General features: G+C 40.3%; 124 protein-coding genes and 1 tRNA gene (2 of these 125 only partly in view). 57 read left to right on the forward strand and 68 right to left on the reverse strand.

All coding sequences use genetic code 11. The annotated features are described in order from the left end of the window. Together CBS1_RS01045 and CBS1_RS01050 are read left to right on the forward strand one after the other, a co-directional pair. On the forward strand, positions 1 to 302 hold the 3' portion of the coding sequence (locus tag CBS1_RS01045) for a hypothetical protein (RefSeq protein ID WP_033191302.1). It extends 178 nt beyond the left edge of the window; the window shows 302 of its 480 coding nt (coding positions 179-480); its start codon lies beyond the left edge, outside the window; its stop codon occupies positions 300 to 302. A 13-nt stretch (positions 303 to 315) separates the two neighbouring features. Next, positions 316 to 1,359, forward strand: a complete 1,044-nt coding sequence (locus CBS1_RS01050; protein ID WP_090222845.1) for a vWA domain-containing protein — start codon at positions 316 to 318, stop codon at positions 1,357 to 1,359. Positions 1,360 to 1,406: 47 nt separating this feature from the next. On the opposite strand, the gene CBS1_RS01055 is transcribed toward CBS1_RS01050, so the two are convergent. The 12 genes from CBS1_RS01055 to CBS1_RS01110 all read right to left on the reverse strand — a co-directional run bounded on the left by CBS1_RS01055 (position 1,407) and on the right by CBS1_RS01110 (position 9,632). After that, positions 1,407 to 2,135 (reverse strand): pseudouridine synthase, encoded by a 729-nt coding sequence (locus tag CBS1_RS01055; RefSeq protein ID WP_090222864.1) that lies wholly within the window; start codon positions 2,133 to 2,135, stop codon positions 1,407 to 1,409. Between the two features lie 23 nt (positions 2,136 to 2,158). Further along, complete coding sequence (gene folP / locus CBS1_RS01060; protein WP_090222844.1) at positions 2,159 to 2,998, reverse strand: dihydropteroate synthase; 840 nt, start codon at positions 2,996 to 2,998, stop codon at positions 2,159 to 2,161. A gap of 26 nt (positions 2,999 to 3,024) precedes the next feature. Further along, complete coding sequence (locus tag CBS1_RS01065) at positions 3,025 to 3,537, reverse strand: hypothetical protein (RefSeq protein WP_090222842.1); 513 nt, start codon at positions 3,535 to 3,537, stop codon at positions 3,025 to 3,027. 96 nt (positions 3,538 to 3,633) lie between these two features. Beyond that, a complete protein-coding gene (nusB, locus tag CBS1_RS01070; protein ID WP_033191305.1) occupies positions 3,634 to 4,059 on the reverse strand; it encodes a transcription antitermination factor NusB in 426 nt (141 codons plus the stop codon). Positions 4,060 to 4,095: 36 nt separating this feature from the next. After that, positions 4,096 to 4,413: an Asp23/Gls24 family envelope stress response protein gene (locus tag CBS1_RS01075; protein WP_033191306.1), complete on the reverse strand. Its 318-nt coding sequence runs from the start codon at positions 4,411 to 4,413 to the stop codon at positions 4,096 to 4,098. 51 nt (positions 4,414 to 4,464) lie between these two features. Continuing rightward, positions 4,465 to 5,022: an elongation factor P gene (gene efp, locus CBS1_RS01080; protein WP_033191307.1), complete on the reverse strand. Its 558-nt coding sequence runs from the start codon at positions 5,020 to 5,022 to the stop codon at positions 4,465 to 4,467. A gap of 33 nt (positions 5,023 to 5,055) precedes the next feature. Continuing rightward, positions 5,056 to 6,456, reverse strand: coding sequence for a PP2C family protein-serine/threonine phosphatase (locus CBS1_RS01085; RefSeq protein ID WP_090222841.1), 1,401 nt, complete (start codon positions 6,454 to 6,456; stop codon positions 5,056 to 5,058). After that, positions 6,449 to 6,811: a response regulator transcription factor gene (locus CBS1_RS01090; RefSeq protein ID WP_033191308.1), complete on the reverse strand. Its 363-nt coding sequence runs from the start codon at positions 6,809 to 6,811 to the stop codon at positions 6,449 to 6,451. The genes CBS1_RS01085 and CBS1_RS01090 overlap by 8 nt, the downstream gene beginning before the upstream one ends. Next, positions 6,808 to 7,407, reverse strand: a complete 600-nt coding sequence (locus tag CBS1_RS01095) for a TIGR03936 family radical SAM-associated protein (protein WP_090222839.1) — start codon at positions 7,405 to 7,407, stop codon at positions 6,808 to 6,810. The genes CBS1_RS01090 and CBS1_RS01095 overlap by 4 nt, the downstream gene beginning before the upstream one ends. 26 nt (positions 7,408 to 7,433) lie before the next feature. Beyond that, complete coding sequence (gene lptB / locus CBS1_RS01100) at positions 7,434 to 8,168, reverse strand: LPS export ABC transporter ATP-binding protein (protein ID WP_033191310.1); 735 nt, start codon at positions 8,166 to 8,168, stop codon at positions 7,434 to 7,436. Between the two features lie 45 nt (positions 8,169 to 8,213). After that, complete coding sequence (locus CBS1_RS01105) at positions 8,214 to 8,648, reverse strand: OmpH/Skp family outer membrane protein (protein WP_090222837.1); 435 nt, start codon at positions 8,646 to 8,648, stop codon at positions 8,214 to 8,216. 48 nt (positions 8,649 to 8,696) lie between these two features. Beyond that, complete coding sequence (locus CBS1_RS01110) at positions 8,697 to 9,632, reverse strand: ROK family protein (RefSeq protein ID WP_033191312.1); 936 nt, start codon at positions 9,630 to 9,632, stop codon at positions 8,697 to 8,699. A 286-nt stretch (positions 9,633 to 9,918) separates the two neighbouring features. On the opposite strand from CBS1_RS01110, the gene disA reads away from it, so the two are divergent. Further along, positions 9,919 to 10,983: a DNA integrity scanning diadenylate cyclase DisA gene (gene disA, locus CBS1_RS01115; RefSeq protein ID WP_090222835.1), complete on the forward strand. Its 1,065-nt coding sequence runs from the start codon at positions 9,919 to 9,921 to the stop codon at positions 10,981 to 10,983. A gap of 32 nt (positions 10,984 to 11,015) precedes the next feature. On the opposite strand, the gene CBS1_RS01120 is transcribed toward disA, so the two are convergent. The 5 genes from CBS1_RS01120 to CBS1_RS10735 all read right to left on the reverse strand — a co-directional run bounded on the left by CBS1_RS01120 (position 11,016) and on the right by CBS1_RS10735 (position 16,241). Then, positions 11,016 to 12,251, reverse strand: a complete 1,236-nt coding sequence (locus CBS1_RS01120; protein ID WP_090222834.1) for a DUF1015 domain-containing protein — start codon at positions 12,249 to 12,251, stop codon at positions 11,016 to 11,018. Between the two features lie 28 nt (positions 12,252 to 12,279). Beyond that, entirely contained in the window at positions 12,280 to 13,557 is a 1,278-nt protein-coding gene (glyA, locus tag CBS1_RS01125) for a serine hydroxymethyltransferase (RefSeq protein ID WP_033191315.1), read from the reverse strand. 188 nt (positions 13,558 to 13,745) lie between these two features. Beyond that, positions 13,746 to 14,744: a phospholipase C/P1 nuclease family protein gene (locus CBS1_RS01130; protein WP_052107093.1), complete on the reverse strand. Its 999-nt coding sequence runs from the start codon at positions 14,742 to 14,744 to the stop codon at positions 13,746 to 13,748. A gap of 29 nt (positions 14,745 to 14,773) precedes the next feature. Continuing rightward, a complete protein-coding gene (locus CBS1_RS01135) occupies positions 14,774 to 15,958 on the reverse strand; it encodes an alpha/beta hydrolase-fold protein (RefSeq protein WP_033191316.1) in 1,185 nt (394 codons plus the stop codon). A 154-nt stretch (positions 15,959 to 16,112) separates the two neighbouring features. Next, positions 16,113 to 16,241: a hypothetical protein gene (locus tag CBS1_RS10735; RefSeq protein WP_256329717.1), complete on the reverse strand. Its 129-nt coding sequence runs from the start codon at positions 16,239 to 16,241 to the stop codon at positions 16,113 to 16,115. 223 nt (positions 16,242 to 16,464) lie between these two features. Here CBS1_RS10735 and CBS1_RS01140 point away from each other — a divergent pair, with 223 nt between their 5' ends. From CBS1_RS01140 to CBS1_RS01160, 5 genes are all read left to right on the forward strand, one after another. Continuing rightward, positions 16,465 to 17,352: an FG-GAP repeat domain-containing protein gene (locus CBS1_RS01140; protein ID WP_033191318.1), complete on the forward strand. Its 888-nt coding sequence runs from the start codon at positions 16,465 to 16,467 to the stop codon at positions 17,350 to 17,352. A gap of 152 nt (positions 17,353 to 17,504) precedes the next feature. After that, on the forward strand, positions 17,505 to 18,632 hold the full coding sequence (locus tag CBS1_RS01145) for a M20 metallopeptidase family protein (RefSeq protein WP_407918652.1): 1,128 nt from the start codon (positions 17,505 to 17,507) through the stop codon (positions 18,630 to 18,632). A gap of 63 nt (positions 18,633 to 18,695) precedes the next feature. Then, positions 18,696 to 19,454 (forward strand): SAM hydrolase/SAM-dependent halogenase family protein, encoded by a 759-nt coding sequence (locus CBS1_RS01150; protein WP_033191319.1) that lies wholly within the window; start codon positions 18,696 to 18,698, stop codon positions 19,452 to 19,454. Positions 19,455 to 19,478: 24 nt separating this feature from the next. Next, the gene (locus CBS1_RS01155) at positions 19,479 to 20,066 is read left to right on the forward strand and encodes a hypothetical protein (RefSeq protein WP_052107094.1); all 588 of its coding nucleotides are present in this window, start codon (positions 19,479 to 19,481) and stop codon (positions 20,064 to 20,066) included. A 46-nt stretch (positions 20,067 to 20,112) separates the two neighbouring features. Beyond that, positions 20,113 to 20,853, forward strand: a complete 741-nt coding sequence (locus CBS1_RS01160; protein ID WP_033191320.1) for an energy-coupling factor transporter transmembrane component T family protein — start codon at positions 20,113 to 20,115, stop codon at positions 20,851 to 20,853. On the opposite strand, the gene CBS1_RS01165 is transcribed toward CBS1_RS01160, so the two are convergent. The 8 genes from CBS1_RS01165 to CBS1_RS01200 are packed head-to-tail and all read right to left on the reverse strand — an operon-like array spanning position 20,850 to position 28,102. Further along, the gene (locus tag CBS1_RS01165) at positions 20,850 to 21,986 is read right to left on the reverse strand and encodes an aspartate aminotransferase family protein (protein ID WP_033191321.1); all 1,137 of its coding nucleotides are present in this window, start codon (positions 21,984 to 21,986) and stop codon (positions 20,850 to 20,852) included. The genes CBS1_RS01160 and CBS1_RS01165 overlap by 4 nt on opposite strands. A 35-nt stretch (positions 21,987 to 22,021) precedes the next feature. Next, positions 22,022 to 22,735: a DUF6062 family protein gene (locus tag CBS1_RS01170; protein ID WP_052107095.1), complete on the reverse strand. Its 714-nt coding sequence runs from the start codon at positions 22,733 to 22,735 to the stop codon at positions 22,022 to 22,024. 17 nt (positions 22,736 to 22,752) lie between these two features. Then, positions 22,753 to 23,973: an aspartate kinase gene (locus tag CBS1_RS01175; protein WP_033191322.1), complete on the reverse strand. Its 1,221-nt coding sequence runs from the start codon at positions 23,971 to 23,973 to the stop codon at positions 22,753 to 22,755. Between the two features lie 25 nt (positions 23,974 to 23,998). Beyond that, the gene (gene dapD / locus CBS1_RS01180; protein WP_084384011.1) at positions 23,999 to 24,745 is read right to left on the reverse strand and encodes a 2,3,4,5-tetrahydropyridine-2,6-dicarboxylate N-acetyltransferase; all 747 of its coding nucleotides are present in this window, start codon (positions 24,743 to 24,745) and stop codon (positions 23,999 to 24,001) included. 23 nt (positions 24,746 to 24,768) lie between these two features. Then, the gene (locus CBS1_RS01185) at positions 24,769 to 25,437 is read right to left on the reverse strand and encodes a 4-hydroxy-tetrahydrodipicolinate reductase (protein WP_033191323.1); all 669 of its coding nucleotides are present in this window, start codon (positions 25,435 to 25,437) and stop codon (positions 24,769 to 24,771) included. Beyond that, a complete protein-coding gene (gene dapA, locus CBS1_RS01190) occupies positions 25,434 to 26,315 on the reverse strand; it encodes a 4-hydroxy-tetrahydrodipicolinate synthase (protein WP_033192486.1) in 882 nt (293 codons plus the stop codon). The genes CBS1_RS01185 and dapA overlap by 4 nt, the downstream gene beginning before the upstream one ends. A gap of 19 nt (positions 26,316 to 26,334) precedes the next feature. Next, positions 26,335 to 27,102 (reverse strand): diaminopimelate epimerase, encoded by a 768-nt coding sequence (gene dapF / locus CBS1_RS01195; RefSeq protein WP_052107096.1) that lies wholly within the window; start codon positions 27,100 to 27,102, stop codon positions 26,335 to 26,337. Next, on the reverse strand, positions 27,089 to 28,102 hold the full coding sequence (locus CBS1_RS01200; protein WP_033191324.1) for an aspartate-semialdehyde dehydrogenase: 1,014 nt from the start codon (positions 28,100 to 28,102) through the stop codon (positions 27,089 to 27,091). The genes dapF and CBS1_RS01200 overlap by 14 nt, the downstream gene beginning before the upstream one ends. Before the next feature lie 356 nt (positions 28,103 to 28,458). On the opposite strand from CBS1_RS01200, the gene CBS1_RS10400 reads away from it, so the two are divergent. Continuing rightward, positions 28,459 to 29,409, forward strand: a complete 951-nt coding sequence (locus tag CBS1_RS10400; protein ID WP_014452073.1) for a DDE-type integrase/transposase/recombinase — start codon at positions 28,459 to 28,461, stop codon at positions 29,407 to 29,409. 139 nt (positions 29,410 to 29,548) lie between these two features. Here the strand turns inward: CBS1_RS10400 and CBS1_RS01205 are convergent, their stop codons facing one another. Genes CBS1_RS01205 through CBS1_RS01235 form a run of 7 tightly spaced genes read right to left on the reverse strand, consistent with a single transcriptional unit; the run spans position 29,549 to position 36,553 of the window. Beyond that, entirely contained in the window at positions 29,549 to 31,150 is a 1,602-nt protein-coding gene (locus CBS1_RS01205) for a radical SAM protein (protein ID WP_090222710.1), read from the reverse strand. Then, the gene (locus CBS1_RS01210; RefSeq protein WP_033190906.1) at positions 31,131 to 31,871 is read right to left on the reverse strand and encodes a hypothetical protein; all 741 of its coding nucleotides are present in this window, start codon (positions 31,869 to 31,871) and stop codon (positions 31,131 to 31,133) included. The genes CBS1_RS01205 and CBS1_RS01210 overlap by 20 nt, the downstream gene beginning before the upstream one ends. A 39-nt stretch (positions 31,872 to 31,910) precedes the next feature. Next, entirely contained in the window at positions 31,911 to 32,273 is a 363-nt protein-coding gene (locus tag CBS1_RS01215) for a hypothetical protein (RefSeq protein ID WP_090222712.1), read from the reverse strand. Continuing rightward, positions 32,254 to 32,919 carry an RNA polymerase sigma factor gene (locus tag CBS1_RS01220; RefSeq protein ID WP_407918650.1) on the reverse strand — a complete coding sequence of 222 codons (666 nt, stop codon included), beginning with the start codon at positions 32,917 to 32,919 and terminating at the stop codon, positions 32,254 to 32,256. Before CBS1_RS01220 ends, CBS1_RS01215 begins: the two co-directional genes overlap by 20 nt. Further along, positions 32,906 to 33,721 (reverse strand): DUF72 domain-containing protein, encoded by an 816-nt coding sequence (locus tag CBS1_RS01225; protein ID WP_241685537.1) that lies wholly within the window; start codon positions 33,719 to 33,721, stop codon positions 32,906 to 32,908. The genes CBS1_RS01220 and CBS1_RS01225 overlap by 14 nt, the downstream gene beginning before the upstream one ends. A gap of 5 nt (positions 33,722 to 33,726) precedes the next feature. Next, positions 33,727 to 35,673, reverse strand: a complete 1,947-nt coding sequence (locus CBS1_RS01230) for an ATP-dependent helicase (protein ID WP_084384040.1) — start codon at positions 35,671 to 35,673, stop codon at positions 33,727 to 33,729. 28 nt (positions 35,674 to 35,701) lie between these two features. Then, positions 35,702 to 36,553 (reverse strand): PHP domain-containing protein, encoded by an 852-nt coding sequence (locus CBS1_RS01235; protein ID WP_090222716.1) that lies wholly within the window; start codon positions 36,551 to 36,553, stop codon positions 35,702 to 35,704. Positions 36,554 to 36,681: 128 nt separating this feature from the next. Here CBS1_RS01235 and CBS1_RS01240 point away from each other — a divergent pair, with 128 nt between their 5' ends. From CBS1_RS01240 to CBS1_RS01285, 10 genes are all read left to right on the forward strand, one after another. Further along, complete coding sequence (locus tag CBS1_RS01240; protein WP_090222719.1) at positions 36,682 to 37,224, forward strand: HD domain-containing protein; 543 nt, start codon at positions 36,682 to 36,684, stop codon at positions 37,222 to 37,224. A 37-nt stretch (positions 37,225 to 37,261) separates the two neighbouring features. After that, entirely contained in the window at positions 37,262 to 37,669 is a 408-nt protein-coding gene (locus CBS1_RS01245; protein WP_033190910.1) for a hypothetical protein, read from the forward strand. Beyond that, on the forward strand, positions 37,669 to 39,600 hold the full coding sequence (thrS, locus tag CBS1_RS01250) for a threonine--tRNA ligase (RefSeq protein WP_090222720.1): 1,932 nt from the start codon (positions 37,669 to 37,671) through the stop codon (positions 39,598 to 39,600). The genes CBS1_RS01245 and thrS overlap by 1 nt, the downstream gene beginning before the upstream one ends. Before the next feature lie 30 nt (positions 39,601 to 39,630). Next, complete coding sequence (locus CBS1_RS01255; RefSeq protein ID WP_090222721.1) at positions 39,631 to 40,443, forward strand: HD-GYP domain-containing protein; 813 nt, start codon at positions 39,631 to 39,633, stop codon at positions 40,441 to 40,443. Positions 40,444 to 40,513: 70 nt separating this feature from the next. After that, positions 40,514 to 40,981: an NfeD family protein gene (locus CBS1_RS01260; RefSeq protein ID WP_033190916.1), complete on the forward strand. Its 468-nt coding sequence runs from the start codon at positions 40,514 to 40,516 to the stop codon at positions 40,979 to 40,981. A gap of 63 nt (positions 40,982 to 41,044) precedes the next feature. Further along, complete coding sequence (locus CBS1_RS01265; protein ID WP_090222723.1) at positions 41,045 to 41,983, forward strand: SPFH domain-containing protein; 939 nt, start codon at positions 41,045 to 41,047, stop codon at positions 41,981 to 41,983. Further along, positions 41,980 to 42,471 (forward strand): hypothetical protein, encoded by a 492-nt coding sequence (locus tag CBS1_RS01270; protein ID WP_090222724.1) that lies wholly within the window; start codon positions 41,980 to 41,982, stop codon positions 42,469 to 42,471. The genes CBS1_RS01265 and CBS1_RS01270 overlap by 4 nt, the downstream gene beginning before the upstream one ends. Before the next feature lie 31 nt (positions 42,472 to 42,502). Next, positions 42,503 to 43,699: an aminopeptidase gene (locus CBS1_RS01275; protein ID WP_090222725.1), complete on the forward strand. Its 1,197-nt coding sequence runs from the start codon at positions 42,503 to 42,505 to the stop codon at positions 43,697 to 43,699. A 97-nt stretch (positions 43,700 to 43,796) separates the two neighbouring features. After that, positions 43,797 to 45,008 carry a 2,3-bisphosphoglycerate-independent phosphoglycerate mutase gene (locus tag CBS1_RS01280; protein ID WP_033190920.1) on the forward strand — a complete coding sequence of 404 codons (1,212 nt, stop codon included), beginning with the start codon at positions 43,797 to 43,799 and terminating at the stop codon, positions 45,006 to 45,008. Positions 45,009 to 45,035: 27 nt separating this feature from the next. Next, on the forward strand, positions 45,036 to 46,313 hold the full coding sequence (locus CBS1_RS01285) for a ComEC/Rec2 family competence protein (RefSeq protein WP_241685538.1): 1,278 nt from the start codon (positions 45,036 to 45,038) through the stop codon (positions 46,311 to 46,313). Positions 46,314 to 46,347: 34 nt separating this feature from the next. Here CBS1_RS01285 and CBS1_RS01290 read toward each other — a convergent pair whose 3' ends face one another. The 4 genes from CBS1_RS01290 to CBS1_RS01305 all read right to left on the reverse strand — a co-directional run bounded on the left by CBS1_RS01290 (position 46,348) and on the right by CBS1_RS01305 (position 48,566). Then, complete coding sequence (locus CBS1_RS01290) at positions 46,348 to 46,806, reverse strand: Fur family transcriptional regulator (RefSeq protein ID WP_033190922.1); 459 nt, start codon at positions 46,804 to 46,806, stop codon at positions 46,348 to 46,350. A gap of 33 nt (positions 46,807 to 46,839) precedes the next feature. Continuing rightward, positions 46,840 to 47,874, reverse strand: coding sequence for a transcription termination factor NusA (gene nusA / locus CBS1_RS01295; protein WP_033190923.1), 1,035 nt, complete (start codon positions 47,872 to 47,874; stop codon positions 46,840 to 46,842). Between the two features lie 45 nt (positions 47,875 to 47,919). Next, positions 47,920 to 48,381 carry a ribosome maturation factor RimP gene (locus CBS1_RS01300; protein ID WP_033190924.1) on the reverse strand — a complete coding sequence of 154 codons (462 nt, stop codon included), beginning with the start codon at positions 48,379 to 48,381 and terminating at the stop codon, positions 47,920 to 47,922. Positions 48,382 to 48,475: 94 nt separating this feature from the next. Continuing rightward, positions 48,476 to 48,566, reverse strand: a tRNA-Ser gene (locus tag CBS1_RS01305). Positions 48,567 to 48,769: 203 nt separating this feature from the next. On the opposite strand from CBS1_RS01305, the gene CBS1_RS01310 reads away from it, so the two are divergent. The 6 genes from CBS1_RS01310 (at position 48,770) to CBS1_RS01335 (ending at position 55,201) form a co-directional block, all read left to right on the forward strand. Further along, on the forward strand, positions 48,770 to 50,029 hold the full coding sequence (locus tag CBS1_RS01310) for an HD domain-containing protein (protein WP_241685539.1): 1,260 nt from the start codon (positions 48,770 to 48,772) through the stop codon (positions 50,027 to 50,029). A 57-nt stretch (positions 50,030 to 50,086) separates the two neighbouring features. Further along, complete coding sequence (locus CBS1_RS01315; protein WP_033192357.1) at positions 50,087 to 50,461, forward strand: CoA-binding protein; 375 nt, start codon at positions 50,087 to 50,089, stop codon at positions 50,459 to 50,461. 50 nt (positions 50,462 to 50,511) lie between these two features. Continuing rightward, a complete protein-coding gene (locus CBS1_RS01320; RefSeq protein WP_033190926.1) occupies positions 50,512 to 51,450 on the forward strand; it encodes a CBS domain-containing protein in 939 nt (312 codons plus the stop codon). Between the two features lie 115 nt (positions 51,451 to 51,565). Next, positions 51,566 to 52,231 carry a hypothetical protein gene (locus tag CBS1_RS01325; protein ID WP_090222728.1) on the forward strand — a complete coding sequence of 222 codons (666 nt, stop codon included), beginning with the start codon at positions 51,566 to 51,568 and terminating at the stop codon, positions 52,229 to 52,231. Positions 52,232 to 52,304: 73 nt separating this feature from the next. Continuing rightward, positions 52,305 to 54,518, forward strand: a complete 2,214-nt coding sequence (locus tag CBS1_RS01330; RefSeq protein WP_090222730.1) for a hypothetical protein — start codon at positions 52,305 to 52,307, stop codon at positions 54,516 to 54,518. 26 nt (positions 54,519 to 54,544) lie between these two features. Further along, on the forward strand, positions 54,545 to 55,201 hold the full coding sequence (locus CBS1_RS01335; protein WP_090222731.1) for a hypothetical protein: 657 nt from the start codon (positions 54,545 to 54,547) through the stop codon (positions 55,199 to 55,201). Between the two features lie 53 nt (positions 55,202 to 55,254). On the opposite strand, the gene lepB is transcribed toward CBS1_RS01335, so the two are convergent. Genes lepB through ffh form a run of 8 tightly spaced genes read right to left on the reverse strand, consistent with a single transcriptional unit; the run spans position 55,255 to position 60,237 of the window. Then, the gene (lepB, locus tag CBS1_RS01340; protein WP_090222733.1) at positions 55,255 to 56,157 is read right to left on the reverse strand and encodes a signal peptidase I; all 903 of its coding nucleotides are present in this window, start codon (positions 56,155 to 56,157) and stop codon (positions 55,255 to 55,257) included. 1 nt (position 56,158) lies between these two features. Beyond that, complete coding sequence (gene rplS, locus CBS1_RS01345) at positions 56,159 to 56,506, reverse strand: 50S ribosomal protein L19 (protein WP_033190931.1); 348 nt, start codon at positions 56,504 to 56,506, stop codon at positions 56,159 to 56,161. 24 nt (positions 56,507 to 56,530) lie between these two features. Further along, positions 56,531 to 57,115 (reverse strand): RNA methyltransferase, encoded by a 585-nt coding sequence (locus CBS1_RS01350; protein ID WP_090222734.1) that lies wholly within the window; start codon positions 57,113 to 57,115, stop codon positions 56,531 to 56,533. Beyond that, positions 57,105 to 57,845 (reverse strand): tRNA (guanosine(37)-N1)-methyltransferase TrmD, encoded by a 741-nt coding sequence (gene trmD / locus CBS1_RS01355; protein ID WP_090222736.1) that lies wholly within the window; start codon positions 57,843 to 57,845, stop codon positions 57,105 to 57,107. Before trmD ends, CBS1_RS01350 begins: the two co-directional genes overlap by 11 nt. Beyond that, positions 57,842 to 58,375 (reverse strand): ribosome maturation factor RimM, encoded by a 534-nt coding sequence (rimM, locus tag CBS1_RS01360; protein WP_033190934.1) that lies wholly within the window; start codon positions 58,373 to 58,375, stop codon positions 57,842 to 57,844. The genes trmD and rimM overlap by 4 nt, the downstream gene beginning before the upstream one ends. Beyond that, complete coding sequence (locus CBS1_RS01365) at positions 58,372 to 58,596, reverse strand: KH domain-containing protein (RefSeq protein ID WP_033190935.1); 225 nt, start codon at positions 58,594 to 58,596, stop codon at positions 58,372 to 58,374. The genes rimM and CBS1_RS01365 overlap by 4 nt, the downstream gene beginning before the upstream one ends. Positions 58,597 to 58,598: 2 nt before the next feature. Continuing rightward, a complete protein-coding gene (gene rpsP / locus CBS1_RS01370) occupies positions 58,599 to 58,874 on the reverse strand; it encodes a 30S ribosomal protein S16 (RefSeq protein ID WP_033190936.1) in 276 nt (91 codons plus the stop codon). A 58-nt stretch (positions 58,875 to 58,932) separates the two neighbouring features. Beyond that, complete coding sequence (ffh, locus tag CBS1_RS01375; RefSeq protein ID WP_033190937.1) at positions 58,933 to 60,237, reverse strand: signal recognition particle protein; 1,305 nt, start codon at positions 60,235 to 60,237, stop codon at positions 58,933 to 58,935. Positions 60,238 to 60,574: 337 nt separating this feature from the next. Between ffh and CBS1_RS01380 the strand changes: the two genes are divergently transcribed. From CBS1_RS01380 to CBS1_RS01420, 9 genes are all read left to right on the forward strand, one after another. Continuing rightward, positions 60,575 to 61,912 (forward strand): MFS transporter, encoded by a 1,338-nt coding sequence (locus tag CBS1_RS01380; protein ID WP_090222738.1) that lies wholly within the window; start codon positions 60,575 to 60,577, stop codon positions 61,910 to 61,912. Positions 61,913 to 62,051: 139 nt separating this feature from the next. Beyond that, on the forward strand, positions 62,052 to 62,471 hold the full coding sequence (locus CBS1_RS01385) for an FKBP-type peptidyl-prolyl cis-trans isomerase (protein ID WP_090222740.1): 420 nt from the start codon (positions 62,052 to 62,054) through the stop codon (positions 62,469 to 62,471). 34 nt (positions 62,472 to 62,505) lie between these two features. After that, positions 62,506 to 63,897 carry a GT4 family glycosyltransferase PelF gene (gene pelF, locus CBS1_RS01390; RefSeq protein WP_090222741.1) on the forward strand — a complete coding sequence of 464 codons (1,392 nt, stop codon included), beginning with the start codon at positions 62,506 to 62,508 and terminating at the stop codon, positions 63,895 to 63,897. Continuing rightward, positions 63,890 to 66,142, forward strand: a complete 2,253-nt coding sequence (locus CBS1_RS01395; protein WP_090222743.1) for a DUF2194 domain-containing protein — start codon at positions 63,890 to 63,892, stop codon at positions 66,140 to 66,142. Before pelF ends, CBS1_RS01395 begins: the two co-directional genes overlap by 8 nt. Before the next feature lie 63 nt (positions 66,143 to 66,205). Continuing rightward, positions 66,206 to 66,976 (forward strand): RMD1 family protein, encoded by a 771-nt coding sequence (locus CBS1_RS01400; RefSeq protein ID WP_033190941.1) that lies wholly within the window; start codon positions 66,206 to 66,208, stop codon positions 66,974 to 66,976. Positions 66,977 to 67,070: 94 nt separating this feature from the next. Beyond that, positions 67,071 to 68,597: a bifunctional UDP-sugar hydrolase/5'-nucleotidase gene (locus tag CBS1_RS01405; RefSeq protein WP_090222744.1), complete on the forward strand. Its 1,527-nt coding sequence runs from the start codon at positions 67,071 to 67,073 to the stop codon at positions 68,595 to 68,597. Between the two features lie 113 nt (positions 68,598 to 68,710). After that, the gene (locus CBS1_RS01410) at positions 68,711 to 69,226 is read left to right on the forward strand and encodes a transcription repressor NadR (RefSeq protein WP_090222746.1); all 516 of its coding nucleotides are present in this window, start codon (positions 68,711 to 68,713) and stop codon (positions 69,224 to 69,226) included. Positions 69,227 to 69,244: 18 nt separating this feature from the next. Continuing rightward, the gene (locus CBS1_RS01415; protein WP_033190944.1) at positions 69,245 to 69,769 is read left to right on the forward strand and encodes a cysteine hydrolase family protein; all 525 of its coding nucleotides are present in this window, start codon (positions 69,245 to 69,247) and stop codon (positions 69,767 to 69,769) included. A 209-nt stretch (positions 69,770 to 69,978) separates the two neighbouring features. Beyond that, positions 69,979 to 71,628: a DEAD/DEAH box helicase gene (locus tag CBS1_RS01420; RefSeq protein ID WP_090222747.1), complete on the forward strand. Its 1,650-nt coding sequence runs from the start codon at positions 69,979 to 69,981 to the stop codon at positions 71,626 to 71,628. Positions 71,629 to 71,692: 64 nt separating this feature from the next. Here the strand turns inward: CBS1_RS01420 and CBS1_RS01425 are convergent, their stop codons facing one another. From CBS1_RS01425 to CBS1_RS01455, 7 genes are read right to left on the reverse strand one after another with little or no spacing between them, the layout of a single operon-like run. Then, positions 71,693 to 72,379, reverse strand: a complete 687-nt coding sequence (locus tag CBS1_RS01425) for a metal-dependent hydrolase (RefSeq protein WP_090222749.1) — start codon at positions 72,377 to 72,379, stop codon at positions 71,693 to 71,695. A 38-nt stretch (positions 72,380 to 72,417) separates the two neighbouring features. Next, entirely contained in the window at positions 72,418 to 72,867 is a 450-nt protein-coding gene (locus CBS1_RS01430; protein ID WP_090222751.1) for a hypothetical protein, read from the reverse strand. A gap of 19 nt (positions 72,868 to 72,886) precedes the next feature. Beyond that, positions 72,887 to 73,996, reverse strand: coding sequence for an NADH:ubiquinone reductase (Na(+)-transporting) subunit F (locus tag CBS1_RS01435; protein ID WP_090222753.1), 1,110 nt, complete (start codon positions 73,994 to 73,996; stop codon positions 72,887 to 72,889). 20 nt (positions 73,997 to 74,016) lie between these two features. Then, positions 74,017 to 74,613, reverse strand: coding sequence for an NADH:ubiquinone reductase (Na(+)-transporting) subunit E (locus CBS1_RS01440; protein WP_236938608.1), 597 nt, complete (start codon positions 74,611 to 74,613; stop codon positions 74,017 to 74,019). Further along, positions 74,610 to 75,245, reverse strand: a complete 636-nt coding sequence (locus CBS1_RS01445; protein ID WP_090222755.1) for an NADH:ubiquinone reductase (Na(+)-transporting) subunit D — start codon at positions 75,243 to 75,245, stop codon at positions 74,610 to 74,612. Before CBS1_RS01445 ends, CBS1_RS01440 begins: the two co-directional genes overlap by 4 nt. Position 75,246: 1 nt before the next feature. Beyond that, complete coding sequence (locus CBS1_RS01450) at positions 75,247 to 75,855, reverse strand: FMN-binding protein (protein WP_090222757.1); 609 nt, start codon at positions 75,853 to 75,855, stop codon at positions 75,247 to 75,249. Continuing rightward, positions 75,852 to 76,811, reverse strand: a complete 960-nt coding sequence (locus CBS1_RS01455; protein ID WP_090222758.1) for an RnfABCDGE type electron transport complex subunit D — start codon at positions 76,809 to 76,811, stop codon at positions 75,852 to 75,854. Before CBS1_RS01455 ends, CBS1_RS01450 begins: the two co-directional genes overlap by 4 nt. Before the next feature lie 327 nt (positions 76,812 to 77,138). On the opposite strand from CBS1_RS01455, the gene CBS1_RS01460 reads away from it, so the two are divergent. The 3 genes from CBS1_RS01460 to CBS1_RS01470 all read left to right on the forward strand — a co-directional run bounded on the left by CBS1_RS01460 (position 77,139) and on the right by CBS1_RS01470 (position 78,918). Next, positions 77,139 to 78,020, forward strand: coding sequence for a cytochrome b5 domain-containing protein (locus CBS1_RS01460; RefSeq protein WP_052107023.1), 882 nt, complete (start codon positions 77,139 to 77,141; stop codon positions 78,018 to 78,020). 18 nt (positions 78,021 to 78,038) lie between these two features. Next, on the forward strand, positions 78,039 to 78,416 hold the full coding sequence (locus CBS1_RS01465) for a hypothetical protein (RefSeq protein ID WP_090222760.1): 378 nt from the start codon (positions 78,039 to 78,041) through the stop codon (positions 78,414 to 78,416). Between the two features lie 166 nt (positions 78,417 to 78,582). Beyond that, entirely contained in the window at positions 78,583 to 78,918 is a 336-nt protein-coding gene (locus CBS1_RS01470) for an Asp23/Gls24 family envelope stress response protein (RefSeq protein ID WP_033190951.1), read from the forward strand. A gap of 26 nt (positions 78,919 to 78,944) precedes the next feature. On the opposite strand, the gene CBS1_RS01475 is transcribed toward CBS1_RS01470, so the two are convergent. Further along, positions 78,945 to 80,144 (reverse strand): IS110 family RNA-guided transposase, encoded by a 1,200-nt coding sequence (locus CBS1_RS01475; RefSeq protein ID WP_241685540.1) that lies wholly within the window; start codon positions 80,142 to 80,144, stop codon positions 78,945 to 78,947. Between the two features lie 212 nt (positions 80,145 to 80,356). Here CBS1_RS01475 and CBS1_RS01480 point away from each other — a divergent pair, with 212 nt between their 5' ends. From CBS1_RS01480 to CBS1_RS01490, 3 genes are all read left to right on the forward strand, one after another. Continuing rightward, positions 80,357 to 80,674, forward strand: a complete 318-nt coding sequence (locus CBS1_RS01480) for an Asp23/Gls24 family envelope stress response protein (protein ID WP_033190952.1) — start codon at positions 80,357 to 80,359, stop codon at positions 80,672 to 80,674. 130 nt (positions 80,675 to 80,804) lie between these two features. Continuing rightward, complete coding sequence (trhA, locus tag CBS1_RS01485) at positions 80,805 to 81,461, forward strand: PAQR family membrane homeostasis protein TrhA (protein WP_090223344.1); 657 nt, start codon at positions 80,805 to 80,807, stop codon at positions 81,459 to 81,461. Between the two features lie 24 nt (positions 81,462 to 81,485). Beyond that, positions 81,486 to 83,906, forward strand: a complete 2,421-nt coding sequence (locus CBS1_RS01490; protein WP_090223342.1) for a SpoIID/LytB domain-containing protein — start codon at positions 81,486 to 81,488, stop codon at positions 83,904 to 83,906. 28 nt (positions 83,907 to 83,934) lie between these two features. Here CBS1_RS01490 and CBS1_RS01495 read toward each other — a convergent pair whose 3' ends face one another. The 9 genes from CBS1_RS01495 to CBS1_RS10405 all read right to left on the reverse strand — a co-directional run bounded on the left by CBS1_RS01495 (position 83,935) and on the right by CBS1_RS10405 (position 91,238). Beyond that, complete coding sequence (locus tag CBS1_RS01495; protein WP_090223341.1) at positions 83,935 to 84,789, reverse strand: GNAT family N-acetyltransferase; 855 nt, start codon at positions 84,787 to 84,789, stop codon at positions 83,935 to 83,937. A gap of 49 nt (positions 84,790 to 84,838) precedes the next feature. After that, complete coding sequence (locus tag CBS1_RS01500) at positions 84,839 to 85,162, reverse strand: L7Ae/L30e/S12e/Gadd45 family ribosomal protein (RefSeq protein ID WP_033190955.1); 324 nt, start codon at positions 85,160 to 85,162, stop codon at positions 84,839 to 84,841. A gap of 30 nt (positions 85,163 to 85,192) precedes the next feature. Continuing rightward, positions 85,193 to 85,984: a GTP cyclohydrolase FolE2 gene (folE2, locus tag CBS1_RS01505; RefSeq protein ID WP_090223339.1), complete on the reverse strand. Its 792-nt coding sequence runs from the start codon at positions 85,982 to 85,984 to the stop codon at positions 85,193 to 85,195. A 23-nt stretch (positions 85,985 to 86,007) separates the two neighbouring features. Continuing rightward, positions 86,008 to 86,538: a tetratricopeptide repeat protein gene (locus CBS1_RS01510; protein ID WP_090223338.1), complete on the reverse strand. Its 531-nt coding sequence runs from the start codon at positions 86,536 to 86,538 to the stop codon at positions 86,008 to 86,010. Next, positions 86,535 to 88,031 (reverse strand): HD-GYP domain-containing protein, encoded by a 1,497-nt coding sequence (locus CBS1_RS01515; protein WP_090223336.1) that lies wholly within the window; start codon positions 88,029 to 88,031, stop codon positions 86,535 to 86,537. Before CBS1_RS01515 ends, CBS1_RS01510 begins: the two co-directional genes overlap by 4 nt. Before the next feature lies 1 nt (position 88,032). Then, positions 88,033 to 88,959, reverse strand: coding sequence for an ABC transporter substrate-binding protein (locus CBS1_RS01520; RefSeq protein ID WP_090223335.1), 927 nt, complete (start codon positions 88,957 to 88,959; stop codon positions 88,033 to 88,035). A 22-nt stretch (positions 88,960 to 88,981) separates the two neighbouring features. Next, complete coding sequence (locus CBS1_RS01525; protein ID WP_090223333.1) at positions 88,982 to 89,668, reverse strand: glycerophosphodiester phosphodiesterase family protein; 687 nt, start codon at positions 89,666 to 89,668, stop codon at positions 88,982 to 88,984. A 174-nt stretch (positions 89,669 to 89,842) separates the two neighbouring features. Further along, positions 89,843 to 90,073, reverse strand: a complete 231-nt coding sequence (acpP, locus tag CBS1_RS01530; RefSeq protein WP_033190960.1) for an acyl carrier protein — start codon at positions 90,071 to 90,073, stop codon at positions 89,843 to 89,845. Between the two features lie 235 nt (positions 90,074 to 90,308). Then, on the reverse strand, positions 90,309 to 91,238 hold the full coding sequence (locus CBS1_RS10405; protein WP_033190915.1) for a DDE-type integrase/transposase/recombinase: 930 nt from the start codon (positions 91,236 to 91,238) through the stop codon (positions 90,309 to 90,311). A gap of 128 nt (positions 91,239 to 91,366) precedes the next feature. Here CBS1_RS10405 and CBS1_RS01535 point away from each other — a divergent pair, with 128 nt between their 5' ends. The 7 genes from CBS1_RS01535 to fabG are packed head-to-tail and all read left to right on the forward strand — an operon-like array spanning position 91,367 to position 97,111. After that, positions 91,367 to 92,215 (forward strand): DegV family protein, encoded by an 849-nt coding sequence (locus CBS1_RS01535; protein WP_128998090.1) that lies wholly within the window; start codon positions 91,367 to 91,369, stop codon positions 92,213 to 92,215. A gap of 44 nt (positions 92,216 to 92,259) precedes the next feature. Further along, on the forward strand, positions 92,260 to 93,495 hold the full coding sequence (gene fabF, locus CBS1_RS01540) for a beta-ketoacyl-ACP synthase II (protein WP_090222993.1): 1,236 nt from the start codon (positions 92,260 to 92,262) through the stop codon (positions 93,493 to 93,495). Beyond that, positions 93,488 to 93,958 carry a 3-hydroxyacyl-ACP dehydratase FabZ gene (gene fabZ / locus CBS1_RS01545; RefSeq protein ID WP_052107026.1) on the forward strand — a complete coding sequence of 157 codons (471 nt, stop codon included), beginning with the start codon at positions 93,488 to 93,490 and terminating at the stop codon, positions 93,956 to 93,958. Before fabF ends, fabZ begins: the two co-directional genes overlap by 8 nt. Then, positions 93,958 to 94,905, forward strand: coding sequence for an enoyl-[acyl-carrier-protein] reductase FabK (gene fabK / locus CBS1_RS01550; protein WP_090223001.1), 948 nt, complete (start codon positions 93,958 to 93,960; stop codon positions 94,903 to 94,905). Before fabZ ends, fabK begins: the two co-directional genes overlap by 1 nt. 44 nt (positions 94,906 to 94,949) lie before the next feature. Then, the gene (fabD, locus tag CBS1_RS01555) at positions 94,950 to 95,864 is read left to right on the forward strand and encodes an ACP S-malonyltransferase (RefSeq protein ID WP_090222992.1); all 915 of its coding nucleotides are present in this window, start codon (positions 94,950 to 94,952) and stop codon (positions 95,862 to 95,864) included. Further along, the gene (locus CBS1_RS01560; protein ID WP_241685541.1) at positions 95,854 to 96,408 is read left to right on the forward strand and encodes a biotin transporter BioY; all 555 of its coding nucleotides are present in this window, start codon (positions 95,854 to 95,856) and stop codon (positions 96,406 to 96,408) included. The genes fabD and CBS1_RS01560 overlap by 11 nt, the downstream gene beginning before the upstream one ends. Beyond that, positions 96,395 to 97,111 (forward strand): 3-oxoacyl-ACP reductase FabG, encoded by a 717-nt coding sequence (fabG, locus tag CBS1_RS01565; protein WP_090222989.1) that lies wholly within the window; start codon positions 96,395 to 96,397, stop codon positions 97,109 to 97,111. Before CBS1_RS01560 ends, fabG begins: the two co-directional genes overlap by 14 nt. Before the next feature lie 105 nt (positions 97,112 to 97,216). Here the strand turns inward: fabG and CBS1_RS01570 are convergent, their stop codons facing one another. After that, positions 97,217 to 98,164, reverse strand: coding sequence for an alpha/beta fold hydrolase (locus tag CBS1_RS01570; RefSeq protein ID WP_090222987.1), 948 nt, complete (start codon positions 98,162 to 98,164; stop codon positions 97,217 to 97,219). Between the two features lie 230 nt (positions 98,165 to 98,394). Between CBS1_RS01570 and ppdK the strand changes: the two genes are divergently transcribed. The 7 genes from ppdK (at position 98,395) to CBS1_RS01605 (ending at position 105,726) form a co-directional block, all read left to right on the forward strand. After that, positions 98,395 to 101,040, forward strand: a complete 2,646-nt coding sequence (ppdK, locus tag CBS1_RS01575) for a pyruvate, phosphate dikinase (protein ID WP_090222985.1) — start codon at positions 98,395 to 98,397, stop codon at positions 101,038 to 101,040. Between the two features lie 87 nt (positions 101,041 to 101,127). Beyond that, on the forward strand, positions 101,128 to 101,562 hold the full coding sequence (locus CBS1_RS01580) for a hypothetical protein (protein ID WP_090222983.1): 435 nt from the start codon (positions 101,128 to 101,130) through the stop codon (positions 101,560 to 101,562). Between the two features lie 34 nt (positions 101,563 to 101,596). Further along, positions 101,597 to 102,955 (forward strand): bifunctional UDP-N-acetylglucosamine diphosphorylase/glucosamine-1-phosphate N-acetyltransferase GlmU, encoded by a 1,359-nt coding sequence (gene glmU, locus CBS1_RS01585; RefSeq protein ID WP_090222981.1) that lies wholly within the window; start codon positions 101,597 to 101,599, stop codon positions 102,953 to 102,955. Next, positions 102,936 to 103,883 (forward strand): ribose-phosphate pyrophosphokinase, encoded by a 948-nt coding sequence (locus CBS1_RS01590; RefSeq protein WP_033190968.1) that lies wholly within the window; start codon positions 102,936 to 102,938, stop codon positions 103,881 to 103,883. Before glmU ends, CBS1_RS01590 begins: the two co-directional genes overlap by 20 nt. A 62-nt stretch (positions 103,884 to 103,945) precedes the next feature. Continuing rightward, positions 103,946 to 104,605: a 50S ribosomal protein L25 gene (locus tag CBS1_RS01595; protein ID WP_033190969.1), complete on the forward strand. Its 660-nt coding sequence runs from the start codon at positions 103,946 to 103,948 to the stop codon at positions 104,603 to 104,605. A 99-nt stretch (positions 104,606 to 104,704) separates the two neighbouring features. Next, positions 104,705 to 105,238 (forward strand): aminoacyl-tRNA hydrolase, encoded by a 534-nt coding sequence (gene pth / locus CBS1_RS01600; RefSeq protein WP_090223000.1) that lies wholly within the window; start codon positions 104,705 to 104,707, stop codon positions 105,236 to 105,238. 41 nt (positions 105,239 to 105,279) lie between these two features. Then, positions 105,280 to 105,726, forward strand: a complete 447-nt coding sequence (locus CBS1_RS01605; protein WP_033190971.1) for a hypothetical protein — start codon at positions 105,280 to 105,282, stop codon at positions 105,724 to 105,726. A 40-nt stretch (positions 105,727 to 105,766) separates the two neighbouring features. Here CBS1_RS01605 and CBS1_RS01610 read toward each other — a convergent pair whose 3' ends face one another. Both CBS1_RS01610 and CBS1_RS01615 read right to left on the reverse strand, forming a co-directional pair. Further along, positions 105,767 to 106,501, reverse strand: a complete 735-nt coding sequence (locus tag CBS1_RS01610; RefSeq protein ID WP_033190972.1) for a sulfite exporter TauE/SafE family protein — start codon at positions 106,499 to 106,501, stop codon at positions 105,767 to 105,769. Then, a complete protein-coding gene (locus tag CBS1_RS01615) occupies positions 106,502 to 107,491 on the reverse strand; it encodes a M42 family metallopeptidase (protein ID WP_052107028.1) in 990 nt (329 codons plus the stop codon). It abuts the gene before it with no gap. A gap of 150 nt (positions 107,492 to 107,641) precedes the next feature. On the opposite strand from CBS1_RS01615, the gene CBS1_RS01620 reads away from it, so the two are divergent. Then, entirely contained in the window at positions 107,642 to 108,928 is a 1,287-nt protein-coding gene (locus CBS1_RS01620; RefSeq protein WP_241685542.1) for an MFS transporter, read from the forward strand. A 74-nt stretch (positions 108,929 to 109,002) separates the two neighbouring features. Beyond that, positions 109,003 to 109,743, forward strand: a complete 741-nt coding sequence (locus tag CBS1_RS01625; protein ID WP_052107030.1) for a ZIP family metal transporter — start codon at positions 109,003 to 109,005, stop codon at positions 109,741 to 109,743. Here CBS1_RS01625 and CBS1_RS01630 read toward each other — a convergent pair. From CBS1_RS01630 to CBS1_RS01645, 4 genes are read right to left on the reverse strand one after another with little or no spacing between them, the layout of a single operon-like run. Further along, a complete protein-coding gene (locus CBS1_RS01630; RefSeq protein WP_090222978.1) occupies positions 109,712 to 111,133 on the reverse strand; it encodes a GGDEF domain-containing response regulator in 1,422 nt (473 codons plus the stop codon). The two genes, CBS1_RS01625 and CBS1_RS01630, sit on opposite strands and share 32 nt — an antisense overlap. A gap of 48 nt (positions 111,134 to 111,181) precedes the next feature. After that, positions 111,182 to 112,333: an NAD(P)/FAD-dependent oxidoreductase gene (locus CBS1_RS01635; RefSeq protein WP_090222976.1), complete on the reverse strand. Its 1,152-nt coding sequence runs from the start codon at positions 112,331 to 112,333 to the stop codon at positions 111,182 to 111,184. Further along, a complete protein-coding gene (locus CBS1_RS01640) occupies positions 112,326 to 114,182 on the reverse strand; it encodes an FAD-dependent oxidoreductase (RefSeq protein WP_090222974.1) in 1,857 nt (618 codons plus the stop codon). The genes CBS1_RS01635 and CBS1_RS01640 overlap by 8 nt, the downstream gene beginning before the upstream one ends. After that, positions 114,176 to 114,484, reverse strand: a complete 309-nt coding sequence (locus tag CBS1_RS01645) for a (2Fe-2S)-binding protein (RefSeq protein ID WP_033190977.1) — start codon at positions 114,482 to 114,484, stop codon at positions 114,176 to 114,178. Before CBS1_RS01645 ends, CBS1_RS01640 begins: the two co-directional genes overlap by 7 nt. A gap of 278 nt (positions 114,485 to 114,762) precedes the next feature. Here CBS1_RS01645 and CBS1_RS01650 point away from each other — a divergent pair, with 278 nt between their 5' ends. Then, positions 114,763 to 115,343 carry the 5' end (the start) of a class I SAM-dependent rRNA methyltransferase gene (locus tag CBS1_RS01650; RefSeq protein ID WP_090222973.1) on the forward strand. It continues 613 nt past the right edge of the window, so 581 of the gene's 1,194 nt are visible here — the first part of the coding sequence; its start codon is at positions 114,763 to 114,765; its stop codon lies off the right edge, out of view.

The raw sequence follows: 115,343 nt of genomic DNA on the forward strand, positions 1-115,343 counted from the left end.
CATCTTTTGAGCAATTAGAAGAGATAAACATCGAAGAAATCCAGTTTGTAGAGATTGATCCGTATCTCTACCTTGGAATACCGTTGATGGGTTCGTTACTTTATGTGGGTGCTGCGCCGATTATCATTTACGATATCAAGAATACAGAGTTTGCGATGTATCAAGATATATTCCACCTCAAAGCCGGTATGAGATTCGGAACTGGCATAATCTTTTTTGTAGAGGGAATTGCAACAATGAACACGTCATTTCAACTTTTCGATACCTACGCAGTATCAGCGGGCGTAGGAATTGGGTTCTAAGGGAGTGGTAAGTATGAAAAAGATGATTATAAGTATCTTAACTTTTGTTTTTGTTCTCGCATTTTTGGTCAGCTGTTCAGAGATACCTCAAGCTCCTAAGGTAATCCCAAGAGATCCAGTTGGCACAACTAAACCTTCCACAACAGGTTACTCAAGCAGCGGTATCTATGGGACACTGGACAAGCAACCTTCTTTGGTTCCTATTGCTGTTCCCGATCCAGTTCGACTAAGGATTAGTCTGCCCGGTGTAGAAAATTTGCAATCTAGCGAACTGAGGGTATTTGAAGATAACAGGGAACAAGGGTTTGTGCTATACAAGGAATCCACCGTAAGAAACAAACTAGACATCGCTATCATCCTTGATGTGACTGGAAGTATGTCTTTTGCTATAAACGGTGCTAAAAACAGCATAATCAATTTTGCAAAGTCTCTCGAAGAACGAGGATTGGACGCAAGGGTCGGTGTCGTTCCGTTTGATGATTACGTGAATCCTCCAAGTGATATAGTAGCCAGCCCAACATTTTTAAATCTCACCTCACCAGCTTCAGCTCAAGAATACGTTGCAACACTTTATGCAGGTGACGGTGGCGATTGGCCAGAAAATGATTACGATGCTATCATGTTTGCTGCTACTGCTATGGAATGGAGACCAGCTGCACAGCGTGTGATGATTGTTATTACGGATGCACCAGCGCATTATAAAAGCGATGGCTCAGGAATTGCTCATTTTGACAAATCAGACATGTTACCACTTCTTGTTGGATTTTTCACAATACATGGTGCATTCATACCAGGAAGTTACTACAACTCATCTGCAACAGTCTTTTCTGCTCCGGGAGACGTAAGGGAACTCTGTCAAAAAACAGGCGGAGTTATAAAATACACTGATTCTTACGGAAGTGTCAACTTAAATGACCTTGGTATAGTAGAGTACGTGACTTCATCTTGGATCGTCACTTTTGAGAGCGATTCACCAGCAGCTACACATACGATAGAAGTCTTCTACACTAAGGACGAAGATAAGAAATATCTTAAGCTCGAAAATATTTCTTATTAATAGTCAACTTTTTAAAGAAAAGCGGTGCCGAGATTGGCACCGCTTTTTTAGATTCGATTTTCAAAAATTTTCCTAACCTCTTCTTGTGACAGTTCTCGCCATTCACCAGGTTTCAAAGTCTCGTCGAGTCTTAGTTTTCCAATTCTAATCCTTTTTATCTTCTCCCAATCTATTCCAAGCTTTTTACACATCTTTTTAACTTGGTGGTACTTCCCTTCAACAATAGTTATTGAAATTATTTTTTCATCAATTTGTCTTATCTTGCCCGGCAAAAACTTCTCACCATCAACTTCTAATCCCTTTTCGACATCATTTTTCATCTGCTCACTCACAAAAACTGGTGTTCTTGTGTAAATGTAATATTCTTTTTCTATGTGTTTTTTCGGTGATATCAAATTGTGTGTGAAGTCTCCATCGTTGGTAATTATCAAAAGCCCTTCTACATCTTTGTCGAGCCTTCCTGCTATGTGCAGCTCATTAATATAAGGATGCTCTATCAAATTAAGAACACTTGGCTCATTTTCAGCCGTTGTTGACACAAAGCCTGCTGGCTTGTTTAACATAATGTAGACAAAATGATGTGCTATCACAGGATTATCATCGATTGTAACAACGTCACGCTCTGATATGTGAAGGCCAGGATCAGTAATAATCTCACCGTTAACTTTTATCCGTTTGTCTTTTATATACCTTTTAACTTCTGCTCTGGACCCTATGTGTGCATTAGCCAAGAACCGGTCTAAGCGGATTTTCTTATTTTTGTCTTTGACATCCATTCTCTGTTTACCTTCTTTCCTTTTCACAGTGGATAATTTTTGATAGCCTCCATTACTTTTACAACTTCAACATTTTCTTTCACATCGTGGACTCTTACGAAATCCACGTCGTGCATAACGCAGTATGCGGTCAACGCAAGTGTGCCATTCAGTCTTTCTTCTGGTGGCAGGTTAAGTATCATTCCTATCATCGATTTTCTACTCGCACCGATGAGAACTGGATATCCGAGTTCTTTGAACTTGTCTATGTGTTTGAATATCGCTAAGTTGTGCTCCAATTTTTTTCCAAATCCAATGCCTGGATCAATTATTATTTGTCCTACTCCACGATTCTTAGCAAAATTGATCCTTTCTTTGAAAAAATCGAGCAGTTCAGCAATAACATCTGTATATTCAGGGTTCTGTTGCATCGTTTTTGGAGTACCTTTCATATGCATAATGATGACAGGACATTTGTACTGCGCAGCAACATCGACCATTTTTTCGTCAAATCTTAACGCACTTATATCGTTTATAATGTCCGCACCAGCTTCTAGAGAAAGTCGTGCAACTTCTGATTTATAGGTATCAACTGAAATTGGAATATCAAAATGTTGCCTTATGATCTTTACGGCTGTTACTGTCCTTCTAATTTCCTCCTCAAGAGGTACAGGTTCTGCACCTGGTCTTGTACTTTCACCGCCGACATCTACAATATCCACACCGTTTCTGACCATCTCTTCTACTTTCTTGAGCAGTTCGTCTTCGCTGACGCGACTGCCTGAATAAAAAGAATCAGGTGTAACATTAATTATCCCCATGACTTTTGTCCTCTTTGAGTTTATTAATTCTCTTATCGTGTGAGCTCGAGCAATGTTTTGCATATCATTCACTCCTTAAACAAAGCTTTCTATTCTTCCCTTGTGACAATTATACTTACTATCTGGACATTTGGAAGTTTGATCGGTATCAAGCATTTTTCGTAGTAAGTTGTTTCTATAATAAGATGCTTTCCATCTTGTGATGAGCTGAGCTTGTAAAATCCATCTACCGTGTATGTTCTTCTGTTCAACAATTTGTAAGTAGTGCCAAAAGGCTCGTACACATCTCTGTATATTACTGATTTGCCTTCGAACGGTTTCATGGCTTTATACAGCACTCTTTTTATTTGACCGTCTATTTCCTCATCAAATGCAAACGATGTGTAGTTTTCCGCTTGAGTTATTTTTATATTCGAATTTGCAACACCGTGCCTATGAAAATCAAACCTCAGATAGTTTATCATATGGAAGGTTCTCAAAGTCTTTCTATTTATATCTAAAATATAAGCCATGTGTTGTAACACATGGCTGTACCCATCGAACGCGGTGATCATAATCAAGCTTGCAACGATCATGAAAATAACAAACTCAACGTAACTCACAAAACGAGAACCCCCAGTTTCCCCCTTGAGATACTGACAAGCAACAAAAAGTAAAATTGATAAGAAATGAAATAAGATGAATTAAAATCAACACTATTAAAGGTTAAACTTCTCCTTCGGAGCTTCGGCTTTCGCAATTTTGTCTAAAACACCGTTCACAAATTTTCCACTCTCTTCGGAACCATACTTCTTTGCAATCTCTACCATCTCGTCCAACGTAACCTCGATAGGTACATCCATTTCGTAAAGCAATTCGTACGCTCCTAATCTTAAAATACTTCGGTCGATGTAAGAAACCCTTCCAAAATCCCAGTTCAAAAGATACTTTGAAATAGTCTCATCTATCTTCTCTTTGTTCTCATGTATATTTCTCAAATACCTTTCGACGTCCTTCTTTAACTCCGATATCTTTTCATCGCTAAGCATATCTTGAAGGATATCATTAAATTCGTCAGGCCTAAAATCAAGTTGGAAAAGCGCTCTTACTACCGCTTCTCTGAGCTTCCGTCTCCTTGATACCAAATTTTTCAACCCCTTGAATTTGATTATCTAAACTCTTTATGAAGCTTTGTTAAATTCCCTTTCTGAAACACCAACCACAATAACGTTTACCGCCTCAACGACTTTTTCTGTCATCTGAGTAACGTTTTCAGAGATTGCTTTCATAACTTTTTTGGAAAATTCAACGATGTTTTCCCCGTATGGAACCTCAAGTTTGATGTTTAAAATCACGTTATCTTCCGGTGTTCTCTCCACAGATATATTTTTTCGCACCTTTTTAAACTCTTTGTCATCCGGTTCCACACCGTAGACTGAACATATAGATCTGTAGGCAATTTCGGAAATAACATTATCAGATACCGTGATGTTGCCCATGGGTTTCCCCCCTTTCAAACACTATCGTTAAGTTAATTCTGTTGAATGTCATCACGCTCGTTCTATGTACTCTCCCGTCCTTGTATCGACCTTAATCTTGTCCCCCACGTTTATGAAGAACGGAACGTTGATCTTAAGCCCTGTCTGCAAGACCGCAGGTTTGCCCCCACCTGAAACGGTATCACCTTTAAAGTTTGGTTCCGTTTCCACAACTTCCAAGACCACAGTTGTTGGTAATTGAATACCGATAGGTTTTTCGTCATGCATCACAAGATCTACCTGTGTATTTTCAACAAGGTAGTATTTTGCTTCATCAACTTCCGACTCAGGGATTGCGTACTGTTCGTAAGTCTGTAGGTCCATAAAGTAATAGTTTTCACCATCGTTGTAAAGGTATTCCGCTTTCCTGAAGGAAAGTTCAGCTTCCTCGACCTTTTCACCGCTTGCGAAGTTGGCTTCTCTAATCAAACCAGTTGACAGACTCTTGAGCTTTGTTCTGATAAGTCCTGACCCTCTTCCTCTGAAGTGCTTGTTCACATCGATTATTCTGTATATATCTCCTTCGTACTTGATGTACATACCCTTTTCAAGGTCACCAACTTCTATCATACTAATCCCTCCAGTTAGTTTTTGTTTATCTTATTATTCGTATTTAACGACTAGCACCGTAGTATCATCGTGCTGAACCGTACCTTGCGAGAATTCGAAGACTGCGTTCATTATTTTATCAACTATATGCGAGGCTTTCAAGTATCTATTTCTCATTATCAATTCCTGCAATCTATCAAATCCAAATTCTTCTCCTGTAATACTCCGCGCTTCAACTACGCCATCAGTGTAAGCCACGATTACGTCGTTTTTTTCGAGTTTAAATTTCCCGATATCATACCAACCCTCGCCGAGAATTCCAAACGGTGTACCTGTAGACTCCAGCTTAATTATCTTGTTCTCCCTGAGTATGTACAGCGGATCATGACCTGCGTTAACATATTCCATTTCACCATCGGGCGTAATCTTAAAGATTATTGAAGTTATAAACCTACCAGTTTCAAAATCTTGGTGTATCATTTTATCAAACTGTTCTGCCAACATCTTTAAATCTTCAGAAATCTTACTTGAGAGCCTGAACATACTCCTAAAAGAAGACATTATAAGCGCTGCTGGCAGGCCTTTGCCAGAAACATCCGCAATACAACATATAATCGTTCCATCGTCTTTAGCAAGTACATCATAATAGTCCCCACCAACTTGAACGGCCGGTGCGCTTTGCGCACTTATATCAAATTTTTCGTTAACAGGGAATTCCTTCGGCAGTAAGCCCATTTGAATATTTCTTGCAATTTGAATTTGCTCTTCAAGTCGCTTCTTTTCTATTTCTCTTTGTAACATAACATACCTATTCACAGCTGTGAGTATTTGTTGCGCAACCGCTTCGGCAATCTTCTTGTCGCCAGCTGTGAATATCTTCTCAGAACCATAGCCCGAAAGTATCATTATCCCGTAATCACCTATCTCCGATTTTAGAGGAAGAGCTATATGACCACCAACATCTTTATCAAAGTCGACAAAGATCGTACTATCTTCTTGCTGATATCTTTGGACTAACTCGTTGAGAACGTTCTCAGCACTCTTGCCACCATAGTATTCTAAGTACTGCTTATCATTGATCTTGAGTACAATGACCGCTGCGGAAAAATTAACTGCATTCTTTAAAAGCTTTAGAACACTACTCAAAATCATCCAAGGCTCTTCAACGGATGAGATGATTTTATTTATTTCGAATAAAGCTGACAATCCCTCGTACGTCGCTGTTAGTTCCTCGAGTTGTGCCTCAATTAGCTGTTGTAGTGCTTCGTTGTTCGCCTTCTGGTCAACGAGGCGTCTATGAATATAATCATAGAGCTGTTCAGCTGTATTAAACAGCTCTTCGAGACTATTTACGGATTTTAACTCAAAACCAAACAACTGAGCTATCTTTTCCAAAGTTTTCGAAAGGGGTTTCACCGCTTCCAAAACCTGTGTTTCATTTGTTCTGTCAACCATTTACTAAGCTCTTTACCTCCTCGACGAGTTGGGTAGGACTAAACGGTTTGGTCATTACCTTCTTTGCACCGAGTGACAGGGCTATTTGCTCATCATCTTGACCACCTTTTGCAGTCAAGACAATGACAGGTATATCCTTTATCGCTTCGTCCTTTTTCATCTCCTTCAAAACTGTAAAACCATCCATTCGTGGCATCATAATGTCAAGAATGACTACATCGGGACGCCACGAACGCATTTTTTCCAGGCCATCAACGCCATCTACTGCTTCTTCTACTTCCATCCCCAATTTTTTTAAGTTGAACACCGTAATTTTTCTTAGCACATCCGAATCATCAACAACAAGAACTTTCATGGAATCTTCCCCCCGTTTTTGGTCAGAAACTCTCTTAGTTCAACGGTTCCATAGAATGCTTTTGTCCTAACAGCCAAAAAAACTCCATCTATCAGGTACGGGTTGAATATTTTTTGACGTTCTATAGTGTATTTTACCACATAAAGTCCGTTTTTCAAAATAAGTTCGTATCCGTTCATCATTTCAGCAGGGATAAATAATTTGCCTGAATGCTTTTGAACAGGACGGTTCAAATCAAGAGGTTCTCGTGAAAAGAGAAGATATTCATACGAAGTGACAATTTCATTCAAGTTAATGTCGCTGGGAAATATTTCAACCAGTTCCAGACCTTGCACGGCTACGTTTCTTATAATCCCTTTCCAACTCTCTATATCCAGATCGCTGGCCTCGTGCTCCAATTTAACATTAACATAAAGTGCCAAATCGACAACACCGGTAGCAACAGTATCCAGAAAAGAAACCCTTGGTTTTGGATGAAAACCTTCAGAATATTGGATTTTCATACCGGACCTCAGAAGAGTTCTAACAATTGCATTCGAGGTCTCAATAGCAGATAAGAACCTCAAAAGTCCCTTCTTCTTAAATAATAGAATCATTGTAACCTCCGTATCTTTTCATCGTATCATTCTTCTCCGAGATAGACAGATTTAACCAATTCGTTTGACAGAACCTCATCGGGATCGCCCTCGGCTAAAACTTCCCCTTTGTGGATTACATATAACCTGTCTACAATTGGCTTCAAAGCTTCCACAGAATGATCAGTGATAATCACACCGATTCCTCTTTCTTTCAGGCTCAAAACTACCTTTTGGATCTCTTTGACCGTCTTCGGATCTATACCAATAAACGGTTCGTCCAGCAGAACGAATTTCGGTTTCAGTGACATCATCCTTGCCAATTCCAGTCTTCTTTTTTCTCCACCAGATAGCGAAAATGCGTACTGTTTCCTCAATGAGTCTATTCCAAACTCTGTAAGTGTGGTATCGATAATGGATTTTATCTCATTCCTCTTGAGTTTCTGAAATTCCAACACCAACCTGACGTTATCCTCTACATTCAAATCTCTAAAAACGGAAGTCTCTTGTTGAAGATACGTTATACCAAGCCTTGCTCTTTTGTGGATAGGCATATTAGTGATATTCTTGCCGTTAAAATAGACCTTTCCTCTCGTTGGTACAACGACACCGAGTATGATATTAAACAACGTAGTCTTGCCTGACCCGTTAGGGCCAAGCAAGCCTACCACTTCTCCAGTATTCACGTACATATTAACTTCCTTAAGAACCAGTTTTCTGCCGAACTTTTTAACTATCCGTTCACAAGAGATCTGATCGAAAACTTTGTCTGTCTCTGCCATTTTTCGTACAAACTCCTGTGCTTTGCTTTGACTGTCGAACAATCATTACTTCTTTGCAGTCTTAAGATACTTTATAAAAGCATCCGTGATATTATAAGCTTGGCTTCCATAGGCCATCGTTGTGCTATTGAAAATGAAGTCGTATCCCATAATTTCTGCATACTCTTTTACCTTTCCCAAAATCTCTGCTTCTATTTGTTGTTGTGTTTGTGCTATTTTGTTGTTGATCAGCTGTTGATATTCTAAGTACTTTTGTTGTTTCTGATTTTGATCTTTGATCTTATCAAGCTCGGCTTGGTATTTTGCTATTTCATCCTGCATTTGCTTCTGGAAGTTGATCCACTTATCGTAATTTTGCAGTACTTTGTTTGGATCAATGTAGCCAAGCTTTGGCCCTGTTTTTGAATCTGCCGCTGTTCCAATAATGACTGCAAGAACCACAAGTGCTGAAACTAATACGTACAAGAAATACTTACTCATCCTGAAAACACCTCCAAATGTAGTAGTTAAAATTTACTCTAGTGATGCTTATTTAACCCCTCTTTGAAGAACAATAGAAGCTGCTCCAAGTATCCCTGCATCCTCAACCAACGGGCTTTGAACAATTTCGTAAGTACCACGGAAGGAAGGCATCACCAGGTGATGCACCTTTTCTTTAAGTGGCGTGAACAGAATATCACCTGCGCGAGAAACACCTCCACCGATAACCACAATACTCGGGTTGAAAATATGTATAAAGTTAGCTACACCTACAGCCAATGCATTAACAACCCTGTCGACTATTGTTTTACCAAGTAAATCACCGTTTCTTGCAGCATCAAAAACAACCTTGGCATTTACTTCTTCAGCCAAGAATATCTCTGATTCTGGGAATTTCTTCTGACCCTCCAGTGCCATGCGTTTTATCGCTGTAGCAGAAGCTATTGCTTCAAGACAACCGTAATTGCCACATCCACAAAGTGGGCCATTTGGCTCAACTATTACGTGTCCTAACTCGGTACCTATCCCGTCCTTTCCTGTTATAAGTACCCCATGCGAGATAACTCCTCCACCAACGCCTGTTCCAAGCGTTAGTGCTACTATATGTTCGTGCCCCTTACCTGCACCAAACCATCTTTCACCAAGCACGAACGCATTCGCATCATTTTCAACAAAAACAGGCTTACTCAAAAAAGATGAAAGCTTTTCACCAAGCTCGAAATTGACCCAGTCTGGGAAATTGGGAGAGAAACGCACAACACCTTTATCGTGATCAATAGACCCGGGTGAACCTACACCAACCCCCACATACTCGTTACCTTCCGTAACTTCTAAAACCGCTTGCGCCATGCGCTCAACTACTTTGTCTCTACCTTCTTCTACCTTTGTTTCTCTTTCAATTTTTCTCAAGATCCTTCCATCCTTCGCATCAACCAAACCTACTTTAAAAAACGTTCCGCCTAAGTCTATACCAACGACATACACTTTCGTCTCCTCCCTTGTCACTTAGTATTATTTTACTGGATTAAAATAGACAAAAAACCAAAAACGACAAAGTCATAAACGATTATAACACAGACTCGCACGATAGTGTATAATATAAAGTGGAAGTTTTCAATACAAGTTTGAAACATAAAATCTCTTTAGCAAGTTAAACTATTTAAGCTGGGTGTTTTTGTAATCTCACATACCATTGTAACACAGCCAACCTTGGAAAGACCTTAGAACTATGTTTAACTTTCAGAAATTCTGTGTAAAAGGATGTGATGACATGATAGAACCTATCGAACAAGAACTCACAGAAAAAATAAAACTCCTATCTCCTGGTACGAAACTTAGAAAAGCACTTGATGACATTATACACGCACAACTAGGTGCTCTCATTGTTTTCATAGATGAGGAAGAATTTCCGAGGTACTCTAATATATTACAAGCGGGCTTTAGAATCGAATGTGCTTTTTCACCTGAGCGACTGTACGAACTTTCAAAAATGGACGGAGCTATAGTTATGGACAAAAATGCATCGAAGATCTTAGCAGCCAACGTTCATATAGTGCCAGACCCTGGCATTCCAACGTCAGAAACAGGCACACGTCATAGAACTGCCGAAAGGTTAGCCAGGCAGCTTGGCGTCATGGTGGTTGCGATATCAAAGCGAAGAAATGTTGTAACCTTGTATTATAAAGATAAAAAGTACGTATTTGGTGATATAAACTTTGTCCTAACAAAAGTAGGGCAAACGATTAACGCACTTGAAAGGTTTAGGGAGTCCTTCGATAGGGATTTGGAATTGCTCGACAAACTCGAGATTGAGGGAAGTGTTCCGCTCGATTCAGTCTGCGAAATCCTCATCAGAGGTATTGAAATCAAGTCGATATCGTCAAGTATAGAATTAAACATCATTGAATTAGGTGTCGAAGGACGGTTATCTCAACTCAGGTTACGCGAGGTTCTCAAAGATTTAGAAGAACTACTTACGTTGGTAATAATGGATTATTCGAAAAAAGATGTAACGGAAGACGAAGCAAAGCAAATTCTTGAAACTATGATGAGGATAGACCACCGTGTTGTCCCGTTTGCAAAGGCATTAGGATACGATGTTGTTAATTCACAGCAGGTTTCCGACACGATTGTGAGACCAAGAGGTTACAGAATCTTGAGAAACGAAGTCCACATTCCAATGAACATATCACAAAACGTCATCAAGTCATTCAGGTCCATAGACCAGCTCGTAAAGACGAATGCGAATGTCCTGCAAAGAGTCGAAGGTATCGGTGATAAACGTGCCAAAGCAATTCTACGAAGGCTGCGTGAAATAAAGAAAAGGCGCCAATAATCGGCGCCTTTTTCAACATCATAGCGTCATATTCAAATCAGATGGACAACGATTCCACTCTTCAATTTTGGTTCAAACCATGTAGATTTTGGAGGCATGATTTTACCTTCGTCAGAAACTCTCAAAAGGTCGTTGATCGATGTTGGATACATAGCAAACGCAACTTTGAACTCTCTACCGTCGACAAGCCTTATCAGTTCTTCTATACCAAGAATACCACCAACAAAATCTATTCTCTTATCCGTTCTTGGATTTTCTATTCCAAGGATAGGTGCAAGAAGATTATTCTGCAGAATTGACACGTCAAGCGAAGCGATTACATCGTTCTCATCGTACGTTCCGCTCTTTGGTTCCAACTTGTACCACTTTCCTGACAGGTACATACCTATTGTATGTTTTTTTTCGGGTCTATAAACTCCGTCCACTGGAGTAACCTCGAATTTTTCAGAAACCCTTCTTAAGAATTCATCTTCGCTCATACCATTCAGATCCTTAACCACCCTGTTGTAATCAAGTATCTTAAGCTGGTTGTGTGGAAATAGTGCTGCCAAGAAATAGTTGAATTCTTCTTCACCTGTGTAATTTGGATTTTCATTCCTAAAGTCGATAGCAGCCCTTACAGCCGCTGCTGCTCTGTGGTGACCGTCGGCGATGTAGAAAGAATCAACGGACTTAAATGCATCAACAATTTCTTGAATTTCGTTTTCGTCTCTTAGCACCCAAACTATGTGTCTCACACCGGATTCATCAACGAAATCATATTCTGGTGTTCCTGCTGTGTGTTTCATAATCAAGTTATCAATTTCCGGTTTGGATTTGTACATTAAAAACACAGGTCCCGTATGTGCTTTAACTACCTTCACATGGAGAGCCCTTTCGTCTTCTTTGTCTTTCCTTGTCAGTTCGTGCTTCTTTATCTTGTTCTCGATGTATTCATCTACTGAGAATGTTGCAAAAAATCCGGTTTGCACATGGTCTCTCCAATGCTGCTGATAAATGTAAATGGAAGGTCTGTCTTCAACGAACATGTATCCATTCTCCGTCAACCATTCCAAGTGCTTCCTACCAGTTTCCAGAACCTTTGGATCATGCGTATCCACAGGCTGCTCAAAGTTTATCTCAGGTCTTGAGACCTTGTAAAACGTATATGGATTGTTCTTAGCCACCTCTCTGGCCATTTCTTCTGTTACGACGTCGTATGGTTTAGCGGCGATCTTATCAACCATCTCTTTCGTTGGCCTCAGAGCTCGAAAAGGTCTGACAATCATTGTCGCACCTCCGTATTTGTTAGTCTACTTACGCTAACTTTATTTTTCCTTCGTAAAGTGGGAACTGTTTGCACAATTCAATTACTTGTGAAGACACCTCTTTTGCAACGCCTTCATCGATATTTCCTTCCTCGTCTTTGATGTTCTTCAAGACTTTAACAATTAACTCAGCGATGATTTCCATCTCTTTTTCCTTCATCCCACGTGTGGTTAACGCAGGAGTTCCAAGCCTTATACCACTTGCCACGAATGGTGACCTTGTTTCGTTAGGTATCGTGTTTTTGTTGACGGTGATATGGCAGTATCCGAGAGCTGTTTCGGCTGCTTTACCTGTTACGTTAAGCGGATTCAAATCAACAAGCATCAAATGAGTATCCGTTCCTCCCGACACAATTCTTAGACCTCTATCCTCCAATGCCTTTGCCAGTGCTTTCGCATTTGCTACAACCTGTTTTTGATACTCCTTGAATTCTTCGGTAAGTGCTTCCTTGAAACAGACAGCCTTTGCTGCGATAACATGCATCAACGGACCGCCTTGAATCCCTGGGAAGATTGCTTTGTTAATCGCCTTGTAAATCTCTTCATCATTAGTCAATATCAAACCACCGCGTGGACCTCGCAAAGTTTTGTGTGTCGTACTTGTAACAACATGCGCATACTCAAGTGGGTTCGGATAAAGACCTGCAGCAACGAGTCCAGCAAAGTGTGCCATATCGACTACAAGGTAAGCTCCCACTTCGTCAGCTATTTCCCTAAACTTCTTGAAGTCTATGATTCTCGAATAAGCACTACCACCTGCAACGATTATCTTCGGTCTGTGTTCTAATGCGAGCTTTCTTACTTCGTCGTAATCGATGACCTCTGTTTGTGGGTTAACACCGTACTGAACGACTTTGTATATCTGACCTGAGAAATTTACACTTGCACCGTGTGTAAGGTGTCCTCCGTGACTCAGTGACATACCCATCAGCACAGAGCCTGGCTCTGCAAGAGCAAAATACGCTCCCATGTTAGCCTGAGAACCAGAATGAGGTTGCACGTTTGCATACTTCGCGTTGAACAATTTCTTTGCGCGTTCTCTTGCGAGTGTTTCAGCTACATCAACCCATTCACATCCACCGTAATAGCGCTTTTTTGGGTATCCTTCTGCATACTTGTTCGTTAAAACACTCCCCATCGCTTCCATAACAGCTAAAGAAACAAAGTTTTCAGAAGCTATGAGCTCGAGTCCGTACTCTTGCCTTTCCCATTCCTTTAGAATCACTTCGTAAATCTCAGGATCGGTGACTTTAACATGCTCCCACATAGGCGCACCTCCTAAATTGGAATGCAATAATCTGTAATTCATTATACATTGTCAATAAAAAAACGTGGAGTCCAAAAAACTCCACGCAGTCTCGAAAAATTACATTATTCATGTGTTTTTATCGTTTAAGATATCGAAAACATACCAATGAATCTTATTCTTCGGATATGCTTTCTTCCACAAGGAAACTACTTTTCCACATAGCTTGACAGATAGTTTTCAAGAAACGCCTTTATCGTTCCAGTCATCACAACGATTATTTCCTTCGTTACATCGTACAACTTATCAAGCTTCCCCTCTGCTTCCAGCCTTTTGAAGTCCTCAAGTGTGGGAACGCGTTCTGTTAACATATCGCCCATCACATCCTTTATACGCTTGTGGACTTCTGGAAATCTCGAATAACCGTACATCATTACCTCGTTTATCAACGCCTCGTAATTCGAAGGTATTCTTCTTTTTGGCGTGCTGGTTATCAAATTCCGTATCTCTTCGCTGTGCTTCGAATAATGAATCAGAAAAGCCAGATAGTTGTCGTACGTATAGTGTGCGTTGTTCAAAAGATTCTTCGTCTTCTTATCCATTAAGCTTCTCACAACTTCCCAGAACGTTCCAGGTGTTTCGTGGTATGGCTGGAATAGGTCCTCCATATAATGGAGCGCGTAAGATAGGAACCTGTAGCCCCAGTATTCATCACCTTTTGAAAATGCTTGTTTAGACATCTCAACAAAGTACAAGAATGACTTATCTCCTTCGAATGCTTCAATTAATCCTAATTTATACCTCATATGCCTGACACCTTGACTATTACCAATAAGTGACTGAAGCGGGGAAAGGTTCAATCCTTCATCCATTCCAAAATCCGGAAACTGTGCATATATTGTCATTATCTGCCACACAGGTAACTTACCATCGACAGGTTCAGGATCAGGCGGAAAAATTCCATCGTTGAGAGAATCGAAGAACTTTCGCTGACCTGCAAAATCATCGGTGTAGTAAAACTCCATGTTGTAAACACGGCTTTCTTTGTAAGTGTAAGGCCTTATCTCAACCAATCTGTCAACGTCAATTTTCAGCGATTTTACGACCAAATATGTGTACGACTCATGGCCACTCCAGGAAAGCAACAGAGTCGAAAATATTATCAAAAAAGCAAATATTAAAAAGCGAAACCAGAAATTCTTAGCCATCTTTGCACCTCCTGCAGGAATCAGCATTTCTACTCTTTACCAAAGAAATAAAGTAGAACTTCTGGTAGCCGCCTTGCCCAAGCACTTTCAGAGTGTGGGGCTCCCCTATCTTCGATGTAGAATACTTCAAGATTCTCCTTTTGGAGCAAGACCTTGTAAAGCTCGCGAGCATCGTTTAAGCGGTCTACTGGATTAGAACCCTCTGCTGTTCCAATATCGACGTACACCATTGTAAAATCTTCAACTTGTGCATTTCTTACATATTCTACCAACTTCCTATTTGCAAACCAAACAGATGGACTCATCGCACCTATTTTCGAAAAGACATCGTTGTATTCAAAACCTATGTAAAGTGAAATCAAACCACCCATCGACGAACCCATTATGGCTGTGTTTTCTCTGTCTGGTAAGGTTCTGAAATGCTCATCGATGTAAGGTTTGAGGGTGTTTACAATGAACTTCGCATACAGATCTCCTTTTCCTCCTCCGTAACTTGAATCAACCCAAGGGGAGTACTCGTTTATCCTTTCCGCGCCCGTGTAGTATATCCCAACAATTATAATCGGACGCATCAAACCTTTTTTAATTAACTCTTCCGCACTTTCATCTGCACCCCACTCAACACCCGAAAACGAAGTTGAGGCATCGAAGATATTCTGACCGTCGTGCATGTACAGAACGGGATACCTCTCATCCGAAGTTTCGTAATCCGGTGGAAGGTAGATGATTATGTCTCTTTTGTTCCCGAGCTCTGGAGAATAAAAATCCTTAATCAACTTTATGTTTCCAGTGTACGTCTTTCTCAGACCTGCTTGCTGCTTTTCCACAAAATCCCTCCAGTGATTTACGGTGATATTAACAACCATATCTTTGTCAACGTTCAGCACCCTGTTAGGAATCTCCTGACCTTTTTGACCCTTTTCAACGGTCTCCCATGAACCTCGGGTAAATTTGAATTCAATCGGTCCGTTAAGCTCAAGTGTTATCGTATAAACCTCTCCAGCCCTTTCCAACTTGTACCTTTCGTCTTTTGGATTCCAGTTATTAAACGTACCCGCTATGTAAACATCATCATCATCAAAAGGTGTGTACGTTGGAACCTCAACAACGAACGTAACCTTGAATCCAAATAGTGTTACAAAAACACTCAAGAGCATTGCAATAGACAAAAGCACGCTCTTTTTAAATATGTTTCCTGATAAAACAAAACTCATATGCTCCCCCTCCCGGAAATGACTGGATTTATTAATAGTGCTAAGTTAATTTTCCTTTGGATTGTGCCTCTAGAAGTATCAACTCCGCCCTCTCTTTTTGATTTGGAAACAGGTCATCGGGTACGTGTTCTTTTCCAAGCTTTTGGCAAACGATCTAACGAGCGCAGTCTTTGTACTTATCACTTGCTGAACAGTAATTCGATTTATAGTATTCCTGAAGTGCGCTTTTTCCCGAGAGAGTGATATTGAAGAACTTACATCCTTGCAGATTTGGGCATATCATCTTTTCACCTCATAGTACCAAAATTAAAATGGAAGTGTTTTCTCAATCCTTGGACATATAGTTGCTCATGAACAATTATAACACACTATCGATATTCATTTGCAAAATCTCTTCACTTTTTTAAAAGTCTGATAGCCTACAGTTCATGTTTGATATTCCGATAATATAATTGGAAATACTCACTCCACAAAGTTTTGTTCCATCTCCAAGAGGTGGTGAGCAAATGAGAATAGAAGAATACAACGTAGCACTTTCGTCAGAAAACCTTAGTTTGAATTACGTGCGAAACTCTTCAACGGTTCGTAAATACAAAATTCCAGCAACTGTTGAAATCACGGTTTATGAAAAATCGCCTATGATCGATGAGAAGACTTTGAACAAGATCAAGATACTCAAGATGATGTTGGAAAAACTGACAGGTAAGAAGTTGAAAATCTATCTTCCAGGAACACAATACGAGATTTCCGTAAACAAAAAAGACGCACAAGAAGTTGTTGAGTTTGAAAATGAGACAGAATCTTTGAATCTCCAATACTCAAACTTCTCGGCAACCGGACAAGTAAAGACAAAAGACGGCAGAACAATAGATTTTTCCATTCAAGCTTCGCTCTTCCAAATGACCTATTCATATGAAAAGGTATCTGGAAAAGTTGTGGATCCACTTGCCCTTGATTTAAAATCACCGACCGGCAAGGAGCAAGTCGTCGAACTTGACCTGAATTTTGATGGAAAGCTCGAAAAATTCTACATCGGTAACGGGCGAGGGCTGCTCGTGTACGATAAGAACGGAAACGGGAAGGTAGACGATGCAAGAGAATTGCTCGGACCTGTAACTGGTGATGGGTTTTCTGAACTGGGCAAGCTGGACAGTGACGGAGATAATTGGATAGATGAAGACGATGTGGAGTTCTTAAAACTGAAAATCTGGACAACTGATGAAAATGGAAGGCAAAAACTTGTTGGCTTGTTAGACCTGAACGTTGGGGCGATATTTCTTGGAAGCGTAACTACTCCTTTTGACTACTACGATACGATTATAAGACGTACGGGTATTTACCTTACTGAGAACGGAAGTGTCGGAACGGTCAGGCAAGTCGATTTCAAAGTGTGAATTCTCAGTTCCTAATGCCTCTACGCAAAAACGCATAACCTCACCTTTATAACTTTGTCCACCTGAGAAGGTGGACTTTTTTCTTTTCGCCGATTTTTGGTATAATTCTAAGTGACCGGTAAAAGAACGCGACGGATTGGAGAGGTGTAGCGATGGGTATGGAAAACATTTCAAATGCCATTTCACCGATAGAAATGAGACACAGACTTCACATGTCGCCAGAGCTCGCGTTTAACGAGTACAAAACCCAAGAAATAATTATCAAAGAACTTGAAAAACTCGGAGTTAAGTACGAAAAGATCGCGAAAACAGGTCTAGTTGTCCTTATAGAACAATCTCCTGCGAAACCTTCGGTTCTCTACAGAGCCGATATGGATGCACTCCCGATAAGAGAAGAAACAGGCTGGGAATTTGCTTCAAAAAACGAAGGACTTATGCACGCGTGTGGTCATGATGTCCATATGTCTGTGATGTACGGTGTAATTAAGAAGATTCTGGAAGAAAAAATAGAGGGAAACTACGTCTTCGTTTTCCAGCCTGCGGAAGAAACTATCGGAGGTGCAAAGTACGTCCTTGATGAATTAAGAGAAAAGTACAAAGTGAAGTGCGCAACAGCACTCCACGTTACTGATGAATACAAACTCGGAGAGTTTGCATCTACCAATGGTACACTCTTTGCTTGCGCAATGGAAATTACCGCAAAATTCAAAGGAGTATCAGCCCACATCGCTCAAAAAGAGAAAGGTATAGATGCAATAAGAAATGCCGTAGGATTTCTCTCTGAGTTCTACAACAACCCCATAGATGACTCAACTTTAGGCAGAAGGGTACTGGCAGGTTTTGGAAAAATGTTTGGTGGTAATGTAAGAAACGCTGTTGCAGACTATGCACAGGTTGAGGGTTCTATACGTGGAGAAACACTTGAAATTGTCTTTGAGAATTTTCAAAAACTTACTAAAATGGTAGAAAAATACGGTGGAACATTGGAGAAGGGAAGTCTCTACCCACCCGTTGTCAATAACACCGTTATTTATGGTCTATTCAAAGACTTCGTTTCAAAAAACTCGTACAAATTCATAGATTGTGGGATGAAATATACAGGTGAGGACTTCGGATTTTTCACGATGAAATATCCATCCTTGATGTTCTGGGCAGGTGTTAGGACAGGGAACGAAGTAATAGGATTGCACCATCCTAAATTCTTGCCAGGTGACGAGGTTATTCCACACCTTGTCGACTTTATGGTAAAATGGTTAGTTGAACTGTACAATGAATTTTGAAAAGCAACCTGAATAGGAAAAATCGAAACTCTTAGAAACACCACTGAAAGGAAGGTGTCTGGTGTGATTGTATTCATGACCGATTGGGGAAATTCACATTACGTTGGTATCTGCAAAGGCGTGATGCGACATATAACGGATGCAGAAATTGTGGACCTAACACACAACATCACTCCTTACAATGTAAGAGAAGCTATGTATATCTTGGATAGAAGCGTCGACTACTTTCCTGAAAAGTCTGTTTTCCTTATTGTAGTCGACTATGGTGTTGGTACAGCTAGAAAAGCAATAGCAGTGGAAACTGAAAAGTACTATTTCGTTGCACCTGATAATGGTATCCTCACACTGGTTTTGGAAAGGCACCTACCAAGGAAGATCGTTGATTTGGTAAACAAGAAATATCACTTTGGAAGCTCAAGAACATTCCACGGCCGTGATATCTTCTCACCTGCAGCTGCGTACATCACAAAAGGTATCTTCGATGAATTAGGAACAAGGTTACCGAATTACGCCACCGTTCCTTACAGAAAGGCGCACATGAGTGCCACCGGTATCTTTGGGGAAGTGGCCTACTTTGACAGGTTTGGCAATATCGAAACCAACGTGCCTTTCTCCTGGGTTGCTCAGAAAGACCAAGTGAAATTGAGAATAGGCAACAAAACAGTTGCTGTCCCCGTTGTTGAAACCTACGCAGATGTCAACGAAGGAGAGCTCTTAATACACGAAGACAGTACGGGATACATTGAAATTGCGGTGAATAAGGGTGTTGCAAGGGAGAGGTTTAAATGCTTTGAAGGTTGTGAGTTAGAAATTCTGTTCTAATTTCCTTCGACGAAGAGGTGGTTTATGCTGTACTTTACAAATCTTTCCAAGAGTTTTTGTATACTCTTGTTGATTCTCAGCGTGAATAGCATTCTTGCGGGCGAACTCTACGAGTTTGCCTATGTTTTTTTAGTTAATCACAAAGTCCCAGAAAACCACGCAAAACTGATGGCAAAAGCTTTGGAGGAAGAAGCTGAGATCGTTCCAAAAAGTGTGGATCCTCTGTACATGCTTGCCTTTGGCCTTTCGGAAACGAATTTCAGGAACATCTTCGGTGATCAAGGTAAAGCTGTTGGGTATTTCCAACTCCATGAAAACGCGGTGTTTTACGTTGCCAACTTCTACGATGATGTTAAGCAATTCAAGCAACAGCACAGAAATCACGTGGAACTGATAAATCACCCAGATTGGCAGCTGAGAATCGCTTATCGCTACATCTATTTGACACTTCGCTACGTATTCGATTGGGACCTTGCCAGAGCCATCTCTGCTTACAACGGTCGGTCTGATAAGTACAACGTATACACGATCAAGTTCTTCCATTACTACACGAAAATCATTTCCGAGTACGTTGCCTTTTTGAATTCAAAAAAATCAAATAGCAGCAAATAGCGAACGTCTCGCTTTTAATCTATTGGTACAAAGTAGGTGATCAATTTTGAAACTGACCATAGGAAAATACATCCCAAAAGATTCCCCAATCCACCAGCTAGATCCCAGGGTAAAGATGATTTCCGTTCTTATCCAAGTTACGAGTGTAATGTTAGTTAAAGACCTCATTGGCTACATAGGCCCCGTAGCTGTTTTTGTTTTCTTTATGCTTTTATCAAAAATAAGACCTGTTGTATATTTAAGAAGCTTAAAAAGTATGTGGTTTCTGATAGTTTTCGCTGTTATTGTTCAGTACTTCATAGGAGGGATTACTTCAAGTATTTACATAGGACTTCGCTTGTCTCTCATTTTCCTTTTTGCAACGATGTTCACATACACAACTCCTCCGCTTCTGACCGCAAGAGGAATCGTCGATATTCTCAAGTATTTCGGTGTAAAGGATGATTCACGAGAAGATTTCGGCATGATGCTTGCGATATCGATACGCTTTATCCCAATACTCTTGGACGAGGCAGATAGGATTATCAAAGCGCAGATCTCAAGAGGTGCGAAGTATTCAGAAAAAGGTATTAAGAACAAACTATCTGCACTAACAAGTATCATTATCCCTTTGTTAGTATCTTCTTTAAGGAAAGCCGAAGAGCTATCATTAGCTCTTCAGGCTCGCAAATACGGTGTCACAAAACGAAGTCACTATTATACACTCAGTTGGTCAAAAAGTGACACGCTTTACCTTCTTGCCAACATAGGATTGATTTGCACTGTTTTGGCGATGCGTATACTTTAGTGCTCTAAAACGTTGCAGAACCTTGTGTATATCTCGTCAATCTCTTCAGCAGTTACGTTCAACGGCAACAAGAACCTCACAACACCACTACTTAGTATATTTACCAAAAGCCCATGGTCTATGAATTTCTCAACCCACTTCGAATCAATCGATACTCTTGGCTTTATTCCCCTCATCAACCCTATACCTAAGATGGTTCCAACATCTGAGAAACGCTTTTCAAAGTACCCGCCCATTTCAACAACTTGATGCATCAACTGTTCATCAATCATATCCAAGACCGCTCTTCCAGCGGCAAGAGCCACAGGATTCGGAGCAAACGTCGAGCCGTGTTCACCTGGCTCGAAGACATCGGCGAACTCATCGAGCATTACACATGCACCAAGTGGCAAACCCCCTCCAATGCCTTTTGCCACAGTAACGATATCAGGTTCAATATCGAAATACTGATAGGCGTAAAATCGTCCTGTTCTACCAAGTCCACTCTGCACCTCGTCCGCAACGATTATATATTCCTTCTTCTCCTTGTAAGTTCTTATCAAATCTACAATTTCTTTCGGAATCAGATTAAGTCCACCACTACCGTGTACAACCTCAATGAACACGGCAGCTATATCTTCGGTCTTGTCAAAGAATTCCTTGACCACATGATAATCGTAGGGAAGAAACACTACGTTTTCATCGGATATGAACTGATTACGTATACTATCAAATCCCGTGATACTCAAGGCCTTCAAAGTCCTTCCATGAAAATTCTTAACAAAGGATACAATCTTACCATGTCTTTTTACCTTACTAACGACCTTCAGTGCACATTCTGTACTCTCCGTCCCTGAATTAGTGAAAAACACCTTTCCGTACCTTCCTGTCTCGCGTACAAGTCTTTGCGCCACGTAATTTGCATCGTCATCCACGAAAAAATTCGAAAGATGGACGTACCTATCGATTTTCTCCTTCATTGCCTGTATAACCTTCTCATGACCATGTCCGAAAAGCAAAACACCAATGCCCATGAACGTATCGATGTATCTTTTGTTCGACTTATCCCACATATATATGCCTTTCGCATGGGAAACCTCTATCGGATATCTATTATACGTATTCGACAGATAACACTCGGTTTGAGTGAGCATAGATTCTTCCTCCTTATTTAAGAACTCGAACGGTTCTATTTTTCTCCTCGCTTTTTGAACTTCTTACCAATGCTTTTCAGAATACTGTCTGGAGAATCAGCGCTTCCTTGATGTAAAACCTTGAAACTCTTTCCGACCAAATATCCCGCCGCCTTACGTGCCCATATTTCCTCTTTTGAGAACTCAACCTTGTTCCTATAATCGTGCTTATCAACGTACGAATGCAGTAAGTTTACCAAGTGTTTGAATTTAGACACTTGAATTCTTTGAAGCCTATCTTTTAGAATACTACCAAGTCTTGAAGAAATCTCAGCATAATGGCTATAGCACAATACAGCGTTCGATGACTCATAAAGCGTAATCATGCTCTCGATATTCTCAACAAAAGATTCAATGTACATCTCTTCAAACATTCCTTCTTTATCGCACAAAACACATCTGTTGGTCATCTCAGGTTCCGTTCCAGACTGCACAAAATTGGTAAGATGATCGAGCATATCCGCGTATATTATCGCTAGTCCCATCGAACCGAGTTGCCGATGCTTAGACAAATACATCTCTATCTTTTCAACATGCTTTCGACACAAACCTTCAATACGTAGCTTAGCTCGGACTGAAGGATCGTTTACAGCCTCATACAATAGGCTACCGATTATCTGCTCAACGGAGCTCTGTGTGAGTTTACATATGGGGCATTCAAAATTTGACTGTTCGATAACTTCCTCAAGGTGCATCTCAGTAAGTCCCAATCATTCCACCTTCCATCTCACAAATCAAAAGCTTCACAGATACTTTTCACAAGCTCTTGTGCAACATCTTCAGGCACGAGCACCGATATCTTAATTTCAGAAGTCGTTATCAGTTCAGGCTCAACACCGTGCTTTGCCAAAACTTCGAGCAACTTCGACGCAACACCGTAATGCGAGCGCATGCCAGTTCCAACTACTGTTATTTTAGCATACTGACCATAGAAGTGGTATTTCGCACCGAATTCTGCCAGTGTTTCGTTCAAAAGACTTTCGATCTTATCGAGCCTTTCAGGAACAACTGTAAACGAAACGTGAGTAGCCGAACCGTTTTTCAACAACGAAATCATGTCGACGTTTATTCCCTTCTCGGCAACCTTCTTGAATATGTCGGTAACAACATTCGCATCATTTGGAAGGTCCATAATGGACACTTTGACTTGGTTCCTATCCAAGCTCACACCAGTTACCAAAGGTTCTTCAAGCCATTCAGGAATCCTGTCAACCACCCAAGTTCCCTCCTCATCGCTGAATGATGAACCACAGTAGATTTTAACTCCATATTTTTTCGCTATCTCAACCGATCGCGAATGTAGGACCTTTGCACCAGTTGCCGCCATTTCCAGCATATCATCGTACGTGACGTACTGAAGTTTCTTCGTCTGAGGATAGAGTTTCGGATCGCACGTGTAGACACCTGCCACATCACTGTAGATTTCACAATCGCATTTCAACTTGGCGGCCAGCGCCACCGCCGATGTGTCAGAACCACCCCTACCGAGAGTCGTTAGATGCTCATCCTCGGTAACTCCCTGAAAGCCCGTTACCACGAGCACATCATGATTATCAAGGTACTCTTTCAACTTCTTGACGCTGATATCCATTATCCTTGCATTGTTGTGTGATTTTGTTGTCAGAATCTTCACCTGGAAAGCGTTCAGTGAGATTGCGTTTATACCCATATCTTTAAGAGCCATTGCAACAAGTGCACAAGAAACTTGCTCGCCTGTTGTAAGGAGCATATCGAGTTCACGTTCATCCGGTCTGCTTGACACACTCTTTGCAAGCGAAATAAGGTTATCCGTGGTTTTCCCCATTGCAGAAACGACGGTCACCACTTTGTACCCTTCTTGGACTTTCTTTGCTATCCTTCGAGCTACATTCTTGATCCTCTCGGCATCCGCAACAGAAGAACCCCCGTACTTTTGAACAATGACTTTGTCGCTGCCTACCCTTGTCAATGCCTGTCACCTACCTATCCTCAACTTACTTATTAATCTCTCTGAGACTTTCCAAAATCTGAGTTTTATCGGCTGTCTTCTCATCAACCTTCTTAACCATCTTTGCCGGCACACCAGCGACAACGGTGTACGGTTCAACATCGTTGACAACAACTGCACCAGCTGCGACGACCGCGTGATGCCCAACCCTGACACCTTCTAAAATCACAGCATTCGCACCAACAAGGACGTGATCTTCGATGACAACGGGATTTGCACTTGGCGGTTCAACAACACCAGCCACAACAGCACCAGCACCTATGTGGCAGTACCTACCAATGCGAGCTCGCGCACCGATTACAGCGTTCATATCGACCATCGTCCCTTCACCTATAACCGCCCCTATATTAATCACAGCGCCCATCATAACAACCGCCTTATCACCTATCTCAACATACTCACGAATAATCGCACCGGGCTCTATCCTTGCATTGAAGCGTGAAATATCCGCAAGCGGTATAGCCGAATTCCTTGCGATGTACTCCACTTTGTAATGGCGTATATTCTTGTTCTCAAGTACTTGAGATATCACTTCCAAATCTCCAAACAAAACACCGAAGTCTTTACCTACGACAAAATCAAACTCAGCACCTTGAGATCTGTATTTATTGAAATCGATGCCCTCAAGATTTCCGGATACATAAACCCTAACAACATCCCTTTTCTTACTCTTTGCTATTAGTTCAATAATCTCTTCGCTTGTTAATTCCCTTGCACTCTTTTTCATGTCCATCTTACTCCCTCCAATTTTTAAATCTACAATCCCGCAGATGCGAGCACATCGTCGTAGCTGTAGAATCCTTTTTCTTTTGTTAACACAAATAACGCTGCATTCCTCACACCTATTGCAAATGCCCTTCTTGACAAAGCCCTGTGCGTTAGCTCTATCGTTTCACCTGAGTTCGAGAAAATCACCGTATGTTCACCAAAAACCCCACCAACCCTTATGGAACTTATAGGCACCTCCCTGCCCAGTGCCTGCTTCAGTATCTTCGCAGTTCCAGAAGGCGCATCCTTCTTTTGATTGTGGTGGATTTCAACCATAGCGGCATCCCAATCTTCAAAATAAGCACCGTACTCTTTCAATAGCCTTTTTAAAATAGCAATACCGGTCGAAAAATTGTAGCTCTGAACAACTGGCACATAGTTAGCTAACTCGTGTAGTGCATCGAAATGTTCCTGCATCAGAGCGGTTGTCCCTATCACAAGTCCAGAACCATATTTCTTGCACAGCTCGACAGTTTCAAAAACTGCGTCTGGTGATGAGAAGTCAATTATTACCTGCGGTGTTTCGATTTCTTCTGAAAATCCCTTGTCTTTTTTGAAAACACACACATCACCGAACAAAGAAAAATAGCTCTGAATTTCCGTACCCATCTTTCCATTGGCACCGATTAGGCCATACCTTAAATTTCTTTCACTCATTGAATCACCCCCAACTCTCTGAGAACAACTCTTAGCTTTTCCACGGTCGATTCCTTTGGTGGAACGAGTGGGAGCCTGAATTCATTGTTCAGCAATCCCATCAAGTACATAGCAGCCTTAACTGGAAGCGGATTGGTTTCGATAAACAAGGCTTTAAAGAGTGGGAGAAGACGTGTGTGGATCTCGAGGGCTTTTGGAAGGTTAGCTGAGAATATCGCATCCACCATCTCTACCATCTGTGCTGGAATCACGTTCGAAGCCACGGAGATAACACCTTTTGCACCAGCACAAATCATGTGAAACGCCCTATCATCGTTACCGGAGTATATGTAAAAATCGAGGTCTTTTGTCAATCTGTAAATCTCATCTGATTGTGCAACGTCCGGATTAGCTTCCTTTATCGCTTTGACATTCCTGCATTCGGCAGCTAAGCGTGCCACAGTTTCAGGAGATATATTCACGCCTGTTCGAGATGGGACGTTGTATATGACGATGGGAATATCCAACCTTTCGGACAGATATTTGTAGTGTGCGTAAAGACCTTCTTGAGTGGGCTTGTTGTAGTAAGGTGTCACTATCAAGACCGCATCCGCACCGCAGCGTTGTGCACTCAGTGAAAGTTCCAAAGTCTTCTTGGTATCGTTGCTCCCAGTTCCCACAATGACCTGAGCCTTGCCTTCGCACAACTGCTTTGTCAAAGTTGTCAGTTGTTCTCTTTCCTCAACACTTAATGTGGCACCTTCACCTGTCGTACCTGCAACGATTATGGCACTTACACCGCTTTCCAACTGCCATCTAACGATTCGCTCATAGCTTTCGTAATCAACCTCTCCGTTGACAAAAGGTGTCACTATCGCAGTCCCGACCCCTTCGAACATCCGCATTTGACCTGCTGAATTACCCATGTTCGACTCCCCCTTCTAAGTAGATTCCATCACTTTCAAAAAGAACATTGAGCACTCCGCCTTTTGTATGCGCCGTCAACCTGTCAGGAACCTTGTTGTTTCCAAGCACGTAATACTTAACAAAGTACGCTGTTGCAGTAGTTCCTGACCCGCAAGATAGCGTCTCTCTTTCAACGCCCCTTTCAAACGTGCGAATCTCAAACGTGCTGGAATTCAAAACATTAAACAAATTGACGTTGGCATCGTACCTGTGTCTGAGCAACCTTGCAACCTCCATATCAAACTCCCAAATCGCACTACCGACGTACTTAACAAGGTGAGGTACACCTACTGTAATCAACGCACCGTCGAAGTCTTCCAGCTCCTTTTTGGGTATCAAAGAACTGACAACTGGTTCTGGCATCTGCACATAAACGTTCTCTTTAGTGTATCCAACAAGCACACCTGCGTTTGTTTCTATACTCACTTTCCCTTGCACACCAAAATGCTCAGACAGAAATCTCAAAAACGTCCTTGCACCGTTTCCGCAAAAGGCCGCCCTCTTTCCGTCCCTGTTAAAATAATCCATGAAAAAACGTTCATCACGCCGTTCAACGAAAATGACCCCGTCTCTTTCCTCAACAACCGAAAGCACAACTTCCTGCTTTTCTTCATCGCTAAGTTCGATGCTAGTTGAATCGACAACAACGAACGTATTACCGGTCGCAGAGTACTTCTCAATCAAAGTAATTCCGTACCTTCTTAACTCATCTTCTCTCAACTTCTTCGACCTCTCTTTCAACAGTCGGATTGTTCAGTTCACTGTGCAGTTTAAGGATTCTCACCGCGTTTGTTGCCGCTCCAACCCGCAAATTGTCTGCTACAACCCATAGCCCGAACGTTTGTGCATCGAACAACCTCACTCTACTAACATGCACGTAATCATCGCCTGCTACCTCGAGCGGAGTGACAATATCATCGTGAACCACAACATCTTCACCGGAGGCTATCGTCTCAATGAGGTCTTCCTTTGACATTATTGGAAAGAGCGTGCGTGCGATAACACTTTCAGAATGTCCGATTCTAACAGGAACCCTCACCGTTGTTGGAAAGACCGCTAAGGCTTTTGAATTCAATATCTTTTTGGTCTCATTTATCATCTTCCACTCTTCTTGGGAAATATCGTCTTTGAGGTCTCCTATCAAAGGAATCACATTGTGGGCTATCTGCCTTACAAAAACGGAATGAGAATCATCGCCCGAAAGCTGCCTTTCATATTCGACAATGGCCTTGTGACCAGCCCCGGAAACCGCTTGATACGTTGAGACGAATATCTCGTGCAGCTGGTATTTGTCGTGCACTTTATAAAGTGCCAGCACCATCTGGATCGTCGAACAGTTCGGATTTGCCACGATTCCGCGGTATCCTTTCAGTAGATGCCCATTAATTTCCGGAACAACGAGCGGAATTTCCGGAACCATCCTGAATGCGGAAGAATTATCGATGACCGTTGTTCCGACCTCAGCAGCTATCGGAGCGTACCTTCTTGATACATCAGCACCGGCTGAGAACAGTAAGTAGTCAAAACCTTCTCTCATAGCCTCTTGCGTGAGTGTTTCAACCCTTACATCCGCACCTCGGAACGTAAGGATCTGACCTGCTGACCTTTCCGACGCAAATAGCCTCAGTTCTGAAACAGGAACACTACTTTTTTCAAGCACTTCGAGCATCGTTCTTCCAACCGCACCAGTTGCACCTACAATCCCGATTTTGAAACCCATAAACATACCTCCTCTTCTTGCACTTCTCACTTTAGTTTTAAAAAAAGCGGGCTACAGTCTTTCACTGTAGCCCGCTTATGGTAGTCTTTCCCTATTACTTGCGCTTGCTTTACACCACGCCAAACGCAAGCTGACCACCATATAGCGGGCAGCTGCGTTTAGCTTTAGACTTCATATTGAAATTTACATTCGGCATTTCAGAATTTAATAATCTCAGGTAATTTGCCATATCCAAATATCTCCTCACTTAAATTCGATACTGTTAACTAAAAGTATTGAAACTTTCCAAAAACCGCATTATCCTTATAAAGAGGGGACACCCCCCAACCAACTCTCGACAAAGGAGGTATCCCGATATGAACAACTCAACGCTCTCTTGTCCAAAATGCGGTTCCACCAGCTTATACAAAAACGGTCATGACAAATACGGTAACCAACAATTCCTTTGCAAACTCTGCCATCATTCTTTCAAACTCTCCCATTCTCACAAACGCAAAAACTTCTCTTTCCCTTATCCCAAATGCACTTCTTGTGGTAAATCTATGCAAATTTACAAAGTCCGTCGCTCTTTCGTTGTCTTCCGTTGTAGAGCTTGTCGTACCAAAGATAGAGTACCTTTTAACCTCCCCGAACCAGTCACCCTTATTCCTGAGAAATTTAAATATTTCCGCTTCCCTATCTTTTTCGTCTTAAAGGCTTTCGTTTTGTATATGAAACACAATATGTCTTATCGCTCTCTTGCTCATTCTCTTAATATCAAAGTATCTCATGTCACCATATACAAATGGGTTATTAAATTGTGTACTTTATTCTCTGTACTTTTTCCAACATTTACCATCGAAAATGTTTTCTCAGTTCATGCTGATGAAACTGTTCTTGTTTTCAAAGAACAAAAGTACTATGTTTGGCTATTAGTTGATCACGAAACTAACTTAATTCTTTGTTGGCATGTCTCAAAGTATCGTGATATGGGACAAGTCAAAGTATTGCTCGAGAAGTTCTTTGGTAATTCAAAACCTAGAAACATTGAACTTATTACTGATGGACTTGGTGCATATGAAAGTGCAGTAAAGCTGTTGTTCAGAAATATCAATCACGTAGTGGTACCGCTCGGTAAAAACAATCAATGTGAATCCAAGTTTTCATTGTTGAAAGACTTTTTCCGACTCAAGCGAGGGCTGAAGAATACGAAGAATTTAGCGAAATATATTCAAGGATTTTGTGTAGTGAAGAATCTTTGGAAAACGCACAATGGTAATATCAATCTCATTCTTTCACACTTACACTCTTTCATCACTACAAGTTAACACTATCGTAGAAATTTTCGATTGTATTATCTCTGTTTAAATTATAGCAAATATCTCTTTGTTTTTTGCAACAAAATTTTCTGGTGGTAAGACAGGATTAGTAAATCCCACTTGAAATCAACAATCTATCGAGTGTGGCTCAATCGTTTCTAAAATGTTCGTTTATAAATTGAACTGTTTTGTGATCAAGGGTGGAGAAATCTTCGGATTTTATTCTGTACGCGTTCTTAGCACCAATACCAGGCAAGGCTGTCAATTCTTCGAAAGTTAGTGCAGCCAGAGGAATTCTTCTAACGCCAGTTACTGACCTTTGTCCATGTCCGACTATCACTATGTCGGATGGTCTGTCAAATTCAGCAGGGACACCCACGAGAATTGGGTATGTTCCCAGGGGCCTGCCAAATGTAAGTCTTCCTTCCTTGAATTCCGGTATCACGTTCTCAATAACACATCCCACGGGGAATACCAGTTTGAGCATAGGGTTATCTATGTTGTTTCTGATGAGGTATTTATAGTGTTCAAAGAGTTGTTTGTTTACTTTGAGTGTTCTCCGTTTTGATAGATAATAAATAGGCGTACCTGGGAAAATCATCAGCTGGCGGAGGTTTATTCTTCTAAGTAAAAACCCATGCTCTAAGTACTCTAAAAGTTTCTTGTAGTTTATCTCATAAGTTTTCTTGGTTTCACCGAACAATCCAAATATTAAGTTTATCCCCGGAAGCAATTTTGGGATACCATTTTTATCCCGCACCGCGCCAATTTCGTTAACCACCTTCACAGCAATATCGATATCTCCAACTTCTCCATCTAAGTTGTTCTTCTTTCTAACAACTGGGTCAAAACTCTCGACGCCAAACGACAAGATATCTCCTGCGGTGTTGAATTGTACGATAGTTTCGATTATTCTTGCTGAATGAGGAAGGTTTCGAGAAATGTAGGTAGGATTTGCGTTATCCGTATGCAGAACTCTTAACTCTGGGCAAGAATTTCTTATGCCACTGTAGAGTTCCTCAACAGCGGTGGGATTTATCTTATTACCGTTCCAGTCACTTCCAAAAGCAATAATATTCGCACTTCTGCCAAGTCTGAAGGCACGAATTCCATGGTTGTAAAGTTCAGCGATTTCATCGACAATATCCTTAACTGGGCGCGAAAAGAACTTTGGATGTAACAGCGGTTCTGTGCAGAACGTGCAGTATGTTCTTCTTTCACACCCTAAAGAGACCTCTATTTCAGCTATAACGTAAGGGTATCTCGGATGCTGAAGCACCACAACAGCTCCAGCAATTGATGCCAATCTTATTGCTTTCGTATACTCTTCCGAAAGGTTATCTGCAACCCACTTCGCGATATCTTCAACAAATTCGTCGGAATCTATGCTTGATGTTTCTTTGGCTAGTTTTCCACCAGAGTCTGCAAACGCTTTTGCGATGGCTCCCATCAGTATTCTGTAAGACGATTTGGCATGGTTGAATATCTTAGTTACTTCTTTGGGGTTTATAGGTGTTCCACCGATATACTTTCCTGGTACTGTTGTTCCACCGATAATGACTACGTAATCATAACTAGAAAATGCGTGCCATAGGTCCTTGGCACGCACATCGTCTATTGTATAATAATCCACTTCGTATCCTTTTAGCACAAACACACCAGCCACGTATCTAACGTATGTACTGATGTAGGGAGGAACACCCAAAACCGCAGGTTCGTCTACATAACCGTCAATAATTGCGCAACGCATTTTTTATCTCCCTTGCTGTAGCTTCGGATGCTTTTAGTATCTTTATATAGTAGTTCCCAACTTTAAAGTCACCAGATGTTTTGTTTATTTCCAGTTCAAGTACCTTGCCGTTTTTGTCGTAGCCAGAGATTCTTATGAGATCTTTTCCCTGAGAAGTTGTGGCCCACAGGAAAAACTTTGAAAGGGAGTAAATTTCCTCTGGAAATGGCGTGTCATCCACAAACTTATATTTGGCGAGTAAGCTCCTTATGTCAAACTGTTTTGGAAATTTGTTTATATACATGGTGGTTGTGACATCGGCTACTGTCCGAACAACACGCATTATTTCTCCGGACACAACGAAGATTTCCAAGGAAAACGACTCCTCGTTGAACTTGTACACTCCATCCTTTGTTATATCCAGCCTTTTGGCCTTTACATATTCGTATGCAATGTCTGCCAAGTCTTTTATCTGGAAGCTTCTCAACAACACATTTGAGTCACCTATGTAATATTTGTCTTTCAGCCTGACCCACACAAAGTTTTCAGGGCTTGTAACAAAGACAATTTTGTAATCCCCACTTTCGTAGACTTCTTCGGAACGCATAAACGTACCAGCCTTGCTCGTTTCGTAAACCATTCGAACATAATATCCGTCTGAAAAAAGATGCGTGGAGAAGCAAAAGACAGTAAGCATAATAAGAGTAAAAAGCAAAGAGTTAAGCTTCTGTTTGTTTTTCAACTTAACCTCACCTAACCTTCTGTGGGTAACTTCAAGATCTTACCAGTTCCCATCACTTGCTATTGCCACGTATTTTAGCATTTTAAAGAGCAGGTCGTTGTTATTCTCACTCTCTTTAACTTGTTCCGTTGATAATGTAGGACTGTTACCAGTGTTTGACAATTTTGCTGAAATCCTTTCCTTAAGTATAGACAGTTCTAAAGCTTCAAATTTTGAGAAGATAACAATAAGTCCTATAGCAACTACCAAAGCTACTCTAAAAAACATTTTTCTCAATTTGCTTTTCTTTATTTCTCTAATTATCTTTTCTTCCATTAGTGGCCCTGGTTTGTATGAGTATTCATTGGCAATGCTTTTTGCGAATGAGCTTGCTTTTTCGCTATCAAAGTTCCTCTTGTTCATCACCTAATGCCTCCCCTAAAAAAGATTTCAGTTGCTTTTTTATATAGTGGAGCTTGCTCTTTATAGTTCCTTCTGGTTTGTCCAAAATCTTACCTATCTCTGCGTACGTTAATCCATCGACCTCTTTCATGTACAACAAAGCTCTATCTTCGGGACTTAACTTATCCAACGCTTCCTTAATCTTTCTCGACACTATCTCAGCTGAAAATTCTTCTTTGATGTCTTCTTCAGAACTGAGCTGATAGTGGTACTCATTGTACTCTTCGTCACTTGATCCTTCCTCAAAATCGGTCAGTATGCTATTATTTTTGAGCTTTTTATACAAGTTGTTGCACACATTCATCGCTATTTTATATATCCACGTTGACAATTTAGAATCTCCGCGAAATTTCTTGATGCCTTTGTACACTCTTAAAAAGACTTCCTGGATTACATCATCAATGTCATCAGAACCCAAAAAGCTTTTAACTAAAGCACCTATTTTTGGAGCGTAAGTTCTGTACAAGTACCTGTAAGCTTCTTCATCACCCTTCGCTAAGGCTTTTATCAGCTTTTTCTCATCACTCCAATTATTTTGACCGTTGACACTCTCAAATCGTTCAACATTCGAAGTATTTTTTCCATCCGAAGGCTTAAAAAATTCCAATCTTCTCACCACCCACAAGTGTTCTAAACAGAAGTGCATTTTTCAGAGCTTGCCCACGATAGCAGTTATTGAAAAAAACAAATCGCTTCGACGAGGCTAGAGAAGAAATTTCATCTGCAATCTCCCTCAGTTCAGAATCAGAATAGTTGTAATCATAACGCGTTTTTTCGTCGGCGGTGAACCAGTTAGAATTTCGACCATGTAAGCGAATATATGTTGAATCCTCATCGATGTTGTAAAAGGTGTTGAATGGATATAAACCAGGTAACTTTGGTAAATCAACAACGACTACATGAACTTGCGATTCGAATTCTTGAATCAGCAGAACAATATCATCCCTCTCGACCCATGTTGAACTTCGAAACTCTATGAAAAGCTCAGCCCCGGTCATTGTTTCGGCCAGTCTTTTTAGAAAATCTACATTTTCTTTAGAATATTTGAACATGTATGGGAACTGAGCCAAGTATCCTATAAGCTTACCCTCTTGCTTTATAATATCGGTACTTCGAAGAAATTCTTGAACATTTTCCAGATTTTTCTCGTGTGTTATTGAGCCGTGCAACTTTACTGCATACTTGAAACCAGGTGGTGATTTTCTCAGCAAAGATACGATAGTCCGGTACGAAGGCATTTGATAGAATGTGTAGTTCAGCTCAACGGCATTGAATCCATAATGCTGCCAATAATAGGTGAACATCTCACCTGGTTTTATGTAATCAGGATAAACTGTTCCAACCCAATCACTGAAAGAAAAGCCGCTTGTTCCGATGAACCAAGTCATGTTCTTTTCTGTCAAACTCATCCTAGCTACCTAACCCTCCAGTATTCAACCAAGTAGGGAGGAATATCCTCAACGAAGTCTCGTTCAATTTTCCCTGCTTTGAAATAATCGCTACGTGAAAGAACGGAATGTGTGATGTAAAGCATATCTTTAGCCCTCGTTATAGCAACGTAGAACAAGCGTTCTTCCTCATCAATTGAACCATCTTTCAAGGCCAAAAAGTGGGGGAAGTCACCCGGATTGACACCAATGACAAAAACTATTTTCCACTCTAAACCCTTTGCCTGATGAACTGTTGTAAGTGTTACTTTTCCCCCTTCTTCCTCATTTCTGTCAAGTTCTGCTTCCCTTGCTTCAGAAATAATCAGTTCACTCAAAAACTCTTCAGTAGAATCATAGAATGAGGCCATTTCGATAAGTCTTTCAATATCTTCTTCCCTATCTCTGAAGTCTTGGTAGTGGTATTCCAAAATGTTCCGATAAAAATCTTCGTAGAAATTTCTTATTTGCTCACTGGGACCTTTACCAAGGGATTTATAAATCACGTTTTTTAGCTCATCTATATTTGAGCTTTTAACGTTCAACTTCAGGAACTGGCCTATAGGATCTTCAGTTGCTGTAATGTCATTTGCGATTTTCTCAGCTTTCACATCGCCAACGTTATCCAGCATCTTCAATATCCTCATCCAGGAGATGATTTCGTAAGGGTTTTCCATAATCTTAAGAAACGCAATAACGTCCTTGGCATGCGCGGTTTCTGTGAACCGTAAGCCTGAAAGCAACCTAAACGGTATGTTCCGCTTTGAGAGTTCAAGCTGTAACTCTAAAGAATGAGAATGCGCTCTGTAAATAACCGCTATATCACGGTAATTTGCTCCTTCGTTTACATGTTCTATAATCCTTTGAGCGATGAATCTCGCTTCATCAAAGTGGTCGTACGTGTTTACAACAACTGGTTTTTGAAGGCTTTGACGAACTGCCCTCAACTTTTTCGGCACCGCTGACCTTGGTATCATCGAATTCACCAATTCGACGATTTTGTCCGTGCTTCTGTAGTTCGTCTGGATCTTGAAAACATTCGCACCGTCCATGATTTCCTTTACATTCTCAAATCTTGCGCCCCTGAATGAATAAATGCTTTGTGCATCATCTGCAACAACAAAAAGGTTGCTATGCACCTGACTGAGCAACTGAACAATCTTCAGTTGAAGTATATTGGTGTCCTGAAATTCATCAACAAGAATCCATTTGAATTGCGATGAAATACGTTGGCGGATATCCGAGTTTTCTTCCAAAAGTCTGAGCATCTTAAGTAATAAATCGTCGTAGTCCAGTACGTTCTGTTTTTCTTTTTCCGTGATGTACTCTTCGAAAATTTTCTCTATTATATCGATAACATTAATCCATCTTTTTGCGCGTTTAACTACGACTTCGTAAGGTGTTTGCAGGGTATTGTTCATGTAGGAATAGAGAGAATAAAGTTCATTCGGCGTAGGTAGTGCTTTGCTCATCTGCTTTGATGTTACAAACTTGCTTCTTACAAACTTCATCAAATCAACAGAGTCATCTTCATCTAAAATTGTGAAATTCGATTTTATACCTATGGCTGAACCATACCGTCTAAGCAACACATTGCAAACGTGATGGAACGTTCCAGCAAGCATTCCAGAAAGTTCTCTCTTGGTAACCTTTTCAGCGCGCTCTATCATTTCCCTTGCTGCGGCACGCGTAAATGTAACTAACAATATATCCGAAGGTTTTACTCCATTTGCAAGTAAATACGCGATCTTATAAGTTATTACACGTGTTTTCCCGCTACCCGGACCGGCTATGACAACACTCTTACCAAAAGAATTCAAAACCGCATTCCGTTGTTCTGCATCGAGTTCGTTCATTATCTCATCTACAATTTTAGTGCCTGTGCTCTCTCTAGTTTCCAATTTGTACTCTTTTATTTCTCTGTCTTGTTTCATCCTCCACACCACCACTGTAAAGTCATCTTTAAAACAGCTTAGATAAAAACTTACCAATATGTCTGTAAGGAACGTTCATCCCGAGCTTTACATTTGGTCTGTTGTCTCCGTGGAAATCGCTTCCTGCGGTGATTAAGAGGTTGTATTTCTCTGCGATATATAGCAACTCTTCTATTTGACCCGGCATATGTGTTGAGTAATACGCTTCTATACCATCTAAACCTCTTGAAACTAAATATCTAATCAAATCACCCAATGATTCTACACCTGGAGCAATTGGATAAGGTTTTCCATCACGAAGCATCTGATAAGGGTGCGCCAGTATAGCTATTCCACCAGCTTCTTTTATTAAATCAATCGCTTCTTCAGGTTTTAGCCTTTTTTTCTCTACAAAAAACAGTCCGCCGTCTTTTAAATATTTTTGAAATGCCTCGTCTAAGCTTTGTACATATCCTTTTTCCACCATCAAGCGAGCAAAATGAGGCCTGCCGACAGCCTTGCCTTTGGCTATCTGTTTCAGCTCTTCCATTGTGACATTAAAACCGTGCTGGTTCATTTTCTCAAGGATTAGTTCGTTTCTTTTGTTCCGATATTCGATTAGTTCATTTAAAACCTTCTCTACCTTTTCAGAATCTCTGAAATTGTACCCTAAAATGTGCAGACTATCTGTTGGATATTCGGCACTTATTTCAACACCACGTACAAGTAATAACTTAGAGTCTTTGAAAGCAGAATCATCAACCTGGTGAAAAGCACTCACCGTATCGTGGTCAGTTATAGCTAGGACTTCTAAGCCTATCAGTTTGGCTTTTTGAATCAGCTCCATAGGTCTTAGTGTACCATCTGAAGCTGTTGTATGAGTGTGAAGGTCCAGAACCAATTTGATCCCTCCGTCCTATTTAATCTTTTTAATTTCCACGTTTTATTATACCACGTTTTATGGTATACTAAATTAAAGATACGAGCACATAGTTTAAAATCTTAGAACAACTAAATGGAGGGATTGCCTTGACTAGGGAAGAAGCTTTGGAACTTCTCAAAACTCACGTAACAAACAAAAACTTGATAAACCATTGTTTAGCTTGTGAAGCCATTATGAGACGTTTAGCTCGTCATTTTGGTGAAGATGAAGAAGTATGGGGACTTGCTGGCTTACTCCACGATTTGGATTACGATTATACGAAGGATAAACCAGAAGAACATGGTTTCAAAAGTGTTGAGATTCTTGGAGATTCTGTAACCGAAGAGATAAAGAATGCCATTCTTGCACACTGTGAAAAGAAAACGCCGGAAACACTTATGGAAAGAGCACTTTACGCGGTGGACCCAACAAGTGGTTTTATCGTCGCTGCTGCGTTGATAAGACCAGAAAAGAAACTCAACGTTGTTGACGTACCATTTTTGCTCAACAGGTTCAAGGAGAAAGGATTTGCTAAGGGAGCTAATAGAGAGCAAATGAAGTCTTGCGAAAATATCGGACTAACTTTGGAAGAATTTTACGCTCTTTCGTTGGAAGCTATGAAAGAGATAGCCAACGAAATTGGTTTGTGAGCTTTCGCTTTTTATTCTTAATTGTTGAGGTGTGAGTATGGAGCCATTGCTTTGGATTATCTCGATTTCCTGTGTACTTGTAGATAACGTTTTCAAAGAATATTTTACCCTTGTACCGTTGTATTTTTTGCTTGAGTCTGTTGTGGAGATTGATGAAAAGAATTTGAAGTCTAAAGTAATGAGATTGTTTTTATTCTCTCTCTTTTACCAGAGTTTTGCTTATCAGCGGTTGACAATTCTCTGGGTTATTCTGACGTTGGTAATTGTTGTGATAGAATTGTATAAAGATGTGTTTTATTACCCGTGGAGTGCATCTCTGTTGCAGGCGATTTTGTTCTTGATTCCGTATTACTATGCACAACCGTTTGCGTTAATCTACGGTTTTGTTCTTGATTGTGCATTGTTTGCTTACATATACAAAAAACTCGAGTTTGGAGGTGCTTGATGATTATGCAAGTAAGACTACCCGATGGAAGTATAAAAACTTACGACGGTCCCGTGACACCAGGTCAAGTAGCAAAGGAAATATCTGAAGGTCTGTGGAGAAATGCCGCCGGAGCAATCGTCAATGGTCAGCTATGGGATTTGGAAAGACCTATTGATTTTGATTGCGAACTGAGAATAATTAAGTTAGATGATGCTGAAGCTACGGAGATCTACAGACATACAATGTCTCATATTATGGCTCAGGCTGTCATGAGAATTTACGGTGCTGACAAGGTAAAACTTGGAATAGGTCCAACCATTGAGAACGGTTTTTATTACGATTTCGACATACAAGATGCGAAAATAACAGAGGAAGACTTGCCAAAGATTGAAGAAGAGATGAGAAAGATCATCAAAGAAGATCTGAAAATAGAAAGATTTGAACTACCGAAAGCCGAGGCTATAGAATTTATGAAACAAAGAGGGCAAACTTACAAAGTGGAGCTGATAGAGGAAATTCCAGATGAAAAAGTGAGTTTCTACAAACAAGGTGAATTCGTTGACCTCTGCCGAGGCCCACACCTTCCAAGCACTGGTAAGGTAAAACACTTCAAATTGCTCTCCGTTTCTGGAGCATATTGGCGTGGTAACGAGAAAAACCCCATGCTACAGAGGATTTACGGTACGGCGTTTTCGAAAAGGGAAGACCTTGAAAACTATTTAAATATGCTTGAAGAGGCAAAGAAAAGAGACCATCGAAAGCTTGGACCGCAACTCGAGCTTTTCTTCATAAACACAGATGTTGCTGCGGGTATGCCTATATTCTTACCGTACGGTATGACTGTTCTTTTGGAACTTATGAACCTTTCAAGAAGGCTTCACAAAAAGTACGGCTACAAAGAGGTCGGGACTCCTTTAATAATGCATGAAAAACTGTGGCGTCAAAGTGGGCACTGGGATCATTACAAAAATAACATGTATTTCACTGAAAAAGAAGATGTTACCTACGCTGTAAAACCAATGAACTGCCCAGGTCACATACTTATCTACAAGAACAAGCCGGTCTCTTATAAGGATCTTCCAATCAGGCTATTTGAGTTCGGTAGGGTTCATAGGTATGAACGCGGAGGCGTGTTGCATGGACTTTTGAGGGTTAGAACGTTTACACAAGATGATGCGCATATTTTCTGTAGAGAAGACCAAGCAGTTACAGAAGTTACTAACGTGGTCCGATTCATCGATGAATTGTATAGTATCTTTGGTTTCACCTACCGTGCAACACTCAGCACGATGCCAGAAGATCATATGGGTGACGAGGCAACTTGGGAAAAGGCTACAGAAGCGCTTAGAAATGCACTCGAGGAAACAAAGGTGCCTTACGTTGTTGCGGAAGGTGAAGGTGCTTTTTACGGCCCTAAGATCGACTTCCACGTCAGGGATGTGATTGGTAGGGAATGGCAATGTGCAACTATTCAAGTAGATTTCCAGATGCCGGAGCGCTTTGAAATTACCTACAAAGATGCAGATGGAAGTGAAAAAAGACCAGTTATGATTCACAGAGCTCTCTACGGTTCACTTGAAAGATTCTTTGGTATTCTTATTGAGCATTACGCTGGCGCATTTCCAACGTGGCTTGCTCCAGTCCAAACTGTTGTACTACCAGTTTCTGAAAAGTACTCTGATTATGCAAAAGAATTAACCATAAGGCTGAACGAAAGTGAAATTAGGGTTGAGTTGGATGACCGTAATGAAACACTCGGTTACAGGATAAGAGAAAACCAGATGAGAAAAGTACCATACATGATAATTGTCGGGGAGAAAGAAAAGGAATCTGGAAAGATATCGATCAGAACGCGTGAAGGAAAAGACATTCATGATGTAGATGTTGAAGAATTCATCGCAAAGGTTAAAGATGAGATAACCTCAAGAAGAATTTCGTTGAGCTACTGAGTAAATCCGAAGGAAGAAGGTGGTGATAATTTGTTACCTGAGGAACTTGTAAAACTTTTTAAAGAAGCGTTTGGCAAAGAGCCGATATGCGAAGATCCAAGTCAGGGAATTTGTATATTAAAAGAAAACGGGTATATCAGTGTTAGGGAGAAAGGTAGATTAATAGCTCAGTTTGAGGACAACGAGTCTGACTACGGCTTTGTCCTTCAGTATTACGCAAAGAAAGCAGGCCTATTTACACCTCAAGACAAAGGAATCGAAGAACTCTTAAGATCACTCTTTGTCAACATAATCGTTCTAACGGAAGTTGAGGACAAGAATGGATTTTCTCATTCACAGCGGGTTGCTAAATTGGCCGAAGAATTTGCCAGATACCTTGGTTGGGAAGAATCGAAAGTCGAGGAACTCAGAAATCATGCATTCTTGCACGATGTTGGAAAAATAGCGATTGAGCAACTGATGCTCTACTCGCCGACAAGGATTAGAACTTTTGAGACCCATTACGAGGACCACCCTACGATGGGAACGATTTACCTCACGATTCACGAAAGCTTGTGGAAGTATATCCCTACAGTTAGACACCATCATGAACGTTGGGATGGGAAAGGATTTCCAGATAAATTGAAAGGTGAAGAGATACCTTATTTTGCAAGGATAATCGCTATTCTCAATTACTACGATGAAGTTACGAACTTTGTATCTGCTGATTGGGATAGCGAAATCAAGACTCCACAGCAAGCTGTTAGGGAAATAAAGAACCTTGCAGGGACTTTCTTTGATCCTAAACTCGTGGAACAGTTTGTAAGATTCGTGAAGGATGTTCATAAAGTAAGTATAGAATGAGAAGATGAGGCTAAAGAAGAGTGAGGAACCTTTGCCCGATCTTCAGCCGAGCTTCTAAGGGGGGATTTTTATGATTACACCCGTTTCGTTTTGGATCATTCTTGGTGTTCTACTAATGGTTTTGGAAATATTCACACCGACATTTTTCGTATTTTGGTTCGGGCTTGGTAGTTTAGCAGCCGCAGTTGTCGCTTATTTCTACGAGAACACCGTTTTCGAGCTGCTCACTTTCATAATAGTATCAGGGATACTCGTTTTGTCAACGAGAAAACTTGCAAAGAAGATAACAGGTGAAGAAGTTAGAAGTATAAACGTAGATGAAATCGTTGGAAAAGAAGCGATAGTCATGGAGCAAATTGACAATAAGATAGGTAAAGGTGTGGTGAAGGTAAGTGGCGATATGTGGCGCGCGATGTCTTACGACGATGATATAGTTATTCCTCAAGGTGAAAAGGTGGTTATAGAAAAGGTAGAAGGTGCACACGTGGTTGTAAAACCGTTGCGCAAAACGTCGGACTTGGAGAATTTAGATGGATAAAACAGGTCTGACAGCATAAATTGAGTGAAAGTATTTTAAGAACTTAAGAAGGAGGGGAGCACTATGTATATTGTTTTAATTGCAATTGCGTTCTTGCTGTTGATTATTGCAGCAACAGGTATCAGGATCGTAAGACCGTACGAACGTGGTTTAATCGAAAGGCTTGGAAAGTTCAAAAAAGAAGTTAAGTCTGGGCTACACTTTATCATTCCTTTTTTCGATAGGATGATAAAAGTAGACATGCGAGAGCATGTCATAGACGTTCCTCCTCAGGAGGTTATTACAAAAGACAACGTTGTTGTCGTTGTTGATGCGGTTATCTATTACGAGGTAACGGATGCCTTCAAGTCCGTATACAACGTAAGCAACTTCGAATTCGCTACAATTAAGTTGGCTCAAACGAACTTGAGGAATGTAATAGGCGAGCTCGAGTTAGACCAAACACTGACATCAAGGGAAAGTATAAATACGAAGCTCAGAACAGTTCTTGACGAAGCAACTGATAAATGGGGTATAAGGATTACACGTGTTGAAATCAAAAAGATAGATCCTCCAAAAGATATTATGGAAGCAATGAGTAAGCAGATGAAAGCAGAAAGAACAAAGAGAGCTGCGATATTGGAAGCAGAAGGTATCAGGCAGTCTGAGATTCTCAAAGCAGAAGGTGAAAAGCAAGCAGCTATTCTGAAGGCCGAGGGAGAGGCTGAAGCAATCAAGAGGGTTGCTGAAGCGAACAAATACAGGCTTATTGCCGAAGCAGAAGGTCAGGCACTTGCCATTGCTAACGTTTTTAAAGCGATCCACGAAGGTAATCCGACAAATGATCTTATTGCAATTAGGTATCTTGAGACTCTCAAGGAAATCGCTAACGGACAAGCAACTAAGATATTCTTACCTTTGGAAACATCATCAGTTCTCTCATCGGTGGGAGCAATAGCTGAACTCTTCAAAGACTCGCAAGTAAAAGAACAGAAAAAGCCGGAGGAAAAGAAAGAGAAATGATAAAGACGTTTTTAAACATCATCTTTGGTTCATTAATAAGCACACTTATTGGTAGTTTTTTTGCTGTGTTTATTTCGTTCAGTATAATCTCTAGAAGGGCTACATTTCGGTACCAGCCTCTCTATTTTTTCAATGACATAATGACACTCGGTGTTCTTGCTTTGCTTTGGTATTACGTTGACGATTTGATAGTTGCATTTGCGCTCTTTTCCGCTTTAGCCACAGTCTTTCTGATATACAAATTGCTCGTAGGAGTTTATTCTATAGACAGACGTTTCAGACTCCTCATACTTTCGCTTGGTGTAAGCCATAACGAATATTCTCTCTTTATCCTTGAGCGTAACCTCGGTAAGCTGTTTGCGAACCTTCTGAAGTTTTACGTGCTTTGTTTGATTGGCTTTCTTGTTTCACTTACTAACTACGCTTCCGATATAGGTTTTTTTTCTCTGATTGTAGGTTTGGTTTTGACGTTATTCCAAGCAGATTAAATTAAACGTTGAGAAAGGAGATAGTTTTCTTATGGATAAGAATTTACTTATAAACTACGCGCAAGCTATTTTGAAAGTTGGAGTGAACCTTCAAAGCGGGCAAAGACTCGTTGTGAATGCCTCAGTAGACCATAAAGATTTTGTTAGAGCACTTGTGGAACAAGCTTACGACCTTGGGGCCAAAGAAGTGCTTGTTGTTTGGAACGATACGTATATTGCAAGGCAGAAACTTTTGAAAGCACCGGAAGATGTAATCACCCACATATATAACTGGGAAGTTGAGATGCCAAAAAGCTTTCTCGAAGATGGAGCCGCAACGATATCACTTGTCGGCTCGTACGCAGATTTACTTGCAGATGTACCAGCAAACAGGATTGGAGCAGCTACAAAAGCCAGGCAAATTGCTTTTAGAGAAATAATGGAAAGAACGATGATGAATAAGAACAGATGGTGTGTTGCAGGTGTACCAAACCCAGAGTGGGCAAAGAAGGTTTACGGGAGTGAAGATGTCGAACCGTTATGGAAAGACATCATGTTTATGGCAAGAATAGATGAGAACGGATACGAAAAACTACTTACCCACTTGGAAGCCTTAAAGAGGCGCAAAGATTATTTAAACAGCATGAAATTCGAAGCTCTCAGATACGAAGGACCAGGAACAGATTTAACCGTGGAGCTTCCGAAGAACCACCTGTGGTTGAGCGGTATTGAACACGATGTAGACGGTGTACCGTTCTTGCCGAATATTCCTACTGAAGAGGTCTTCACTGCGCCCTATAAATACGGAGTCAATGGAAAAGTATCAAGTAGTATGCCACTTGTTTACCAAGGGAATATAATTGACAATTTCTGGCTTGAATTCAAAGACGGAAAGGTTGTAAATTTTGATGCTGAAAAAGGAAAGGACGTACTAAGAGAACTAATCAACACAGACGAAGGAGCTGCGTATTTAGGCGAAGTAGCGCTTGTTGATGTGACTTCACCTATTTATCAATTAAATAAGATATTCTACAATACACTATATGATGAAAATGCTGCTTCTCATTTTGCTTTAGGAAGAGCTTATCCAACTTGTGTTGAAAACTTCAGCGGTGATCCAGAAAAAGAAGGTATTAACATAAGCCTTACACACGTAGACTTTATGATCGGAAACGATAAGATGAATGTCTATGGAATAAAGGATGGAAAAGAGTACTTACTTATGGAAAACGGACTTTGGAAGATTTAGTTAAACTGTCTGGAAGACTTCTAAAAGTATGGTATAATAATATGTGAATAATATCACTAACTTGCAAAATGCATTTTGCTTAAAGGAGGTAGACGGTATGAGTTTTGACAAACAACAGTTCGTACATGAACTAATTTCGCCGAACGCTTCTAAGATTGTTCTTCTTGTTATGGACGGTATCGGTGATTTGCCAAATGAAGAGGGATTAACACCTCTTATGAAAGCCAACACACCAAACCTTGACAAAGTTGCTCAGATGAGTGATCTGGGTCAGACAATTCCTGTGATGCACGGAATAACACCCGGCAGTGGACCTGGACATCTTGGATTGTTTGGATACGATCCAATTAAATATCAAATTGGCCGTGGTATCCTTGAAGCCCTTGGTGAAGACATAGAGGTTGGAGAACTCGATGTCGTTGCGAGAGGTAATTTTGCAACGATAAATGGAGATATTGTTGTGGATAGAAGAGCTGGTAGACCATCAACTGAAGAGAGCGCTAAAGTAGTAGAAAAGTTGAACGCTCACATAATGGAAATTGAAGATGTCAAAGTGACTTTCTATCCTGGTAAAGAACACAGGTTCGTGCTGAAACTCACAGGTGAGGGGCTGTCTGATAATATTGAAGATGCAGACCCACAAAAAGAAGGAAAACCAATAAAATACACATCTGCTCTTTCAACTGAAGCAGAAAAGACAGCAAGGATTGTAAACAAGCTGCTTGACAGGATTAAAGAAGTCTTGAAAGATGAACCGAAGATGAATTTTGCACTTGTTAGAGGCTTTTCTAAGTATCCGAAGCTTCCGCAATTCCCGGAAGTTTACAAGCTCAAAGCAGGTGCAATTGCGGTTTATCCAATGTATAAGGGACTTGCAAAACTTGTTGGAATGACCATTATCCCAACTGGGCAAACCATCGAGGATGAGATAGAAACATTGAAACAGGAATGGAATAACTACGATTTCTTCTTTGTTCATGTGAAGAAGACAGATTCTTACGGTGAAGATGGGAAATTTGACGAAAAGGTCCATGTTATTGAGAACGTTGATAAGGTTATTCCAGATATTCTTGCTCTCAATCCAGATGTTCTTGTTGTTACTGGCGACCACTCCACACCATGTGCAATGAAAGGTCATTCATTCCATCCAGTCCCAATAATGTTCTGTGCTAAACACACAAGAAAAGGACTTTCGAAAGCTTTTAATGAGTTCGAATGTGCCCGTGGCACACTTGGTACAATTCACGCGACCGATGTTATGAACCTAATTCTTGCCTACGCAGGAAGGTTAGAAAAATTTGGTGCATAAGTTTTAAAGCGAGTTTGGGGGAAAGGGTTGGGGAAGAACAACAAAACACTTAACGTCTCATTTACTTCTTTTTACTATTTTGGCGGGGCAATTTTAGGAGCATTGATGGGAACTTACTTCAAGTTCCCACTTTTCTTTCTGGTTATTCCAGTTGCTCTTGCACTCTTCAAGAAGCCGAAAGTTGCTGTATTTTTGTTGATTTTCATATTGTCAAATATGGCTTTCATTAGTAACATCGATTTCTCAAACAAATCGGTAGAGTTTGTTGGAACAGTAAAGGCGGTACAAAATGGTTCGAGTATCCTCCGTTTATCATTCTTTGATGGTAAACGATGGCGAAGGATGGGAGTTGATGTACTTATATACGAAGAAGAAAAGCTCGGAACGATAGTTTATTTTATTGGTCAACTGAAAAGAAAAGGTGCTTATCCGATATATTATGCAAAAACCGATTATTGTGCAACGGTGACGAATTACGAATCTTTATCTGCAAGAGTCTTTGAACACTTCGAAAGATATAGGAACTTTACAAACAATGTAGATCCGTTTTATCAAAACCTATTTGGCGCTAATTCGCGTGATGAGAATTTCGCTAAGAGTGGTTTACTTCACATTTTCTGTGTTTCTGGTATGCATGTTTCGTTACTCTATCTGTTCACGGCGTACGTTATTGGAATGTTTACGTACAGGAAGTGGCTTAGAGTCATGCTCTCGCTGACGTTTCCAACGATTTTTGTAATAGGCTCTGGGTTAAATTTACCTTCCCTGCGTGCTTTGATAATGCTTTATTTTGTGGCACTACTAAGACTTGCAGATTACAAAGTGAACGCGGTAAATATCGTTTCACTTGCTGGAACAGGGATGGTTTTGTTTAATCCGGAGATAGTTTATTCTCTTTCGTTTTACATGACATTCTTTGCAACATTAGGAGTGCTGATTTCCGAAAATAACTTTCTTTCAAATATTGGAGGATTTCTTGGTAGCGCTCCATATGTTTCTTTGATAAATCCTGTAAATCCGTTCTCTATAATAGCGACAATGTTGGTTTCGATACCTGTTCAAGTTTTGCTTTTCGGACTTACAACAAGTTATGTTCTTTTTAGTTGCAATCTCTTTTTCCTTAGTGCGTTCATACTTTATGCACTAAAGCCGTTTGCATGGTTTATTCAGATTGTCGCCAATTGGTTTGCTAAGTTGCCAACGATACCCCAGCACCCGATAATCACCATCGCATTTGCAATGTCTTTTATTTTATACATGGGATTTGTATTTGAACTGAAAAAACAAAAGCAGGAGTCGTCTTAAAAAGACAACTCCTGCTAATTTTCGCTTTATTCCTTCACTTTTTGCTTTTCTTAATACCCTTGGCACATTTCGGGCATATTCCTCTGAATTTTAGATCGATCTCATCGACAAGGTACCCCTTACTTTTGAGAAAATCGATGTAACTTTTCATCACATTGTCTGGAGAGAGTTCTCCCTTGAGTTCGTATATCATACCACATGAATTACAGATGAAATGTGAATGTTTACCTTCCCTGTCGACGAGCTCATAACGATAAACCCCTTCATCAAACTGCAGCCTTCTCAGAAAACCAAGTTCGACGAGTAAATCTATGGTCCTGTAAACTGTTGCTTTGCTTACATTTAGCTTCTTGCTTACAAGGTATCTATAAACCTCTTCAGCGCCTAAGTGCTCACTGTTCGTTTCGATGAACACCTTCAATACTTGTTCTCGCTGTGGTGTCATTCTGTACTTTCTGTCCCTGAGCTCCTTTTTAAGGTTGTCTACATGCATATTATCTCTCCTTTATTCGCTTCGATTTAGAAGTTATGCGTTCATAACAGGTTTGATATCTATCTTCCAGCCAGTTAACTTTGCTGCTAACCTTGCGTTTTGTCCAGCTTTTCCTATTGCAAGTGAAAGTTGATTAGGAGCAACAAGAACCCTTGACGCCTTTGATTCGTAATCTAAAATCTCAACATCGATGACTGAGGCTGGCAAGAGGGCGTTTGCTATGAGTTCTTTCGGGTCGTCTGACCATTTAATGATGTCTATCTTTTCCATCTTCACTTCACGCAAGACAGCTGCAATTCTGGAACCTTCATGTCCTATACATGCTCCAACGGGATCAACTTTTGGATCCTTTGAAGTAACAGCTATCTTTGTCCTAACACCCGGTTCCCTGACGACTTTGACAATCTCCACTATACCCTGTTCTATCTCTGGCACCTCCAGTTTCAAAAGACCAACGACAAACTCGGGATCTGTTCTGGATACTATGATCTTAGGCCCTTTCTTATCTCTTTTCACTTCTCTCACATAGACTTTGATTAAGTCGGACTGTTCAAATTCTTCACCTGGAATCCATTCCTTCTTCGGTAGATGCGTTTCGAGTTTTCCAATTCTAATGTCGAGCCATTCTGGAGTGACTTTGAGAACCTCAGCAACAACTACCCTTCCGATCAATTCAGAGTACCTTTCGTATTGTTTCTCTTTTTCTATTTCTCTTATCTTTTGAATAAGAACCTGTTTTGCAACTTGGACGGCGAACCTACCAAGTTTCTTTATATTCATCTTCTTCTTGATGATATCACCAACTACAGCATCTGGCTTTATCTTCAGAGCTTCCTCAAGTGATATTTGAAGATTCTCGTTCTCAACCTTTTCTACAACTTCGAGTAGCTGATAAGCTTCAATTTCTCCGGAAAGTCTGTTGATTACGATTTCAACGTTTCTTTCGCCGGTTTTGTTTTTGTAAGCACTCATAATGGCCTTTTCAAGGATGCTTATTGATTCCTCTACTGATATACCCTTTTCCTTTTCCAGTTCTCTCAACGCTTCTAACAACATTGGACTGTTCATATACCTTTCGCCCTCCTATGTTAAATTTTCGATTTTTTCTAGGGTTTAAAACACATCTACTTCCAAATTGGCAGACTTAACATCGTTATAGTTGATTTTTACATCTTTACCTTCTACTTCTAAGACAATTTCACCATTTTCCGTATTGACACTCTTTATGTATCCTCTGAATGTCTTAGTAGTCTTTACCTTTGCCAAGTTCCCTTCGAACCTTTTGAAGTCTTCAAGACTTCTAAGTGGTCTGTCAAGCCCTGGAGAAGATACTTCCAAATAATACCGGCCAGGAATCAAATCGGTTGAGTCAAGTTGTTTCTCGATTTCATATGAAACCAATTCACAGTCTCTTGTACTAACGTAGTCCTCGCGTTTATCTATGACTATTGTGAGTACCCATCTACCGGATTGCATCTTGTATTTGACATCAAAGAGCATCAGCCCAAATCCTTCAACTATAGGTTTGGCTATTTCAGATACCCTCTCTTCAATTTCCTTAGGACTCAAACTCATTTTTCCACCTCCTGAAAAAGCATGACTTTAAGATAACCGAAAAACCGGGACCATAGTCCCGGTTTTGATACAATTGAAACTAACAACAACTTTCTGGCGGAGAGGGTGGGATTTGAACCCACGGGTGGTTTATGGCCACCGCACGCTCTCCAGGCGTGTGCCTTAGACCCCTCGGCCACCTCTCCTGGGAAGCTTAAAATTCTTTTTGAGCCAAATTCCTACGAAATTATAGCATAAGTTCTGAAAAAATCAAGACATTACATTTCTTGTGAAACCAAAATAGATAAAAACCTATCTTTAAAGAAATGTTGTTTGTGGATTTTTGTAATGTAAAGCTTTTTGGAAACAGAATTTAATTAAGCACACTTATGTTATAATATACAAAGAGGTGAAAAAATTGATAGACATCTTGCTGAAGACAATAATGTTTGTTCCGAAATTCGGTGTCCATTCTCTACAAGTCGGATTCATCGCTTCAAAAATAGCGAAAGAGCTCAATCTTGATGAGCTTGAGCTTTTTTACTGTGGTGCTTTACATGACTTAGGTGTTTTAACTCCGCACAAGGGAGTTCTATTAGACGATATCGACAACGAATTTCTTATCAAAGAAGATGTTCAAACATTTGAATCACCTACAAAAGATCATACACTCATCTCCGCGTTCGAGGTTTCGAAGATATCTTATCTTTCAAAAAAATTTCCGAACTTGTCCGCAAGTATATTGTTGCACCATGCATTGCCACATTATCTAAATGAAAATTCCACTAAAGATATTGCAGCAAACATCGTATCGATTAGTGAAGAAATATCCAAATATGTGCTTGTCAACAATGAAGAGATGACCTACGAAGATTTCGTCATCCCACTTTCTGCAATAAAAAACAGGTTCTTTGACTTTGTGTACGAGGCAGCACTTAGTGTCCTCAAACAAGAATACGTTAGGTGGATGCTTTACGACATCAAAGCAGGGTTCAATAGGGAAAGATTAATTCAAGATTACTATCTACGAGAACCTATGACTTTTGAAGAGATTGTCGAAATGGGAGCGGTACTCTCTTACATAATTGATTCAAAAAGTGAGTTTACCCGTGCGCACAGTTGGCGCGTCGCTAACTTATCAGGCGCAATTGCTAAGGAAATTTTGCTTAAGGAACAAGAATTTTTCGTCGCAGGGCTGTTTCATGATATAGGTAAGATAACAACTCCGATAAGTGTTCTTGAAAAGAAAGGAAAACTAACACCCTCTGAGATGGACATAATGAAAAAGCATGTTTACTATAGTTACCTGATACTACTGGAACACGAAAACGAACCTTGGTTTTGGCCCGCTGTTAGGCATCAAGAACGAACTGATGGCAGTGGGTATCCTTGGAGACTGAAAGGCTCAGAGATGACGTTTAAGGATAAGATATTGCAAGTTGCAGACTATTTCGTAGCCGTGCTGGAGCCAAGGCCTTACCGTGGTCCGAATACCCCTGAAAAAGCTTACGAAGAAGTCCAGAGGGCTGTTTCGTACGGGGTTCTTGACCCCGGACCAGCCAGTATACTTAAAGAGCTTGTGTATGGCGGCTTCGATTTTGAAAGCATTAACTTCATGTCTTCAATTCAGAAAGATATAAACGACTTTGAAAAAAGTTTATTGGAATAACCTAACAACCTTAGTGAGCATTTGAATAAATAAAAGAGGAGTGATTAAATTATGGGCATCGATTTGAGAAAGGTGAAGAGAGTAGCAATCGTCGGAGCAACGACAAATCCGGAAAAATTTGGGAACATAGTTCTTCGAGATTTGAAGAAAAAGGGATTTGAAGTACTGCCAGTCAGTCCAAGGTACGATGTTGTGGAAGGGCTAAGAACTTATAAAAGTGTTGAAGAATTACCAGATGACGTCGATTTGATTGTATTTATCGTACCTCCGGAAGTGGGGATTCAAGAGTTAAAGAAAGCATACGACAAAGGATTTCGCAAGTTCTGGTTCCAACCTGGTGCAGAATCTGGGGAGATAATTGAATTTTCAAAAACGCTCCAAGATGCCGACTTTTCTTTCATCAAATGCATTATGGTTCAGACTAATTGGTGAGGGATTAACAAAACTCTATAATAAGATAAACACTATGTGAGGTGGCACGTTTGACAACCGAGATTCTGGAGAAAGTGCAGAAAGTCTTTGCAAACCTGAGTGTAAAGGAGTTTATGACAAAAGAAGTCATCTACGTAAAACCAGACAGAACGGTGGCTCAAGTCAAGGAGATATTAAGACTGAAGAGAATATCCGGTGTCCCTGTTGTCAATGATGACAACGTTGTTATCGGGATAATAAGCATAGAAGATATCATCAAGTGTCTTGAGAACGGTACGCTTAACGAAAGTGTGAGTCAGCATATGACAAAAAACGTCGTGTGTATAAGCGAGGACTCAACCTTACAAGATGTGATTAAACATTTCGAAAGGTTCAGGTACGGGAGATTTCCAGTTGTAGATACCCAAGGAAGGCTTGTCGGCATCGTTACAAAAAATGACATACTTGCCGCAGTTGCAACAAGATTGGGATTGCTTTATCTACATGATGAAAGGCGTAAGGAAGTTTTGGAAAAAGATGCACTGAACAGATCTCTTGTAACCGGTGAAGAAATTGACAAAAAGGGAGCAGATTTTTACTTCAAAATTGACTACTTCGACGTTAACTTAGCCGGGATAGGGGCTGCCCAACTCAAGAAATTCCTGCAAAGTAAGGGCATACCAGAAAACGATGTGAGAAGAGTCGCCGTTGCAACGTACGAGGCGGAAACAAATGTTGTGATACACAGCGGAAGCGAAGGAGAGATTTTTTGTTTCCTAACACCTGATAGAATCATCGTAAGAGTAGAAGATAAAGGGAAAGGGATTGAGAATATTGAGCTTGCCATGAAGGAAGGGTATTCTACTGCACCCGATTACGTAAGAGAACTAGGATTTGGTGCTGGTATGGGACTACCGAACATGAAACGATTCTCAGATAAAATGGTTGTCCTTTCGGAAAAAGGAAAAGGTGTGGTTGTAGAAATGGTCTTTTATATTAATAACAAATAATCCTAATAAATCTATGAACGATTTTAACAAAGACAGAGTCTAAATTAATAGGTGTCGTAGATTACCGTACAAATATGTATTTTTTAACCCAACCACGTTTTGAGGAGGTGCTAATATGGATAACAACTTGTTGATGTGGGTTCTTGTGGGTGTTCTTGCAGCTGCCCTTGTTGTAGGGGGTATCTTTTTACTGATGCCAAAGGACAAGTACATCGAAGTTGACGGTGTCAAAGTTTGGAAGATTCCAAATGACGCGGAAATTGTCTTCATTGATCAATCGAAGGCCGCCAGCGTGAAAAGTCTTGTTCAAAAAGGACAACTCATCGCATTTGAGGGCGAAGCGCAAGGATTGGGAACAACTCAGGACAGAGAAAAGGCTAAGATTCGTGCTTATCAAAAGATTGCTGAATTCTTGAACGCAAAAGTCACGACATTTGCACAGCTTGTTGAAGGTCAGCTTCAAAACGTTCAGGTGTCCGGAAAAAAGCAAGAGCTTGTGAGTGCATCGGTTGATGCTTACAAGAGAGTTACTGAGCTCTTTGCTGAGGGAAGAGTATCTGGAGCCTACGAATTTGCAGCGTGGAAAGTTAAGAGAGACAACCTAACATTCACCTACGTGTTGTTGGTATACGACCCAGCTCAGATCTTGAAACTCATTGAAATTGATGCGTTAGTAAAGCAAAAAGTTGACGAACTAGGAAAACAGGGTGTTAATTTCTTCGAAAATCTCAACGCAGTTTTGTCAGAAGCAACAAAAGGAACACCGATGGAAAGGAAATAAAGACCTATTCGCTATGCCCCCTGCGTTGAGCAGGGGGTTGTTTTATTAAGCTTTTATAAAAGGAGGCATCCCAGTGGAATCGACAACTTTGATAATAATTTCCGCTTTGCTGATAGGAATCTTAGTTGCGGGTTTTTTCATACTCGTGCCTAAACCAGAAACAAGTCAACCTGAAAATTCCGCTCTTAAAACCATGGAGGATATAAACAAGACTATATCAACAGCTACAAATCCAAGTACACCTCAGCAATCTCAGCAGCCTCAACCATCACAACCGCCTCAACCACCTCAACCTTCAGAACCGCCGAAACAATCGACCGGCTCTTTTCCAACACAACCGATTGGACAGGTTGAAAGTGCGTACTTGGAAGTATTTGGGGAAGGCTACGGAAAAACAGAAGTGGAAGCTGAAGAATTAGCTAGAAAGAACGGGCTGCAGAAGCTTATTGAACAGTTGTACGTGGAGATAAAATCCACAGCGGTACTTAAAGAAAAGCTCACAACGGTGATAGCCGACGGCAGAGTGAAGGAAAGACTAGAAACTCAATATGAAAAGACTATCCAAACGAAATCGGAAATGGAACTGTTAGGAGTTATGTACAAAACTACCGACAAAAAGAAGGTCGGAAATCAGTATTACGCGAAAGTTCAAGTCTACATAGAAGCGGACAAAGCAAAGCAACAACTGGAAGCATTTCTTGCTATAAAACTTGGCAAATCACTCCTTGATTCCAAGATGATTTTTTCAGCAAAAGCTATAGCAGATAAGTACGAACCTATTCTTTCAACAAATCTCCTTCCTCCAAAGACAACTGAAGAATTAGTGCAGGTTGTAAAAGAGATTAAAAAAAGATACGAAAAAGTCCAGAATTTAATCTTAAGTATTAACTCTACACAGATTAATGATTCCAAAACTGCTTTGGAAGTTGCTCATTTGATAAATGAGTTACTTTCCATGACCAATGATTTACCACCAAATTCTATTGATACCAATAAGTTGAAACTGTTCTTAACGGATGTGAAAATAACCCTAAAAGGACCTCAAGATGTACTGATTGGAGAGCAAGTAAAACTTGAAATTTCTACAGAATCGAATGTGAAATCGTTGTGGGTTTACGGAGACCAGGTGGAAACGCAGGATTTAATAACACTTGATGACGGACGCGCTCTGCTATCGGTAATAATTAAATCACCAAATTCTAAGGTAACAGTCTCACTTGCGGGTCTACAAAATGTCACGTGGTCTCCTGGAAGCATCAGGGTCAATCCCGACATACTGAAAACTGTCTACAAAACCGAGAACGAACTGCGACTCTTGGCAGGAGGGACGGCCAAAATAATATCTGACCAAAAGTTGATGCGCGAGAATGCTATAAAAGACGCTTTAATAAAAACTATTAAAAAAGCCGCATCGGAGTTGTTAGCCGGTAGTGACAGAGAACTACTCGACGTTCCAGTTGATGATTACATTCTTAATAAAGTTCTCGGAGCGATTGATTACGAAATATCCGCAACTGGAGAATATGCAGGCCTCTACTATGTCCTCGTAAGTTCAAGCATCAAAAAGGACGATTTTGAGAATTACCTTAAAGAAGCACTAAGAAATGCGCCCGTTGGTTTTGCGCTTGTTCTAACCGAGGGTGATACGCTGGGATACGTTGAACCTGCGATAATTGATGGACTCATATCTTCTGGCATAAAACTTGTCTCCAAGGACTTCTCAAGAAAGATACTCGAAGCTCAAGCAAAAAGCAACCTGCCACCAAGCGTACTCGGTAAGATGGCTGCGTTAAGCGCCGCGAGGTACTTACTGTACGTTATTGTGAACAACGCGACAACGTACCTATCGGAGTACAAAACTTACTCTGTTCGAACACTGATCACGACACAGATCATCGATACCATTACTGGCAATATAGTGGCTGCTCCAAGATTTGAAGAAGTGAATGCTGGAGCTACCGAGCAGGCAGCGCTGTCAAAAACGATATCGGGACAGAAATTCAAAGAGTACGTAAGTAGTATAGTAAGCTTGCTCAGATTTGAGAACGTACAACCGTTTATAACTTACAAGTATACTTTTATCCTTGAACGATCCGTCTATGGTTCCATGTTACTTGACTACCTCAAAGCAAAATTCGGTGAAGTTAAAGTCGTGGAAAAGTCTGATACAAAAATGGTAGTGGAAATTGAAAACGTAGGGATGAATGAGATTGAGAACTTCTTTAAAACAATAGACGCACTGAAGTTCAAGAAGATATCAGATTATAATTATCAAGTTACCAAGTAACTTTTTTACTGGGGAGGTGCAATCGTGTGTTATTTGAAAATAACTGGCTTTTGTGGACTTTAGTTATACTTTCCGTACTGGCTGGGGGGGTTTTACTTTTTACCTTCCTCCAGCAGGGTCAATATCAATGGATAACTGCCGATGGAGTGAAAATTCAGAGCATACCAAAAGAAGCCACAATAGTCTTCGTGAATAACAGTATGGAAAAAAGAGTTGCTGAGCTTTACAAGGCCGGTAAACTTATTACTTTCAGAGGTGAAAGTATAAGCGGTGGAATTGACACCGTTACAGCGAGAGAAAAAGCAAAAATGAATGCATTTAAGGAACTTGCTGAATATTTCAATGCTAAGATCCAAACTTTTGCAACACTTGTAGAAGGACAGTTACAAAGCGTTTCTGAGCCAAAAAGTCAGCAAATCAAAAGCATAGCTTTAGATGCTTATAAGCGCGTTACTCAAATGTTTTCAGGAGCACAAGTTTCTGGTGCCTATGTGTACGCGATATGGGAAGAAAGAGTCGGTTCCCTTGTCTATACGTACGTACTGCTTGTTTTCGATCCAGCTGGGGCTATAGAGGCGCTGAAACAAAACGAAGAGATTAACAGACAGATTGAAGAACTCGGAAAATCGGGTGTGGATTTCTTCAAAGCGTTGAACTCGGTTATTGAAGAGGCGAAGAAGTAGAAAGGATAAAAAAGCGGGATGATTTCAATTTCATCCCGCTTTTTATTGTTCAACTATCTCGCCGGCTCTATGAGTGGTTGTACAGGTCCGAAAGCACTGAACGGCCACACTCTTAGAATAGGCCTACCAACGACACAAACTTTTGGGACAAACCCAAAGTATCTGCTGTCTAAACTCTGGGAAGAATTGTCGCCCATAAAAAAGTAGAATCCTTTTGGAATTTTCACATAGACCTGCCCATTCTCTTCCCAAACGTATTCTGAGAGTTCTATCCCGTTAGGTTTGAGATAGCGCTCGACAAACACTGTGTAGTCAATACCGTAAGGAACAGGATCTAAACCTCCAAGGATACTGAAAACGATATTGGCAAGTTCCGTTCCTTCCTGAGATGCGAGTTTAAAAAGATAAGCTTTGTATTCTTCTTTATTGCTTTTTACTTTACTTGCTTGCGTCAAATGTTCCCATAGTTTTGGATATTTAAAGATGCCGTCTTTTGTGTAGTTAACACTCTTCAAGTGTTCGGGTATTTTACCGTTGACGAACAATTTCCAGTTGCCATCAACCTCTTTTAGGGTTATTACATCACCTTCTTTGGCGACCAACCTCTTGACGTATTTCACAGAACCTTTGAATTGCTTGGGAGTGAATAAATCCATAAACTTGTCGAACGCACGTAACATCTGCTGGGCACGTTCGTCGGGAAACGGGGTGTAAAAGACGACGATTTCGCCGATTTCAGGTTCACGTGAGAAATAAGTTATCTTTTCTACAAAAAGACGGTCCCCCACGTTTATTGTGGGGACCATTGATGGTGTTGGAACGAGCATCGTTTCAAATACAAAGACTCTAATAATCGTTGCAGCGACGATAGCGTATATTAGCGTTATAATTATCTCTTTTGCTACGTTCTTACCCTTCTCTATCTTTTGACTTTCGGATGTTTTTTGTGAGGGCATTTTATTTTCTCTCCTTAATTTTCACCTTGCCCTTGACATTTCTGAGGTAGTAGAGTTTCGCCCTTCTTACTCTACCTTTTCTGAGTACCTCTATCTTTTCGATGGTTGGAGCGTAAAGTGGGAATATCCTTTCAACCCCAACACCGCCTGCTGCAATTCTTCTGACTGTAAATGTTTTGCTGATGCCGGAACCTCTGATTGCTATAACGATACCTTCGTAAGCCTGAATCCTTTCTTTGTCTCCTTCTCTAACTTTAACGTGAACTCTTACCGTGTCCCCAGGTCTAAATTCTGGAACTTCTTTGAGTTGACCTTTTTCGATGATTCTCACAAGGTTGTCCATGCTCATATGTATAACCTCCTTTTCAAATTCTTATTTTTCCGTTTTTTCCAGAACAGCTTCCCCAATTAATCTATCAAGGATTATTGCAACAGCTGCTCTGACAGATAAGTGGTTAAAATCACTCTTTCCTCTAATTGGTTCAAGAGAATAATCACACATCTCTTCGAGCTCTTTCGGCATTCCCCAACCGGTTCCAAAAAGCAATAAGATGGGGCGTTGCTCGTTTAGAACCAGTTTTCTGCCTTCTTCGTACGTTATTGTGTTTGGCCTAACCTTTGCCGATGTAAACATTAGTATGGGTTTTTGGCCCTCCATTTTTTCGATATCTTCGATAACATCTTCAATGTACGATTTAAGTTCAACAATAGATAGGGCGTCTGAACGGTTTGGATTGTAAGTCTTCCCAAAGCCATCAGTCCAGTAACCGAGCACTTTTTTAACGATGTCTTGCTGTGCTGGTAGGTGTGTAACGACGTAGTATTTCTTGACGTTGTACGTTCGTGAACTGCGTGCTATGTCATGAATGTCAAGGTTTGTCACCGCTGTCGTTATGATTCTCCCATCTCTTCCAAGGACAGGATAGTGTATCAATGCTGTGTAAATCCTATCGAGCATCTTTCATCAGCTCCTTGAAAAGGCTTATTAGAGCCTTTTTATCCAACTCATCGAACTGGTGCTTTAGGAATAAGTCAGGTCTCTTTAGCATCGTCTTTTTCAGAGATTCCTTCCTTCTCCAAAGTTCTACTTCTTCGTGGTTCCCGCTTACAAGCACCTCAGGAACGGTCAATCCATTAATTTCCCTTGGCCTTGTGAAGTGTGGATAATCTAATAAATCGTTGTAGAAAGAGTCATTTTTAACGGATTCTTCTTCCACAACACCAGGCACAAATCTGGATACAGCATCTACTATAATCATCGCAGGAAGTTCTCCGCCTGTTAGGACATAGTCACCAATTGAAATCTCATCATCTACAAATTTCATAACACGTTCATCGATTCCCTCGTACCTACCGCAGATGATCACAAGTTGTTCTCTGGTAGCTAATTCCATTGCAACTTTGTTGTCGAACCTTCTTCCCTGTGGTGAAGTGAGGACAACGTACGGCTTTCCATAGTTGCTTGTGTAGAACTCGAAAAAACGAAAAAACGGCTCCGGTTTCATGACCATTCCAGGACCGCCACCATATGGATAATCGTCTACAACCTTGTGCTTGTCCGTTGTGAAGTCCCGTAAGTTGAATATATCAATTTGTAAAAGACCGTTCTCTACTGCTTGAGCAATTACTCCGTATTCTTTTATAACCTTAACAAAATCTGGGAATATGGTGACGATACCTATTCTCACTCCAACCACTCCGGCATCTTTACGTGGATTTTTTTGGATTCTTTGTCTATCTTAGTGACGTACCTTTCTATAACTGGTATGAGAACTTCCTGTTTGTCTTTTCTCACAACTAAAACATCGTTGTTTCCAGTTTCTATGATATCTTCAACAATTCCAACTGAGTTGCCATTCTCATCTAAAACTTCACATTCAAAGAGTTCGAAAAAGTAGTATTCACCGTCTTTAGATTTCGGGAAGAAAGATTTATCAACGTACAAAACAAAACCCTTAAGCTTTTCTGCTTCGGATATCGTATTAACACCAGCTACGTGGATAATGTAATAATCGTGTGCTTTTCTGCTTGTCTCAATGCGTATAACAGCAAACTTTTTCTGTGATTCATTGTAAGCAATAACTTCTGTAAGTTTTGAAACCAGTTCTGGCATGTTTGTAAAAAGGTGTAATTTCAAGTCGCCCTTCAAGCCATGCGTGTTACTCAACACACCAAGGGCTACCTTGTCCTTTAGTAACTCTTCAACCTTTTTCATCATCTTATCACCTTCAGGATGAAGTCAGAATCATCGGCCATTGCAGAGAGCAAAATTTTAATGGATTTAATTGTTCTACCGTCCTTGCCGATTATCTGACCTACATCCTCAGGATGTACCGAGATATCGAAAACCTTTTTTCCGTCCTCGGTGTACTCAACAACTACCACATCATCGGGATGTTTGGCTATAGCTTTGAGGACGTACTCAAGAAAATCCTTCACACTTATGCCTCCTTCTTGGCTTTGGCAGCTTCAAGCTTTTCGTAGAGTCCTAATTTACCAAGCAACTTTGAAACCGTTTCGCTTGGTTGAGCACCTTTGAGCATCCATTCAACAGCTCTGTCGATGTCAACCTTTACTTCGTAAGGTTCTTTAAGTGGGTTGTAATAACCGAGACTTTCGATGTAGGCACCGTCTCTCTTCTTCTTCTGGTCAACGACAACGATCCTGTAGAACGGTTGTTTCTTCTTTCCCATGCGTGTAAGTCTAATCCTAACCACCAACAACACCTCCTAAACGTTCTTTGTGATGAGATTACTAAATTGCAGTTTTTACGCTCTAAAACTTCATACCTTTCAAACCAAACGGCAACTTTCCTTTTTTCATCATCTTCATTAACTTTTTCATTTCTTCGTAGGACTTAAGCAATTTATTTATATCTTGCACTGTTGTCCCGCTACCCATTGCTATCCTCTTTTTCCTACTCGCGTTCAATATAGCTGGGTTGTTCCTTTCCTCAGGGGTCATTGAATTTATTATCGCTTCGATTTTCTTCAGTTCTTTTTCACTCGTATTTAGGTCAACGTCAGGAGTACCAGGGAGAGCTTCTAGAATTTTCTCGATTCCCAGTTTCTTTATCTCTTTTATCTGCTCTCTAAAATCTTCTAGGGTAAACTCAGCCCTCATGAACTTTTCGCCCATTTTTTGCATTTTTTCTTGATCGAGTTCGCGTTCAACTTTTTCAATAAGCGATAGTACATCACCGAGGCCGAGAATACGATTTGCAATTCTGTCTGGGTAAAATTCATCGAAATCGTCTATTTTCTCACCGACACCAACGAATTTCACAGGCTTACCGGTGATGTATCTAATGGTAAGTATTACACCGCCACGGGAGTCACCATCGAGCTTTGTAATGACAAAGCCAGTGATACTAAGCCTGTCGTTGAACACTTTAGCTGAATTCACCGCATCCTGACCGGCCATGGCATCGACTGTCAAAAGTACTTCATCGGGGTTTACCATTTCCTTTATCTTTTCAAGTTCTTCCATCATTTCATCATCTATGTGCAATCGCCCGGCGGTGTCTAGAATTACTACATCGTATCCACTGTCTTTGACATTCTTCATAGCTTCTTCGACAATTTTTATCGCATTCTTTCTGTCACCTGTGATAACAGGAACACCGATCTTCTTTCCCAAAGTTTCAAGCTGGTCAATAGCGGCAGGTCTGTAAGTATCTGCAGCAACCAAAATAGGATGTTTACCTTGCTTTTTCAGGTAATTAGCGATTTTCGCGGCACTAGTTGTTTTTCCAGTTCCTTGCAAACCTACCATCATAACGTATGAGGGATGATGTATGAGCTTAAAAGGTTCTCTTTCACCAAGTAGTTTTATAAGTTCATCCCTGACTATTTTTATGAACATTTGGTCAGGTGTCAACGATTTTAGAACCTCTTCACCAAGTGCACGTTTTTTAACATTTTCAACGAACTCTTTGACAACCTTGTAATTAACATCAGCAGCCAAAAGCGATGTCTTCACAATTTGTATCGCTTCTTCTATGTTCTTTTCTGTTATCTTTCCTTTTCCTGAAAGCACCTTAAAAGCATTCGATAACTTATCTCTTAGACCTTCAAACATGACATCACCCCACCGAATTCGTACAGAAAATATACTACAGTGTTACGCCAAAAAAATCAATTAACTGGACAATACTAAAGTAACACGATGGGAACTTTTGTGTGAATTTTCGGTGTCTTTCGTTAGATATGTTTACTTAACGTACGTATATTTTGTTACATAAAAGAAATATATGGTAATGAAAAACTGGTGGTATAATTTGACTGTGGCCTATTTATCTAATATATTCTAACTAGGTGTTTTCTTAAGAAGTTAATAAATACGTTTTCATTCGATTAACCTGTATTACAAAACGTATTATATTATCAGACTCTTAGAAAATTTAGGGGGGAAGTGTTTGATTTGGCTTGTTAACATCTACACGTTCCTCATAGGGTTGTCAAGAGCGTTTTACACGGCGCTTTTCAACTTATACCTTAAAGACAATCAAATTAGTAATCAAATCATTGGTAACGCGACGTTTTACTATTCCTGGGGTCTTGCAATAGGTGGATTCCTATTTGCAAGTCTTTCAGACAGAATTGGTCGAAAGAAGACCATCCTTCTTACAATGCCTATCTATTCGCTTTTTGGTTTGCTGAGGCTATCTAATGTAACCGTGATTGGTTGGCTTTATGTTGTTTCGTTCTTTTTTGGATTTTTCGATACTTCGATAATCATGCCGACGATTTCGGTTATAGAAAATTCTGATGAAAAGAAGAGGCTTAGAAATTCGAATATTAACTTTGCAATCGTACTCTTAACAGGGGTCATTGGTTACTTTGGTGCCGGCTTATTTGCAAAGTCGATAGGTATCTTCCTAACGCTTGTTTTATCAATGGTTATAGCGTTGCTATCTACCATTCCTGTCTTCGCGTTTCCGAATGTAAAGCTTAGTAAGAGAAAGCCGAAGAAAGAAACACTTACACTTACTCAGAAAACGATGCTTATCTATTACTTGGCATCTGGAGCGCTAGTGAGTCTTGCGGCTGGAGTATTTATTAACTTCGGCAATGTGATTTTCTTAGACTTATTCGGCTTTTCAACTGTGGCAATTACAAACGTTCTTGCTATTTCTCAGCTATCAACAGCAGCAACGTCTCTCTTTTCGCATAAGCTGACGGCTAAGTACGGTTACAAATTCACTCTGTTCCTTGTGTACCTTGGCGTTACCATCCTAATATTTATGATGCCGATCTTTGTGCTCAATCCTTTTGTTTTTAGCTTAGCCTACGTACTAAGGTATGTATTGATAAACATTTCAACACCAATGTACATGGTGTTTTGTTTGTCTTACCTTCCAAGAACAAGTCTGGCAACTTATTCAGGACTCAGCTACTTTTTGAATAATGTAATGAGGGCTTCATCTGCACAGCTATTCGCGAGTCTTTCGAAGGGAGGAACAACGAACTATGCTCAACTTTTCTTTGTTTCGGGCTCGTTCTACTTTGTGAATACATTAATAACGTTACTTGCGTTCTACGTCACGTACAAACTTTCTACAAAGGAAGCGGTGGTTACTAATGATAAGACAGTAAATCATGAAAAAAATGGACGCAGAACAAACTCAAGCGTGAACAGAAATTATCTTACCTCATCTGCTTTAAGGAAAAGAAGAAATAGGAAAGCCAGTGTGCATCTCCACATGCCATCGTCCAGAATAATTCCTAATTCAAGAAAGTGGAAAGGAAAATAAAAACGAAGAATGCGAAAAAGGAATTTCATGAAGCGAGCAAGTATTATTGTGCATTTTCGATATTGGAATTTTCTTTTTCCGTTTAGTATGATATAATTGAAATAGGTTTTTTTAAACTTTTTAAAGGATGTGAGTGTTTATGGGTATTAAGAACGGTGATAAGGTGAAGATTCACTACACAGGTATGTTAGAGGATGGTCAGGTCTTTGACACTTCCTATGGAAGGCAGCCGCTGGAATTTGTCGTAGGTGCAGGACAGGTTATAGCAGGTTTCGAAGAAGAAATCATGGGGTTAGAAGTTGGAGACAAGAAGAAATTCACCATACCTTATGAAAAAGCCTACGGACCTGCAAGAGATGATTTGAAATTTTCTGTCCAAAGAAGTGTTTTACCAGAAGATGTTAGTATTGGCGATTTGCTCGAAGTCCATCAGCCCGATGGCAATTTTTTTGTTGTTCGTGTCGAAGAGCTCGGTGATGAAGTAGCTATTCTCGATGCCAATCATCCGTTAGCTGGGAAAAATCTGGTTTTTGAGGTTGAAATCGTAGAGATTTCGTAAAATTTCCTATCTGAAAGAAGGCATCCAAAAATTCATGCATGTATGCATTATAGTCGAGGGAACTTATCCGTATATAACCGGAGGGGTCTCATCCTGGATACAGATGTTAATTGAAAATATGCCAGATATTCAATTCGACGTCGTCCACTTAGCTCCATGGAAGTGGACGCGTCCTTTTGGTTATAAGATGCCGAAAAATTTGAAGCACATATACGAATATCTCCTTTTTTCAAGCGACTTCTCGAAAAGAGACATCGCTTTTAACGAAAGAGATTTGGTAAAGTACGTAAGGCAACTTATTGGACTGAAAGAAGAAAGAGCTAAGTTCTTCGCCAGTATATTGAGAACTGCAGCGGGTAAACACGTTGATTATATGTTGTTGAGCAAAAGTTTTTGGAATTTTTTGCAGGAGATCTACATTCGTTATTTCCACGAAGAAGGCTTCCCAGGGTTTTACTGGACCATTATCGGCTTCGTAATCCCTATTCTCGGTGCTATCCAAGCACTACCTCCAAAGGCTGACATCTACCACTCTACAACGACAGGTTATGCTGTTTTGAGTGCCCTCAGTGGAAAATATTACCATGGTGGAAAATTAATAGTCACAGAACATGGTATTTACCATAGAGAAAGGGAGATAGAGATTATAAAATCAACGAGTGTACCAGATGTGTATAAAAAGCCTTGGATAGAAATTTTTAAACTCATCAGTGAAACTGCCTATGCAGAGTGTGACGCGCTGACAACGTTGTTCGAGAAGAACCAGATATTTCAGTTTGAATTGGGTGCCGATTTCAAAAAAATGCGAGTTATACCAAACGGTATAGACGTGAAAAAGTTTTCAAGCATAAGTAAGGTAGAACACGATACCTTCAATGTGGCTATGGTTGGAAGAGTGGTTCCGATAAAAGATATTTTAACTGGAATAAAGGCTTTTGATGCATTAGTCAAGGAAATTCCGAATTCGCGGTTGTACATTATAGGTCCCACGGACGAAGATGAGGAATATTACCACAGGTGCTTAGAATTGGTTGAATTGTTAGATTTGGGCGATAAGGTTATTTTTACCGGGAGAGCAAATGTGCTTAAATACTACGGAATGATGGACGTACTCTTGATGAGCAGCATATCGGAAGGACAACCACTTGTCCAACTCGAAGCTATGGCTGCAGGACTACCTGTTGTTGTAACAAACGTTGGTAATTGTCCAGAAATTGCGCTTGACCCTGATGGTCAGTCGGGATTCGTAGTTGAACCAAAAGATTACGTAGCAATGGCAGAAAAGCTGATCATTTTGGCAAAGGATAAATCGTTACGTGAAACTTTTGCACAAAATGGCAGGAAAGTGGTAAGTGAAAAATACACTTTGGAAAAAATGATAGATTCTTATAGAAGTCTTTACGAAGAGGTGTTAGGAAATGTGTAAAGCGTGCTGTGAGCATCGTAGGATCTTCAGCACTTTAACCTTGTTAGTCTTCTTGCTACTGATGTTAGGAACATCTTCTTTTGTTGAAGCAAAAGCTTTGTTGCTGTACAAAGGGTCAGAGCAGGGTTACGGCTACAACATCCTCATGAAATATTTCGCACCGGTTTTGAAAGAACTCATCGAAACGTACGACGTACTAGATGTCGAATCGATAGATTTTCCGTCTATGGACCTCACTCCTTATAATTTGATAGTCACTTGTTATTACAGTCCTCAAATGGTAAACGCAAAAAGGTACTTGGAAAAATTGACCTATTTTGTCGTTAACGGTGGTAAGATTCTTATCGTCAACAACTTAGGAGCGAGTATTGATGCATCTGGGACTAATCACCCCGGGCTTGCTGAGATAAATTCTCTTTACAATTTACTCGGAATTTCTTACACATTTAGCTGGAAAAAAGTTACGCCACTTAAGGTAATCGTTGATAACAATTACTCAGCAGTAAGTAGTCTGAAATTTGAAAAGCTCAGAGATGTTGAGAGGTACAAACTGATAAGCCCTTATTCTAAGAGTTTGATACAAGTTCTTGCAGAAGATGGTAATACATATGATATGGCCATTCTTAGCAATCTCGGTGCAATAATAAGTTATAGCTATCTCTTCGACGATGATGGAAAACTCACAATTGACCTTCCACACCTACTTGCAACATTAATTTACGGTAGTGATGGTTCTTTTAGAGTTTTGGTGGTTGGCAAGGAGAACTATGAATTGCAAAAGGCTCTGGATTATACATTACTTGATTACGACTGGAAAAGTTCCATCGTTCCGGTCCTTTCTAGTTACGACCTAGTGATACTTTACAACTGGGAATTTCCGATTACTGATGCAAAGTTGCTCAAATACATAATGGATGGTGGAACCGTTGCTGTTATAGGTAAGGGCAACACGCAAAAGCAGATTGACTCTTTAACATTGGACAAAGAACTCTTCCCGACGCCTCCAGATTTTTACATATCCTTTGCTAGGAACGTATCTTTTCAAATTCCTCCAAGTGGTGCCACTTTGCTTGTAACTTCATCGCAAGGTGGCGGATTGGTTTGGAAAATAGTGTCTGGTTTGGGTCAAATCATATACTACCCGATCGACCTTGTGAGAAAAGAGCTTAGAGGGCTTTTAATCCAAAGCGTTCTTTCCCAGGTGCCTTTTTCCATACAACCCATAGTGAACAGCTGGTCTATGCATCTCGACGATTTCCCCTTACCAGCGTACAATAGGAAGCTGGATATCCTAACAAGAGAGTTTGGAGATATTACAGATAACGATTTTTATTACAACATATGGTGGCCATCAATGAAACAGCTGGCTGCAGAACTCGGGATAAAGTACACAACATTTTTTGTAGCGAATTACAACGCTGCGATTACCTGGCCTTTTAGCTTTCAAGAGTACGCAAATACACCACAACAACTTTTGGCTTTGAAAGAGTTAATTAACAGTAACTTCGAAATAGGTATACACGGTTACAATCACATCCCATTAACATCAGAACGCTGGAAAGCTGAGCAGCTTGATCTTGCACTTTCCATATTCAAGATTTTCCTTAAGAACACCTTAGGAGAGACATATGTACCTTATGCATACGTTGCGCCGGACAATATAATAGACGCTTTTGGTGTGGAAAGGTTGCTGAAGACATTCCCTAGTTTGAAAATTGTGGGAACTACGTACAGAGGTAGTGGAACACTATCGGAATTTGAAATACTCTTTGATAAGGTTGTCGTCGTACCAAGAACGACGTATGGATATTATCCAAAGGAGAAACTAATCGCAAACTCTGTTCTTTCTTTAATGATGTTAGGTACATACCAGTATTTTCTCCATCCGGATGATCTTTTCTCAAACGATCGTAATCCAGAAAAGAAAACATGGGCGGATATGTACGAAAGTCTAAGGTCTTTTCTCCTGACAATGAAACAATACTATCCCTTCTTGAGAAATCAGTGGGCATCAGAAAGTGGGGATACGATCTATATCTTCTTCAAAGAAAGACCACTTATCAAAAAACAACAAGGCAGACTCACCGTGGTTTTACCAATAGGTTATCACTTGCCAAGGTATTACTACTTTAGAAGTTCTGAACCTTTCGTCTTGACGGGAGGAAAGATCGTATATTCTTATGGAAATTTAACTATAATTGAACAGATCGAGAATATAATGGAAGTACGCAAGCAAGTGAAGTAGTGACAATGTGAAATCCAAAGCGCAAAAAAGACAGAGTAGGTAAAGAAGTAGGAGGTTGGAATTTTGCAGTACAAATTTATAGCACTTGATTTAGGAGACGATATAGATATTAAAAGATTAATGCGAGAAAAGTCATCACATGTAGAGTATATAAGATGGGAAGAGCCTTTCAAGTTTAAGTATGCTCAAGGTACGGTGTTTGTTTATTCTTTCGGTGCGGTCGTGGGTTTAAATGTTCCAAGTACACAGTTCAACACCCTTGTTTCAGAGCTTGACGATTACGTTATAGGAATGGTTAAACATACATCGGCAGAGCTCTTGGAGGTCATACTTAACAAAGAAAAGGGAATTGAAGTTTCAGAAGACAAGGTGTACGTACCACGAATAGATGATGGGGTCATCTCAACTACCGCCTTTGTTTTAGCGCAAAGTGTCTCATTACACAGGATCGAACAAAAAACAGAACTGCTGATAGATGAGATTGAGAAATTTTTGTCCGAAAAGGGCAAGTTTGCTAAGGGGAAGAAGGCTTTAGGACTTGCGATGAAAATACTGAAAACAAGACATGAAATACTTTCGGACGTCATGATTCTTGATAAACCAGATATCACATGGGAGAGCGAACTTTACGACCAACTTTATCAAAAACTTTCAAGATATTACGAATTATCGAGAAGGTACAAGAACGTCACAACAAAGCTTGACCACGCCTTTGAAGTTGCCAGCGTGCTCCTTGAAATTCATGGTGAAAGTAAAGCGAATTTGTTAGAATGGATGATTATACTTCTGTTTGTTTTAGAAATCGCTATGAGTCTAATCGAAAAACTTTTTTAGTAGTTCCTGTGATGTTTGGATATTTTCTATCAAAATGCTATAATTATCTACCCGCAATACTTGAACCACATTTTAAAGAAGGAGGGCGAAAGTTATGAAGAGATATCTTGTTGTATTGTTACTCTTGGTCAGTCTACTTGCACTCGCGGTTAAGATTACGGTCTTTCATATCAACGATACACATGGTCATGCTTGGCCTTTCACCGATAGTGCAGGGAATATCATAGGTGGGTTCTCAACGGTAGCAACCATGATTGATGCTGAAAGGAAAGCCAATCCGTACGTCCTCTTCCTTCATGCAGGTGATATTAACACAGGAGTACCTGAATCAGACTTACTAAACGCACTACCTGATATATTCGTGCTGAACAGAATGAAACTTGATGCGATGGCCATTGGTAATCACGAATTTGATAAACCAAGAGACGTACTTCTCAGACAGATGAGCTGGGCCAAATTCCCGTTCTTAAGCGCAAACATATACAAAGACGGTAAGCCATACTTCACACCTTACATAATAAAGAACGTAGGTGGAATAAGAGTAGCGATAGTGGGATTTACAACGGAGCACACAAGGATTCTTGAAGGTCCAAATTCTGAGGATCTGGAATTCAAGAACGTGATCGAGGTTGCAAAAACGTTGATACCTGAAGTTAGAAAACAAGCGGATATTGTTATTGCACTAACGCACCTTGGTGTTGGTCAGGGATACTCCGAACTCTACACCACAGCAGACCAACTCGCTAAAGAGGTTCCTGGTATAGACCTCATAATCGACGGACACAGCCATACAGATCTCAAGCAGCCGATGGTCGTAAACGGTGTTCCTATAGTCCAGGCTTTTGAATGGGCAAAAGTGCTTGGAAAGGCTGATATACACTTTGAGGATGGTAAGGTAGTAAAAATTGAATGGCAGGCGATTCCTGTTGTACAGTCAAAGGTCGTTGGAAAAGATGAATCTGGGAAGAACATTTACCAGGTAGTAACGCCCGAAGCCCCGTATGTCAAAAATCCTCTTGACTACTTCAAGAAACTTGGCGGAGCGAAACTTGACACAGTTATAGGCTACACGGAAATCTTACTTAACGGTGAAAGAGCAGATGTGAGATCAAAGACAACTAATCTCGCCAACCTTATTACAGACTCAATGCTTTGGAAAACAGGTGCGGATGTTGCCTTGACAAACGGTGGTGGAATCAGAGCATCAATCAAGCCTGGTGAAATAAAGATCAGGGACGTTTTGACTGTGCTACCATTTGGAAATACTCTCTATGTCTTAGAAATGAAAGGTTCTGAGTTGTTGAAAGTGTTCGAATACGCCGCAACTGTACCGAATGGACAAGGAGCATTTTTGCAAGTTGCTGGTGCAACATGGAAAGCTGAAGGTGGAAAACTCACAGAAGTGCTCATAAAAGGTAAGCCGATAGATCCAGAAAAAGTCTACAAAGTCGTGACCAACAACTACATGGCCGCTGGTGGAGACGGTTACACGATGCTCAAAGGTCAGAAAGGGTACGATACGTTCTTTGTAATGGCCGATGTTGTGGTTGAGTACATTCAGAAGGTTCTTGGCGGAAAGATAACATCTTACGATGATAAGCCAAGAGTGGAAAGAAAATAGAAAATAAAGCAATTTTCAATATGATCAAAGGGCGGGGTCAACACCGCCCTTTTTTATTTTCATTTGTTAACTTTTTCTGTGAAAAGGTGTATAATTGAACTGAGGTGATGGACATGGAAAGAAAGTATCAAATTTTGGAATTGCTTAAGAAGAGCAAGACACCAGTGAAAGGGAAATACTTAGCTGAGCTTTTTGACGTCAGCAGACAAATCATAGTTTCGGATATTGCACAGCTACGAGAAGAAGGCCATAGAATAGTTTCCACAAGAGATGGTTACATATACGATGCGGGAAATAAAGTGCGTAGAGTTATTGCAGTAAAACACTCTTCGCAGGATATTTACGACGAACTTAAAAGGATCGTTGAAAATGGTGGAAAGGTTCTGGATGTTATCGTTGAACATCCTGTATACGGCGAAATTACTGGGAGGATTGATGTATCTACTTTGGATGAAGTGGAAAAATTTGTTTCCCTTTTAGCATCAAGTGGTACAAAACCACTCTCTGAGATTTCAAACGGAATTCATCTTCATACAATTGAAGCTCCGGATGAGGAAACTATGGAAAGGATTCTAAAAGCGATTGCTAAGTACAGGCTTTCTAACGAAAACACAGAATGCGAAAAATAACTTGCTGGAGGTGAAAATATGGAGGCGCTACTGATCGTTGATGTGCAGAATGATTTCGCAAAACCGGGCGGTGCTTTGTATTTCCCCGGTGCGGAGAATGTCATCCTTCCTATCGTCGAACTTGTCAAGGAGTTTAAACAAAAAGGATTACCGATTATTTATACAAGAGATTGGCACGAGGATAACGACTACGAATTTAGCATTTGGGGAGTTCACTGTTTACATGATACAAAAGGTAGTGAAATTGTGGATGAGCTGAAAGAAGCTCTGGAAGGATATGATAAAGTTTACGAAATAAAGAAGAGTAGGTACTCTGCATTCTATGGTACAAATCTTGAGAATCTGCTTAAAGATTTGAGTATTAAAAAGGTCCATGTTGGTGGTCTTGTAACACACATTTGTGTTCTTTTTACCGTTGAAGAACTGAGGAACAGAGGTATAGAAACGATTGTTTATTCCAATTGTGTGAATAGTTTCGACAAAGATATGCACAATTTTGCTCTCCGTGAGATGAAGGAAGTATTGCTAGCTCAGGTTGTCTGAAGTTTGAAGTGTAATCAATCTTAATCAAATGTTAATTGTACTTTGTTGAAAGTGTGTTAAACTTGCTTAGAATGTGCTCACAGAAAAGCACACCACTCCTTTCTCCTTGCGTGTGAAAATGACCACCCAAGTCAGGTTAACAGGTAAAGAAAGCAAGGTGAGGGGTGGAAAATTTCAAATCCCGCAGGGAAGAAAGGTAGGAAAAAGATATGATAAGAAGTGTTGAGGTTACGCAAGGTGCTGAAGCGGAAAACGGTTTCAAAGGTTTTGGTTTGAGTGAAGAAACACTCGGTGCGATTGAAAAGAAAGGTTATACTCAGCCAACGGAGATTCAGCGGTTAGTACTTCCCGTAGCGTTAAAGACAGACAAGGATATTATCGCACAAGCGCAAACAGGGACGGGAAAGACCGCTGCATTTGCTATACCATTACTTGAGCGTATCGACTTTAGAGCGGACAAAAGTGTCAAAGCTCTGATTGTAACACCGACAAGAGAGTTGGCGCTACAGATATACGAAGAAATAAAAAGCCTAAAAGGAAATCGACGTATCAAGGTGGCAACCGTCTACGGTGGACAATCAATGGAAAGACAACTCAAAGACCTTGAAAGAGGTGTAGATATCGTTGTAGGTACACCAGGTAGGTTGCTTGACCACATAAATCGTAAGACGCTTGATTTGTCAAATGTAAAATATCTGGTCTTAGATGAAGCAGATAGAATGCTCGATATGGGATTTCTGGACGATGTACTTGAGATAATTAAGCAAACTCCAGCTTCGAAGAGAATTTTTCTGTTCTCAGCAACAATGCCAAAAGAGATAGTAAATATAGCAAAAAAGTTCATGAAAGAGTACGAGCATATATCAACTGTTAAGGAAGAGCTTACGACTGAAAATGCCGAGCAGTTGTATTTCGAAGTTGAAGAAAGTGACAAATTACCACTTCTATGCAGAATAATCGACATGAACCCAGATTTTTATGGAATTGTCTTTTGCCAAACAAAAGCAGAAGTGGATGAAATTTCAAAGAAACTGTCAGACCTTGGTTACAATGCTGATGGATTACACGGAGATTATTCGCAATCTCAAAGGGAAAGGGTTCTTGATAAGTTCAGAAAAAAACAGCTCAATATACTCGTGACAACGGATGTTGCGGCAAGGGGAATAGATATAGAAGGACTTACCCACGTTATTAATTACTCCGTTCCTAGGGATCCAGAGTATTACGTGCACAGAATAGGTCGGACGGGAAGAGCAGGTAAGAAAGGATTTGCTATCACATTCGTGACAAGAAGTGATTATTACCATTTCACAAGGGTAAAGAGATTTGCAAGAGCTAAGATAGTGAAAGACAAAATTCCAATGGTTGAGGATATACTAAGTAGACAACTCGAAGGTATTCTCAGCACCATTAGAAAAGAATCCCACGTTTCTAACGAACTTTTCAGGGAAGTTGCTCAAAAGCTGATAGAAGAAATGGGACCAACGGAAGCTGTCGAAATGCTGCTCCATACTTTGTTGAAAGAAAGAGTTGATGTTTCACGTTACGGGAACGTCAAGGCAAAAGATTTCTCAAAACAGTCACAAAACAGCTCGACAGTAAGGCTATTTGTAGCGCTTGGTTCTTCTAAGGGTTTAGATAAGAAGAGACTTGTTGAATACATATCTGAAAAGACTGGTGTAGAACCGAAGGATATAAACAATGTGCGAATTTTCGAGACTTATTCATTCATCGATGTTAACGAAGCTGATGCAGAAGTCATTATGAAAGTGCTGAACAAGAACGTTGGAAAAAGTGGCAGGTCTGCAAAGTCATCTAAACCTTTGGTCCAAAGAGCACGTGAAAAGAAAACAAATTAAAACCATACTTATAAATAAAAGGCTCGCGCAAGCGAGCCTTTTTTATAGACTTCCGCATTTCATATTACTGCATACATTCGATTGTTTCACCAGGCTTCATTATAATGCACTTAATTCCCATCTTCTCAACTTCGGTTTTGAATCTTTCAGGATCAGCTTTGATGATGTCCCATGTGTTATAGTGCATTGGAACGACCACTTTAGGCTTTATCATTTCAACGGCTACTATGGCATCCTCGACATCCATGACAAAGTTTCCACCGATTGGAAGAAATGCAAGGTCTACACCTTTGATTAGTTCCATTTCTTTTGTTAATCCTGTGTCGCCTGCGTGGTATATGGTTTTACTTTCTGCTTTTATCAAGAATCCGCAAGGATTACCACCGTAAATCACCTTGTCACCCTCGTGAATCCCAGATCCATGGATAGCTGGTGTCAGTTTTACTTTGCCGAATTCAAAATAATAAACACCACCAACATGCATCGGATGAACCTTGCAACCTTTGGACTGGAGATAATTGCACAACTCGAAGTTGGCAATGACAGTTGCACCGTATTTTTTTGATAGTTCGACCGCATCACCAACATGATCTCCATGACCGTGGGTCACCAAGATGTAGTCCAACTTCGGTAGTTCGAATCCCTTTGGGTACGCAGGATTACCAGTGATGAATGGATCGATAATTACGTTGTACTTTCCTTCGATTTCGCTAATCAAAACTGCTGCGTGTCCTAAGAACGTTACTTTCATAGTTCTCTACCCCCCTTTGAAAAGTTTTTGCGTTATATTTATTCATACAGCGCGGCTTTTATTAAAGTTGGTTCTAGCCTGAATTTTGCGCCTTTACCCTGCAAGAAATGGTGAGCAGCAAGCAAGTGTATTGATAACTCACTGAACATGATTTCCTTACCGTTGTTTAAGTTCCTTACGACAGCAACCCTCTTTCTGAAAATTCCATCCTGGAACGGGCATGGTAGAAATCCCCTTGCTTCATCCACTCTTATCTCCCATTTATCATATTTTATCGGTTCTCCAAGACCTTTCAAGCCCTCCTTCATAAGTTTTCTCATAAGTTTTGCCACTTCAACGAAATCTAAGCCAAGGTACTGAAATTCTTCCTCATCTGCGGCTATTATGTCTACAATATTTCTATCATCTTCTCCCAAAAAGCCGTCTGCTGTGATTTTTCCAGGTTTCATGTTCTCTTGAGCTTTAATATATTTGGGAGTCATTTTCATGCTTATCCCCCCCTGTCAATTATGCGAATTTGTCGTAGTAAACATCTTTGATTCCGTGCTTGTCAAACACCTGTATACACGCGTTTATCATTCCTGGACTACCGCACAGGTATCCTTCCTTTGAATTGTCGGTTGGTATTACACTTGACAAATATTTATCCAAAACATTTGTAATCAACCCAACCTCGCCTTTCCAATCATCCTCAGGGAGTGGTTCTGAAAGGGCAGGGATAAAGTGGAACCTTGGCCATTTCTTTTCCAGCTCCTGGAATAGTTCCACGTAGTAGAGGTCTCGTTTACTACGTGCACCGAAGAAATACCACACATTTCTATCGGTAATTCCCCGTTCCCACATATCGAGTATAATTGATTTTATCGGTGCCATACCGCTTCCACCAGCCACCATTATCATGTCTGCGTTTGTGTCTCTCATGTAGAATTCTCCAAACGGACCTACAACTTCGACTACATCTCCTTCCTTCATGTACTTATGAACGTACGTGGTCGCTATTCCGCCTGGCACTAATCTTATCAATAACTCAATGTGGTTCTTATCGCTTGGAGAAGATGATATAGAATATGCCCTTTGCGTAGGTTCCTTTATGTTCTCGTACGGTGGAATGACCAACTGTACGTATTGACCTGCTTTGAAGTTTATCTCGTTAGGTTCGACCAGCCGAATCCGAACTTCTTTGATGTCATAAGTCACATCCTTTAAATTTTCGACTATACCTTTGAATTTCCTTATATTGAAAAGTTCTTCAGGTAAGTATATTTTTATGTCCTTTTTCAACTTTATCTGACAAGCTAAGCGGATATTTTCTTTGATTTCATCTTTTGACATGTACGGTAGTTCGGTAGGCAAATGTGGTCCCACATCAGAAAGCACTTTCACTTTACATGCACCGCAACTACCTCGCCCGCCACATGCTGATGGTACAAAAATTCCAGTTGAGCTAAGTGTTTGCAAAAGCGGTGCTCCACCTTTGACCTTGAGCTTCTTCTTTCCATCGTTTATATCGATTTCTACTTCCCCGTAGTTGTTAACAATACCATCAACGACAACAATCATCAAAGCAAGAACAGAACTGATTACGGAAACAACTAAAGGAGCAACGATTATTTCCATTGACATCACCCCTAATCTAATTACTGAACGTTAATCATACCTGCAAAGCCGATGAAAGCCATAGCCATAATGCCGATAGTTATGAGTGTTATCCCAACACCTTTAAGTGGAGCGGGCACCGGTGCATTTTCCGTCTTTTTTCTTATGGCAGCTAAAAGAACTATAGCAAGCCACCACCCTATACCACTGCCAAGCCCGAAAAGGACTGACTGAATAAAGGAATAATTTCTAAGTTGCATAAACAGGGCAACACCTAAAATTGCACAATTCACTGTTATCAAAGGTAAGAAGATACCGAGTACCATGTATAGATTTGGAGAGACCCTATCAATTATCATTTCAAGAACTTGAACAACAGCAGCTATCACGATGATGTAGATTATGTACCTAAGATATCCAAGTTCCATGGGGGTGATAACATACCTTTCCAAAATCCAGTTCAGAGCGGTTGTAATTGTCATCACAAGCGTTACAGCGATACCAAGCCCGTTTGAAGACTTCAGATCTTTTGAAATGGATATAAACGAACACATTCCAAGGAAATTAGTCAACAAGATATTACTTGTGAAAATTGAGGCGAAAAAGAGAACCAACGGGTTAATATTTGGGTACATCATTTCTTTTCACCTCCTGATGGTTGACTTGTTTTGCTTATATCTTTTTTAATCTGCATCTCCCTTGCTATCCATATAAAAGAAGCCAGCACGAAAAATGCGCTTGGTGGCATAACCATTATTGTCCATTTAGGGAAGGAAGCAGGCAACACTTGGATTCCGAGAACCGTACCGAAACCCAGCAATTCCCTAAAAAACGCAACAACAACCAAAACAAACATGTATCCAAGGCCTGCGGTAAAGCCGTCCCAGAACGAAATAAGTGGTCTGTTTCCTTGTGCGAATGCTTCGGCGCGTCCCATAATGATACAGTTCGTGATTATCAAGCCAACGTATGGTCCAAGTGCTTTGCTCACATCAGGCACGTAGGCTCTGAGGACTATATCAACCATGATAACGTAGAAAGAAATAACGAGAACTTGAGTTATCATCCTGACTTTTCTGGGAATAAGGTTTCTCATTGCGGATATGGTGAAGTTGGAAAGGGCTGTTACGAGTGTGACACCGATAGTCATTATAAGCGTGTTTCTCAGATTGTTTGTGACAGCCAGCGTTGAGCATATACCCAGAATTTGTACAATTACCGGGTTTTCGAGCCAGAAGTTATTTTTCAGTATCTTTTTGAAATCTGACATATCAGTTCACCCCCAGTAATGACTTAAGTATAGGAATGTACGTTGCGATTATCTTTTCTATAGATTTGGAAGTCAAGGTTGCACCTGTTATCGCATCAACTTGACCATCATCTTTAGAGTCAGGTACCTTTGTTGTTGAGACTACTACTTTTCCATCTACTATTGATTCATTTCTAAACTGTTCTTTGAACCAGTTTTCTTCTATTCGCCCACCTAAACCGGGTGTTTCGCTTTGAGATATGAAATCTATGCCTACAACCTTTGAAACATCGCTGTTTACAGCAAGAACGCCTGATATGTTTCCCCACAGCCCGCTACCGCTGAACAGTATTGCGTAAATCATGTCACCGTTCACCTCTGAAGAAAAAACCTTGTAGGAGTCCTTTGTTTCCACTTTAACTTTCGAGTTGAAAGTATTGATCGCGTCTTCATCGCTGGCATACTGAATTCCCATAGCATTGAGAACGGCTCGAATTGTGAATAACTCTTGATTTCTTTTAACCTGCTGCGCTGTTAACACATTTAATCCGGAAAGAACAACGAGAAAAATAAACGAGGTAATGAACGTAAAGACAACAGTGTAAACCTTACTTTCCCTGTCGAACTTCATGCTTCCACCTTCTTCCCAGAAGCATCGTTGCCAGCAGTAGTTTTGGTAACCTTCTTAGTTTTCTTGTCCTTGATAATTTCGTCCAGAAGCGGGGCGAACATATTTCCAATCAATATTGCAAAGCTCCAGCCCTCTGAGAACAGGGAGAAGGTTCGAATGATAACTCCGGAAAATCCAATAATTATTCCGTAAATCCACATCGACTTTATTTTCTTAGGTGCGGTAATAGGTTCTGTTGCCATGAATACCGTGACAAAGAGTAGGCTTCCAGAAACGATTGCAGGAAGTATAGGGAGTGCTTTCGCAACGTTGAAAACATCGAGCAAAAACGTAAGTAATACAGCTGAGCCATATGTTGAAACCATTAATCTCCAGTTCGCTGTTTTGGTCCATATCAGGTAAATTGCCGCCAGCAGTATTAGGAAAACGGGCGCTTCTCCTAAAGAACCAGCACGCCAACCGAGTAGCAGATTCCACATATTTACGCCTTCCCCGTTTCTAAGAATCTGCAATGGTGTAGCGGAAGTTGTAGCGTCCAAACCAAACAAAGATGGTTTGAGCCAGCCGGTTGTCATGTAAAGTGGGAATGTTATATAAATGAACAACCTACCTACAATTGCAGGATTAAAAACATTTCTTCCAAATCCGCCGTAGACTTCCTTTCCAAAAGCTATGCCGAAGGCGATTCCAATTACTGCGACCCAAAATGGGACAGATGGTGGTAGGGAAAGTAAGAACAGCATGGCTGTCACAAGAACCGCTTGACTTACGGGTTTGTTCCTGCGCTTTTCGAACAGGTATTCTACAAGAATTGCTGTTAAAAAGACCCAAAAACCAAGCCAGATTACTCTTAGTCCGTAAGCAAATATGGAAAACAAAAGTATAGGTGTGAGTGCATAAAGCATTTTCAACATCATCGGCTGTTTCTGGAACTTTACAAAATTTGTAGGACCCATTCGGACATCGCCCCCTTTCACACGTGTTGGAATAAAAAACATCAAACAGATGCTGTTTCATACCAAGAAGATTATACCATAATTTTAACAGGGTCTAACATTGTCCATTACAAACGGTACGACAAAGTTTCAAAAGTTGAGAGAATAAGATATTTAGCTACAACTACTGAAAATTAACGAGAAGAGTTCTTACATGGTCTTGCAGATATAAACTAACTTAAGAAAGTTATTTCAAGTCTTTGTTTAGACAGAATAAAATTTCTTAGGTTTTTCTAAGCTTGTTTGTGGTATAATAATTTTAGACCACAGTCCTTAGGAGGTGAAAGCATGAGGAATAGCAAGTTAACAGCAGTTTTGTTTTTATTAATTGCGTCAGCGAGCATTCTTTTGGCTGGTCATTTAGACAGCTACTTCAATATTCAAAAGTTCAAAGGAGAGTACAAAATCATCTCTTCTGAGACGCTTCAAAAGGCTTCAGGATGGGTATCTGTTGAAGGTGTTGTTTACAATCTCGGCACCTCTGCACCTGCCAAGAAGCAAGTGAAATTATCGGAAATAGACGCTAAGCAGCTTTCAAACGACAAAATAGTCGGCTTGCTTGGAATTACCATTTCTGAGCTCTCTAAGTACAACGGTAAGAATGCACCAACAATGGTCGCTGTCAGCGGTATTGTTTACGATCTTTCTTCATCAAAGTCGTGGAGTGGAGGCAATCACAAGAATCAACACGTTGCTGGTCAGGATTTGACTTACGACATTTTGAAACTTTCACCTCACGGAATATCAAGAATAAAGTCCTTCCCATCGTACGGAGTTCTTGTCTTTACCCCGGATGAATTGATCAAGTACAATGGAAAAAAGGATAAGAAGATTTACGTTTCTGTTTTCGGAATTGTATATGACGCAACGTATTCGAAAAGGTTCAGCAATGGAGAACATTACGGACATGATATGGGAGTAGACCTAACGAGCGAGATCCTATCCCTACAGGGGCACGTTAGTTTATTGAACAAGTTGTACGCAATCGGGTTGTACGTTTTCAATGAGAAGAGCATATCGAAATTCAACGGAAAAGATAACAAGCCATTTGTAATAGTTAAGGAGCTTGTTTACGACATATCCAGAAATTCTCAAGGAATTCAATCGGGAAGCGTTTTTGACGGTCAGCCGCGCCAAGAATGGCTGCTTGTCGGTTTTAAACTAAATTGAAATAGAGGTGCTATGCATATGACTTATCAGATTTTGGGAATAACAAGTGCGGTGCTGTTATTTTTCCAGATTTCCCTATTTGTTTTCAGAAGGATTTATAAATATCTGCCAAAAAAACCTACTTGGTTCCCACTAATTCTTAAGTTCCTTAGGCGCGCTCATGTGTACACTGGGATAGCGCTTTTGATTGTTGGATTCATTCACGGTTATCTCGCTCTTGGAACTATAAGATTGCACACAGGACTTATACTCTGGTTGGGTATTCTACTTGCTTTCGTTGGTTTTCTATTTAAAAACAAAGTAGGTAAAAAGTGGATATTTTATCACAGAATCATGGGATTTGTTCTTATCGCATTATTTTTTGTACACTACTTTTTCCCATGGCTTCTTAAATAGAGCGATCAGTTATAATTAATCGTGTGCGGCCACTTCTGCTGGACTTTAGCAGAAGTGCTTTTTATTTGACTTTTTGTTAACATGGTGGTAAAATGAATTTAGAAAAAGTTAAACTTGCTTTTTCTTAAAGTACGCAAGTATTTTTCTTTCAATGGAGGTGAGTTTGATGAAATTTCAAGGAACGTGTGGAGAAATCGAAGTAACAGAAAGGGCCCTGAAGAAGACAGTGTATTATGCTTTGACAGAACTTTCCGATAGGTTAAACGTGTCTGCCAAGAACTGGTTGCAGAAAGTCTTAAGCGTTTTCTCTTCTGAAGAATCCAATATTGTCATTGTGGAGAGCTCAGATGGTCTCACATTGGACCTTTATGTGGCGATTGGTTACGGTATAAACATTCCCGAGACCTTTTCCATGGTGAGGGAAAAGATAATCGAATCATTCAAAAAACATCTTGCCTTAGAAAATGTAGATGTGAATATGCATGTTACAGAACTCAGGTGATATGTTTAACAGCATTAAGGAGTCAACTATGCAAAATTAAATTTTTGTTTTGAGTGTGAGATAGCATAATCAATATTGAACTTCTCTTTCTTTCTCAACATTGCGTACAACGTTCGCAATAACTTGTGTACTACTGACATTATCGCTTTTTTGTACGGTATACCTTGCTGCCTTTTTCGTTCATAGTATGTTCGGAAATATTCGTTGTGAATCACTACACTCACTGCCATTAGCCATAGTATTCGTCTTAGGTGGGCATTGCCCCTTTTCGATATGTGTCCTTCTACTTTGCTTTTGCCTGATTGGGCAATGCTTGGATCGAGTCCACAATACGCAATGAGTTTTTTGTATGTACTAAATCTTGAGATATCTCCAACTTCTGCCAAGAAATGCATCGCGCTGTTTTCACCAATACCTGGTATTGACGTGAGTATCTCGATATCAAGGTTTATCGCACTACATTCGCAATATTCTTTCATCATCTTGTCGTATTCTTCAAGCTGTTGCTGTAAAAATTGTAGTTCTTTGATATTTTGCACAAGAATCTTTTCTTTCATCGGCCAATATTGAGCAATCGAGTTATTAGCGAGTTCTTTAAGTTTTTGAGCATTAAGTTTTGTACTTCTGCCACGGTCTTTGGAAAAGAACACATCCAGATTACGAGCCTTTTGAATAGCCTTGGCAGAAGGGAAATGAGAAAGAAGATTGAGGATAGTGTCACTGTAGATATTGGTAACTCTTTCGAGTTCAGGGAAAAGAACGTTGAGCAGTTTTTCGATATTGCCTTTAACTTTTGCGATGCGGTGGATAATGTTTTCGCGTGCTCTGACAATATCACGAAGCTCAGAGTTGACAAAAGCAGAAGAAGGAATTTGATGTTGTAGGTAAAACAAAGCAGTAGCGATAATGCGAGCATCGATTTTGTCGGTTTTGGTCTTTCGAAGAGAAGCAAAGTTTTTAACAGTTAGAGGATTAAAAACAGCGCAAGCAAAGTCGTTGGAAGAAAGGAAAGCCAGAAGGTTGAGATGATAACAGCCAGTAGATTCCATAGCGATGATGATGGATTGTTTTGGGAAGGCAGAGAGTTTGTTTGCGAAGGAGGAAAACCCTTGTTTGGACATATCGAAAGAAGATTCGAAGATGATGGAACTGGGATTAGAGATAGCGCAGACGTTGAACTTATCCTTGGAAACATCGATGCCGACGAAAACAGGGAAGTTATCCATGAAAAATCCTCCTTTCGAATGATGAGGGCAGGGAGCCTGCTGAACCAATCCTCCATGCTGACGAGGGCTGAAAGCCCAACCAACTAATCATGGTTAAAGGCAGGCAACAGACTCCTTAAATGGCTTAAAAGCCAAGGTGACATAAGTTGTCCTGCCCTCAATTTTTTTAAGCTAAATTATTTATACCATATTTTTATGTAGGAGGTGCGCTTATGGGCAGAATAGAGATCAATGCGAATGTCTATCAAGAAATAGTCTACAGAAGTGTTTGTGAATTCCTTGGATTAGAGGATGCTGAAAACACAATGAACTTCAAGAAAAGTAATATTATTGTCGAAAAATTTCAGCCCTCAGAAGATGAGGATAAGGAAAGGGTAAAATTCACGGTCCAAGTTCCGGCAAGATTCGAAAGTAATTTCATAGAATATGCAAACAACATCGCCTGTCATGTAAAATCAAAGGTCGAGGAGATAACAGGGATGTTTGTAGAATGCGTGAATATCAGAGTGGCAGATGTTATAAACGAGTAAGCATGTGTTTGAAAGTTTAGCTTGCGAAAGCGAGATAATTCTTTTGCTTTTTTCAACGTAATCATTGGGAAAAGAATATTCCCAATGGTTTTTATAAATCTAAGAAAAACTAGAACATGGGGGAACTAAGGTGAAAGATAAAGACAACATTGAGAAATATACATTAGGAGAAGAGATAGCGAATTCTGTAACACACGGCGTTGGAGCTTTGCTAAGTATCGCCGGAGCGGTTGTTCTTATAGTCATCGCGTCATTACAGGGGGACGTTTTGAAAATACTTTCTGCCGTTGTCTATGGATTTTCTTTATTCTTGCTTTATATGAATTCAACACTTTACCATGCGATCCAACACAAGACAGCAAAGTACGTTTTAGAGATTTTGGACCATTCTTCCATTTACGTACTCATTGCAGGAAGTTATACACCATTTCTATTGCTTGCGATCAAAAGTGTGACAGGTATTTTATTCCTTTGCATGATATGGGTATTGGCAATTTTGGGGATCATTTTCAAAGTGTTCTTTGTTAGAAAGTTTGTTTACCTTTCAACGCTATTTTACGTGATTATGGGGTGGATAGTTGTTCTGATTTTTAAACCTTTGAACAAAAGTGTTGATTCTGGTATCATATGGTTATTGGTGTCAGGCGGGTTAATGTATACACTTGGTGCCGTCTTTTATGTCTGGAGAAAGTTTAAGTTCCATCATATGGTTTGGCACATATTTGTTGTATCTGGTAGCTTGTTTCACTACTTTGCAATTTTGGGTCTCATTCTGGCTAAAGCATGAAGAGGGATACGCAGAGGTGAGATTGTGAACAAGCAAGTTTTTATCCTTATAATGCTTTTATTAAGTACAATCTTAAGTACTCTGCTTTTTGGTCAGGAAATCTTCACGCTTAATGTTTCGCTTGTTTTTCCGAATGACAACGATACAGCTGCTCTGATAAAACGTTTAGATAGTAATGCACTCTCTTATTTGTATAAAATTACCGTCTTAGATGCAAATCATTCTGAGACGCTGCTTAGCAGCTCTCCGATTTTGAGCTTAAGTATAGCAAAGCAGGGAACCTATGAAATTGAAGCATCGGTAATTTCAGGAAGTGATGTTTACTTTTCTGGTAAACGCGTAGTTGTTGTAGATTATAGTTCTTTTATACAAGAGGTAGAAATCCCCCTTATACCTATTGTATCAAGGATATTTGTTACTTTTGATAATGAAGGTACGGAATCAATTAGTGGTGAAAAAATAATAATTACTGATGATTCATCGAACGTTGTACTTAACGAATCTCTTAATGAAGTCGCTTTTCCTTTGTTTTTAAACGTTATCCCAGGTACCTACAAACTTACAATATTAAATGAAGAAAATCTTACTCAAAATTCTATCAACCGGGTACTTTCAGCAACTGAACTAAACGTTCAACCCGGCCAGTTGTACCCGGTCATGATTTCTCTTAGAAATCAGAACATCATATTGAAAAAGAACTCAGCCAAGGTTTCCAAATTAACCGCTTTTGATGTTAACACAAGGGAGGTTATTTTCGAAAAAGAGGGTAGGTTTAAATTAGCGAGGAACTTATCAATCAATGGAAAGACCTCTTCAGCTTGGTCAAGTTTACTGTTCCCGGGGCTTAGTGATTTGTACCTTACATTCTCAAATGGTGAAATAACAAACATCGATTACAAAGAAGAGTTTCCTTCAAGGGTGCGTGTCTTAATCAGCTCAGAGCTGACCACTATTGGTGGATTGTCTTCAGCTACCTTTGAAAAACTCACTTTGAAAATCTCGAATGGTTATTCGATTTTCTCCTTTAGAGAAGGATATTGCCAAATTACGACAATGCAACACGGACAAATAGTACGATTCTCAAAGAAGTCCGATGGTTTGATTATCGAAACAAACGATGGAATAATAGGGCCTTTTGAAACTAACACACGTTTCTATTTAAAAGCACAGGCTCGTGACTCGTCAGTGGAGATTTCAGAAAAGAGCAAAAACAAGTATTTCGGAGATTTGGAAATATTCGTTAATAAATCAGGTGGTTTTAGCATAATAAACGACTTACCAATCGAAGAGTATCTGAAAAGTGTTGTAGCAAGTGAAATGCCAAGTACTTACCATTTAGAAGCATTGAAAGCACAAGCTGTTGTTGCTCGAACGTATGCTTTAGAGAAGATTCTTTCAGACAGAAGATACGCTGGTCTTGGTGCAAATATGGACGATTCAACTAACTTTCAAGCTTACAACTTTCAAAAACCAAATGAAAAAAGTTCATTAGCGGTGGAACGAACGAATGGAGAGGTACTCCTTTACAAGAATAAACTCTCCGCAACATTCTATTATTCAGTGTCTGGCGGTTATGTAATGGATCCCAAAGATATTTTTAAGATGTCGATAGCGTACTTAAAACCAAAGGTACTATCGGTAGACCAGCAAAACTTATTGTTTTTAGATGATGAACTAGCACTGAAAAACTTCCTAAAGAACTGGGACATTCTAACTTTGCAAAGATTAGGTTTCCCTGAAGCAAGGAACGGGTATTTTCGATGGAAAGTTGAATTCAGTGCGGATGAAATATACAGTGCTGTAATTTCTTTGAAAAATGTTGCTGCGGTCGCGAATAATACAAATACAAATGAAAAGAGCCTTAAGGCAATCGATCCAGTTAGCGAACTAAGGAGATATGTAAACTCACAGTTGCTGTCTTCACTTCGTAACGACACATTGAGCGTTGGAATATCTGAACTTACAACGGATTTCAGTGATAAAATTGTTGATCAAAGTGCTTCGCCTGCAGTAGAGGTAAAAAGTAGCGTTTCTGAAGAAAAACTTACTCAGGATGTTACTGAAAGGATTATAGATGTTTATGTTAGTGCTCGAACTCCAGGGAGGTATGTAACGGAAATAACTATAGAGACGAATAAACGAATCTTTAAGATAGCTAGCAGTGATGTAACCAGGGTATTTTCGGTAAAAGGAAAGAAAATAACGCTCCTTAACGGGATTATAAGGTCTGATCTAAGTTCTTTACCAAGCTCTTTCTTTACTGTGGATGTTGTAAAAAACGAAGAAGGTTTTGCACAAAAGATTGTACTTTACGGTGGTGGCTTTGGACACGGAATAGGAATGAGCCAAGTAGCTGCAAATGTCTTAGCAAAAGACTTCGGTTGGGATTATATTACCATACTCTCGTTTTTCTATACTGGAACGCAGCTGAGGAAAGTCTATTAAACACGAATATTTTCATTATTTTTCACCATCACAGCTTTCTTACCATCTCGTATTGAGTTAATAATATTTTGAAGTTATTTCTTTCAATTGCCGCATGCAATAAGTCATCCTCTGCTACCGCAACTACAGATATTAAAGATGGGCTTGCAGTTCTAACTATATAGTCAACTGATATTAAGAGGAGCTTATCCCAGTCGTCCGGATTTGAAGATTTTGGAGCGCAGTCGACTATAAACGAAGAATTCTCGTCTGACTTTCCCCAGACTAAATAACCTTCGAGGTTGCTATGATGGAATCTAACCAAGTTGTACCTTCCATCAGAAAGCATGAGAGTTATAGGTTCGCGTTGCCAGTTGACCTTCCTTGGGATATTTATCTCATTACTTAATGCAATTGAGTAAACGAGCCTGTTATCTGTCTGTAGGGCTGAATACGTTATGTTGAGTGGTTGAGGATTCTCAAGGATGAACGTATCGAGGTTTCTCAGTTTTCTAAAGCCGTTTTTATCATAAAACCTTACGGCACGCTCATCGGCTGCTGCAACTTCAAGTGTTACTTGCTCAATGTTTCTCATCTTTAAGTGTCTAAATGCATGTCTCAATATCTTATCTGCTAAACCTTTCCCACGTTCGTTTGGTACAACACCCATGGCATCTATTCTTGCCCTGGTACCGCGTACGGCAATAAGGATAAAGCCTACTGGTTCGTTACCTTTAAGAAATACAAAAGAATCGCTGAAGGAAATGGAATTTTCTCTTGCGTCCATTTTAAATGACAAAACGTTCCAGTTGATTGGAATCACATAATCTTCAAACACCGTATTGACCAAGCTAACAAAATCTATCAGTGGAAACTCGGCAAGGGTAACAATTTTTTCTTCCATAAATATAGCACCCCCTTGGAAGATTGAAACTCCACTAGGCAACCTCAAATTACTTACTCACGGCAATCTTGATAATAGCTTCGGCAAGGTTCTCGTCAAGAATCCCTACAGCCGAAAGATTCGATTTTCCGACAGCCTTAGCCAATGCTTTCTTATCGCCAATTTCTATGTATGGGACATTGTTTATTTCGCATCGTATCTTTAAATCCTTCTTAACTCGCTCTCCGGCATCTTTTGCCACTATTAATACCTTCTTGGCTATCCTCTTGTCTGTCAAGTATTCCCTTATCATATCCTTACCAAAGGCTATTTTGTTTGCCCGAGCTGCAAAACCCATGTATGTCAGTATCTTGTTTAAGGTTTGTTCGTCCATGGTCTCACCTTCTCATACTTACTGCATTTGCTAAATTTGCTCTTCTAGTTCATCACTTGTTACACAGGCATACGCGTTATGTGCGTGTATGGATTCATAACTTTCAACTTCCACTTTGTACCATTTTATTTTATCATACTTTTTCAACTCAATCGCAACATCTCTCGCAACGTCTTCGACGAATTTCGGATTATCGTATGCAAGCTCTGTTACATACTTCTCATCAGGTCTTTTCAACAACGTAAATATCGGGGCGCTTGCCGATTTTTCCACTACCTCGATTATGTCTTCGATCCAGATCATTTCTTTGCTCTCAAAAGAAACTTTGCACAGAGCCCTTTGATTGTGTGCTCCCCTTTCACTTATCTCTTTTGAACACGGGCACAACGTGTGTATAGGGACTAATACAGAAGTCAAAAAGTCGAATTTCCCATCAAAAATCTCTGCTTCAAAAGAGCAGGTATATTCAAGGTAGCTTTCACTTTTCGTTACAGGTGCTTGCTTTTTGACGAAGTAGGGGAACTCTACCTCTATAACCGCTCTCTTAGCGTTTAGAACATCTTTAAGCCTGTTTAGGATGTCTTTAACTCGTTTTGGATTAATTTCCAAATGGAACTCGTTGAGGACCTCTATGAACCTGCTCATATGCGTTCCTCGATAGTCTTTTGGGAGATCTACGTACATGTTTATCGTTGCAATTGTCGCTTGTGTTCCCTGGGCTCTATCAAGAACAACTACTGGGTATCTAACGCCTTTAACCCCGACTCTTTTCAGATATATGTTTCGCGCATCACGTTCATTTTGAACATCTTTAAGTACCATTGCCGCTCCTCCGATTTTTATTCTTAGAACTCTCCTAAGTTTTTCAACACATCTTGAACCTTTTTCTTCAATTCCCCATCTGCAATCTCACGAAGGATCATGAGAGCTTCTTTACGGTATACCGAGTATGTGAAACTATCCAAGAACGAAGATAAGTATAATTTTGCACTTTCGACTTCTCCAACTTTGAGCAGTGCTGAACCCAAATAAAAGTATACCTCATCAAGCCACGGATTTTCAATATCCTTAATCTCTCTGAGTAAACTAACCGTGTCGGCGTAGTTGCCATTTCTGTAAGCAACTTTTGCAGTATCTATTTTGGACCTGATTTGGGATTTCATTTGCTTTTCGACAAGGTAAGTGAGTTCCTTTAGTTTATTATCCTCGACGTACTTAGAGAAATCTTTACTATCAGCAACGTACAATTCGTAGGCCTTAATTAACTTCTGAGCTCGTTGCAATTGTGAAAATAGCTTTACATTGTAAAGATACGTGACAAGAAACAAGACACAGAAAACGGTAGCGAGTAAGATGGATAGATTTCGACTTTTCATGCGGGATAACCACCTTCTGAATCTCCCATTTCGTCATTTACGTTCTCCAAAAAAGAGACTAACTCTAATTGCTCTGCAATGACCTCTTTGAACTTCCCAAACAACTCGGTGTCGAACTTTTTTCCAACCATGCTTTCCATTAATTCTAATGCTTCTTTAGGAGTCAAAGCATTTCGATAGGGTCTATCTTCTGTCAGTGCAGTGAAGACGTCAACTATTGAGACAATCTGAGCTCTGAGGCTCAAAGTACCTTTCGAAAGACCATCTGGATAACCAGAGCCGTCTATATTTTCGTGGTGGTGGCGAACGATATCTGCCACAAGCTCCCAACCGGGAATTTGTGAAACAACACGCTCACCTAAAATAGTATGACTCTTCATTACTTCGAACTCCTCAGCTGTGAGCTTTCCTTGTTTCAGAAGTATCTGGTCCGGTATTCCAATTTTGCCGATGTCGTGCAGTATCGCACCATACTTGATTGCGTTGAGTTCCTCAGGATCGGTGATACCAAGCTTGGTTGCTAAGGCCAAGGAGAGCTGCATAACCTTTTTCGAATGCTCTCCTGTTCCAATATCTTTGAGCTCAACGGTCTCCGCAAGTGTATTTATCAAAAGGAAGTTTCTCTCTTCTAAAGCTGATTGCATCTCCTCTATTTGTGCCATAGTATTTTCCAGTTCCTCGGTGGTTGATTTGTATCCAGCAATTGCTTCCGTATACCGTGTGAATAAGTTATAAATCGCGTCTTGGACTTTCAGCAATGGGAGATGTTTTGTTTCAATAGGTTCGTACTCAACGTATTCACCGGTCTCCACTCTGAGAATCATGTCTGAAACTATACTTCTGAGAGCAGTTGCAGCTTTCTCAAGGTCTTTTTCTTTACTTGCATTAATGTTATTTAAAAACCCCAGTGCGATCAACGGGACGAAGCCGATGAGAAAGGTGATAGAAAGGTTTGAGAGGAACACACTTGGGTTCGGAGAAATCATCACAAAAAATCCGTACTTTGTTGCCTCAGTCTTGGTAACTATATCTGCTAAGCCGAGACTAGTACGGTGTTTCACTACATTTCCAACCAGTCCTTTGTCAGATGAGTAAACAACTCTCCCACCAACTTCGACTATGATTTTGAAATCCCTAACTGGAAATTTTATCATCGATATCGGAATTTCAAGTAGCACTAACTTGTCATTTTCATCGAAGACATATTTCAACGAATAGCCTTTGATAGAAATGCCATGTAGATAAAAATTAGGACCTATTCTCAGATGTTGTGAATAATCCACTCCGTTAATGGTCATTTCTTTCGACAGTTCCGTAACCACACCAACTCGGTTTTCAATATAACTATCCAGCATCTCGGAAAAGCTTTGTAGGTAAACAGTGCTATCCCTATCAATTTTAAAGTAGTAAACGACAAGTAACGTAATAAGTAAAAGCAGGACTATTGTGTTGACTACAATCCCAATCCTTTTTGAGCTATTAGAACTATCCAATTTACTGTACCTCCTTGAATTTTCCTTCTTCGACAACGTAAACTTTCATTTCCGTGTTTACTCCACTCGGAGTGAAATAAACGTATCTATCCTTAATTTTCAGAACGTGTGTATTGATAAAGCGGCGGAACTGCTGCGTACTCAAGAATCTATGCTGCTGTATAAACTCAACCCAGTTATCTATCAGCTCCAGTTCAGTTCCTTGCGATGTGAAAATTTTCGAGACTAAAAAGTACGTGCCCTCTACAAAACGACCGCCAAGGGTGAGAAAAACTTTGCTGAACGAGGCTTCCGTACCTACTACTCTTATCTTTTCATTTGCTGTCTTCAGTAGTCTTACAATTTCGAAAGAATCCTTGTCCATAGTTGTAAGAATTGCTGTGTCGTAGTTTTCAGCAGATATACCTCTAATAGATGAACTGTCCGTGTAGTAGACAAAATCCCCTGAAAAATCATCTAAAAGACTTTTAAAATCGTCACTGTACTCCCTGTTAGAACCGTCAAGAACTAACAAAAGATTTTTGCAACCGGTCTTTTTCAGGTATTCGCGAAATGCGGCTACAATAGTCTCGTTTGACGGAATAAAAGAATAGATATAACCGGACTTTATTAGTCTTGTTGAACTTATCGTTGGAGAAAGTGATATTAAATTGTACTTTTCAAGAAACGGTAGGACTTTATTACCATCGACTGACATGGAAGGACCTATCACAAACCTCACACCGCGGTTAGAAAGAAATCTAAAGAATTTCTCCAAATCGCTCTCGATGTTTGATGCTATAAAATAGACTCCTTTGTTTTCGTAAGTCAGGTACTCTGCTGCATTTGTTGATGGGTTGTAGAGGAATCCAACAGTTTTTGAAGTGTAATCGAACCAGACAAAAAGGATTGCAAACATTACTATTAACAAAACAAGGATCTTATACATCAGCAAACCTCCCCACGGTCACTTACAAAAATAGCCTTACATCGTCTGTAATTATGTAGTCTACGTACTCCCAGATTTTTTCAATATCCTTCCTATCGTTCACGGTCCATACAACTATTTTTACATTTCTTCGCTTTAACTCCTTGATGATTTTCAGAAATCGTTCCGGAAAATAAGATAGACCAACCACAGGCAAATGGGCGCTGTAAGTGTTTTGTTCAAAGAGTGAAAATATCTCTTCATCGGAAAGTTTCGCATGCCCTTCGTCAAAAAGGTAGCCAAATCTTAAACTCGTGTACTTCACTTTTAATTCACTTATCAAGCTATGGTTGAAAGAGCTAAATATGAGTCCCCCATCATAAAGCGTTGTACACATCGAAATAGCTAATTCTGCTGCTTCGTATTCCTTAATCTCTATATTCAAATACTTTCCTTTAGGAGCTAACTTGAGAAATTCCTCAAGTGTAGGAACGCTCTCACCATTGCTTTTGTAACGTTTAAGTTCTGCTAAAGATAAATCTCTGACCTTTACGTCTACACCGCAGAAGTTCATTAGGTTATCGTCGTGAATTAAAACGGGGACGTTATCTTTAGTTAATCTTACGTCTGTCTCTATCCCATCCGCTCCAAGAGAGAATGGTTCAAGTAACGAAGGGAGTGTATTTTCTTTGTACAATACAGGTATGCCCCTGTGACCTAGTATCTTCAATTCTTTCCACCATCCTGCTAAGGATTTTTACAAACGTCAACGTAATTATACCAGAAACGAATGAATTTTTGTGCGAAATATTTTGATATTTTCCATTAAAAAATAATAAAACAGGCCCTGAGAGATCTCAGGACCTTGCATTTGCCATTGATATCAACTTTCTCTCTGTTCTTTTTAGGAACGAAGCTTTATTGCTTCTACAACATCCTTTACTGTTTTGATCTTTGACAAGTCTTGATCACTTATCTTTACACCGAACTCATCTTCAAATGCCATTACCAAATCAACAACATCAAGAGAGTCTGCACCAAGGTCCTCCATTAGGTTCTTGTCTAATGCGACCTCCGAGACATCCAAACCGAGTTGTTCCGCAACAATTTCGCACACTCTTTTTTCCAAATCCATACTTTTTCCCCCTTCCTCAATAGTTGAATAATGTATAGTTGTTACACGGAATATCAAGTTCAACCTCGCTTTTCAAAAGTTAATATACCACAACAATTGTTTGTTGTCAATAATAATGTTTTTCATACTCAAAGAAATTTATATTGACTATTTTTCATACTCAAAGAAATTTATATTGACTAATTTTGTTGAATAGAGTATAATTCTTCCAGGGAACGTTAAAATATTGATGCTGTTAACTTGTAGTGATGGAAGACAATAGAACACTCATAACACGCGCAATATCATTGCCATTCAGTTTCAAGAGATTTCTCACTACACAAAAACTGTTTACGTACATTGGAAGATTGTCAATATTCTTAAATCCACGCTTGGCTCGTACAAAGTCTTGGAATAACGAAAACTTCGATTCACATTGATTGTTTTGCCCAAGTCTCACAACAATATGATTGATATTCTTGTATAGTATCTTCACTGCACCATATGCACCAAGTCCATCTGTAATTAGTTCGATTGTTCTTTCGTTGTTACCAAAGAACTTCTCTAACAATATCTTCACTTGACCCATATCGCGATATTTGGATACATGCCAAGCAACAATGAGATTCGTCTCATGGTCAACTAAGAACCAAACATAGTACTTTTTGGATTTAAACAAAACGACAGTTTCATCACCATGGACTTTGAAAGCATCTACAGGAACGAGGATGGAAAAGAAACAAGACAACTTAAGGATCCACTTGTAGATAGCGACATGAGAGACTTTGATATTAAGTGAGTCTCTGATGGAACGCAAGGACACAGCTTTGAAATAAAGGACGAAGGCTTTAAGAACAATAAAGATAGGGAAACGGAAGAACTTGAAAGAGTCGAAAGGAAGAGGGACAAATTGAGGTAAGTTAGTTGGGATTTCGTCTCTGGTATGGCAAGAACGGCAACGGAACTTAACGAAGGCTTTTTTGATTTTGTGGATTTGCATAGTTTTTCCACAGACAGGGCATTTAGGATAAGGGAAAGAGAAGAGCTTGTGTTTTTTTGAATGAACAAGTCTGAAAGTGCGCTTACAGTCTTTGCAAAAGTATTGTTGGTTACCGTACTTATCATGACCGTTTTTGTAGATGTTGGTAGAGCCGCATTTGGGGCAAGAGACTACAGAATTTTGCATAGTGGAGTACCTCCTTTTTGTGAGAATTGATGGTGGGGGGTGTTCCACTAATAAGAAGATAATACGGTTTTTGGAAATTTTCAATACTTTTAGTTAACAGCATCAAAATATTAAAGGGGTGAGGCTACATGGTGACCTTTGTGACAGATTCTGGTTGTGACTTACCAAAAAATGTAAGTTTACCGTTCGACTTAAAATTTCTCCCGCTGAGAGTATATGTTCGCAACAAAGAATACGAAGACAAAGTTACATTGATGCCCGAGGAACTTTACAAGATGGAGTTAGAAGGTGAGGTCGCAACGACTTCCTTGCCAAAAGTTAATACGGTAGAAATGGTTTTAAAAAATGCAGCCGAAAGTAGCGAAAAGGTCTACGTTATAACGATTTCTTCAAAGCTCAGTGACACATATGACCTCGTTCAAAGCGTTGCTAATTCAATTGGTTCAAAAAACATCGTTGTGCTTGACTCAAAAACAGCTTCGATAAAACAAGGATATGTTGTTTTGAAAGCTATGGAACTTGTAAGAAAGAAGGGTAGTTTAACCCAAGCTGATGTTGACAAGATAATCGAAAACTCCCTTCTCGTATTTTTTGTACCAACATTGGAATACCTCTACCGAGGTGGTCGAATAGGAAAAGCAAAGGCTTTCTTTGGGAGGTTACTCAATATAAAGCCGATCCTTACGACAGACGTGGAAGGTGAAGTCAACACCTTGGGAACAGTAAGAACACTCGAATCAGGAGTTTCATCTATGGTAAAGATTGCGAAAAGTTTCATTTCAGAGAAAAGTTTTGCGGATAACTACTCCGTGGTAGGTGGTTTCACTATCACCAGTATGTCAAGCTACTTAGAAAAGTTGTTAGCTGGCTTTGATGAAAAGACTATAATCGGTGTTTCAAATATCGGTGCTGCTATAGCTGCACACGTTGGACCGGAAGCATTTGGAGTTGTGGTAGGCGAGAAGATAGAATTTTAATGGATTAGGTTAACTAAAGACAGGTAAGAACGGGGGTGTGTAGTTTGAAGAGAAGAGTTGTGGTCACAGGCATGGGTGTCGTTTCTCCGTTAGGATGCTCACTGGAAACATTTGCTGAAAATCTGAGAAAAATGTACATCGGTATTGACAAAATAACTTCGTTTGATGCTACAAACCTTCCTGTTCAAATAGCAGCCGAGGTCAAAGATTTCAAACCGGAAGAATACATGGATAGAAAGCTTGCCAAACGGCTCGACAGATTCTCGCAATTTGCTCTTGCTGCCACACGTCAAGCAGTTGAGATGAGCGGGATCGATTTCACAGGTATTGAGGAAAGGGTTGCTATACTTGTTTCTTCGGGAATGGGAGGATTTTTGACGCTTGCAGAACAAAACGATGTGTTGAGAGAAAAGGGGCCAGAGCGGGTTAGTCCATTCCTTATTCCTATGATTCTCATAAACATGGCAAGTGGAGTAATAGCGATGGAATATGGATTAAAAGGCCCAAATTTTGCTCCTGTGAGCGCCTGTGCAACTTCGGTGCACTCAATAGCACTTGGAGCGCTTTTGATCCGCCATGGATACGCAGATGTTGCAATAGTTGGGGGTTCAGAAGCCACAATAGCCCCGCTTCCAATCGCTGGTTTTGCTTCAATGCGCGCACTCTCAACAAGAAACGATGAACCAAAGAAAGCATCCAGACCTTTTGACAAATCAAGAGATGGTTTCGTGATGGGAGAAGGAGCAGGAATACTTATCTTGGAAAATGAAGAATTTGCAAAAGCTCGAGGTGCAAATATAATAGCTGAAATAAAAGGCTTTGCTATGAATGACGATGCACACCATTTCAGTGCTCCTGATCCGGAAGCAAGAGGGTCGTCTAAAGTAATGAAAATGGCTATAGATGATTCTGGCCTTTCCATTGATGATATCGATTTTGTGAGCTGTCACGCAACGAGTACTCCAGCAGGTGATGAGGTCGAACTAAAAGCTATAGAAAACGTTTTTGAGAACAGAGTGAAAGAAATTTACGTTAATTCTACAAAAACACTAACTGGACACCTCCTTGGCGCTACGGGTGCCGTTGAAACGATAGCTTCTATAATTCAAATGAACAGCGAGTTTATTCACGGTATGCCTAACCTTGAAGAACTGGACGGTCCAGATTACTTCAACATTCCAAGAAATACTGTGGAAGGTGTACAGATAAGGAATTTTGTTAAGAACTCATTCGGATTTGGCGGACATAACGCATCCTTGGTGGTGGGGAGATATGAGTGAAAGACTTGAAGAAAACAGGAAAACATTGAAAACAAAAGATGAGATTTTAAAGATTTTACCTCACAGAGACCCAATACTTTTGGTTGATGAAGTACTCGAGCAAGGTGAGGACTATATTGTTGCTAAGAAGTACGTTAAATCAGACGAACCTATCTTCAAAGGCCATTTTCCAGACTATCCGATATATCCAGGGGTTTACATAATCGAAGGTCTTGCACAAGCAGCTGGTGTTTTGCTTTTGGAAGGATTAGAAAAAGATTCGATACCTATTTTCATAGGTATTGACGAGGCAAGGTTTAAGAAAGAGGTAAGGCCTGATTGCGAGTTATTATACGAGGTGAAAGTTGTTGATAAAAAAGGTCCAATAGTGATTGTCGATGGAAAAGCTAAGGTCGGTGATCAATTGGTTGCGAAAGCCAGGCTGATGGTAGGAGTTAAAAGAAGTGAGGCTGATGGAAAATGATGAATTTCAGACAGAATAATAGGATCTGTCAATTGTTGAATATTGAATATCCTATAATCATGGGTGGTATGTCTTGGGCAGGCACTCCAAAATTGGCTGCAGCGGTTTCAAATGCAGGAGGGTTAGGGGTCATAGGTTCAGGCGCAATGAAAAGAGAGCATTTGAAAGAAGCCATCGATACAATTCGAACACTGACAGACAAACCGTTTGGGGTGAATATAATTCTTGTGTCCCCTTACGTAGATGAGCTGGTCGACTTAGTCATAGAAGAGAAGGTACCAGTTGTAACTTTTGGTGCAGGAAATCCATCAAAATACATGACAAGATTGAAGGAAGCAGGAATTAGAGTCATCCCTGTAGTTGCTTCCGACAACATGGCTAAGATGATGGAACGTATAGGGGCTGATGCCGTTATCGCTGAGGGGATGGAATCTGGAGGTCACATCGGTGAAGTAACTACTCTGGTTTTGGTGAACGCTGTTTGCAGAGCAGTAAAGATACCTGTCATAGCGGCCGGTGGGATAGCCGACGGTAGAGCAATGGCAGCTATGTTTGCACTCGGTGCTGAGGGCATCCAAATGGGAACAAGATTCATCGCTTCTACAGAAGCTGACACGCACGAGAATTTCAAAAAGCTCATCTTAAAATCATCCATACGAGACACAGTTGTAACGGGAGCTCCTTTGGGACATCCTGCGCGAGTCATAGAAACGAGGTTTGCCAAGAAGGTAAGGGAACTGGAGACTAAGAACCTTCAAGAAGCGGAAGAGGTTTTGGTTGGCAGCCTAAGAAAAGCGGTTGTAGATGGAAATATCGAAGAAGGCTCGTTCATGGCTGGTCAATGTGTCGGTTTGATAAACGAAATTAAACCGGTAAAAGAGATTATACAGGATATCGTAAACGAATTCTATGAAACAACTCAAACGTTCTGCGAGTTCGTGAAATGAGTCTTTCAAGGCTTATCAATTCACCTAGCATGGGGGTGACGTTTATGAGGTTAGCTTATCTTTTTCCTGGTCAGGGTTCACAATACAGCGGTATGGCTACAGATTTTTCAAAGTACGGTTCATGGGGGCACTATGCAAAAGTTGCCAACGAAGTGCTTGGTTTTGACTTAGTTGAGATTATGGACGGCGACGAGGAAATCCTAAAGTTAACTGAAAACGCTCAACCAGCTATATACCTAGCAAGTTATGTAGCTTTCGTTGAACTGAAAAAGTATTTGAAAGAACCAGATTTTGTCGCAGGGCACAGCCTTGGAGAGTATACAGCACTTGCCGCTGCAGGAGTTTACGATTTCGAAACGGGTATCTACCTTGTAAGAAAACGAGGAGAGTACATCTCCCAAGCGATGAAGCCTGGCGAAGGTAGTATGGCAGCGGTAATTGGAGTGCCGATAGAGCAGATTGATGAACTCGTTAAAAAATACGAAGGGCTTTACATAGCAAATTACAACTCTGAAGAACAAACGGTTGTGAGTGGAAAGGCTGAAAGTGTTAAAAGTTTTGTAAAAGACCTTACTGAAAATGGGAAAAGAGCGATAGAATTAAAGGTATCAGGACCATTCCATACACCGTACTTGGAAAGTGCCAGGGAAAAGATGGCGATAGAAGTGGAGCATATAAAGTTCAGGCAACCAAGATACCCTATTGTTATGAACAGTATCGCGCAAGAGATAACAGACCCGGAGCAGATAAAACATTACATTCTTGAGCAAATAAGCGGTCCGGTCTACTGGAAGCAGTCTGTTGATAGAATGATAACACTTGGTGTTAGCGAGTTTATAGAGGCAGGGCCAAAAAACGTTCTGACTACGATGCTTAAGAAAGCAAAACTTAATGCTAAGCATTTCACCTCACTCATCGGAATCAAAGACGGAACGGAGGGTGTACCAAGTGGAAGATAAGAAAAAACCAAAAGAAGCAAGACCAAGGAATTTCAAAAGATTAGCAACTATTGCTTTGTTTGCCAGTTTGACAGCGGTAGGTGCCCAGATTTCGATTCCCATAGGAAGCGTTCCAATAACGTTGCAAATGTTCTTTGTCTTTCTTGCAGGGTTTACTTTAAATCCTTTTGATGCGTTCCTTTCCATGCTAGTGTACTTGGTACTTGGAGCGGTGGGACTGCCTGTATTTGCAAACTTTTCTGGTGGGATCATTCATCTCATAGGGCCCACTTCGGGCTATCTGTGGGCGTTTCCAATAAGTGCTTTCGTAATTTCTTGGCTTTCAAGAAGGACAAATGCAATATTGTCTGGATTACTTGGACTTGTTGTAGTTTACCTAATTGGTTGGACTGTTTTAGGCTTTCATATAGGAAGCTACAAGAAAGCATTCTTAGTTGGTGTTCTACCATTTATTTTTCTTGATGCTCTTAAATTGGCAATGTCTTATTTCGTTGCTTTAAAGACAAGAAAAATTTTAGGAGGAAGTGCATATGGGCAGGCTTAATGGAAAGGTTGCAATTGTCACCGGTGCCTCAGGAGGCATTGGTAGAGCAATAACTAGAGAGTTCTTAGAAGAAGAATGCATTGTTATTGGATTCAATTACGTGCCTTCTACTGAAAGTACACACGAAGGACTTTACTATGAATATGTAGTTGATATCACTGACAGAGTTGCAGTTGAAGGTGCTGTCAAAGACGTGATTAACAAATTTGGAAGAGTTGATATTTTGATTAACAATGCAGGAATCACAAAGGATAACTTGATTTACCGAATGAGTTATGAAGAATGGGACAGTGTAATAAACACGAACCTTACCGGCGCGTTCAATATGATTAAAGCAACGATTCGGGAAATTGTGAAAAATGAAGGCGTGATAATCAACATTTCTTCCGTTGTAGGTCTGGAGGGTAACATAGGTCAAGCGAATTACGCCGCTTCAAAAGCAGGGTTGATTGGTCTGACCAAATCTTTGGCTAAGGAATTCGGGAGGAAAAACGTTCGTGCAAATGCCATCGCACCGGGATTTATCGAAACACCTATGACAGAAAAATTACCGGAAGATATCAAGAAAGCAGCCCTTGAAAAAATCTCCATGAAACGATTTGGAAAGCCGGAAGAAGTTGCTAAATTAGTGAAATTCCTTGTACTCGATGGAACGTACATAAACGGTCAGATAATAGTTATAGACGGTGGTATGGAACTCTAAACTCCTTAGCTTTCAATAAGAATCGCGCTTGGAAATCCTCCTCTCTGAAATCTTACATTTCTTCTTGACAGAATTTGACCCCTTACTAAAGGGGTCGCATTTTTTTCACTCCAGAATATCGATGAGGAATTTCCTGACCAGTTCTATAACTAATCTGTTTGATAAAGGCATGTGCCCTTCGTTTGGAATCAACATAAATTTCGAGTTCTTTATTGATTTGGATAAATACTCACCTATCGACGGAGGGGTTATCTGATCTTTTTCACCGTAAATAATAAGAGTTTTGGCGGTTATACCCTCAAGATCAATTTTTAAAGGTTTCTGTGCTGCTTTGTCTTTTGTGAACTTTATGAGTATTTCCGCAGGTAGAAAGTAATTTTGTGAAAACAAGTAGTCGAAGTGTTCGGTATTCAGAATCTCACCTTCTGCTAATGAATTTCGGTAAACGAATTTGAACAGCGGATAGGTTTTCAAACCTACATCCAGAAATATTTGGTAAAACTTAAGTAGGTGCTCGTCTTTTAGCTTAAACGGAGGGCCTGGGTTTTGTAAATCTTCACTGTTAACATCGTACGCAGCGTCAAATAAAATGAGCCTTTCCACTCTTTTTGGAATAATGCTTGCTATCGCAAGTGAAAGGTATCCACCCATCGAATGACCAACGAGAGTGAATTGCTCTATTCCCAGGGAATCTAAAGACTTTATTAAGAGTCTTACAATCGATTCGTCAGAATAATCAAAGTCGTTTTTCTTTTCAGATAAACCAAATGGTGGTATATCAAATGCTATGCAGTGATAATTTTCCGAAAGCACATCAATTAGCACCTTCCAATCGTAAGAAGAACCGGCGAATCCATGTAGGAACACTATAGTTTCAAAGTTACCTTTTCCGTATTCTCTGTAAGCAACTTGAATTCCATCGATTGTGAGTTTTTTTGCATCTTGTGAAACATACTCTACTATTCTTGATGTTGATAGGTGTGTTGAGATGTAAAACACAATCGTTCCTAGTAACAAAACTTTGAGAAAGCTCACGAAGGTATTATTCTCCATATTTCCACCTCCAAGAACTAACTGAATCGTTCTGTAGTGTAACAATTATACACCCAGATCGTACTCCGGACGGAATAAATATCTTCTATGATTACGGCCGATGGTTGTTTTCTGCAGAAATTAACATAAAAGAAAAAAACAATTTATCACAGTGTGTATACGACAAGTAGAAAAAGTATGGTACAATTATACAGGTACTTTTCTAAATTTTTCGATATGGAGGTGTGAAAATGGGTAAAAAGTGGGTTTATTTCTTTGCCAACGGGCAAGCAGAAGGAAACGCCCAGATGAAGGATATACTGGGTGGTAAAGGTGCAAACCTTGCTGAAATGACAAACGCCGGAGTTCCAGTACCTCCAGGCTTTACTATTTCAACAGAAGTTTGTAAGTTCTATTACGACAACAACAGAACCTACCCAGAGGATTTGAAAGAACAAGTCGAAGCAGCTATGAAAAAGCTTGAAGAAGTTACAGGAAAAGGATTCGGCGACCCAAAGAAGCCTCTCCTTGTTTCCGTTAGATCAGGTGCTGCTATATCGATGCCTGGAATGATGGATACTATCCTGAACCTTGGGCTTAATGATGAAACGGTCAAAGGTCTTGTTGAAATGACGAATAACGAAAGATTTGCGTACGACTCCTACAGAAGGTTCCTCCAGATGTTCGGTGACACAGCTCTGGGAATTCCACATGCAGATTTCGAAAACGCACTTGCCGAAATGAAAGCACAAAAAGGTGTAAAACTCGATACGGAACTTGATGCAGAAGATCTTAAGAAACTTGTTGAAACCTACAAGAAAATCTACAAAAAACACGGAAAAGAATTCCCACAGGACGTTTACAAACAACTATGGGCAGCTATTGAAGCTGTCATTTGGTCCTGGATGAGTGATAGGGCTATTAAGTACAGAGAAATCCACGGAATTAAGGAAGGACAACTGCTTGGAACAGCTGTCAATATAGTTGCTATGGTCTTCGGTAACATGGGTGACGATAGTGGTACAGGTGTTTGCTTCACAAGGGACCCAAATACCGGAGAAAAGGTGCACTACGGAGAATTCTTGCCAAATGCACAGGGTGAAGATGTTGTCGCTGGTATAAGAACACCATATCCACTTGAAAAGATGAAAGAAATGATTCCACAGGCTTACGACGAACTTATCGCGATAATGGATAGACTTGAAGCATATTTCAAGGATATGCAGGATATAGAATTCACAGTTGAAAAAGGAAAACTTTACATACTCCAAACAAGAAGCGCCAAGAGAACAAGCCAAGCAGCAATTAGAATAGCTGTCGATATGGTTCACGAAGGTCTTATCGACAAGAAGACAGCGGTTTTGAGAGTCCAGCCATCTGACATTGAAAGAGTCCTCCATCCAAAATTCGATGAAAAAGAAAGGAAGAACGCAAAGGTTATTGCGAAGGGTCTGCCAGCATCACCAGGTGCAGCGACAGGTAAAGTTTACTTTGATGCACACAAAGCAGAAGAAGCAGCAAAAGCAGGAGAAAAAGTCCTCCTTGTTAGACCAGAAACAAGCCCAGAAGATGTCGGTGGTATGAACGCGGCTGAAGGTATACTTACAGCACGCGGCGGTATGACATCACACGCAGCTGTTGTCGCAAGAGGTCTTGGGAAACCAGCAGTAGTCGGTGCAGAAAGCATTTACGTAAATGAAGAAGAAGGCTACCTCAAAGTTGGAGACGTAGTCGTAAAAGAAGGCGAATGGCTCTCAATAGATGGAACAACCGGAGAAGTATTCCTTGGAAAGATTACAACCGTTAAACCACAAGGTCTGGAAGGACCAGTTGCTGAATTGCTTTCATGGGCAGACGAGTTTAGAAAACTCGGTGTCAGGGCAAATGCCGATGTTCCAAGAGATGCAAAAGTTGCAAGAGAATTTGGAGCAGAAGGTATCGGTCTGTGCCGAACAGAGCACATGTTCTTCGAAAAGGATAGAATACCAAAGGTCAGAAGAATGATTGTCGCAAGAACGAAAGAAGAAAGAGAAGCTGCACTTGCGGAACTTCTCCCACTCCAGAAAGAAGACTTCAAAGGATTGTTCAGAGAAATGAAGGGTTACCCAGTTACGATAAGGCTTATTGACCCACCACTCCATGAATTCTTGCCACAGGAAGAAGAACAGATGGCAGAAGTTGCTCAACAAATCGGTATCACTGTTGAGGAACTCAAGAAAGTAGTTGAACAACTGCACGAACTTAACCCAATGCTCGGTCACAGAGGTGTAAGATTGTTGGTCACATATCCAGAAATTGCAGTCATGCAGACAAAGGCGATAATCCTTGCAGCTATTGAGCTGAAGAAAGAAGAGGGAATCGAAGTTGTGCCAGAAATCATGATACCACTTGTAGGCCACATCAACGAACTGAAATATGTAAAGCAAATAATAATTGAAACAGCTGATGCTCTCATTAAGGAACATGGAGTCGAACTCAAGTACCTTGTCGGAACGATGATCGAAGTTCCAAGAGCCGCTGTCACAGCTGACCAGATTGCTCAAGAAGCAGACTTCTTCAGCTTTGGTACAAATGACCTCACACAAATGACATTTGGATTCAGCCGTGACGACGTTGGTAAGTTCTTGCCAGAGTACCTTGAAAAGGGAATTCTCGAGCACGACCCATTCAAGCATATCGATACACAAGGCGTTGGACAGCTCGTCAAATCAGCAACGGAAAAAGGTAAAGAAGTTAAGTCAACACTTAAATGTGGAGTCTGTGGTGAACACGGTGGAGATCCAAAATCCATCGAGTTCTTTGCCACAACAAAACTCGATTATGTCAGCGCATCACCGTACAGAATTCCAGTTGCACGACTTGCAGCTGCTCAAGCAAGCATCAAATACAGAAGCTAATATTCTTTATTACTTGGGGGCGCTTTTGCGCCCCTTATATTTCTTTTTTTTCTTTGTAAAAAATTTTGTTGTGTGGAGTGAGAATTTATGGGCACCTTGATACTCTCCATAGTAGCTGCTGTTACTTCGTTCTATTTAACCAAGAGCTACTCTTACTTCTCCTTGATTTTGGTTGGGTTATATTTTACATTCAGAAAGAACGAGCGCGCTGAGTCTCTTGCTGGTTTGAATCTGCTCTTAATTAGCGCGGTAGCGATACTTGGAAAATTTAGGCCCTACAGCTTAGATGGGCTGAACTTTGTGGTTTACGGAACGTTCTTAGCTATCTTATACGATATACTTAAGGCTTGGTACGGTCTTATCCCAATGCTTTTATTAACCGGAATGGGTATAGGTGCGATTGGAGCCATCAAATTTGGTTCAAAAGGATACTTACTCGGACTTATTCTCATTCCGGTTATTGTTAGAGAGTATTCTTTACAAAGAAGGCTTAAAGGTAAAGATGGTGAAGTTGAAGAATAGTTTGATGATATTTTGAAACTTGGAGGTTCGGCCTATGAAGGTGCTTATACTTGCAGCTGGTTTGGGGAAGAGAATGAAGTCAAAATATCCAAAAGTAGTGCACAAGATACTCGGAAAACCGATGATAAACTGGGTCGTAGACTTGGGTAAGAAATTCGGAGAAGTAGGTGTGGTGGTCGGCCACAAAGCAGAAATTGTGAAATCTTACTTACCACAAGACGTCAAGACATACCTTCAGGAACCTCAACTTGGCACAGGTCACGCTGTGATGTGTGCTAAGGAGTTTATAGTTTCTGAGGACGATATAGTGATACTTTACGGAGATGTTCCTCTTCTAAAACCTGAAACCATAGAAAAGCTTGCACAGACTCACGCAAGAGCGAAAGCAGATGTTACCGTACTAACCTTCATTGCAGATGACCCGACTGGGTACGGAAGGATCATCAGAAATGGCGAAAAGATAAGAATTGTTGAGCACAAGGACGCAAACGAAGAACAGCTGAAGATTAAAGAAGTGAACAGCGGTATTTACGTATTTTCTGGTAAATTCTTACTTGAAAACTTGGATAAGCTCTCGAATAACAACGCCCAAGGTGAGTATTACTTAACAGACTTGGTTGAAATGGCCAGTAAGGTCGAAACAGTACTGTTGGATGATCCAGTTCAGGTATCAGGTGTAAACGACAGAGTGCAGCTTGCTCAGCTCGAATCTGTTGCAAAAGAAAGGATACTTAAAGAACTTATGCTTTCGGGCGTTACTGTGGTTGATCCCGCTTCAACGTTTGTAGGACCTGACGTCAAGATAGGTATTGACACGATAATACATCCATTTACAATTTTAGAAGGAAATATCACCATCGGTGAAGACTGCGAAATAGGTCCGTACACTCGAATAAAGGATTCGACAATCGGGAATAATGTCAAAATAATGCGTTCGGAAGTTGAAGGTGCAATTATAGAAAATAACGTTTCCGTTGGACCTTTTGCAAGACTTAGAGAAGGAACCGTCCTAAAAGAGAAGGTAAAAATTGGAAACTTCGTGGAAACGAAGAAATCTGTTATTGGGAAGAACTCCAAGGCTCAGCATCTTACTTATCTTGGTGATGCGACTATTGGTGAAGATGTTAACATCGGTGCTGGAACGATAACCTGCAATTACGATGGATATAAGAAATATCCAACATCCATCGGTGACGGTGCATTTATCGGTAGCAACTCTTCACTTGTTGCTCCAGTGAAAATAGGAAAAGGTGCCATTGTAGGTGCTGGTTCGGTTATTACAGAAGATGTTCCTGACGATGCACTTGCGCTTGGCAGAGCAAGACAAGTTATAAAGGAAAACTGGGCAAAAATGAAAAGGGAGGCCATGGAGAATGCAAATCACAAGGAATGAAATGAAGATCTTCACCGGTAATGCTAACAAAGTCTTGGCAGAAAAGGTAGCGAGCTACATAGGAATGAGGCTTGGAGATATTACCGTTGGAAGGTTTGCGGATGGCGAAATCAACGTCCGCATAGAAGAGACTGTTCGAGGGCATGACGTCTTTGTCATTCAACCTACTTGCCCACCAGTAAATGAAAATCTAATGGAGTTACTTATTATGATAGATGCATTTAAACGAGCCTCTGCAAATAGCATTGCTGTTGTAATACCGTACTACGGCTATGCAAGGCAAGATAGAAAAGCTAAAGGTAGAGACCCGATCACGGCTAAGCTTGTCGCAAACTTGCTCACAGTTGCCGGTGCGACACGCGTTATGACCGTTGACCTACACGCTGAACAGGTTCAAGGGTTCTTTGATATCCCTGTTGACAATCTGTGGAGTTTTCCGGTTTTTCTTGAAACGCTAAGTAAAGACGGTATACTAAACGACGATGCAGTCATTGTCTCTCCAGATGTTGGTGGTGTTAAACGAGCAAGGCAGATAGCTGAAAAAGTAGGCCTCCCTCTTGCAATCCTGGACAAGAGACGTCCGAAAGATAACATAGCTGAAATATTGAACATTATAGGTGATGTCAAAGATAAGACGGCTATAATAGTTGATGACATAGTTGATACGGCACGTTCATTGGTCGAAGGTGCAAATGCTGTGAAGAATGCTGGAGCAAAACGAGTTATAGCATGTATAACACATCCTGTGCTCTCATCCGGTGCGGTTGAGAGGATCGAAAACTCGAGTATTGAAAAGATTTATATTAGTGATACAATATATCATCAGAGTCTACCGAGCAAATTCAACATTGTTTCAGTTGCACCATTGCTTGGTGAAGCGATAATAAGAGTCAGAAAGAACCTATCTGTAAGTATACTTTTTAAGTAAATCGTGAGAAAAAATAAAGATTAAAATAAAACCTTAAAAATAAAAAAGAAGGAGGAGTAGACATGGAGCACGTAGTAAACGCGCAGGTAAGGTCTATTGTAGGAAAAAAGCGCGCAGTAAGAAGATTGAGAACTCAAGGCGTTATACCTGCTATTGCGTACGGACCTGGAGTTGAGAAACCGGTTAGCTTGGCTTTGGAAAAAAACAGCTTTTTAAAGATATTCAGGGAAGTTACAGAATCAACACCACTCACTCTAGTAGTCAAAGATGAAAACGGTAAAGAACTTTTCAAACACATGGCATTCATCAAAATGGTCCAATACGATAAGGTTACGGATGAAGTCAGACATGTTGACTTCTATATACCAGAAGCGCACCACAAGATGAAAATAAACGTTCCACTACATATCGTTGGTAAAGCGATGGGTGTTGAAAAGGGCGGTATTATGGAGGTTCTCCACCACGAAGTTGTAGTTGAGGCACTGCCTGACAGAATTCCGGAAACTATCGAAATCGATGTCACAAACCTTGGTCTTGGTGACTCCTTAAGGGTAAAGGATGTCAAACTACCAGAAGGAGTTAAAATCGATATGGATCCAGAAGATGTTTTGATAACAATTGTTGTTCCAAGGGGACTTGAAGTTGAAGAAACAACAGCAACGACAGAAACAGCAGAACCGGAAGTTCTAAAGAAAGGTAAGAAGGAAGAGGAAGAGAAGTAATCTGATAAAAACATAAAGAAAAGTCCCCCATTGGGGGACTTTTCTTTAATGTTTGTGTTTCGCTAATTCTCCAAGCATACAGCAAAGGAGGAACCGATGTTGATAATCATTGGTTTAGGAAATCCTGGTGAAAAGTACGCTAATACTCGCCACAACGTTGGATTTATGGTGCTGGATAGGTTGGGAAAGTCTTGGAAATCTGGGCCGAACTATCTTTACTCAGACGTCAACATAGCAGGACAGAAAGTGAAGCTGGTCAAACCAACGACTTACATGAACCTCAGTGGAGAGGTATTTAAATATTTGCCACATGATGATATAATAGTGGTGTACGACGACCTTGACCTACCTTTGGGCAGAATCAGAATTAGGAAAGACGGTAGTGCTGGAGGACACAATGGGATTAAATCGATAATATCGTACATTGGTCAGAATTTTCCGAGAATAAGAATAGGTATAGGTCCCAAACCAAAGGAAGTTGATGCTGCCGATTTTGTACTCTCAAACTTTTCGCCAGAAGAATTTGAAAAACTGCGGAAGGTCATCGACTTAGCAGTTGAGGCAATTGAGACGATCGTTTCTGAAGGCATTGAAAAAGCTATGAACAGATATAATTCAATTCAGGTCGAATGAAGATTAATATAACCTGAAAAGACAGACTAGAAGGTGATATATTGGAAAACGAAAAGTGCATCAGGTGTGGAAATAAGTCCGAAATATCGCAAAATGTTTATGTTGATGGTACTGTTAAGAGAATATCTTATTGTAAGTCGTGTCTTAAGGAAGTACTAAAATATGAAATTGAGCGTTATACACGCGCTGGTCTGCAAACGATTATGTCTCATAAAAATCTTATGGAAGAATCGCCGGCGAGGAACAAAAAGTTTGACTTTTCCTTGGAATTTTTGTATTCTGAACAGCCGAGTACTATCCAGTTGACGATGTTCCCAAAAGATTCGAATGTATATGGTAAAGTGATAACAGATATACAAAAACGCAGACTAACGCTGCTGAATCACAAACTAAAGGAAGCGCTTAAGAAGGAAGACTATAGACAAGCTAAGAAATTGAAGAAGATGATCGAGGACATTAACAAAAGACTAAAACAACAGCCCTGGTAACCACGAAACTTAACCAGGGCTATTGTTTCAAAATAGATGCCTATCTAAAGAACAAATAGTTGATTGCAGAGAATATCATCATGCCAGCGACCACGTACCTTATGAATTTTTTGTTCACGCGTGAGTTAAGGTATGACCCCAAATACCCGCCTACAAAAGAACCTGCTCCGAGTATTAAACCAGGGATCAGTGCTACTTTATTATTGAAAGAGAATAAAATCAGTGAAAAGATTGTAAACATGAGTGTTAAAAAGATCTTCATCGCGTTCGCCTGTTTTATATTGTACCCTTCGAGCATTGTTAGGGCGTATATCAAAAAGAAACCAACCCCGGCCTGTATATAACCACCGTATATTCCTATCAGAAAAAACACAAAACCACTAAGAAATCTGTTCGACTTTTCCTTCTTACCTTCTTCCCAGACTTTTGGTGTAAACAGCACGAAATACGACATGAATAGGAAAATTATACCGATTGTTATTTTGACTATTTTCTCAGGTAAACTTAAGACGATAGACGTTCCGACCACGGCACCTATGATCGTTGGAATTGTGACAAACAGCGCATTTTTGATGTCCAACTCCTTCTTGGTTATGAACCTCCAAGTGGCTGAGACATTTTGTAGCAAAATACCTATTCTATTTGTTCCATTAGCGACACTTGTACTTAGGCCATAAAGACCAAGGATTGGCAATGTTAAAAACGATCCTCCCCCAGCCAAGACATTAACAACACCTGAGAAGAGTCCACCGAGAAACAACAGTACCTCAAGCACTTAAAACACCTCCAAAAAGCGCTTAAGCAATTTTATAAGATTCTCAAGGTCTGAAAGGCTGATCATTTCCACCTGAGAGTGCAAGTACTTTACGGGAACGCTTAAAGCAACCATAGGGACTCCTTTCTCAACAAAAACGCTTGCATCATTCCCTCCACCTGTTACACCTATTTGAAGAGGAATACCTTCCTCTTTTGCAAGGTTGGTGATAATATCAACGACTTCGAAGTTGGAAATAGAACTGTTGTCGTAAATCCTGACGACCGGACCATTTCCAAGCTTTATGTGACCGTTTGTCTTGCTACAACATGCAAAAGAATCTATGGCGATCGCCAAATCTGGTGAGTACGTGTGTGCAAGCGCCTTAGCACCTCTTAGCCCTACCTCTTCTTGAACGGTCCAAGCAAAGATAATATCTGATTTTGGAACTAAACCTTTTGATGCTTCTATTAGTGCAAAGCAGCCAAACCTATCATCCAAGCTTCGCATGGCAAGTAACTCACCGTTCAACAACGCGTGATTCTTTTTGAAAACAACAAAGTCCATGACAGCAATACCGAGGCTTTCCAGTTCTTCGTAGCTCTTAGCACCTACATCAACAACTTTTTCAAAAACCACACCATCGGATTTTAAGTGTGGTGGAACGGCACCTATCACACCATCAACTACCCCTTTCCTTGTCACAACTTGAACGAACGAACCGGGTAGTGTCTCCTCTATGATCCCGCCAACATTCTTAATTTCAAGCTTTCCATCAGCTCTAAGTGAAGAAACATAAAAACCTATTTCATCCATATGGGCCATAATTATTACCTGCTTTTTGCCCTCAGTTCCTTTCTTCTCGAGAATTAAATTCCCTATCTTATCAGTTTTTGCCAGTTCTCCAAGCATTTTGCAAATTTCTTCACGCACCAACTCCTCCCTGCCCGAAACACCTGGTACCTCGCACAAACTTACAAGTCCTTTGAACTTTTCAATCCTTCCTTCCATCTAAATCCCTCCTTCCTCCAAGTGATTATACCATGAATTTCGAGAAATATACTTCGTATAACGAATTATTTTTAAGTGCAAAAAAATTGCTCTATTGACAAAATATTTTGGCATATGATAAAATTTATTTGCCAATAATTTTTGGGGGTGATGGTGGTGAAAGAGGAGATTTACAAACACGAAAGGAGAAATCTTGCACTAATTATCAGCGGTCGGTTTGAATCTCTTGTTGGTGCGGCGGCCTTACTTGTTGCTATGCCTCTATTCATACTGGACAAAACCGGTTCTGGAACGATGATGGGCATATTTACAGTGCTTGGAATATTGCCAAGATTGCTTGCAACACCAATCGGAGGTGTTCTAGGGGACCGACTTAACAGAAAGTACATAATGGTCTTGCTTGATGAACTGAGGGGTATCTTGCTTTTTGCTCTCTGGTTCGTAGCCTTCAGCAACAAGCTTGGAATTGGAGCGCTTCTGACTTTCAGGGCGATTCTTTCATTTCTCGATGGGATATTCGACGGTCCGACTGGTGCAATGTTTGGAGATGTTGTGAGAAAAGAAAATATGAAGAGAGCCACATCTTTAAATGCAATGGCAAATAGTGGTGCAAACATTATAGGTCCTATCATCGGTGCTATGCTCTACGGTTACTACGGACTAACAAACGTGTTGCTTATGACGGCTGTGCTCTACATTCTTTCGGGAATTAGTGAAATGTTTATTATCTACGTTCATATTCCAAAAAACGGCAAAATACAGTTCCTACAAGAACTCTCCGAAGGTGTTAGATTTGTTTTAGCACATAAAGGTCTAAAATTCCTATTCACTTTTGCCATAGTGATCAATTTTTTAATGTCTCCGCTTTACAGTGTTGTGCTTCCATACCTTGCCAGAATTGTATTCAAATTTTCTGCAGCCCAATTTGGCACATTTGAAGTATTTGCTACATTAGGTGCACTTTTCGGGAACGTTGCTATAATGCTTTTTCTTAATAAATTCAGTTCTAAAGTCCTTATATCCTCCGGACTCATATTAGAGCAAGTTGTCGGTTTGCTTTTCTCAATACTGATAATGCCCCTTCTTGGATTTACGAAAGGAGTAGCATATTTTGTATTTGTTGTGAGTGCTTTTCTGATAACCTTCTTCAACGCTTTGGTTAACATACCAATAAATGCAAACTTGCAGATACTTGTACCGTCCGAGCTTAGGTCAAGAGTGTTCTCAGTTCTTTCACTTTTTGCTATGGGAAGCACGCCTATTTCTTCCGCTCTTTACGGGTTCCTGCTTGATAAGATAAACCCTTACTTGTTCTTCTTTTCTATTAACGTTATCTCTACTGTGATCATTGTGCTCTTCTTGTTAAAAGCTCCTGAGGAGGCTTATGATCCAAATGTTGCAAAGGTTGAGACAAAGCCTGTGGGCGAAGGTTCTTGAGGATATTGGTGTTCGTTTGATTTTGTGTTAGAATATAATCTGGGATTTTCCAGTAGAAGTAGGAGGTTGATACTATAACAGATTTTCTGAAAGGTACTCTCTTAAGTACCGCTGCGGGGCTTTCGACAATTCTTGGGGCTGTACCGTTGTTGTTGTTTCATAAGCATCTAGGAGAAAAGGTTATCGATTCGCTTATGGGGATGGCTGCAGGCATTATGCTTGCAGCAAGTGCTTTTAGTTTAGCAGGGCCGTCTTTAGAAATCGGTGGGGCGTTGCGTTTTATTGTAGGATTTTTGTTTGGAGCGATCGCTGTCGACTTATTGGATAAGTTCTCACCGCATGAACACTTTTTGAAAGGCCATGAAGGAATGGACAGCAAGAAGCTCGCAAAAATCTGGCTCTTTGTTATAGCTATAACGATTCACAACTTTCCAGAAGGCATGGCTGTGGGAATAAGTGGGTTCACTCCGGAAGCGCTCAGTGTGGCAATTGCTATTGGCACACAGAACATTCCGGAAGGTGCGGCGACAATGGTTGCACTTATGAACGCAGGGTATAGTATTCGCTACTCGCTTTTTATAACTTTTCTTACGGGCGTTGTTGAAATGATGGGTGGTATTTTTGGTGCGGGTTTGATACTAATTAGTAAGAACTTACTACCTTATATGCTTGCCTTTGCAGCTGGTGCTATGGTATTTGTGGTAAGCGACGAAGTTATTCCGGAAACTCATCTTCGCGGTAATGAACGTTTATCGACGTACTTTCTAATTTTCGGTTTTCTGATCATGTCTGTTCTTGACGTAGTACTTGGTTGATTTCTCTGTTTTTTGGAAGAAACATATAACTTGCTTTGTCTTTTCCTGTTTTCTTGGATATGTAGAGCAAGTCATCGGCAGCCTTTATTACTTCGGTTGGGGATTCGTATCCTTCAGAACTTACAACACCACAGGATACCGTACATTTTCCGTGTGGAAATTGCGTGTTTCTAACCTTGTACAAAATTCTTTCTATAGTTTCAACCACTTCATCGTTGTTAGCTGCTTTTGTAATCACAAGACAAAATTCCTCTCCACCGTACCTTCCCGCAATTCCTTTTCCCGCAATCTCTTCTTTTAAAATAGCTGCAACGGCTTTCAAGACTTCATCTCCTACCAAATGTCCGTAGGTGTCGTTGACCTTTTTGAAATTGTCTACATCAAACATCGCGACATAATAGATTGTCCTATTGAACTTAGCCAAGTTATGTGTCTCTTCAAGAAACCTAAGCAGTTCCTTTTTGTTAAACAAGCCCGTTAAACCATCGACGGCGGATGCGACTTTAAGCTCCCTGAAGCTGTTCAACGTGTTAAAGAGCAATGCGATGCTTTCACTTGCTTCGTTTAATACTTTACTTAAACTCCATTTGTCTGACGCACCTTCATAAGCAATTAGCCCTATTTCGTTTTCTTGGTACTTAACAACAACGGTTTCCAACCCGTCAACGTTGAATTCCGAACCGAAGTTGCCGAAATAAGACCAATCAGAAGGTTCAATAGGTTTCTCAAAATACTTTAGCAACTTTTCCTTACTTACAGTCTTGCTTAGCGGCAATCCAAAGTTGTATATACGACCTTCCACAGGTGATAAGAGCAGCAAAGCTAATCCGGAAAAACGTGAGAAGAATTCCAAAAAGTTCTTCAACTTTTGAACGACGTAAAGTTCGTCTCTTGCATACTGGATGAGAGAGAGAATCTCTCTATTCAGAATTTCTGTTCTCATCTTTTGTTCTAAAACATCATAAATACCTGTTAGATAGAACATTTCCTTTGTCTTCGAAGTCGAGTAATCGTTGGAGATAAAACGTTCAAGTTCGCTTTCCAACACATCTTTGGGAAGCAATTTGGAGATGAACTTGTTTGCCCCACTGTGTTCAGCCCAAAACTCGTTTATTACATCGTCTGAACCTGTTAGAACAACAATACCCGCGTTTTTAAACGCGGGTATTGATCTAAGATAAAGACACATTTGCAATCCTGAAATACCAGGCATGTTGTAATCTGTAATGATTATATCCGGTAGTTCTCTTAAAGCAGTTTCAATGCCTTTCATCCCATCTTCGGCAACAACTATTTGCTTTACTCCCAACTTTGCGAATACGCTTTGAAGGACCATCCTCCAAAATTTGCTATCATCAACTATCATGACTTTCTTATCACTGATTGTCATCTAATTGTCATCGCTCCCCCATGTAACAACGTATCTATTCACTAGGAATTATACCACATTCTTTTCTTTTTCCACAACAGTACCCTCAAATCTCTTAATATCGAGGTAGGAAATGTCCGTATGCAAGGTTTTCCCGAACACAATCAATTCAGCAAGGGCTTCACCAACAGCGGGAGCGACCATGAAACCGTGACCGGAGTAACCTACGGCATAGTAATATCCCTTTACCAGGTCACTGCCTCCAATTATTGGTTGGGCATCGGGAGACATGTTATACATCCCACTCCAGTGCCTTATTATTCGAACGTTCTTCAAAAATGGGAAGATGTTAACCATCTTACTTGCTAGTTCTTTTTCAAATTTGTAGGTAACGTTGAAATTGAGTCCAGGTTTTTCATCCTTGTCACCCTGGCCCAATATGAATTGTCCGTGTTGTGTCTGTCGCATGTAAAAATTACCAGAGAAGCTTATTGCCATCATTGGAAAGAAGTTTTCCAGCGGTTCTGTGACAAGAATCTGATGCCTGTAGCTTTCTGTCAAAAGATCTACACCAACAAGCTTTGAAACTTCGTTTGACCAGGGACCAGAAGCATTTACGACAATATCACAAGCGAAATAGCCTGCGGTTGTGTCGACACCTGTGACTTTTCCGTTTGTAACCTCGATACTCTTTACCTCGGTGTGTGTGTATATATGTCCGCCCATTCTTCTGATGGCTTGAGCATAACCAATCACAGCTTTGTGTGGATTAGCGTGACCATCAGTTTGACAAAATGTAGCCATAACCAATCCTTTTGTGTTTATGTATGGGTATCTCTCAGATACCTGTTTAGGCGAAAGGATTTCCACGTCCAAACCTTCTTCACGTTGCATCTTTACATTCTTTTCAAATTGCTCAGCTTCTTCTTCACTGTACGACAAAACGAGATATCCACCTTGTTTGTATTCTATATCCATCCCTACATCTTCTTTGAATCTCTCAAATAATTTCACACTCCTCATTGCTAAGCGAACATTTGACCTTGTTGACCACTGTTGCCTGATTCCACCAGCACATCTGCCAGTTGAACCTGAAGAAAGGTACGATTTTTCAAATATTGCAATGGAAGTCTTACCAAGCTTACACAGAAAATAACCCAGCGCTGTTCCCGTTATTCCTCCACCAATTATACAAACGTCGTATTTTCTTACCTCACTCATTTTCAATACCCCCTTGAATATTTTCAGATACTTCGTCGTTCTCGCTTAAAGCTGACTTTACCACGGCTTCAAACGGTGTCGGCATTGTAGGGGGTCTATATGCACCAAGTTGTATTTCTGATATAGGCCTGCCGGTTTTTTCAGAGATAATTTGCAAAGTCAACGACCTACAGGTCTTTCCACCACACGGCCCCATTCCTATTCTTAATACCCTTCTAAGTTCTTCATAGTCCGTGATCCCCATGTCTATAACTCGTTCGATATCTTCCTTTGTTATCTCTTCACATCTGCAGATAAATTCCTCTGCTTTTTCTGGCAAACGGAAGCTTCTAACTACATCTTCGTATCCTTTGGGTACTCTAAGAAAGACAATATGTGTCTTTCCTTTGTTGTTTAGAACAACGTGGTCAACTTCTCCATTGGCAATTTCCTTTCCTTCGAAGTTCAGAAGCTTGACTTTTGTACCGTTGGTTGGCACTGGGAGTAGCTCGTATGGAACGCCCACAAGGGAATATTCCTCTTTTTCTTGGATCATAAATATTGCAAGCCCAGGGCATTTCATTACACAAACCCCACAGCCTATACACTTTGAGTAATCGATTTGTGGAATACCGTTTATGTTTCCACCTACGTTAATTGCACCAGTTGGACAGGATGTTTCACAAGGGTTGCAAGGAATAGCCTCTGGACATTCTATGATTGCCCTTAATTTTCCAACGGGTCCTCTGTCGGTTTGTTGTTCCTCTCTATACCCACCTTCAGGAAAGACGATCCCCATCTTCCTTAGTCCGTCTCTAACCTTCTTTGAGAATGGTCCTCTTCTAAACTCTTCAAGTTCTCTCTTCATCTTTTCAATCTTATCTTCAAAAGATTTTCCTGTTAACTCTTGAGCGATGTTATAACCTGCAATGTAGCCCTCAATCATAGCGGTTGTAGCTTCCTCTATACCTGAAAGATCTCCCGCCACAAACACATTGTGAACAGTCGTTTTCATATTTTCATCGCGCAACGGCACATAGCCACCAAGTTCGGGTATGTACACAAGTTTTGCACCTGTCTGCGCGACGAGTTCGACGTTAGGTTGTAAACCAACGGCAAGGCATATGGCATCAACAACAAATTCCTTTTCTGTACCCGGTATTGGTTTGAATCTTTCGTCCACCCCAGCCACAACAGCACCCTGAACCTTGTCTTTGCCTATTGCTTCGAGTATCGTATGTCTTAGCAGTATCGGTATTCCGAGTCTTTTAACTTTATTGGCATGAACGGCGTATCCGCCAACGCGCGATGAAGCTTCGACGATTGCTTTTACCTGCGCACCTGCTTGGACCAATTGATAAGCAACGATGAGCCCGATGTTCCCTGCTCCAACGATTAGGAATGATTCGCCAGGGAGAACTCTATACTGATTCATGAGCGTCTGGACTGCCCCTGCACCATAAACACCTGGCAACGTGTTATTCTTGAAAGTCAAAAATCTCTCTGTGGCTCCTGAGGCGATTAGCAGATAATCCGCCAGGTATTCATGCACAATGTTGTTTACTCTATCGTAGACAGTTATTACATCTTCGTATATACCAGTTACAGTTGATTGTTGTATTATTTCAACTCCAAGACTTTTAACCTTTTTGACAAGTAAATTCCCAATCTCAAATCCTCTTGTTGAAGCGTAAAACCCTTCATGACCGAAGAATTTATGAGTTTGTTTCGAAAGTTGACCTCCAGGTTCAATACCTTCATCAATTATTACAACTTCTTCACCACTTCCAACAGATTCTGCAATAGCGATAGCGCCTGTCAATCCTGCAGGTCCAGAACCGACGATAAGTGCTTTAACGTGTCTCACCATTTTGGCTTCCCCCTTCCGCGTTGCATCTTAACGCGCATACCTTCCCTAATGGGGGTTATGCAGGCACGAACATTTGGTACACCATCGACTTCCACAAGGCAGGCCGAACATTTACCAATAGCGCAGAAAAAACCTCGAGGATGGTTGTGTTCTGTAAAACCAAACACGTCAAAACCATTTGCGATAAGAGCACTTGCGATGGTATCATCAGCAGTTCCACAAACGGGTTGGTCTTCAAAATAAAACGTTACGTAGTTCTTTTCAGTAGGCACATTAAGAATAGGATGGTCCTTTATCCGCATGCAGCAGCCACTCCCCTTCCCCAAGATGTTAGCATTGTATAAAAAATGCAAGTTGTTGGCTTCTTATCTAACAAGATTATAATCCTTTTAACCAGTAACAAAAAATTCTGAAATCATTCGCTATGAGAATTTTATCGTGTTTTACCGTTGAGAACACTTAATACCAAAACTTTGCTCAGTTTTTTTCTGAATACTGACAGAATTGAGAAAAATCAAACGTATGTTATAATCTAAGTAACAAGAACTCTTGAACGATTTAACAAGAGGTGAAGCAAACTGTGGATAGAAGAGTAGCAAAAGTAATACTGAAAAGGGATATTAAACGACGTGTATTGAATGGTCATCCTTGGGTTTACGATAACGAGATAGAGAGAATAGAGGGTAATTTTGAGGATGGAGATATAGTCTATGTATACTCATTCGCTAATCAGTTCGTCGGAATTGGATATATCAACACAAAATCAAAGATCACGGTCAGATTACTCTCCAGAAAACCTGTGGAAATCAATAGGGAATTCATCAAGAACAGGATCTTAGATGCAATCAAAAACAGATATAGCATTGCTAAGGAAAATGCATATAGAGTCATATTTGGCGAGGCCGATGGGTTACCTGGACTTATCGTCGATAAGTTTGACAAATACCTCTCTGTTCAATTCAATACGCTCGGAATTAACAAATTGAAAAACACAATTTTAGGTGTTCTCATAGAGATTTTTTCGCCAACTGGGATACACGAAAGGACGGAAGGTAGCGCGGTCAAAAAGGAAGGGCTTGAAGAGTTTTCTGGGTGGATTTATGGTTCTGGTCCAGAACTTATACCATTTGAGATAAACGGGATCAAATTTTTGGCCGACAC

Source organism: Fervidobacterium changbaicum, assembly GCF_004117075.1.
Lineage (GTDB): Bacteria > Thermotogota > Thermotogae > Thermotogales > Fervidobacteriaceae > Fervidobacterium > Fervidobacterium islandicum.

Coding starts and splice junctions, on each gene's coding strand:
- CBS1_RS01050 (WP_090222845.1), top strand. CDS start 316: ATGAAAAAGATGATTATAAGTATCTTAACTTTTGTTTTTGTTCTCGCA.
- CBS1_RS01055 (WP_090222864.1), bottom strand. CDS start 2,135: ATGGATGTCAAAGACAAAAATAAGAAAATCCGCTTAGACCGGTTCTTG.
- folP (WP_090222844.1), bottom strand. CDS start 2,998: ATGCAAAACATTGCTCGAGCTCACACGATAAGAGAATTAATAAACTCA.
- CBS1_RS01075 (WP_033191306.1), bottom strand. CDS start 4,413: ATGGGCAACATCACGGTATCTGATAATGTTATTTCCGAAATTGCCTAC.
- efp (WP_033191307.1), bottom strand. CDS start 5,022: ATGATAGAAGTTGGTGACCTTGAAAAGGGTATGTACATCAAGTACGAA.
- CBS1_RS01085 (WP_090222841.1), bottom strand. CDS start 6,456: ATGGTTGACAGAACAAATGAAACACAGGTTTTGGAAGCGGTGAAACCC.
- CBS1_RS01090 (WP_033191308.1), bottom strand. CDS start 6,811: ATGAAAGTTCTTGTTGTTGATGATTCGGATGTGCTAAGAAAAATTACG.
- CBS1_RS01095 (WP_090222839.1), bottom strand. CDS start 7,407: ATGATTCTATTATTTAAGAAGAAGGGACTTTTGAGGTTCTTATCTGCT.
- lptB (WP_033191310.1), bottom strand. CDS start 8,168: ATGGCAGAGACAGACAAAGTTTTCGATCAGATCTCTTGTGAACGGATA.
- CBS1_RS01105 (WP_090222837.1), bottom strand. CDS start 8,648: ATGAGTAAGTATTTCTTGTACGTATTAGTTTCAGCACTTGTGGTTCTT.
- disA (WP_090222835.1), top strand. CDS start 9,919: ATGATAGAACCTATCGAACAAGAACTCACAGAAAAAATAAAACTCCTA.
- CBS1_RS01120 (WP_090222834.1), bottom strand. CDS start 12,251: ATGATTGTCAGACCTTTTCGAGCTCTGAGGCCAACGAAAGAGATGGTT.
- glyA (WP_033191315.1), bottom strand. CDS start 13,557: ATGTGGGAGCATGTTAAAGTCACCGATCCTGAGATTTACGAAGTGATT.
- CBS1_RS01130 (WP_052107093.1), bottom strand. CDS start 14,744: ATGGCTAAGAATTTCTGGTTTCGCTTTTTAATATTTGCTTTTTTGATA.
- CBS1_RS01135 (WP_033191316.1), bottom strand. CDS start 15,958: ATGAGTTTTGTTTTATCAGGAAACATATTTAAAAAGAGCGTGCTTTTG.
- CBS1_RS10735 (WP_256329717.1), bottom strand. CDS start 16,241: ATGATATGCCCAAATCTGCAAGGATGTAAGTTCTTCAATATCACTCTC.
- CBS1_RS01140 (WP_033191318.1), top strand. CDS start 16,465: ATGAGAATAGAAGAATACAACGTAGCACTTTCGTCAGAAAACCTTAGT.
- CBS1_RS01145 (WP_407918652.1), top strand. CDS start 17,505: ATGGGTATGGAAAACATTTCAAATGCCATTTCACCGATAGAAATGAGA.
- CBS1_RS01155 (WP_052107094.1), top strand. CDS start 19,479: ATGCTGTACTTTACAAATCTTTCCAAGAGTTTTTGTATACTCTTGTTG.
- CBS1_RS01165 (WP_033191321.1), bottom strand. CDS start 21,986: ATGCTCACTCAAACCGAGTGTTATCTGTCGAATACGTATAATAGATAT.
- dapD (WP_084384011.1), bottom strand. CDS start 24,745: ATGGACATGAAAAAGAGTGCAAGGGAATTAACAAGCGAAGAGATTATT.
- CBS1_RS01185 (WP_033191323.1), bottom strand. CDS start 25,437: ATGAGTGAAAGAAATTTAAGGTATGGCCTAATCGGTGCCAATGGAAAG.
- dapA (WP_033192486.1), bottom strand. CDS start 26,315: ATGTTCGAAGGGGTCGGGACTGCGATAGTGACACCTTTTGTCAACGGA.
- CBS1_RS01200 (WP_033191324.1), bottom strand. CDS start 28,102: ATGGGTTTCAAAATCGGGATTGTAGGTGCAACTGGTGCGGTTGGAAGA.
- CBS1_RS10400 (WP_014452073.1), top strand. CDS start 28,459: ATGAACAACTCAACGCTCTCTTGTCCAAAATGCGGTTCCACCAGCTTA.
- CBS1_RS01205 (WP_090222710.1), bottom strand. CDS start 31,150: ATGCGTTGCGCAATTATTGACGGTTATGTAGACGAACCTGCGGTTTTG.
- CBS1_RS01215 (WP_090222712.1), bottom strand. CDS start 32,273: ATGAACAAGAGGAACTTTGATAGCGAAAAAGCAAGCTCATTCGCAAAA.
- CBS1_RS01225 (WP_241685537.1), bottom strand. CDS start 33,721: ATGAGTTTGACAGAAAAGAACATGACTTGGTTCATCGGAACAAGCGGC.
- CBS1_RS01230 (WP_084384040.1), bottom strand. CDS start 35,673: ATGAAACAAGACAGAGAAATAAAAGAGTACAAATTGGAAACTAGAGAG.
- CBS1_RS01245 (WP_033190910.1), top strand. CDS start 37,262: ATGGAGCCATTGCTTTGGATTATCTCGATTTCCTGTGTACTTGTAGAT.
- thrS (WP_090222720.1), top strand. CDS start 37,669: ATGATTATGCAAGTAAGACTACCCGATGGAAGTATAAAAACTTACGAC.
- CBS1_RS01260 (WP_033190916.1), top strand. CDS start 40,514: ATGATTACACCCGTTTCGTTTTGGATCATTCTTGGTGTTCTACTAATG.
- CBS1_RS01265 (WP_090222723.1), top strand. CDS start 41,045: ATGTATATTGTTTTAATTGCAATTGCGTTCTTGCTGTTGATTATTGCA.
- CBS1_RS01270 (WP_090222724.1), top strand. CDS start 41,980: ATGATAAAGACGTTTTTAAACATCATCTTTGGTTCATTAATAAGCACA.
- CBS1_RS01275 (WP_090222725.1), top strand. CDS start 42,503: ATGGATAAGAATTTACTTATAAACTACGCGCAAGCTATTTTGAAAGTT.
- CBS1_RS01280 (WP_033190920.1), top strand. CDS start 43,797: ATGAGTTTTGACAAACAACAGTTCGTACATGAACTAATTTCGCCGAAC.
- CBS1_RS01290 (WP_033190922.1), bottom strand. CDS start 46,806: ATGCATGTAGACAACCTTAAAAAGGAGCTCAGGGACAGAAAGTACAGA.
- nusA (WP_033190923.1), bottom strand. CDS start 47,874: ATGAACAGTCCAATGTTGTTAGAAGCGTTGAGAGAACTGGAAAAGGAA.
- CBS1_RS01300 (WP_033190924.1), bottom strand. CDS start 48,381: ATGAGTTTGAGTCCTAAGGAAATTGAAGAGAGGGTATCTGAAATAGCC.
- CBS1_RS01325 (WP_090222728.1), top strand. CDS start 51,566: ATGGATAACAACTTGTTGATGTGGGTTCTTGTGGGTGTTCTTGCAGCT.
- lepB (WP_090222733.1), bottom strand. CDS start 56,157: ATGCCCTCACAAAAAACATCCGAAAGTCAAAAGATAGAGAAGGGTAAG.
- rplS (WP_033190931.1), bottom strand. CDS start 56,506: ATGAGCATGGACAACCTTGTGAGAATCATCGAAAAAGGTCAACTCAAA.
- CBS1_RS01350 (WP_090222734.1), bottom strand. CDS start 57,115: ATGCTCGATAGGATTTACACAGCATTGATACACTATCCTGTCCTTGGA.
- rimM (WP_033190934.1), bottom strand. CDS start 58,375: ATGATGAAAAAGGTTGAAGAGTTACTAAAGGACAAGGTAGCCCTTGGT.
- ffh (WP_033190937.1), bottom strand. CDS start 60,237: ATGTTTGAAGGTCTAAGAGATAAGTTATCGAATGCTTTTAAGGTGCTT.
- CBS1_RS01385 (WP_090222740.1), top strand. CDS start 62,052: ATGGGTATTAAGAACGGTGATAAGGTGAAGATTCACTACACAGGTATG.
- pelF (WP_090222741.1), top strand. CDS start 62,506: ATGCATGTATGCATTATAGTCGAGGGAACTTATCCGTATATAACCGGA.
- CBS1_RS01395 (WP_090222743.1), top strand. CDS start 63,890: ATGTGTAAAGCGTGCTGTGAGCATCGTAGGATCTTCAGCACTTTAACC.
- CBS1_RS01405 (WP_090222744.1), top strand. CDS start 67,071: ATGAAGAGATATCTTGTTGTATTGTTACTCTTGGTCAGTCTACTTGCA.
- CBS1_RS01410 (WP_090222746.1), top strand. CDS start 68,711: ATGGAAAGAAAGTATCAAATTTTGGAATTGCTTAAGAAGAGCAAGACA.
- CBS1_RS01415 (WP_033190944.1), top strand. CDS start 69,245: ATGGAGGCGCTACTGATCGTTGATGTGCAGAATGATTTCGCAAAACCG.
- CBS1_RS01420 (WP_090222747.1), top strand. CDS start 69,979: ATGATAAGAAGTGTTGAGGTTACGCAAGGTGCTGAAGCGGAAAACGGT.
- CBS1_RS01425 (WP_090222749.1), bottom strand. CDS start 72,379: ATGAAAGTAACGTTCTTAGGACACGCAGCAGTTTTGATTAGCGAAATC.
- CBS1_RS01430 (WP_090222751.1), bottom strand. CDS start 72,867: ATGAAAATGACTCCCAAATATATTAAAGCTCAAGAGAACATGAAACCT.
- CBS1_RS01435 (WP_090222753.1), bottom strand. CDS start 73,996: ATGGAAATAATCGTTGCTCCTTTAGTTGTTTCCGTAATCAGTTCTGTT.
- CBS1_RS01440 (WP_236938608.1), bottom strand. CDS start 74,613: ATGATGTACCCAAATATTAACCCGTTGGTTCTCTTTTTCGCCTCAATT.
- CBS1_RS01445 (WP_090222755.1), bottom strand. CDS start 75,245: ATGTCAGATTTCAAAAAGATACTGAAAAATAACTTCTGGCTCGAAAAC.
- CBS1_RS01450 (WP_090222757.1), bottom strand. CDS start 75,855: ATGAAGTTCGACAGGGAAAGTAAGGTTTACACTGTTGTCTTTACGTTC.
- CBS1_RS01455 (WP_090222758.1), bottom strand. CDS start 76,811: ATGGGTCCTACAAATTTTGTAAAGTTCCAGAAACAGCCGATGATGTTG.
- CBS1_RS01460 (WP_052107023.1), top strand. CDS start 77,139: ATGAGGAATAGCAAGTTAACAGCAGTTTTGTTTTTATTAATTGCGTCA.
- CBS1_RS01465 (WP_090222760.1), top strand. CDS start 78,039: ATGACTTATCAGATTTTGGGAATAACAAGTGCGGTGCTGTTATTTTTC.
- CBS1_RS01470 (WP_033190951.1), top strand. CDS start 78,583: ATGAAATTTCAAGGAACGTGTGGAGAAATCGAAGTAACAGAAAGGGCC.
- CBS1_RS01475 (WP_241685540.1), bottom strand. CDS start 80,144: ATGGATAACTTCCCTGTTTTCGTCGGCATCGATGTTTCCAAGGATAAG.
- CBS1_RS01480 (WP_033190952.1), top strand. CDS start 80,357: ATGGGCAGAATAGAGATCAATGCGAATGTCTATCAAGAAATAGTCTAC.
- CBS1_RS01495 (WP_090223341.1), bottom strand. CDS start 84,789: ATGGAAGAAAAAATTGTTACCCTTGCCGAGTTTCCACTGATAGATTTT.
- CBS1_RS01500 (WP_033190955.1), bottom strand. CDS start 85,162: ATGGACGAACAAACCTTAAACAAGATACTGACATACATGGGTTTTGCA.
- folE2 (WP_090223339.1), bottom strand. CDS start 85,984: ATGGTACTTAAAGATGTTCAAAATGAACGTGATGCGCGAAACATATAT.
- CBS1_RS01510 (WP_090223338.1), bottom strand. CDS start 86,538: ATGAAAAGTCGAAATCTATCCATCTTACTCGCTACCGTTTTCTGTGTC.
- CBS1_RS01520 (WP_090223335.1), bottom strand. CDS start 88,959: ATGTATAAGATCCTTGTTTTGTTAATAGTAATGTTTGCAATCCTTTTT.
- acpP (WP_033190960.1), bottom strand. CDS start 90,073: ATGGATTTGGAAAAAAGAGTGTGCGAAATTGTTGCGGAACAACTCGGT.
- CBS1_RS10405 (WP_033190915.1), bottom strand. CDS start 91,238: ATGCAAAATTCTGTAGTCTCTTGCCCCAAATGCGGCTCTACCAACATC.
- CBS1_RS01535 (WP_128998090.1), top strand. CDS start 91,367: ATGGTGACCTTTGTGACAGATTCTGGTTGTGACTTACCAAAAAATGTA.
- fabZ (WP_052107026.1), top strand. CDS start 93,488: ATGAGTGAAAGACTTGAAGAAAACAGGAAAACATTGAAAACAAAAGAT.
- fabK (WP_090223001.1), top strand. CDS start 93,958: ATGAATTTCAGACAGAATAATAGGATCTGTCAATTGTTGAATATTGAA.
- fabD (WP_090222992.1), top strand. CDS start 94,950: ATGAGGTTAGCTTATCTTTTTCCTGGTCAGGGTTCACAATACAGCGGT.
- fabG (WP_090222989.1), top strand. CDS start 96,395: ATGGGCAGGCTTAATGGAAAGGTTGCAATTGTCACCGGTGCCTCAGGA.
- CBS1_RS01570 (WP_090222987.1), bottom strand. CDS start 98,164: ATGGAGAATAATACCTTCGTGAGCTTTCTCAAAGTTTTGTTACTAGGA.
- ppdK (WP_090222985.1), top strand. CDS start 98,395: ATGGGTAAAAAGTGGGTTTATTTCTTTGCCAACGGGCAAGCAGAAGGA.
- CBS1_RS01580 (WP_090222983.1), top strand. CDS start 101,128: ATGGGCACCTTGATACTCTCCATAGTAGCTGCTGTTACTTCGTTCTAT.
- glmU (WP_090222981.1), top strand. CDS start 101,597: ATGAAGGTGCTTATACTTGCAGCTGGTTTGGGGAAGAGAATGAAGTCA.
- CBS1_RS01590 (WP_033190968.1), top strand. CDS start 102,936: ATGCAAATCACAAGGAATGAAATGAAGATCTTCACCGGTAATGCTAAC.
- CBS1_RS01595 (WP_033190969.1), top strand. CDS start 103,946: ATGGAGCACGTAGTAAACGCGCAGGTAAGGTCTATTGTAGGAAAAAAG.
- CBS1_RS01615 (WP_052107028.1), bottom strand. CDS start 107,491: ATGGAAGGAAGGATTGAAAAGTTCAAAGGACTTGTAAGTTTGTGCGAG.
- CBS1_RS01620 (WP_241685542.1), top strand. CDS start 107,642: ATGGTGGTGAAAGAGGAGATTTACAAACACGAAAGGAGAAATCTTGCA.
- CBS1_RS01630 (WP_090222978.1), bottom strand. CDS start 111,133: ATGACAATCAGTGATAAGAAAGTCATGATAGTTGATGATAGCAAATTT.
- CBS1_RS01635 (WP_090222976.1), bottom strand. CDS start 112,333: ATGAGTGAGGTAAGAAAATACGACGTTTGTATAATTGGTGGAGGAATA.
- CBS1_RS01640 (WP_090222974.1), bottom strand. CDS start 114,182: ATGGTGAGACACGTTAAAGCACTTATCGTCGGTTCTGGACCTGCAGGA.
- CBS1_RS01645 (WP_033190977.1), bottom strand. CDS start 114,484: ATGCGGATAAAGGACCATCCTATTCTTAATGTGCCTACTGAAAAGAAC.